109 protein-coding genes and 1 tRNA gene (2 of these 110 cut by a window edge) are annotated in these 115,343 nt (G+C 41.2%); 53 read left to right on the top strand and 57 right to left on the bottom strand.

Annotated features, from left to right (window positions below; genetic code table 11):
* Nucleotides 1–1,409: the 3' portion of a cation:proton antiporter gene (locus FUA25_RS09450; RefSeq protein WP_147756663.1), read on the top strand. The gene continues 721 nt to the left of window position 1, outside the view; the window shows 1,409 of its 2,130 coding nt (coding positions 722–2,130); the start codon falls outside the window, past its left edge; the stop codon is at nucleotides 1,407–1,409.
* Between the two features lie 10 nt (nucleotides 1,410–1,419).
* Here the strand turns inward: FUA25_RS09450 and FUA25_RS09445 are convergent, their stop codons facing one another.
* Entirely contained in the window at nucleotides 1,420–3,258 is a 1,839-nt protein-coding gene (locus FUA25_RS09445) for an ABC transporter ATP-binding protein (RefSeq protein WP_147756662.1), read from the bottom strand.
* A gap of 159 nt (nucleotides 3,259–3,417) precedes the next feature.
* A complete protein-coding gene (locus FUA25_RS09440) occupies nucleotides 3,418–3,807 on the bottom strand; it encodes a DUF4293 family protein (RefSeq protein ID WP_147756661.1) in 390 nt (129 codons plus the stop codon).
* A 153-nt stretch (nucleotides 3,808–3,960) separates the two neighbouring features.
* On the opposite strand from FUA25_RS09440, the gene rho reads away from it, so the two are divergent.
* From rho to FUA25_RS09425, 3 genes are all read left to right on the top strand, one after another.
* Nucleotides 3,961–5,739 (top strand): transcription termination factor Rho, encoded by a 1,779-nt coding sequence (rho, locus tag FUA25_RS09435; RefSeq protein ID WP_147756660.1) that lies wholly within the window; start codon nucleotides 3,961–3,963, stop codon nucleotides 5,737–5,739.
* A 167-nt stretch (nucleotides 5,740–5,906) separates the two neighbouring features.
* Entirely contained in the window at nucleotides 5,907–8,111 is a 2,205-nt protein-coding gene (locus FUA25_RS09430) for a glutamine synthetase III (RefSeq protein ID WP_147756659.1), read from the top strand.
* Between the two features lie 345 nt (nucleotides 8,112–8,456).
* Complete coding sequence (locus FUA25_RS09425; RefSeq protein ID WP_147756658.1) at nucleotides 8,457–9,125, top strand: C40 family peptidase; 669 nt, start codon at nucleotides 8,457–8,459, stop codon at nucleotides 9,123–9,125.
* Nucleotides 9,126–9,223: 98 nt separating this feature from the next.
* On the opposite strand, the gene rodA is transcribed toward FUA25_RS09425, so the two are convergent.
* Genes rodA through FUA25_RS09400 form a run of 5 tightly spaced genes read right to left on the bottom strand, consistent with a single transcriptional unit; the run spans nucleotide 9,224 to nucleotide 14,879 of the window.
* A complete protein-coding gene (gene rodA / locus FUA25_RS09420; protein ID WP_147756657.1) occupies nucleotides 9,224–10,453 on the bottom strand; it encodes a rod shape-determining protein RodA in 1,230 nt (409 codons plus the stop codon).
* Nucleotides 10,450–12,471, bottom strand: coding sequence for a peptidoglycan D,D-transpeptidase FtsI family protein (locus FUA25_RS09415; RefSeq protein ID WP_147756656.1), 2,022 nt, complete (start codon nucleotides 12,469–12,471; stop codon nucleotides 10,450–10,452). Before FUA25_RS09415 ends, rodA begins: the two co-directional genes overlap by 4 nt.
* A complete protein-coding gene (locus FUA25_RS09410; protein WP_147756655.1) occupies nucleotides 12,468–12,974 on the bottom strand; it encodes a rod shape-determining protein MreD in 507 nt (168 codons plus the stop codon). The genes FUA25_RS09415 and FUA25_RS09410 overlap by 4 nt, the downstream gene beginning before the upstream one ends.
* On the bottom strand, nucleotides 12,967–13,821 hold the full coding sequence (gene mreC, locus FUA25_RS09405; RefSeq protein WP_147756654.1) for a rod shape-determining protein MreC: 855 nt from the start codon (nucleotides 13,819–13,821) through the stop codon (nucleotides 12,967–12,969). The genes FUA25_RS09410 and mreC overlap by 8 nt, the downstream gene beginning before the upstream one ends.
* A gap of 32 nt (nucleotides 13,822–13,853) precedes the next feature.
* Nucleotides 13,854–14,879, bottom strand: coding sequence for a rod shape-determining protein (locus tag FUA25_RS09400; protein ID WP_147756653.1), 1,026 nt, complete (start codon nucleotides 14,877–14,879; stop codon nucleotides 13,854–13,856).
* 224 nt (nucleotides 14,880–15,103) lie between these two features.
* Here FUA25_RS09400 and hemA point away from each other — a divergent pair, with 224 nt between their 5' ends.
* The 4 genes from hemA to hemE are packed head-to-tail and all read left to right on the top strand — an operon-like array spanning nucleotide 15,104 to nucleotide 19,009.
* On the top strand, nucleotides 15,104–16,378 hold the full coding sequence (gene hemA / locus FUA25_RS09395) for a glutamyl-tRNA reductase (RefSeq protein ID WP_147756652.1): 1,275 nt from the start codon (nucleotides 15,104–15,106) through the stop codon (nucleotides 16,376–16,378).
* Nucleotides 16,365–17,282 (top strand): hydroxymethylbilane synthase, encoded by a 918-nt coding sequence (gene hemC, locus FUA25_RS09390; protein WP_185146684.1) that lies wholly within the window; start codon nucleotides 16,365–16,367, stop codon nucleotides 17,280–17,282. Before hemA ends, hemC begins: the two co-directional genes overlap by 14 nt.
* 25 nt (nucleotides 17,283–17,307) lie before the next feature.
* The gene (locus FUA25_RS09385) at nucleotides 17,308–17,967 is read left to right on the top strand and encodes a uroporphyrinogen-III synthase (RefSeq protein WP_147756650.1); all 660 of its coding nucleotides are present in this window, start codon (nucleotides 17,308–17,310) and stop codon (nucleotides 17,965–17,967) included.
* Between the two features lie 16 nt (nucleotides 17,968–17,983).
* On the top strand, nucleotides 17,984–19,009 hold the full coding sequence (hemE, locus tag FUA25_RS09380) for a uroporphyrinogen decarboxylase (RefSeq protein WP_147756649.1): 1,026 nt from the start codon (nucleotides 17,984–17,986) through the stop codon (nucleotides 19,007–19,009).
* Nucleotides 19,010–19,012: 3 nt separating this feature from the next.
* Here the strand turns inward: hemE and FUA25_RS09375 are convergent, their stop codons facing one another.
* Nucleotides 19,013–20,179, bottom strand: coding sequence for a DUF3078 domain-containing protein (locus tag FUA25_RS09375; RefSeq protein WP_228411684.1), 1,167 nt, complete (start codon nucleotides 20,177–20,179; stop codon nucleotides 19,013–19,015).
* 112 nt (nucleotides 20,180–20,291) lie between these two features.
* Here FUA25_RS09375 and FUA25_RS09370 point away from each other — a divergent pair, with 112 nt between their 5' ends.
* From FUA25_RS09370 to gdhA, 3 genes are all read left to right on the top strand, one after another.
* A complete protein-coding gene (locus FUA25_RS09370) occupies nucleotides 20,292–21,062 on the top strand; it encodes a rhomboid family intramembrane serine protease (protein ID WP_147756959.1) in 771 nt (256 codons plus the stop codon).
* A gap of 81 nt (nucleotides 21,063–21,143) precedes the next feature.
* The gene (gene dprA, locus FUA25_RS09365; RefSeq protein ID WP_147756648.1) at nucleotides 21,144–22,253 is read left to right on the top strand and encodes a DNA-processing protein DprA; all 1,110 of its coding nucleotides are present in this window, start codon (nucleotides 21,144–21,146) and stop codon (nucleotides 22,251–22,253) included.
* A 185-nt stretch (nucleotides 22,254–22,438) separates the two neighbouring features.
* Nucleotides 22,439–23,797 (top strand): NADP-specific glutamate dehydrogenase, encoded by a 1,359-nt coding sequence (gdhA, locus tag FUA25_RS09360; protein WP_147756647.1) that lies wholly within the window; start codon nucleotides 22,439–22,441, stop codon nucleotides 23,795–23,797.
* A gap of 204 nt (nucleotides 23,798–24,001) precedes the next feature.
* Here the strand turns inward: gdhA and FUA25_RS09355 are convergent, their stop codons facing one another.
* Entirely contained in the window at nucleotides 24,002–24,493 is a 492-nt protein-coding gene (locus FUA25_RS09355) for a YkgJ family cysteine cluster protein (RefSeq protein ID WP_147756958.1), read from the bottom strand.
* A gap of 209 nt (nucleotides 24,494–24,702) precedes the next feature.
* Here FUA25_RS09355 and FUA25_RS09350 point away from each other — a divergent pair, with 209 nt between their 5' ends.
* Nucleotides 24,703–25,083 (top strand): group III truncated hemoglobin, encoded by a 381-nt coding sequence (locus tag FUA25_RS09350; protein WP_147756646.1) that lies wholly within the window; start codon nucleotides 24,703–24,705, stop codon nucleotides 25,081–25,083.
* Nucleotides 25,084–25,091: 8 nt separating this feature from the next.
* Here the strand turns inward: FUA25_RS09350 and FUA25_RS09345 are convergent, their stop codons facing one another.
* The 5 genes from FUA25_RS09345 to FUA25_RS09325 all read right to left on the bottom strand — a co-directional run bounded on the left by FUA25_RS09345 (nucleotide 25,092) and on the right by FUA25_RS09325 (nucleotide 28,822).
* Complete coding sequence (locus tag FUA25_RS09345; RefSeq protein WP_147756645.1) at nucleotides 25,092–26,168, bottom strand: calcium:proton antiporter; 1,077 nt, start codon at nucleotides 26,166–26,168, stop codon at nucleotides 25,092–25,094.
* Nucleotides 26,169–26,229: 61 nt separating this feature from the next.
* Nucleotides 26,230–26,586, bottom strand: a complete 357-nt coding sequence (locus FUA25_RS09340; protein ID WP_147756644.1) for a DUF6122 family protein — start codon at nucleotides 26,584–26,586, stop codon at nucleotides 26,230–26,232.
* Nucleotides 26,583–27,293, bottom strand: a complete 711-nt coding sequence (locus FUA25_RS09335; RefSeq protein ID WP_147756643.1) for a DNA alkylation repair protein — start codon at nucleotides 27,291–27,293, stop codon at nucleotides 26,583–26,585. The genes FUA25_RS09340 and FUA25_RS09335 overlap by 4 nt, the downstream gene beginning before the upstream one ends.
* An 8-nt stretch (nucleotides 27,294–27,301) precedes the next feature.
* Complete coding sequence (hflX, locus tag FUA25_RS09330; RefSeq protein ID WP_147756642.1) at nucleotides 27,302–28,519, bottom strand: GTPase HflX; 1,218 nt, start codon at nucleotides 28,517–28,519, stop codon at nucleotides 27,302–27,304.
* Between the two features lie 33 nt (nucleotides 28,520–28,552).
* A complete protein-coding gene (locus FUA25_RS09325) occupies nucleotides 28,553–28,822 on the bottom strand; it encodes a SemiSWEET family sugar transporter (protein WP_147756641.1) in 270 nt (89 codons plus the stop codon).
* A 121-nt stretch (nucleotides 28,823–28,943) separates the two neighbouring features.
* On the opposite strand from FUA25_RS09325, the gene FUA25_RS09320 reads away from it, so the two are divergent.
* Nucleotides 28,944–31,112, top strand: a complete 2,169-nt coding sequence (locus FUA25_RS09320; RefSeq protein WP_147756640.1) for a S46 family peptidase — start codon at nucleotides 28,944–28,946, stop codon at nucleotides 31,110–31,112.
* 264 nt (nucleotides 31,113–31,376) lie between these two features.
* On the opposite strand, the gene FUA25_RS09315 is transcribed toward FUA25_RS09320, so the two are convergent.
* From FUA25_RS09315 to FUA25_RS09280, 8 genes are all read right to left on the bottom strand, one after another.
* Nucleotides 31,377–31,850 (bottom strand): hypothetical protein, encoded by a 474-nt coding sequence (locus tag FUA25_RS09315; RefSeq protein ID WP_147756639.1) that lies wholly within the window; start codon nucleotides 31,848–31,850, stop codon nucleotides 31,377–31,379.
* 22 nt (nucleotides 31,851–31,872) lie between these two features.
* Nucleotides 31,873–34,002 carry a methylmalonyl-CoA mutase gene (scpA, locus tag FUA25_RS09310; RefSeq protein WP_147756638.1) on the bottom strand — a complete coding sequence of 710 codons (2,130 nt, stop codon included), beginning with the start codon at nucleotides 34,000–34,002 and terminating at the stop codon, nucleotides 31,873–31,875.
* 241 nt (nucleotides 34,003–34,243) lie between these two features.
* On the bottom strand, nucleotides 34,244–34,510 hold the full coding sequence (locus FUA25_RS09305) for a hypothetical protein (RefSeq protein WP_147756637.1): 267 nt from the start codon (nucleotides 34,508–34,510) through the stop codon (nucleotides 34,244–34,246).
* 219 nt (nucleotides 34,511–34,729) lie between these two features.
* Nucleotides 34,730–34,930, bottom strand: a complete 201-nt coding sequence (locus tag FUA25_RS09300; RefSeq protein ID WP_147756636.1) for a hypothetical protein — start codon at nucleotides 34,928–34,930, stop codon at nucleotides 34,730–34,732.
* 47 nt (nucleotides 34,931–34,977) lie between these two features.
* Entirely contained in the window at nucleotides 34,978–36,066 is a 1,089-nt protein-coding gene (gene prfA, locus FUA25_RS09295; protein ID WP_147756635.1) for a peptide chain release factor 1, read from the bottom strand.
* Nucleotides 36,067–36,216: 150 nt separating this feature from the next.
* Nucleotides 36,217–38,457, bottom strand: coding sequence for a T9SS type B sorting domain-containing protein (locus FUA25_RS09290; RefSeq protein ID WP_147756634.1), 2,241 nt, complete (start codon nucleotides 38,455–38,457; stop codon nucleotides 36,217–36,219).
* 219 nt (nucleotides 38,458–38,676) lie between these two features.
* Nucleotides 38,677–38,961 (bottom strand): hypothetical protein, encoded by a 285-nt coding sequence (locus FUA25_RS09285; RefSeq protein WP_185146694.1) that lies wholly within the window; start codon nucleotides 38,959–38,961, stop codon nucleotides 38,677–38,679.
* 124 nt (nucleotides 38,962–39,085) lie between these two features.
* On the bottom strand, nucleotides 39,086–40,693 hold the full coding sequence (locus FUA25_RS09280) for a fumarate hydratase (RefSeq protein WP_147756632.1): 1,608 nt from the start codon (nucleotides 40,691–40,693) through the stop codon (nucleotides 39,086–39,088).
* Nucleotides 40,694–40,785: 92 nt separating this feature from the next.
* Here FUA25_RS09280 and fumC point away from each other — a divergent pair, with 92 nt between their 5' ends.
* Nucleotides 40,786–42,168: a class II fumarate hydratase gene (fumC, locus tag FUA25_RS09275; RefSeq protein WP_147756631.1), complete on the top strand. Its 1,383-nt coding sequence runs from the start codon at nucleotides 40,786–40,788 to the stop codon at nucleotides 42,166–42,168.
* A gap of 85 nt (nucleotides 42,169–42,253) precedes the next feature.
* On the opposite strand, the gene FUA25_RS09270 is transcribed toward fumC, so the two are convergent.
* The 7 genes from FUA25_RS09270 to FUA25_RS09240 form a co-directional block, all read right to left on the bottom strand.
* A complete protein-coding gene (locus FUA25_RS09270) occupies nucleotides 42,254–42,970 on the bottom strand; it encodes an ABC transporter ATP-binding protein (RefSeq protein WP_147756630.1) in 717 nt (238 codons plus the stop codon).
* Nucleotides 42,971–43,010: 40 nt separating this feature from the next.
* Nucleotides 43,011–44,483 (bottom strand): DUF5687 family protein, encoded by a 1,473-nt coding sequence (locus FUA25_RS09265; protein WP_147756629.1) that lies wholly within the window; start codon nucleotides 44,481–44,483, stop codon nucleotides 43,011–43,013.
* 88 nt (nucleotides 44,484–44,571) lie between these two features.
* Nucleotides 44,572–45,312 (bottom strand): LytR/AlgR family response regulator transcription factor, encoded by a 741-nt coding sequence (locus tag FUA25_RS09260; RefSeq protein WP_147756628.1) that lies wholly within the window; start codon nucleotides 45,310–45,312, stop codon nucleotides 44,572–44,574.
* A gap of 13 nt (nucleotides 45,313–45,325) precedes the next feature.
* Nucleotides 45,326–45,616 carry a 2TM domain-containing protein gene (locus FUA25_RS09255; protein WP_147756627.1) on the bottom strand — a complete coding sequence of 97 codons (291 nt, stop codon included), beginning with the start codon at nucleotides 45,614–45,616 and terminating at the stop codon, nucleotides 45,326–45,328.
* A 2-nt stretch (nucleotides 45,617–45,618) separates the two neighbouring features.
* Nucleotides 45,619–45,891, bottom strand: a complete 273-nt coding sequence (locus FUA25_RS09250) for a 2TM domain-containing protein (protein WP_147756626.1) — start codon at nucleotides 45,889–45,891, stop codon at nucleotides 45,619–45,621.
* A 5-nt stretch (nucleotides 45,892–45,896) separates the two neighbouring features.
* The gene (locus FUA25_RS09245) at nucleotides 45,897–47,213 is read right to left on the bottom strand and encodes a 2TM domain-containing protein (RefSeq protein WP_147756625.1); all 1,317 of its coding nucleotides are present in this window, start codon (nucleotides 47,211–47,213) and stop codon (nucleotides 45,897–45,899) included.
* A 141-nt stretch (nucleotides 47,214–47,354) separates the two neighbouring features.
* Complete coding sequence (locus FUA25_RS09240; protein ID WP_147756624.1) at nucleotides 47,355–49,874, bottom strand: ATP-dependent Clp protease ATP-binding subunit; 2,520 nt, start codon at nucleotides 49,872–49,874, stop codon at nucleotides 47,355–47,357.
* Between the two features lie 157 nt (nucleotides 49,875–50,031).
* Here FUA25_RS09240 and FUA25_RS09235 point away from each other — a divergent pair, with 157 nt between their 5' ends.
* Genes FUA25_RS09235 through FUA25_RS09220 form a run of 4 tightly spaced genes read left to right on the top strand, consistent with a single transcriptional unit; the run spans nucleotide 50,032 to nucleotide 52,797 of the window.
* Complete coding sequence (locus FUA25_RS09235) at nucleotides 50,032–50,268, top strand: uroporphyrinogen decarboxylase (protein WP_147756623.1); 237 nt, start codon at nucleotides 50,032–50,034, stop codon at nucleotides 50,266–50,268.
* Nucleotides 50,269–50,279: 11 nt separating this feature from the next.
* Nucleotides 50,280–51,377, top strand: coding sequence for a glycosyltransferase (locus FUA25_RS09230; RefSeq protein ID WP_147756622.1), 1,098 nt, complete (start codon nucleotides 50,280–50,282; stop codon nucleotides 51,375–51,377).
* 38 nt (nucleotides 51,378–51,415) lie between these two features.
* Nucleotides 51,416–51,835 (top strand): SufE family protein, encoded by a 420-nt coding sequence (locus FUA25_RS09225; protein ID WP_147756621.1) that lies wholly within the window; start codon nucleotides 51,416–51,418, stop codon nucleotides 51,833–51,835.
* Nucleotides 51,832–52,797: a glycosyltransferase family 9 protein gene (locus FUA25_RS09220; protein WP_228411683.1), complete on the top strand. Its 966-nt coding sequence runs from the start codon at nucleotides 51,832–51,834 to the stop codon at nucleotides 52,795–52,797. Before FUA25_RS09225 ends, FUA25_RS09220 begins: the two co-directional genes overlap by 4 nt.
* A 48-nt stretch (nucleotides 52,798–52,845) precedes the next feature.
* Here the strand turns inward: FUA25_RS09220 and FUA25_RS09215 are convergent.
* Both FUA25_RS09215 and FUA25_RS09210 read right to left on the bottom strand, forming a co-directional pair.
* Nucleotides 52,846–52,920 (bottom strand) — tRNA-Val (locus FUA25_RS09215).
* 55 nt (nucleotides 52,921–52,975) lie between these two features.
* The gene (locus FUA25_RS09210; RefSeq protein WP_147756620.1) at nucleotides 52,976–54,214 is read right to left on the bottom strand and encodes a bifunctional folylpolyglutamate synthase/dihydrofolate synthase; all 1,239 of its coding nucleotides are present in this window, start codon (nucleotides 54,212–54,214) and stop codon (nucleotides 52,976–52,978) included.
* A 98-nt stretch (nucleotides 54,215–54,312) separates the two neighbouring features.
* On the opposite strand from FUA25_RS09210, the gene FUA25_RS09205 reads away from it, so the two are divergent.
* The 5 genes from FUA25_RS09205 to FUA25_RS09185 are packed head-to-tail and all read left to right on the top strand — an operon-like array spanning nucleotide 54,313 to nucleotide 58,560.
* A complete protein-coding gene (locus FUA25_RS09205) occupies nucleotides 54,313–55,662 on the top strand; it encodes a TolC family protein (RefSeq protein WP_147756619.1) in 1,350 nt (449 codons plus the stop codon).
* 2 nt (nucleotides 55,663–55,664) lie between these two features.
* Nucleotides 55,665–56,255, top strand: coding sequence for a SprT-like domain-containing protein (locus FUA25_RS09200; protein WP_147756618.1), 591 nt, complete (start codon nucleotides 55,665–55,667; stop codon nucleotides 56,253–56,255).
* A 2-nt stretch (nucleotides 56,256–56,257) separates the two neighbouring features.
* Nucleotides 56,258–57,340 carry a mannose-1-phosphate guanylyltransferase gene (locus FUA25_RS09195; RefSeq protein WP_228411682.1) on the top strand — a complete coding sequence of 361 codons (1,083 nt, stop codon included), beginning with the start codon at nucleotides 56,258–56,260 and terminating at the stop codon, nucleotides 57,338–57,340.
* A 45-nt stretch (nucleotides 57,341–57,385) separates the two neighbouring features.
* Nucleotides 57,386–58,045, top strand: coding sequence for a hypothetical protein (locus FUA25_RS09190; RefSeq protein WP_147756617.1), 660 nt, complete (start codon nucleotides 57,386–57,388; stop codon nucleotides 58,043–58,045).
* Nucleotides 58,042–58,560: a GNAT family N-acetyltransferase gene (locus FUA25_RS09185; RefSeq protein ID WP_147756616.1), complete on the top strand. Its 519-nt coding sequence runs from the start codon at nucleotides 58,042–58,044 to the stop codon at nucleotides 58,558–58,560. Before FUA25_RS09190 ends, FUA25_RS09185 begins: the two co-directional genes overlap by 4 nt.
* Here FUA25_RS09185 and bcp read toward each other — a convergent pair.
* Nucleotides 58,557–59,006: a thioredoxin-dependent thiol peroxidase gene (gene bcp, locus FUA25_RS09180; protein WP_147756615.1), complete on the bottom strand. Its 450-nt coding sequence runs from the start codon at nucleotides 59,004–59,006 to the stop codon at nucleotides 58,557–58,559. The genes FUA25_RS09185 and bcp overlap by 4 nt on opposite strands.
* Nucleotides 59,007–59,038: 32 nt before the next feature.
* On the opposite strand from bcp, the gene nth reads away from it, so the two are divergent.
* Nucleotides 59,039–59,659: an endonuclease III gene (nth, locus tag FUA25_RS09175; protein ID WP_147756614.1), complete on the top strand. Its 621-nt coding sequence runs from the start codon at nucleotides 59,039–59,041 to the stop codon at nucleotides 59,657–59,659.
* Here the strand turns inward: nth and FUA25_RS09170 are convergent, their stop codons facing one another.
* The 3 genes from FUA25_RS09170 to FUA25_RS09160 all read right to left on the bottom strand — a co-directional run bounded on the left by FUA25_RS09170 (nucleotide 59,660) and on the right by FUA25_RS09160 (nucleotide 64,249).
* Nucleotides 59,660–60,022 (bottom strand): PleD family two-component system response regulator, encoded by a 363-nt coding sequence (locus tag FUA25_RS09170; protein WP_147756613.1) that lies wholly within the window; start codon nucleotides 60,020–60,022, stop codon nucleotides 59,660–59,662.
* Nucleotides 60,023–60,037: 15 nt separating this feature from the next.
* The gene (locus FUA25_RS09165) at nucleotides 60,038–62,278 is read right to left on the bottom strand and encodes a PAS domain-containing sensor histidine kinase (protein ID WP_147756612.1); all 2,241 of its coding nucleotides are present in this window, start codon (nucleotides 62,276–62,278) and stop codon (nucleotides 60,038–60,040) included.
* Between the two features lie 177 nt (nucleotides 62,279–62,455).
* Complete coding sequence (locus FUA25_RS09160) at nucleotides 62,456–64,249, bottom strand: DUF885 domain-containing protein (protein ID WP_147756611.1); 1,794 nt, start codon at nucleotides 64,247–64,249, stop codon at nucleotides 62,456–62,458.
* 173 nt (nucleotides 64,250–64,422) lie between these two features.
* On the opposite strand from FUA25_RS09160, the gene FUA25_RS09155 reads away from it, so the two are divergent.
* The 4 genes from FUA25_RS09155 to FUA25_RS09140 all read left to right on the top strand — a co-directional run bounded on the left by FUA25_RS09155 (nucleotide 64,423) and on the right by FUA25_RS09140 (nucleotide 67,050).
* Nucleotides 64,423–64,881 (top strand): hypothetical protein, encoded by a 459-nt coding sequence (locus FUA25_RS09155; protein WP_147756610.1) that lies wholly within the window; start codon nucleotides 64,423–64,425, stop codon nucleotides 64,879–64,881.
* Between the two features lie 210 nt (nucleotides 64,882–65,091).
* A complete protein-coding gene (locus FUA25_RS09150) occupies nucleotides 65,092–65,775 on the top strand; it encodes a MotA/TolQ/ExbB proton channel family protein (protein WP_147756609.1) in 684 nt (227 codons plus the stop codon).
* Nucleotides 65,776–65,778: 3 nt separating this feature from the next.
* A complete protein-coding gene (locus FUA25_RS09145; protein WP_147756608.1) occupies nucleotides 65,779–66,177 on the top strand; it encodes an ExbD/TolR family protein in 399 nt (132 codons plus the stop codon).
* Between the two features lie 6 nt (nucleotides 66,178–66,183).
* Nucleotides 66,184–67,050: a ferric siderophore ABC transporter substrate-binding protein gene (locus FUA25_RS09140; RefSeq protein ID WP_147756607.1), complete on the top strand. Its 867-nt coding sequence runs from the start codon at nucleotides 66,184–66,186 to the stop codon at nucleotides 67,048–67,050.
* Between the two features lie 2 nt (nucleotides 67,051–67,052).
* Here FUA25_RS09140 and FUA25_RS09135 read toward each other — a convergent pair whose 3' ends face one another.
* Genes FUA25_RS09135 through FUA25_RS09125 form a run of 3 tightly spaced genes read right to left on the bottom strand, consistent with a single transcriptional unit; the run spans nucleotide 67,053 to nucleotide 69,138 of the window.
* Nucleotides 67,053–67,439: a hypothetical protein gene (locus FUA25_RS09135; RefSeq protein WP_147756606.1), complete on the bottom strand. Its 387-nt coding sequence runs from the start codon at nucleotides 67,437–67,439 to the stop codon at nucleotides 67,053–67,055.
* Nucleotides 67,426–67,725, bottom strand: coding sequence for a hypothetical protein (locus FUA25_RS09130; protein ID WP_147756605.1), 300 nt, complete (start codon nucleotides 67,723–67,725; stop codon nucleotides 67,426–67,428). Before FUA25_RS09130 ends, FUA25_RS09135 begins: the two co-directional genes overlap by 14 nt.
* 9 nt (nucleotides 67,726–67,734) lie before the next feature.
* The gene (locus FUA25_RS09125; RefSeq protein ID WP_147756604.1) at nucleotides 67,735–69,138 is read right to left on the bottom strand and encodes a nucleoside recognition domain-containing protein; all 1,404 of its coding nucleotides are present in this window, start codon (nucleotides 69,136–69,138) and stop codon (nucleotides 67,735–67,737) included.
* Nucleotides 69,139–69,320: 182 nt separating this feature from the next.
* Here FUA25_RS09125 and FUA25_RS09120 point away from each other — a divergent pair, with 182 nt between their 5' ends.
* Nucleotides 69,321–71,447 (top strand): elongation factor G, encoded by a 2,127-nt coding sequence (locus FUA25_RS09120; protein WP_228411681.1) that lies wholly within the window; start codon nucleotides 69,321–69,323, stop codon nucleotides 71,445–71,447.
* Between the two features lie 80 nt (nucleotides 71,448–71,527).
* Here the strand turns inward: FUA25_RS09120 and FUA25_RS09115 are convergent, their stop codons facing one another.
* The 6 genes from FUA25_RS09115 to FUA25_RS09090 all read right to left on the bottom strand — a co-directional run bounded on the left by FUA25_RS09115 (nucleotide 71,528) and on the right by FUA25_RS09090 (nucleotide 76,417).
* Nucleotides 71,528–72,040 (bottom strand): DUF6973 domain-containing protein, encoded by a 513-nt coding sequence (locus tag FUA25_RS09115; RefSeq protein WP_147756603.1) that lies wholly within the window; start codon nucleotides 72,038–72,040, stop codon nucleotides 71,528–71,530.
* Nucleotides 72,041–72,093: 53 nt separating this feature from the next.
* Nucleotides 72,094–72,945 carry an acetyl-CoA carboxylase, carboxyltransferase subunit beta gene (gene accD, locus FUA25_RS09110; protein ID WP_147756602.1) on the bottom strand — a complete coding sequence of 284 codons (852 nt, stop codon included), beginning with the start codon at nucleotides 72,943–72,945 and terminating at the stop codon, nucleotides 72,094–72,096.
* A 103-nt stretch (nucleotides 72,946–73,048) separates the two neighbouring features.
* On the bottom strand, nucleotides 73,049–74,119 hold the full coding sequence (gene fbaA / locus FUA25_RS09105; RefSeq protein ID WP_147756601.1) for a class II fructose-bisphosphate aldolase: 1,071 nt from the start codon (nucleotides 74,117–74,119) through the stop codon (nucleotides 73,049–73,051).
* A gap of 67 nt (nucleotides 74,120–74,186) precedes the next feature.
* The gene (locus FUA25_RS09100; protein WP_147756600.1) at nucleotides 74,187–75,053 is read right to left on the bottom strand and encodes an NAD kinase; all 867 of its coding nucleotides are present in this window, start codon (nucleotides 75,051–75,053) and stop codon (nucleotides 74,187–74,189) included.
* Between the two features lie 3 nt (nucleotides 75,054–75,056).
* Nucleotides 75,057–75,713: a CBS domain-containing protein gene (locus FUA25_RS09095; RefSeq protein WP_228411680.1), complete on the bottom strand. Its 657-nt coding sequence runs from the start codon at nucleotides 75,711–75,713 to the stop codon at nucleotides 75,057–75,059.
* A 167-nt stretch (nucleotides 75,714–75,880) separates the two neighbouring features.
* The gene (locus FUA25_RS09090) at nucleotides 75,881–76,417 is read right to left on the bottom strand and encodes an RNA methyltransferase (protein ID WP_147756599.1); all 537 of its coding nucleotides are present in this window, start codon (nucleotides 76,415–76,417) and stop codon (nucleotides 75,881–75,883) included.
* Between the two features lie 68 nt (nucleotides 76,418–76,485).
* Between FUA25_RS09090 and mutS the strand changes: the two genes are divergently transcribed.
* Nucleotides 76,486–79,068 carry a DNA mismatch repair protein MutS gene (gene mutS / locus FUA25_RS09085; RefSeq protein ID WP_147756598.1) on the top strand — a complete coding sequence of 861 codons (2,583 nt, stop codon included), beginning with the start codon at nucleotides 76,486–76,488 and terminating at the stop codon, nucleotides 79,066–79,068.
* 3 nt (nucleotides 79,069–79,071) lie between these two features.
* Here the strand turns inward: mutS and FUA25_RS09080 are convergent, their stop codons facing one another.
* From FUA25_RS09080 to FUA25_RS09070, 3 genes are all read right to left on the bottom strand, one after another.
* A complete protein-coding gene (locus tag FUA25_RS09080) occupies nucleotides 79,072–79,455 on the bottom strand; it encodes an energy transducer TonB (protein ID WP_147756597.1) in 384 nt (127 codons plus the stop codon).
* 58 nt (nucleotides 79,456–79,513) lie between these two features.
* Complete coding sequence (locus FUA25_RS09075) at nucleotides 79,514–80,155, bottom strand: hypothetical protein (protein WP_147756596.1); 642 nt, start codon at nucleotides 80,153–80,155, stop codon at nucleotides 79,514–79,516.
* A 100-nt stretch (nucleotides 80,156–80,255) separates the two neighbouring features.
* Nucleotides 80,256–82,454 (bottom strand): TonB-dependent receptor, encoded by a 2,199-nt coding sequence (locus FUA25_RS09070; protein WP_147756595.1) that lies wholly within the window; start codon nucleotides 82,452–82,454, stop codon nucleotides 80,256–80,258.
* 153 nt (nucleotides 82,455–82,607) lie between these two features.
* Here FUA25_RS09070 and FUA25_RS09065 point away from each other — a divergent pair, with 153 nt between their 5' ends.
* Entirely contained in the window at nucleotides 82,608–83,111 is a 504-nt protein-coding gene (locus FUA25_RS09065; protein WP_185146683.1) for a superoxide dismutase family protein, read from the top strand.
* A gap of 67 nt (nucleotides 83,112–83,178) precedes the next feature.
* On the opposite strand, the gene FUA25_RS09060 is transcribed toward FUA25_RS09065, so the two are convergent.
* Nucleotides 83,179–85,299, bottom strand: coding sequence for a carboxy terminal-processing peptidase (locus FUA25_RS09060; RefSeq protein ID WP_147756594.1), 2,121 nt, complete (start codon nucleotides 85,297–85,299; stop codon nucleotides 83,179–83,181).
* Between the two features lie 133 nt (nucleotides 85,300–85,432).
* Between FUA25_RS09060 and surE the strand changes: the two genes are divergently transcribed.
* The 8 genes from surE (at nucleotide 85,433) to FUA25_RS09020 (ending at nucleotide 90,855) form a co-directional block, all read left to right on the top strand.
* Complete coding sequence (gene surE, locus FUA25_RS09055; protein WP_147756593.1) at nucleotides 85,433–86,197, top strand: 5'/3'-nucleotidase SurE; 765 nt, start codon at nucleotides 85,433–85,435, stop codon at nucleotides 86,195–86,197.
* Between the two features lie 422 nt (nucleotides 86,198–86,619).
* Nucleotides 86,620–86,994 (top strand): MmcQ/YjbR family DNA-binding protein, encoded by a 375-nt coding sequence (locus tag FUA25_RS09050; protein ID WP_147756592.1) that lies wholly within the window; start codon nucleotides 86,620–86,622, stop codon nucleotides 86,992–86,994.
* Nucleotides 86,995–87,015: 21 nt separating this feature from the next.
* Complete coding sequence (locus FUA25_RS13350; protein WP_228411679.1) at nucleotides 87,016–87,465, top strand: hypothetical protein; 450 nt, start codon at nucleotides 87,016–87,018, stop codon at nucleotides 87,463–87,465.
* Nucleotides 87,466–87,523: 58 nt separating this feature from the next.
* Entirely contained in the window at nucleotides 87,524–88,009 is a 486-nt protein-coding gene (locus FUA25_RS09040; protein ID WP_147756590.1) for a hypothetical protein, read from the top strand.
* A 52-nt stretch (nucleotides 88,010–88,061) separates the two neighbouring features.
* Nucleotides 88,062–88,517 carry a VOC family protein gene (locus FUA25_RS09035; RefSeq protein ID WP_147756589.1) on the top strand — a complete coding sequence of 152 codons (456 nt, stop codon included), beginning with the start codon at nucleotides 88,062–88,064 and terminating at the stop codon, nucleotides 88,515–88,517.
* Nucleotides 88,518–88,661: 144 nt separating this feature from the next.
* Nucleotides 88,662–89,702, top strand: a complete 1,041-nt coding sequence (locus tag FUA25_RS09030; protein ID WP_147756588.1) for a GMP reductase — start codon at nucleotides 88,662–88,664, stop codon at nucleotides 89,700–89,702.
* A gap of 16 nt (nucleotides 89,703–89,718) precedes the next feature.
* A complete protein-coding gene (locus FUA25_RS09025) occupies nucleotides 89,719–90,375 on the top strand; it encodes a hypothetical protein (protein ID WP_147756587.1) in 657 nt (218 codons plus the stop codon).
* A gap of 33 nt (nucleotides 90,376–90,408) precedes the next feature.
* Nucleotides 90,409–90,855 carry a GNAT family N-acetyltransferase gene (locus FUA25_RS09020; RefSeq protein WP_147756586.1) on the top strand — a complete coding sequence of 149 codons (447 nt, stop codon included), beginning with the start codon at nucleotides 90,409–90,411 and terminating at the stop codon, nucleotides 90,853–90,855.
* A gap of 10 nt (nucleotides 90,856–90,865) precedes the next feature.
* Here the strand turns inward: FUA25_RS09020 and FUA25_RS09015 are convergent, their stop codons facing one another.
* The 7 genes from FUA25_RS09015 to FUA25_RS08985 form a co-directional block, all read right to left on the bottom strand.
* Entirely contained in the window at nucleotides 90,866–91,378 is a 513-nt protein-coding gene (locus FUA25_RS09015) for a TlpA family protein disulfide reductase (RefSeq protein ID WP_147756585.1), read from the bottom strand.
* A gap of 1 nt (nucleotide 91,379) precedes the next feature.
* A complete protein-coding gene (locus FUA25_RS09010; protein WP_147756584.1) occupies nucleotides 91,380–92,093 on the bottom strand; it encodes a hypothetical protein in 714 nt (237 codons plus the stop codon).
* A 2-nt stretch (nucleotides 92,094–92,095) separates the two neighbouring features.
* Nucleotides 92,096–92,689 carry an ATP-binding cassette domain-containing protein gene (locus tag FUA25_RS09005; protein ID WP_147756583.1) on the bottom strand — a complete coding sequence of 198 codons (594 nt, stop codon included), beginning with the start codon at nucleotides 92,687–92,689 and terminating at the stop codon, nucleotides 92,096–92,098.
* A gap of 109 nt (nucleotides 92,690–92,798) precedes the next feature.
* On the bottom strand, nucleotides 92,799–93,542 hold the full coding sequence (gene fabG / locus FUA25_RS09000) for a 3-oxoacyl-[acyl-carrier-protein] reductase (RefSeq protein WP_147756582.1): 744 nt from the start codon (nucleotides 93,540–93,542) through the stop codon (nucleotides 92,799–92,801).
* A 10-nt stretch (nucleotides 93,543–93,552) separates the two neighbouring features.
* Nucleotides 93,553–94,227, bottom strand: a complete 675-nt coding sequence (rsmI, locus tag FUA25_RS08995; RefSeq protein ID WP_147756581.1) for a 16S rRNA (cytidine(1402)-2'-O)-methyltransferase — start codon at nucleotides 94,225–94,227, stop codon at nucleotides 93,553–93,555.
* Nucleotides 94,228–95,616 carry a UDP-N-acetylmuramate--L-alanine ligase gene (locus tag FUA25_RS08990; RefSeq protein WP_147756580.1) on the bottom strand — a complete coding sequence of 463 codons (1,389 nt, stop codon included), beginning with the start codon at nucleotides 95,614–95,616 and terminating at the stop codon, nucleotides 94,228–94,230.
* A gap of 1 nt (nucleotide 95,617) precedes the next feature.
* Nucleotides 95,618–96,682 carry a hypothetical protein gene (locus tag FUA25_RS08985; RefSeq protein WP_147756579.1) on the bottom strand — a complete coding sequence of 355 codons (1,065 nt, stop codon included), beginning with the start codon at nucleotides 96,680–96,682 and terminating at the stop codon, nucleotides 95,618–95,620.
* Nucleotides 96,683–96,740: 58 nt separating this feature from the next.
* Between FUA25_RS08985 and FUA25_RS08980 the strand changes: the two genes are divergently transcribed.
* The 6 genes from FUA25_RS08980 to FUA25_RS08955 all read left to right on the top strand — a co-directional run bounded on the left by FUA25_RS08980 (nucleotide 96,741) and on the right by FUA25_RS08955 (nucleotide 105,123).
* A complete protein-coding gene (locus FUA25_RS08980; protein ID WP_147756578.1) occupies nucleotides 96,741–97,328 on the top strand; it encodes a thymidine kinase in 588 nt (195 codons plus the stop codon).
* Nucleotides 97,325–99,769, top strand: coding sequence for a bifunctional UDP-N-acetylmuramoyl-tripeptide:D-alanyl-D-alanine ligase/alanine racemase (locus tag FUA25_RS08975; RefSeq protein WP_147756577.1), 2,445 nt, complete (start codon nucleotides 97,325–97,327; stop codon nucleotides 99,767–99,769). Before FUA25_RS08980 ends, FUA25_RS08975 begins: the two co-directional genes overlap by 4 nt.
* Entirely contained in the window at nucleotides 99,769–101,934 is a 2,166-nt protein-coding gene (locus FUA25_RS08970; protein ID WP_147756576.1) for a patatin-like phospholipase family protein, read from the top strand. Before FUA25_RS08975 ends, FUA25_RS08970 begins: the two co-directional genes overlap by 1 nt.
* Before the next feature lies 1 nt (nucleotide 101,935).
* Entirely contained in the window at nucleotides 101,936–102,346 is a 411-nt protein-coding gene (ybeY, locus tag FUA25_RS08965) for an rRNA maturation RNase YbeY (protein ID WP_147756575.1), read from the top strand.
* Between the two features lie 62 nt (nucleotides 102,347–102,408).
* Entirely contained in the window at nucleotides 102,409–104,271 is a 1,863-nt protein-coding gene (mnmG, locus tag FUA25_RS08960) for a tRNA uridine-5-carboxymethylaminomethyl(34) synthesis enzyme MnmG (RefSeq protein ID WP_147756574.1), read from the top strand.
* Nucleotides 104,272–104,304: 33 nt separating this feature from the next.
* The gene (locus FUA25_RS08955) at nucleotides 104,305–105,123 is read left to right on the top strand and encodes a class I SAM-dependent methyltransferase (protein WP_147756573.1); all 819 of its coding nucleotides are present in this window, start codon (nucleotides 104,305–104,307) and stop codon (nucleotides 105,121–105,123) included.
* Nucleotides 105,124–105,297: 174 nt separating this feature from the next.
* Here the strand turns inward: FUA25_RS08955 and FUA25_RS08950 are convergent, their stop codons facing one another.
* The gene (locus FUA25_RS08950) at nucleotides 105,298–106,488 is read right to left on the bottom strand and encodes a phosphoglycerate kinase (RefSeq protein WP_147756572.1); all 1,191 of its coding nucleotides are present in this window, start codon (nucleotides 106,486–106,488) and stop codon (nucleotides 105,298–105,300) included.
* A 600-nt stretch (nucleotides 106,489–107,088) separates the two neighbouring features.
* Here FUA25_RS08950 and rpiB point away from each other — a divergent pair.
* The 8 genes from rpiB to tsaB all read left to right on the top strand — a co-directional run bounded on the left by rpiB (nucleotide 107,089) and on the right by tsaB (nucleotide 113,991).
* The gene (rpiB, locus tag FUA25_RS08945; protein ID WP_147756571.1) at nucleotides 107,089–107,520 is read left to right on the top strand and encodes a ribose 5-phosphate isomerase B; all 432 of its coding nucleotides are present in this window, start codon (nucleotides 107,089–107,091) and stop codon (nucleotides 107,518–107,520) included.
* A gap of 23 nt (nucleotides 107,521–107,543) precedes the next feature.
* Nucleotides 107,544–109,700, top strand: coding sequence for a ribonuclease R (gene rnr / locus FUA25_RS08940; RefSeq protein ID WP_147756570.1), 2,157 nt, complete (start codon nucleotides 107,544–107,546; stop codon nucleotides 109,698–109,700).
* Nucleotides 109,701–109,729: 29 nt separating this feature from the next.
* Nucleotides 109,730–110,410: a LysE family translocator gene (locus tag FUA25_RS08935; protein WP_147756569.1), complete on the top strand. Its 681-nt coding sequence runs from the start codon at nucleotides 109,730–109,732 to the stop codon at nucleotides 110,408–110,410.
* Nucleotides 110,407–111,336, top strand: a complete 930-nt coding sequence (locus FUA25_RS08930) for an LD-carboxypeptidase (RefSeq protein ID WP_147756568.1) — start codon at nucleotides 110,407–110,409, stop codon at nucleotides 111,334–111,336. Before FUA25_RS08935 ends, FUA25_RS08930 begins: the two co-directional genes overlap by 4 nt.
* A 149-nt stretch (nucleotides 111,337–111,485) precedes the next feature.
* Complete coding sequence (locus FUA25_RS08925) at nucleotides 111,486–111,857, top strand: YraN family protein (RefSeq protein ID WP_147756567.1); 372 nt, start codon at nucleotides 111,486–111,488, stop codon at nucleotides 111,855–111,857.
* Between the two features lie 21 nt (nucleotides 111,858–111,878).
* Nucleotides 111,879–112,628 carry an SDR family NAD(P)-dependent oxidoreductase gene (locus tag FUA25_RS08920; protein WP_147756566.1) on the top strand — a complete coding sequence of 250 codons (750 nt, stop codon included), beginning with the start codon at nucleotides 111,879–111,881 and terminating at the stop codon, nucleotides 112,626–112,628.
* A gap of 39 nt (nucleotides 112,629–112,667) precedes the next feature.
* Nucleotides 112,668–113,291, top strand: coding sequence for a hypothetical protein (locus tag FUA25_RS08915; RefSeq protein ID WP_147756565.1), 624 nt, complete (start codon nucleotides 112,668–112,670; stop codon nucleotides 113,289–113,291).
* Between the two features lie 19 nt (nucleotides 113,292–113,310).
* Nucleotides 113,311–113,991 carry a tRNA (adenosine(37)-N6)-threonylcarbamoyltransferase complex dimerization subunit type 1 TsaB gene (gene tsaB, locus FUA25_RS08910; RefSeq protein ID WP_147756564.1) on the top strand — a complete coding sequence of 227 codons (681 nt, stop codon included), beginning with the start codon at nucleotides 113,311–113,313 and terminating at the stop codon, nucleotides 113,989–113,991.
* A gap of 14 nt (nucleotides 113,992–114,005) precedes the next feature.
* Here tsaB and FUA25_RS08905 read toward each other — a convergent pair whose 3' ends face one another.
* Nucleotides 114,006–115,343, bottom strand: partial view of a tetratricopeptide repeat protein gene (locus FUA25_RS08905; RefSeq protein ID WP_147756563.1) — the 3' portion only. The gene runs 1,113 nt beyond the window's last position; only the last 1,338 of its 2,451 coding nucleotides appear in the window; its start codon lies beyond the right edge, outside the window — the gene reads right to left on this strand; the stop codon is at nucleotides 114,006–114,008.

Genomic DNA, 115,343 nt, shown 5'->3' with positions numbered 1-115,343 from the left:
TGGCTGAACTTGCGGGCGTTGAAGCGATTATCGGTGCGTTTTTAGCCGGTCTTGCGCTAAACCGTCTCATTCCGCACACTTCGGCACTGATGAACAGGGTGGAATTTGTGGGCAATGCGATCTTCATCCCCTTTTTCCTGATCAGCGTTGGAATGCTGGTCGATTTCAAAGTGTTTTTTAATGATTTCGACACCATTAAAGTGGCCTTGCTGATGATCGGCATCTCAATCGGCGGAAAATACCTTGCTTCTGTTGCCACCCGGAAAACGTTTAAATACACGAAAGAGGAAGGTCTGATAATTTTTGGATTGAGTTCTGCATCAGCTGCTGCAACTCTGGCCACCGTCATGGTAGGATACAATATTATTTTAGGTGAAAATGATGCGGGGGAACCGATCCGTCTCCTGAACGAAAGTGTTCTGAACGGAAGCATTCTTCTTATTCTGATTTCCTGTACGATTTCATCTTTAGTCAGCCAGAAAAATGCGCAGGCCATCCACGATATTGATAATGAAAACACGATTACAGACTCGAATCCGAATGAAGAAAGGCTCCTGATGGCTTTGAATTATGAAGAGACTGTTTCACCGATGACAAACCTCATTTTGGCTCTTAAATCCAAAAAAAACACGGATAACATCTATGCTTTGAACATCATCAGTAAGGAAGGGAATGAGTCTTCAGAAAAAAAAGCTGGAAAGTTACTGGAAAACGCCCTTAAAATTGGCGCCGCCGCCGATGTGAAAATAAAACCGCTTACCAGATTCGACAACAACGTACACAACGGCATCTCCAATGAATTAAAGGAGCATAAAATTACAGATCTTTTGGTGGGAATCAGTCCCGAAAGAGGCTTTACACCAAGTTTTGTGTACAATCTTTATAACAATTATCTGGAGAATTTCAGTACCAATGTATTGGTATATCACGCTGTTCAACCTGTTTCAACAGTACAGCGTTATCTGGTGGTTTTCGCCGAAAACGCACACCGCGAACCGGGCTTTTTCCATTCCCTGCTGAAGATCTGGAATATCGGCAGAAATACAGGCGCTGTTGTGGTTTTTCACGGACATGAAGATACGATTGCGATTATCGAAAAAATAAAGAAAAAAGTAAATATTGAAGCTGAATTCATCATTTTCAACAACTGGGAAAATCTGGCCGCGATTGAAAAATCTATGAAAGACAATGATGCACTGATTCTGATGATGGCGAAACGCGGCATGATCTCCTATCATTTCTCCATGAACGAAGTTCCTACTTTCCTGAATACCCATTTCAATACGAGAAACTATCTGCTTATTTACCCGTTTGCGCAGGAAGCTGAACCCATTTTAGCCGACCGTAACGTGAATAACCCGGAAGATTTCACCGAAATCGGAAACATCATTCAGAAAATCTTTAAATAATAATCAGCGTTTAATCAAAATTCTGCAGATCAACAAGTTTTCGGTAGGTACCGTTCTTCTCAAAAAGTTCCTGATGGGTGCCCTGTTCTACGATTAGACCGCGTTCCATCACCACAATCCAGTCGGCTTTCTGAATGGTTGAGAGACGGTGCGCAATAACCAGTGAAGTGCGGTTCTCCATCATTTTTTCCAGAGCGTCCTGTACAAATCTCTCAGACTCGGTGTCCAGAGCGGAAGTAGCTTCGTCCAGAATCATTACCGGTGGATTTTTCAGTACTGCGCGCGCAATGGAAATACGCTGTTTTTGTCCGCCAGAGAGCTTGTTTCCGTCATCTCCGATGTTGCTGAAGTATTTTTCGGGCAATCTTTCGATAAACTGATGCGCGTTGGCGATTTTCGCGGCGGCAATTACTTCTGCTTCGGTCGCGTCGGGTTTACCCATTAAAATATTATTGAAAACGGAATCGTTGAACAAAACGGATTCTTGGGTGACCATTCCCAAAAGATGGCGGTAATCTTTGAGTTTTAAATTTTTGATGTTTTCACCGTCAATCAGGATTTCACCTTCCGATACATCATAAAACCTCGCGAGAAGATTGGCAATGGTCGTTTTTCCTGAACCCGACTGCCCTACCAGTGCTACAGTTTTTCCCTTTGGAATGGTGATGCTGAAATTTTTCAGAATGGTGTGGTCTTTATCGTAATAAAAGCCGATATCCTTAAATTCTATCTTATCTTTTAAATCGGTTATTTCAACCGGATTTTCGATTTCTTCCACTTTAAGATCATAATCCAGAACCTCCGAAACCCGCTCCAGACTTGCCATTCCCCCCTGAATACTCGATACCGCGTTTGAAAGTTTTTTTGCCGGATCTAAAATCTGGAAAAACATGGCGATAAATACAAGAAATGTTTCCGGTTCCATCGATTGTTCCTCCAGAATCTGGACTCCTGCAAACCATGTAATGATCAAAATCGTTACTGACCCCAAAAACTCACTCATCGGCGATGCCATTTCACGCCTTCGGCTCATGCCGATGGCATATTTCTGCCAGTTATCAGTGGTTGTGCTGAATCTGTTTTTCAGGATTTTATCGGCATTGAAAATCTTGATGACTTTAGAAGATTTCAGTGTCTCATCAACCAGAGAAAAAAGATTTGCAAGTTCTTCCTGCGCTGAGGTTGCCTGTCTTTTCAGACTTTTCCCGACCCACGAAATCAACCAACCCATGATTGGGAACACCAGAAGTGAAAACAAAGTAAGTTTTGGCGAAAGGATAAATAAGGTGATAAGCGATGAAATAATCATAAACGGAGCATTGATCACATCCACCAGACTTCCCATAATTCCGCCTTCTACTCCGCCGATGTCATTGGAAATCCGGCTCATCATGTCTCCTTTTCTTTTTTCGGTAAAAAATGCGACCGGCAGCTTCAGGAACTTGTCGTACATAGCGGTGCGCAGATCCTTGGTAATTCCAACGCGATAATTTACCAAAAGATATCCTCCGAGATACCGGAAAATGTTTCTGAGTAAGAATGCCGCAGCAGTTACCGCACAGAGCACGGCGAGAACTTTTACCGCACCGTGTTCATCGATGTTTTTTTGGATGGAATAATAGGCAAGGTCTTTGGCATATCCAAAAAAATCCACCAGTTTTCCTGTGTTTACAGGAGGTGTTGAGGTGTTGACTTTTTCAACCGTTCCAAACATCAAACCTAAGATAGGAAGCATTGTGGCTACCGAAAAAATATTCAGCAGAGAATACAGAATGTTAAAGAACATGCTTCCAAAAAGGTATTTCTGATGCGGTTTCGCGAAAAAAAGGATTCGTTGTAATGGTTTCATCTAGGGAAATTTCGGGTCAAAATTACGGATTTCACTTGGATTTATGTAAAACGGAGGGAATTACTTGATATACTGATCGGGTTTGGATCAAGAAGGCCGAACTTCAAATAAAAACAGCCCCAACAAAGGGCTGTTTCACTCAAAAAAAATCGTTGATGTTTAGCGGAGTCTGTCTACAGATTTTACGAGCCTGTCGTCTTTTCTGATGAAGATGTTTGCGATAAGCAGACATAACACCGAAATAAACGGGAAAAGCGGCTCAATACCTTTCTCAGGAAATTGTATTCCTCCAGATAATGTTAGTAACCAATACGCCAATAAACCGAGCAACAAAACGTTTATATATATGCTGATTCTGTTCAGCAAAATTTGTCTTTTTCTGTTCGAATAACTCAGTATACTGATGAAACCGAGAAATGCGAGGACCACACAAACCACGGATATAAAAGGAACCGGCCCGAAAAGAGAAAAATCCTGGCCTGTAACAAAAAGGGAAATTGCTCCTACAATCGCTAAAAATATCCAGATGGTCTGTATTCTTTGTAACATATGAAGTGTGTAAGGTGCAAAAATAACAATAATTTTTTGCAATATTCAGAAATAAGTGTAGATTTGCAATACAATAGACCTATATAGAAAAGTCGCCCGACTTAACTTTCTTACTTACACTTACTTATAAAATACTTTTTTACATAAAAATTTATGTTCAACATTGAAACGTTACGGTCAAAATCCGATACGGAATTGACTAAAATCACCAAAGATTTAGGCGTTAAACTTGCGAGAGACAGCTCAGAGAATGATAAAATCTTTGCTATCCTGGATTTCCAGGCCTCCAATTCGCAAGTTGCAAAAGATTATTTCAGCGCCACAGAACCCATTATGAATACAGAAGAAAATTCAGCTCCAGCTCCTAAAAAGCCGGCGGCAAAAAAACCTGCTCCAAAAAAGAAAATCGAAAAAACTGCAGAAGCTTCTGCTGAAATTCCATTTGAAAAAGCGGCAGCTCCGGTTGAAACGGTGCAGGAAACTCCTTCTGAAAGTTCATCGGAAACAGAAGCAAAACCTTCCAACCAGAATCAACAGAATAAAAAAAGAAGAGAGCGCATGCCGGCTGCAAAGCCGAAAGAAACTACGGATGAGCCCTCTCCTGTTCCCGCTGTTGAGGCCGAAGTAAAAGAAACGGAGCCGAAATCTGAACAGCCGAAAAATCAAAATACTCCTCAAAATCCCGCACAAAACGGTAATCAGAACAGGCAACCTCATCACCAGAATAAAAATCAGAATAAAAACCAGAATCCGAATCAGCAGAGAAATCAGCAGGGCGCCGAAAATCAGGAAGAAAACTCCCGCAAAGAGTTTAATTTCGACGGCTTGGTGACGATTGAAGGAGTACTGGAAATTTTACCGGATAACTACGGCTTCCTTCGTTCCTCAGACTTTTCCTACATCTCATCGCCAGATGATGTTTATGTATCTACAAATCAGATCCGGAATTTCGGTCTGAAAACTGGCGATACCGTAAGAGGAATTGTCCGTTTGCCGAAAGAAGGCGAAAAATATTTCTCTTTGCTTAAACCCACTGAAGTAAACGGCAGAGATCTGGAATTCATTAAAGACAGGGTTGCTTTTGAGTTCCTTACGCCTTTGTTTCCGGAAGAAAAGTTCAATTTAGCCGGCAAAAATGCTACCCTTTCTACGAGAATTGTGGATTTGTTCACACCAATCGGTAAAGGACAGCGTGCGATGATCGTTGCACAGCCCAAAACCGGTAAAACGATGCTTCTAAAGGATATTGCCAATTCGATTTCAGCCAATCATCCTGAAGCATATATGATGATTCTTCTGATCGATGAACGTCCGGAAGAAGTGACTGACATGGAAAGAAGTGTGAATGCAGAAGTAATTGCTTCCACATTCGATGAACCTGCCGATAAACATGTAAAAGTGGCAAATCTTGTCCTTTCTAAAGCCCAGAGAATGGTGGAATGCGGACATGATGTTGTCATTCTACTCGATTCCATCACGCGTCTTGCAAGAGCTTACAATACGGTAACCCCTGCTTCAGGGAAAATTCTTTCAGGTGGTGTGGATGCAAATGCGCTTCACAAACCTAAAAGATTTTTCGGTGCGGCCAGAAATATAGAGGGTGGTGGTTCTTTAACCATCATAGCAACGGCGCTGATTGATACCGGCTCCAAAATGGACGAGGTTATTTTTGAAGAATTCAAAGGAACCGGAAATATGGAACTTCAGCTCGACAGAAAAATTGCCAACAAAAGAATTTATCCTGCTATTGATCTGGTTTCTTCCAGTACAAGACGAGATGATCTTCTTCTTGATGATTTAACACAACAGCGGATGTGGATCCTGAGAAAATACCTTTCTGATATGAATCCGATGGAAGCCATGGAATTTGTTGAAAAAAATATTAAACGAACTCTGAATAACGATGAGTTCTTAATGTCAATGAATAAATAGATTTAAATCAAATAAAAACAGAAACCGTTCAGCAATGAGCGGTTTTTTTTGGCTTCGGATCCTAAATAAACAAAATGAATTTTTTTATATGACCCCCTAATTTTTTAGGGGCAATTAATTTGGTTTATAATTTTTTTGTATTTTTGCCATATAAAACATTACAAATTATGGCCTCACTACGATTTAAAGCACTGGAAACGCTTTCCTTTAAAAATTTCAGACAGGATAACGCAGTAGAAATTCCTGCAAAACTTTCCGAACTTTTTTGTCAGAATGTTTTCTCTGAGGAAACCATGAGAGAGTATTTAACGAAAGATGCCTTCAGTTCAATTCTGGACGCAATGAAAAAAGGTTCCAAAATCCAGAGACATATTGCCGACCAGGTTGCGGTCGCCATGAAAGACTGGGCTATATCAAAAGGCGCTACTCATTATACACACTGGTTTCAGCCTTTAACCGGTTCAACAGCAGAAAAGCACGATTCCTTTTTTACGCCTATCGAAGGCGGCGGCGGAAGAGCTCTCGAAAGGTTCAGCGGCAGCATGCTGATCCAGCAGGAACCGGATGCTTCCTCTTTCCCGAACGGCGGAATCAGAAATACTTTTGAAGCAAGAGGTTATACTGCGTGGGATCCTACTTCTCCTGCGTTTATCATGGGAACAACACTTTGCATTCCTTCCATTTTTATTTCATATACAGGCGAAACCTTAGATTATAAAGCGCCTTTATTAAGAGCTCTCCACGCTGTTGACCAAGCTGCGACAGAGGTGTGCAGATCTTATTTCGATAAAAACGTAAACAAGGTTGTTCCTACTTTAGGATGGGAACAGGAATACTTCCTTGTAGATTCTGCTCTTTATCAGTCCAGACCCGACTTGGTCATTACCGGAAAAACATTGTTGGGCCATTCGCCGGCCAAAGGACAGCAGCTGGATGATCATTATTTCGGTTCAATCCCGACAAGAGTCATGAATTTCATGAAAGAACTTGAAATCGAATGTATGAAACTGGGAATTCCGGTAACTACCCGTCACAACGAAGTGGCACCGAATCAGTTTGAGTTGGCACCAATGTTCGAAGAAGCGAACGTTGCAGTTGACCACAACTCTCTCTTAATGGATATCATGGCAAGAGTTGCGCACAAACATCATTTCCACATCCTTTTCCATGAAAAACCATTTGCCGGTGTAAACGGAAGTGGAAAACACAATAACTGGTCACTGGCTACCGATACCGGAGAAAACCTTCTGAGTCCTGGAAAGAATCCTAAAAAAAACCTGCAGTTTTTAACCTTTTTTGTGAATACGCTGAAAGCAGTACATGAATATGCAGATTTGCTGAGAGCCAGCATTGCTTCAGCCAGTAACGATCACCGTTTAGGGGCGAATGAAGCGCCGCCTGCAATTATTTCGGCCTTTATCGGAACCCAACTCTTCGGGGTGTTGGAGGAACTGGAAAAAGTGAAAGACGGAAAACTTTCACCGGAAGAAAAAACAGACCTGAAACTGAATGTTGTTGGTAAAATTCCGGAAATTTTACTGGATAATACCGACAGAAACAGAACTTCTCCTTTCGCTTTCACAGGAAATAAATTTGAGATCAGAGCGGTAGGCTCATCTGCCAACTGCGCTGAGGTGATGACGGTAATGAATGCAATTGTCGCCAAACAATTACAGACTTTCAAAAAAGAAGTGGATATACTCATTGAAAAAGGTCTGAAAAAGGACGAAGCCATTTTTAATGTCCTTAGAGAATACATCAAAGTTTCCAAAAACATCATGTTTGAAGGCGACGGCTATTCAGATGAATGGGAGGTAGAGGCCAAAAAACGCGGTTTGAACAATCTGAAAACCACTCCGGAAGCACTGAAGAAGGAACTGGACCAGAAATTCGTTGACCTCTATGAAGATCTGGGAATTTACACCCACAGAGAAATTGAAGCCAGAAACGAAATAAAACTCGAAAAGTATTCAACTGTTATTACAATAGAGGCTACGGTTCTGGCTGACATTGCAAGAAATCACATTATACCTTGTGCATTGAATTATCAGAACAGGCTTATTGAAAATGTAAGAGGACTAAAAGAAATTTTCGAAGAAAAAGAATTCAGGACTCTTGCCAAAGAGCAAATGAACATGATTACAGAGATTTCCTCACACGTTTCCATTATTAAGGTAGAAGTTGACGGCCTGCTTTCAGCGATTCAGACTGCCAAGTCGGCGAAAGACTCCCAAACCATGGCGGAGTCATTTTGTAACGATGTGAAGCCGTTATTTGATAAGATCAGAGATTCATCCGACGCACTGGAAATGATGGTAGATGATGAACTCTGGCCGATGACAAAATACCGCGAGTTGCTCTTCACCAGATAATTCTTAAAACTTATACTCAATAAAAATTCCCACGCTTCATGTGGGAATTTTTTGTATTTCAAAGGATGAAAATCCGGTAAATTAGAGATGGCGATGGCAAATCGGCATAATAGTTATAGATTATTTAAATTAAATGTTAAAAAGTCTTAATGAAAAAAAAACCGCAAACACCTAAATAAAGGGTTTGCGGTAACTTTTTCTTTAACATACCGAAAAAATATGTTAAAATGTGTTAAAAAGAAAATTCTGAAAAGGCTTTTGAAAGGCATCTTAACAGGTATTCTCTACTTTTGTCATGCGTTTGAAAAAGAAATTTTATTTTTTTAACACAGAAATCAAATATATATGAAGAAAAGAGTTTTAGTTTATATTGTTGCTGTTGTTTCAACTTTGTCTTTGCAGTCATGTGTTACAAACTACAGCGTTTCCGAGCCAACTGCTTACAATCATCAATACAAATCAGATGCCAAACTTATTTCATTAGAAAATAAAAAACTGGCCGAAAATAAGAAAGAACTTATCAGTACATTTTTAGCTGAGAAAACTGCCAAGATTGCAAGCATCAACAACTCACTGAAAAACAGTGAAATCGCTAAAGCGCTTAAACACACCAAAACAATAGATGACTTATTAAATGAAGCGGTAACTTATTTAGGAACTCCTTACCGTTATGGCGGGATGACCAGAAAAGGAATTGACTGTTCTGCATTTGTGCTTTCTGTTTTCGGTGTAGCTGCAGGTAAAAATTTACCGAGAGTTGCTGCGGCACAGGCTCAGGAAGGCGACCGCGTAGAAAAAGAAAATCTTCAGAAAGGAGATTTGGTATTTTTCTCTCATGGCAGAGGTAAAATTTCTCACGTAGGAATTGTAGAAGAAGTTACACCTGAAGGAGATATTAAATTCATTCACGCTGCAACTTCGAAAGGAGTGATGATTTCTTCACTTGCTGATTCTTACTGGGGACCTAAATTCCAGTTTGCGAAAAGAATTATTTCTGAAAACACCGACAGCTAATAAACTGAAATAAATAATTGATTCCAATAAAAAAACCATCAAAATCTGATGGTTTTTTTATGTACTAGGGACACCTGTAAACGCTGAAGAAAAAACTATTACACAAGACTGTTTTTGTCGGTATAATTCAGTTTAAAGAAAATGAACGTCATGATTGAAAAGGCAAGCAGTGAGCTCCCGCCATAACTGAAATAAGGAAGCGGAATCCCTACCGTAGGGAAAAGACCCATCACCATCCCTAAATTAATTGAAAAGTGCATAAGCAGAATGGAAGCAAAGCAATAACCGAAAACGCGGTTAAATGCCGATTTCTGCTGTTCAGATAAATAATAAATCCTGCCGATGAACAGCGCATAGAAAATTACCAGCATTGCGGCACCGAAAAAACCCCATTCTTCACCAACTGTACAGAAAATGTAGTCGGTTTCCTGTTCAGGTACGAATTTCCCCTGCGTTACTGACCCCTCCTGATAACCTTTGCCGAAAAACCCGCCGGAACCGATAGCGGTCTTGGAATACAGGAGATTGTAACCGGACGTATCCCGGAATGCTTTTTCACCTTTATAAAGCACTTCGATCCGCTCACGCTGGTGCTTCGGCATTTTTTCAAGAATTTTGGGACCGGCAAAAGCAATTCCGGATAAAAAAAGAAACACTCCGACAAAACTCAACACCGACATAATATTCCAGTGAATTCTCTGAAAATTAAACAAAACAACGAGCGCAATCACAAGAGCTATACCGATCATGACATAAAGTGGATCCACTGCCAGCGAAATGAGGAACACCGCAGCCAAAATCCCGCCGACGCCAAAAACCCAGCCGTTCAGGCCTTCGCGGAAGAGGGCAATGAAAAAAGCGGTAAAAACAAGCAGTGAGCCTACATCTGGAATCGCCAAAACCACAATTGCCGGAACGATGATAATGGCAAGCGTATTGAGCAAAGATTTCCGGATCTTCAGATCAAATTCAGGTCCCGAAACATAGTTGGAAAGCAGTAAGGCAACCCCAATCTTGGCAAATTCCACCGGCTGCATGGTAAATCCCCCGATCCGGTACCAGTTTTTCTGTCCTAAAATCTCCGTGCCAAAAGGGAAAAGCCCGATCAGCAGCAGGACTCCGAAAACATAAATAATACCGGCAAAATTTTCAAAAAATTTAGTACGCGTGAGGAAGATCATCAACCCCACCGCAAGCGAAATACAGAAAAAAACGAACTGTTTTTTTCCCAACCCTTCATCAACACTGTAAATATTGGCCACTGCAAAAAGTGAAATGGCGAGATAGAGAAAAATACTCAGTTTATCTAAACCTTCTGTCCATTTCATCTTGTGAGCATTTTTAATTTTAATGAGTCTCTTTTCCGGATCAGCCCGGCTTTAACAGCAGGATCTTTCACAAATTTAAGGCTGTCTTCAATACCCATGATTTTTAAAGAATCTGAATTCGGTTCTTTGTACCAGCCTTTGCGCTTCAGCCTTTCAATTTCCTGACGGCGGTATTCTCCCATAAAACTGGCAGTAACCAGTTTTTGGTAAAGATGTTCGCGTTTCAGATCGCCGGTTAGGTATTTCTCAGCAATCACGGTACAGGCCGGACCGGCCCAAGTTGCACCGAAACCTGCATGTTCCATTACGGCTACGACTACAATTTTTGGATTTTCGGCAGGAGCAGCCAAAACGAAAATCGAGTTGTCTTTTCCCTGTGGCACCTGGGCCGTACCCGTTTTTGCAAGCTGGGTAAAATCATTTGATTTCAGACCTCTTGCTGTTCCCTGAAGTACAACTGCTTCCATTCCTTTCATGATGGGAACAAAATGTTTTGGGTTTACCAAAGTCTTATGTTTCACTTTAAATCTTGGATCGGGATTAGGTTTACCGTCAATGGATTTCACGATATGCGGCGTATAAAACCAGCCTTTGTTGACAATGGCTGCGGTTGCATTCGCCATTTGAATTGGGGTCAAAAGAACATCGCCCTGACCCATACCATTGAAAACTGCTCCGGTCGAAAGCGGGTCCCAGTTTTTTGTGGGTTTTTTGCCTATTGCCTTGTTGATGATGCCCATTCTTTTCTCGTAAAATGCCCCGCTTGGAATCTGTCCTTTGGAACCTACTGCCAAGTCGTTGTTCAGAAATTCTCCAACCCCGAAACTGCTCATAATTTTTTTCCATTCATCCACTCCTCTGCTTGGATCTCCGGGATACTTATTCAAAATTGCAAGGTATGCATAGGAAAAATAACAGTTACTGGACACCTGAATCGCCGGAACCAAAGGGTCCGCACCGCCATGACCTTTAATTCTCAGTCCTTTATAATTAAAACCTCCGCCGCAAGGAAAAACGGTATTTTCATCCATCACGCCCATTTGCATGGCTGCGGCAGCCGTCAAAAGCTTGAATGTTGAACCTGGCGGATACGCAGCCTGAACCGACCGGTCGAAAGTCGGCATATTGAAAGTGTCTTTCTGAAGTTTATAAATTTCTTTGGATTTGTCGGGGCCTGTGAAAATATTGGGATCGATATCCGGACCTGTTGCCAACACAAGAATTTCACCGGTATTTGGATCGAGCGCCACAATTGCACCTCTTTTATTAACGAGCATTTCTTCTGCCATTCTCTGGAGGTCATAATCAATAGTAAGTGTAAGATCTTTGCCGGTCACCACTTCTTTGTCGAGTGTTCCGTTTTTGTACGCCCCAATGCTCCTGAGTTTAATGTCTTTCTGGATGTAATTCATCCCTTTTATACCCCGTAATTCATTTTCATAGGCCTTCTCGATTCCGGATTTTCCGATAAAATCTCCGGGAAGGTAATAAAGAGAATCTTTCTTAATGTCCCGGTCATTCACCTCGTTGGTATAACCCAAAAGATTTCCCGACGTGGAAACTTCATACTGTCGCTGCGGCCTGGATACAATGCTGAAAGCCGGATATTTAAAGATGATTTCCTGAATACGGGCGATATCTTCCCGGCTTAAACCCTTCATAAAAGTCATCGGGGTAAGTCTTGAATAATATTTCTGCTGCTTGATCGCATTTACCGTCTTAATGAAGTCGGATTTTGAGATTTTCATCAAACTGCAGAATCCAAGCGTGTCGAAATCCGGCTTCAGGAGCGCATGAGTAAGGGAAATTTCATAAGCCGGCTGGTTTCCGACAATGATTTTTCCGTTACGGTCGAAGATGACACCCCTCTGCGGAATAACATATTCAATTTTAATGGAAGTATTGGCGGCATTCAGCGCGTAACGGTCGGTAAAAAGCTGTAGATAGGCAAGCCTTGCTATAAATATTACAGCAATCAGGCATAAAATGAGTGTTATTTTGAGGAATTGAGGTTTCAAATCCGTTGTTTGATTTTAAATGCAATGGTATAAATCAGTATAAATATAAAGGAAATCGCAGTGGTTGCCAAAACATTCAAAAATATTTCAAGTACCCGGCTCAGTTTGAAAAACTCCAGATACTGAACAATAAACTGATGAAGAAAAATGCTGGTTACGATAAAAAATATAAACTGGGACCACTGTAAGGAATGGAAAGAAAAAAAATCGGTGGAAGTATCCGTTGAAGTACGGAAAATAAGAGTCCGGAAATAGGCAATAGCGGTAGTCGCAAAAGCGTTAATTCCCCAGGTTCCCAAAAAAGCGTCGATACCAAGTCCTAAAGCAAAACTTAAAAAAAGAAACTGAAACCTGTTCCTGAAAAACGGATAGAACATAACAAACACCGGGTAAATTACAGGCGTAAATTTTCCGAAAATGGTGATTCTGTTCAGCACGAAAACCTGCAGTGCAATAAGCACAACAATCATTAAAATGTCGGTAATCAGGGTCCTGCTAATCATTTTCTCTTTTTATTGTGGTCTGCAAAGTATCCTGAATTTGCTGAACTTCGGCTTTCTTCAGATTTTTTACGACATATACCTTATTCAGCTTCCCCATTTTTTCGCTGAGTTCCACCGAAATGTCCCAGAAGCCAGACTTACTGTCGACTTCGTAGCCGGCAACTTTGCCCACCATGATTCCCTGCGGGAAAATGGCCGATTTTCCGTCGGTAACCACGGTGTCGCCAACCTGTAACGGTACATATTTCGGAATGTCAGAAAGATGCATAATCCGGGAATTATCGCCGTTCCAGGTTAAGGTTCCGAAATATCCTGACTTTTTCAGAGAAGCATTGATCCTGATCTTATTCACACTCAAAACCGACTGAACCAGCGCATAGGAATTGGTGGTATTGATGACAATTCCTGCAATTCCCGATGGCGCCATAACGCCCATTTTTGGCATCACGCCGTCCCGTTTGCCGCGGTTGATCGTAAAATAATTGTCTTTTCTGTTGATGCTGTTGAAAACGATTTCGCCGTCAACAAAAGTATAAATCTGTCCGCCGCCGATGGTGTCGTGAACCCTGCGGAACTGCGGAATTTTTTTGGCGTCTTTACCATAAACCTCCTCCATCAGGAACTTGTTCTGGGCAATCAGGTCTTCATTGATCTGTTTGAGTTTCAGATAGGAGGTTCCTTCATCAATATAACCCGAAACCTGCGAATTGAAAGCCGCCGTCTGCGCTGCGAGCCACGACTGCTGCATTGAATTTCGGCTGAAAATCAATACCAAACTCACGAGCTGCAGGAATATAAAGAAGACGAACAGACCGTTCTTCGAAAATAGTCTCAGCAAAAATCCCATCAGTAAGTGTGTCGTAAAACGTTAAAAAAAATTTATTTAATCAGGAAGTTGAATTTGTCCATGTTTTTAAGGGCAATTCCGGTTCCTCGAACCACCGCTCTCAAGGGATCTTCAGCTACAAATACCGGAAGACCGGTTTTCTTGTGCAGTCTGTCGGCAAGTCCTCTGAGTAACGCTCCTCCACCTGCAAGGTAAATTCCTGTTTTGTAGATGTCTGCAGCCAGTTCGGGAGGCGTAAGGGAAAGGGTTTCCATAACCGCATCTTCAATTCTGATGATGGATTTATCCAGAGCTCTTGCGATTTCCTTATAATTAACCATAATTTCTTTCGGTTTCCCTGTAATGAGGTCACGTCCCTGTACTGGAATATCTTCAATTTCCACGTCGAGTTCTTCAACGGCAGAACCAACTTCAATTTTCACTCTTTCAGCAGTTCTTTCTCCGATGTATAAATTATGATGAGTTCTTAAGTAATAGGCAATATCGTTGGTGAAAACGTCGCCGGCAATTTTAACAGATTTGTCGCAGACAATTCCGCCCAAAGCCACAACAGCGATTTCTGTAGTTCCGCCTCCGATGTCAATGATCATATTCCCTTCCGGTTTCTGAACATCAATTCCGACTCCTATTGCAGCAGCCATTGGTTCGTAAATAAGACGCACTTCTTTTGCGTTTACCTTTTGTGCAGAATCTCTTACCGCTCTTTTTTCAACTTCTGTAATCCCTGAAGGAATACAGATCACAATCTTCAGCGTTGGCTGAAAAAACTTGCCTTTGATACCCGGAATCTGTTTAATGAATTCCTTAATCATATGTTCAGAAGCATGAAAATCTGCAATCACGCCGTCTTTCAAAGGACGGATGGTTTTGATGTCTTCATGGGTTTTTCCCTGCATATGTTTTGCTTTCTCTCCAACAGCAATCGGTTTTCCCGTTGACCGCTCAATTGCCACTATAGATGGCTGGTCAATTACGATCTTATTATTGTGTATGATAAGTGTGTTCGCTGTTCCCAAGTCGATCGCAATATCCTGCGTGAACATATCAAATAACCCCATGTTGTCTCCTGTTTTTTTAATGTGTACAAAGATATAAATTTAGAACCATTCTAAAAATCCAAACCTTATATATAAGGTTAAAATTATATTAAAATTTACTGGTTCAGATTAATAACTTTTTAATTGCCGAAATATTTCTTTGCGGCAATATTTTCATCTTATATTTTGTTTTTTATTTCTTTAATCCGAATTCATTTTAAAACCTTAAATTTGCAGTTGATTTTATGAACCCGAATTCACACCTTCATCAAACCGCCAATTTTGCCGTACTTTCAGTAAGTTACGAAAAAGCCGATGCTGAGATCCGCGGAAAATTTGCATTCTTTGATGATCATGTTAAGGATTTTGTAAAAACCCTGCATGATGAAAATCTCGGTGACGCCTTCGTAGTATCTACGTGTAACCGGACTGAAATTTATTCCACCACGCAGAACTACCTGCTTATTGCAGAAAGTTTCTGCAAAACCGTTGGGGTAAGCCTTACGGATTTCATGAAATTCGCGACTGTTTTACGCCACGAAGATGCACTTCAACACCTTTTCCGTGTTTCTGCAGGTCTTGAGAGTCAGATTTTAGGTGATTTTGAGATCATCGGACAGATCAAAAATGCCTATCACCGTTTCAGGAAAGAAAAGAAGAATTCCAACCCTTTTATGGAAAGGGCCATCAATTCGGCCATTCAGATTTCGAAAAGGATTAAAAACGAAACCGGAATTTCAACCGGTGCTGCATCGGTTTCCTACGCTGCGGTTCATTATATTTTAAATCATCAGAAACAGCTTTCCGAAAAGAATATCCTGCTTTTAGGTGTAGGTGAAATCGGTCAGAATACCGTGGAAAATCTGGTAAAGCACGTATATAAGCCAAAGGTGAAAATCGCGAACAGAAGTTCTGACAAAGCCGAAAAAATTGCCGAAAAATATAAAATTCCATATATCGAGTTTGAAAATTTCAGCGAAGAACTTAGAAACACCGATATTCTTATTGTTGCAACCGGCGCACAGCATCCGCTCATCAACAAAAGCCATTTCCCGAACGGCAAGGAAACGCTGGTCATTGACCTCTCTATTCCAAATAATGTTGAAAAAAACATTACCGATAACGAAAATGTGAGTCTGGTTGATGTCGATGAACTTTCAAAACACATCAGCGAAACCATAGAGCAGCGAAAAAAAGAGATTCCAAAAGCCGAAAAAATCATCAGGGAAATGACGAAAGATTTTCTGGAATGGGAAAAAAAGCGCAAATTGGCACCAAATATCCATCATTTCAAAGCTTCTTTAAAACATATCGAGAACCATGAACTTCATAACTTTCACCGCAAACACCGGTATGTTGGCATTGAAGACATGGAACTTTCCAACAAGCTTATTCAGAAAATTACAAACCGTTTTGCAAAATACATCATCGATAATCCGTGGAAAGCAGATGAAATCAGCAAACTGATGCACGAGATTTTAGTGGAACAGCCCAATAATGAATTCAATGAAAAGCATTAAAATAGGAACCCGCAATTCTCCGCTCGCTCTCTGGCAGGCGCGCGAAGTGGCAAGACATCTCCAGAACAGAAATTTCCTTACGGATCTGACCCCTGTAATTTCATCGGGAGACAAAGATCTTACCCAACCGCTCTATGCAATGGGAATTACCGGTATTTTCACAAAAGATCTCGACACGGCTCTGCTCAATAACGAAGTGGATATTGCTGTTCATTCCTTAAAAGACATTCCGACCCAACTTCCGGAAAACATAGAAATTATCGCAGTTCTGAAAAGAGATTTTCCTCAGGACGTGCTCGTGAGAAAAGAAGATGCAGCAAGTCTGGACCTCAAAGATTTAAAAATCGCGACAAGCAGTTTGAGACGACGCGCGTTCTGGCTGAAGGAATTTCCATATGCGGAATTTTCCGACATTCGCGGAAACGTACAGACCCGCTTAAGAAAACTCGAGGAAAACAGTTTCGACGCCACCCTTTTTTCGATGGCAGCTATTGAAAGAATGGGCCTTGACGTTCATTTTGAATTGCTTCCGATGATGATTCCGGCGCCGGCTCAAGGAGTGGTGGCGATCTGCGGAAGAAGCAATGATGAAAACTTGAAAGAAATCTTCAAAGACATCAACGACCGTGAAACCCAGATCTGCATTGAGATCGAAAGAAATTTCCTCAGGACCTTGGAAGGGGGCTGTACCGCACCAATCGGGGCTTTTGCAGAGATCAATGATAAAAATGAAATCCGTTTTCAGGGCAGACTCTGTTCACTGGACGGTAAAAACTGTATAGAAACCGATGAGATTTTCGAATGGAACGAATATGAAAATTTCGGCGAAAAAATGGCTTTAAAAATCATTGAAAATGGCGGCAAGGAACTGATGGAGGAGATCAAAATACAGCTCCATCCATAAATGCTTTCGGGAAGAAATTGGTCCAATGAAAATTCTTTTCACAAAAAAATCAGACGCCCAAATGATTTCCAGAAAATTAGGAGATCATTTTTCTTTTGATTTTGTGGAAGTTATCTCTACCGAAAATATTTCCGTAAAACCGTTTGATCTTGAAGACAACTCACTGATTTTTACAAGTGTTAACGGTGTAAAATCATTTTTTGAAAACGGTTTTGAAATTCGGGAAAATAAAATTTACTGCGTCGGTAAAACCACAGAAAAATCCCTAGCTCAAAAGGGTTTTCAGGTTTTCAGAACCGAAAAAAACGCGGTGAATCTCGCAGATTTCATCGCCGAACATTCGGCAGACGAAAAATTTATTCATTTTGCCGGAAACATCTCACTCGATACTTTTCACAATAAATTTCTACCGGAATCTGTTGACTATAAAAAGGTTATCCTTTACACCACCCATCTTATATATCCCGAACTTTCAAGAAAATATGATGCAATAGTATTTTTTAGTCCGAGCGGAGTTCGTAGCTTTGCAAAATTCAATTCTTTAGAAGATGTGCAGCTGTTTTCGATCGGCGAAACCACCGAAAAAGAACTGAAAAAATTCACACAAAATACAATATCTACCAGCAAAGCCAACCATCTCGATGACCTGCTGGATTTAATAAAAAGCATGCAGCCTGAAGCCTAATGCGCAAAACTTTTTTATGATTAAAAACGACCTGTACCTAAAAGCGTTAAGAGGAGAAACTGTAGAACGGCCGCCGGTTTGGATGATGAGACAGGCAGGAAGATTTCTGCCGGAATTCCGGGCACTGCGCGATCAGTACGATTTCTTTACCAGATGTCAGACTCCTGAACTCGCTTCTGAAATCACGATGATGCCGATCAGAAGATATCCTTTGGATGCGGCAATCCTTTTTTCCGACATTCTGGTAGTTCCGCAGGCGATGGGAATCGATTTTAAAATGAAGGAGAATGTGGGACCATGGCTTGACGAACCGATCCGCACGCTGGAACAGATTCAGAATATTGAAGTTCCGGATGTGAATGATACTTTAGGATATGTTTTTGATGCGATTGAACTCACCCTGCAGAAACTCGACAATGCTATTCCGCTTATCGGTTTTGCCGGCTCGCCGTGGACTATTTTGTGTTACTGTATTGAAGGTAAGGGCTCCAAGACTTTTGAGGTTGCAAAAACGTTCTGTTTCCAGCATCCTGAAGCGGCTCATCTCCTGCTTCAAAAAATTACCGATACCACGATTGCCTATTTGAAAAGGAAAGTGGAAAAAGGAGTTTCTGCGGTTCAGGTATTCGATTCGTGGGGTGGCATGTTGTCTCCGGACGATTACCGGGAATTCTCCTGGAAATACATCAATGAAATTGTTGAGGCTTTAAGTCCGCTTACCCATGTTGTGGTTTTCGGAAAAGGCTGTTGGTTTGCGCTCGAAGAAATGACGCTTTCAAAAGCTTCTGCATTGGGCGTTGACTGGACCATCCGTCCGGAATTTGCGCGGGTTTTAACCAATCACACCATGACGCTTCAGGGAAATTTCGATCCTACCAGACTTCATTCCACCCCGGAAACCATCAGAAAAATGGTGCACGAAATGATCAGCCGATTCGGGAAAGACCGTTATATCGTAAATCTCGGTCACGGAATTCTGCCCAACATTCCGCTGGAAAATGCAGAAGCGTTCATCAGAGCGGTTGTAGACTGGAAGGAATAAATTTTACTGAACGATAAATGGTTTGATGACCTTTTTGCGGCTGTCTTTTTCAACTTTCTGTTGTCCTAAACTGTAGGAAAAGCCAATGCCAAGCGTTTGTTTCCGCTGCAGTTTCTGCAGTTGGTCATGGTCATACATCATATCCAGACTCACCACGGTTGAAATAAATCTGTTAAAGCGAATGTTCAGGGTTCCGCTGTAAGCCACATCTACCCTTTCAGTGTGAAAGAGATAGTTGCTGAAAAAATTCAGCTGGTTGTCGAAAGTGATTCCTTTATAGATTTTAAGCCGGTAAATCACATTCACCATCGCTCCAAGTTCACTTCTGACACTTTGTCCATCCCTTTCCAAACCGTATCTTCCGGCTTTCTGAAGCAACGGATCGGTCACAAAAGTAAATTTACCGTTCAAAGGCCTAAAAATCAACTGAAAATTTTCTTCAGGATTGTAAGAAACTCCTAAACCGGCATTCAGATAACCCGGTGCCATAAATTTGGAAATTCTGTCCGCAAAAACCGGATCAGGAGTAAGCGCATAATTGTATCCGGCGGTATATTGCGTAGTGAACTGAAAACCGGTTGACAGATAATAATCTTTCCCCAGATCATATCCGTAATTTGACATCAGGCTGATGTTATCTTCCGTTTTCCTGTTAGACTGGCCTGTTGTAGCGATCAGTCCATAACCGCTCTGCAGAATATTTTCCAAAAAATGTTTTCCGTTTTTATAGCTTAAATTATAGTTGATTTTGCCGTTTATCCCGAAATTATCATTCCCGCCTGCATTCCAGTTGGAATAGGATGCCTGGTTGATGACCAGATTATTCAGTCCGTAAAAATACCATTTCTGTTCCTCTTTTTGATTCATCAAATTAAACGGAGTCAAAGGAAAATCCTGTGTAATCACCGGAATGACCACTTTATCCCGGATTACAATCGTGTCTTTGAAATGCGTTTCAAAATCAAAAAACTCCGGATCAGCCAAGCTGTCCAGATCCAGAGCAACAGCATTCCATTGTTCTTGGTTAACAGAATCAATAATCTGCTGCGGAGTTTTTGTTTCCTGCGAAAAAATTTGGATTACTGAAACAATCAGTAAAAAAGTAAAGAGCCTTTTCATAAACAATATCATCATGGTTGGTGCAAAAATATCATTATTAAAAATAATCATGAGGTGGATTCTAAGATTTCGCTTTTTTGGCTCAATTTTTAACAGAAATTAATAATTATTAGCCAATTTTACCATTATTGTTTTTTGGCTTTTCTTTTGTGAAATACAGATGATGTTGAAAAAAACCATTTCAAAAAACGCTTTACTTTATCCTTTTCTCATGCTTTCAGCTATGTGGGGAGGATATTTCCTTCAGCTTCATGGTTTTTTCGAAAGCTGTAGCGGCGCAATCATTCCCCTGGTTCCGGAAGGAATGAAGGGAATCTTTTTTTCCCCCTTGCTGCACGGTAATTTTGAACATCTTTTGGGTAACTCTATTCCGATCGCGGTGCTCATGTTTCTTTTATTCCAGTTCTATCCGGAAATCTCAAAAAAGATATTTTTCATGGGCTGGATCCTGAGCGGGCTCCTGGTCTGGCTGCTTCCTCCTATCGACATTATGACCGGGGATTCAATGTATTTATGCATCATCGGAGCCAGCGGAATTGTGTATGTTCTTGCTTTTTTTCTCTTTTTCAGCGGTGTTTTCCGGTGGAACGTAAAATTTTTAACGATCTCCTTGATCGTCGTTTTGTATTACGGAAGTTTGGTTTGGGGAATGCTGCCGGAAGAGCTGTTCTCGAAACTGAATGAACCGAGCCGGATTTCGTGGCAGTCGCATTTGGCTGGAGCAGTAGTCGGCAGCATCATGGCTTTTCTTTTCCGAAAGACCGGTGAGAAAAAAAAGAAATTTATATGGCAATTCCCGAATTACTACAACGAAAAAGATGACCTGTTATGGCAGCAATACAAAGAAAATCATCCAGAGGATTTCATGGAAATGCCCCAGAAGAAAAAAGACGATATCTGGGAATATCTCGACGAGATTCGCAGGAAACAGTAGGATTCGATTAAAATCATACGGATACTGAAGCATTTTTCTATCTGAAAAAAAAATTCGAAATTTGATGTAAATCTTTCTGCCATGTTTTCAGAAGAGCACCTGTATTCAATCGCGTTGCGGCGCAGTCCGCTTATTGGAGATGTGAACTTCAGAAAACTGGTACGTGCTGCAGGCTCAGCAAAGGAAGTCTGGGAACTTTCAAAAAAAGGACTGAAACATATCACCGGCATCGGAAAAAAAATCGCTGAACAGATTGGAGATGATGAAAACCTGACCTTCGCCGAAAAGGAACTTATTTTCTGCGAAAAAAACAACATCAGAATCCGGCTCCGTCACCTGAATGAACTTCCCTATCTTCTGGATGAATGCGAGGATGCTCCCGCCATCCTTTATGAAAAAGGAAATTTTGATGAAACTTTGAAACCTTTGAGCATTGTAGGCACCCGCAATTTATCGGTTTATGGCAAAGATTTTATCGGAAATTTACTGGAAGCTCTTAAATCTTTCAAAATTTTAACGGTAAGCGGTTTAGCTATTGGCGCAGATGCTGAGGTTCACGAAAAATCACTCCAGAATAATATTCAGACGGTTGCAGTACTTGCGCATGGTTTTCACACGCTTTATCCTTTCAGAAATAAAAAACTCTCCGAAAGAATTCTGGAGAATAACGGCGCTTTACTTTCTGAATTCAATTCATCCCAAAAACCCGACCGGGAAAATTTCATCCAGAGGAACAGGATTATTGCAGGCCTTTCTGCGGCAACAGTCGTTGTTGAAACGGCTTTCGGAGGCGGTTCAGTGAGCACTGCAACTTTCGCGAACAGCTACAACCGTGAGGTTTTCGCTCTTCCGGGGAAAATTACGGATAAATACAGTCAGGGTTGCAACCAGCTCATTGTGCTTAACAAAGCATCTGCCATTTCAACCGTTGAGGACTTGATTGAAAACCTCGGATATTCCACGATCGCCGAAACAACAGGTTCCCTTTTTCCAAAATCTGAAATAAAATTGCAACTTCCTGAAAACCAAAGATTGATTTTAGAATATATTCGAGAAAAACCGTACACTTCACTGGATGATCTGTCTGAAAATATCAACCTATCATCGCATAAAATACTGCCGGTTTTGCTCGAGTTGGAACTTTTGGGTTTAATTAAATCACTTTCCGGGAGACAGTATCTGGCAAAGTAAAAATTTTGAGTTTTTTAATATCCTATTGTATTTATCAAACTGTTCAATTTTCGGTAATAGTCAATTGTAAATTCCAAATATAATAGATGTTTATCTCCTGTTTTTTAGGTTATCAGCAAAAGAAATTTACTGCTTGTGGGTTTTGAAAAAAAAATTAAATTTGTTACTATAATTATCAAACCTTTATGGAACAATATAATGTAGAGCAAAAAATTCAAGAATTTATTGCAAAAGTTGAAGCAAAAAACCCAAATGAGCCGGAATTTCTTCAGGCTGTAAAGGAAGTTGCCGTAACGGTGATTCCCTTTATCGCAACAAAAAGCGAATATACAGGAAAGAAACTTCTGGAAAGAATGGCAGAACCGGAAAGAACCATTATTTTCCGTGTTCCATGGGTTGATGACAAAGGTGAAATTCAGGTAAACAGAGGATTCAGGATTCAGATGAATTCTGCGATCGGACCATATAAAGGAGGAATCAGGTTTCACCCAACGGTGAATCTTTCGGTTCTTAAGTTTCTGGCATTCGAGCAGACTTTTAAAAACTCTTTAACTACTTTGCCCATGGGTGGAGGAAAAGGAGGTTCTGATTTTGACCCACAGGGAAAATCGGATATGGAGGTGATGCGTTTTTGCCAGGCATTCATGACAGAAATGTGTAAACACATTGGACCGGAAACAGACGTTCCTGCAGGAGACATCGGTGTTGGAGCCAGAGAAATTGGATATTTATTCGGTCAGTATAAAAAAATCAGAAACGAGTTTACAGGAGTTCTTACCGGAAAAGGTTTAGCTTACGGCGGATCATTAATCCGTCCTGAAGCAACCGGCTACGGTGTAGTATATTTCGCTGAACAGATGCTTAAAACCATCGGCGAGGATTTCAAAGGAAAAACGGTGTCTGTTTCAGGTTTCGGAAACGTAGCTTGGGGAGTGGTTAAAAAAGTGGAAGAACTGGGCGGTAAAGCCGTTACCATTTCCGGTCCTGACGGTTATGTTTATGACAAAGACGGCATTACAGGTGAGAAAATTGACTATTTGCTGGAACTTCGTTCTTCAGGGAACAACAGAGCTGAAGATTATGTAAAAAAGTATCCGGGTGCTGAATTCCATGCTGGAAAACGCCCTTGGGAAGTGAAATGTGATGTTGCGATCCCTTCTGCTACACAAAATGAACTGGATCTTGATGATGCTAAAAAATTAGTGGAAAACGGCGTGGTCTGTGTAACAGAAGCTGCCAATATGCCATCAACTTTAGAGGCCATTAATTATTTCCTGGATCACAAAGTGCTTTTCTCTCCGGGGAAAGCCTCCAATGCGGGTGGTGTTGCCACTTCAGGACTTGAAATGACGCAAAACTCCATCCGTTTAAACTGGTCATCAGAAGAAGTGGATGCAAGGCTGAAGGAAATCATGATCGGGATTCACAAAGCGTGCAGGGACTACGGAAAAGAAGAAGACGGATATGTGAACTACGTGAAAGGAGCCAACATTGCCGGCTTCGTGAAAGTGGCTGAAGCCATGCTCGCGCAGGGAGTAGTATAAAATTATAAAGCCGGATTGTCTCCGGCTTTTTTCATAATATCCTGTCCCGGGAAAATGGGAAAAAAGTAAAGTGAAAGGATAAAAAGCATTGAAATTCAATGCTTTTTATTTTGCCAAAAAAGAAGTCCTGAAAATTTTCAGGACTTCTTCTTTAAATTAACTTTAACTCAAATTACAGGAGTTTGTGATTTGTTTGGAATTCCTTTACTTTTTCTCCAAATTTTTCTGAATTCGCTCTACAAATTCAAATGCTGCAGGGCAGATCAATGTGTTTTTTATGGTGAGATGATTGATCTGGTAAATTTTTTTCCGGTCGGTATGCGGAAATTCACGGCAGGCTTTGGGCCGGACTTCGTAAATGGAGCAGGTATTATCAACATTCAAAAACCAACAGGGCAGATTTTTCAATACTTTATCACGGTCTTCATCCGTCCTTAAATATTTAGCCTCGAAATCGGCAGGTTTAACACGCAGATGTTTGGAAATTCTTTCGATATCCTTTTCAGTGAAAAGTGGGCCGGTGGTTTTGCAGCAGTTCGCGCACTGCAGACAATCGATTTTTTCAAAAACTTCCTCATGGGTTTCCTGAACAATATAATCGAGATTTTTCGGCGGTCTTTTCTTGAGAGTTTCCAGGATCTTCTGATGCTCTTTCTGCTTCAGAACGGCCTGGTTTTTATAGAATTCCAGATTCATGATGCAAAAATAAGCGATATTTCCGATAAATCCGTTTGTTTTGATGACTGAACTGCGGCCGCGATAGGAGCGGTTACCCCGCAGCGAGGCGGCGGAACGCAGTGGAGCCGCCGAACGAGGAGTATGAGCGGATAGCGCGAATTGTCCGCCCAAATAAATGATGACTTCAATCATACCTGCCGCAATTTATATTTGACTAATTTTGATAGATGAAAAAACTGGAAACAAGAGAAGACATTGAGCTTCTGGTAAATAAATTTTACGATAAAGTCGGCAGCGATCCCACCATCGGGTTTTTCTTTACCGATGTGGCGAAGGTCAATTGGAACAAACATTTACCGAAAATGTATGCCTTTTGGGAAACTTTACTGTTCGGACAGGTTTCTTACAAAGGAAATCCAATGGCGGTACATTTTCCGGTTAATGAAAAAATTCCCATGGAAAAATTTCATTTTGAACATTGGCTTACACTCTGGACAGAAACAGTAGAGGAAAATTTCAGCGGCGAAATAGCAGATCTGGCCATTTACAAAGCCACAAACATCGCCAATTTAATGGCCCATAAAATGGATATTGCCAGAAGGGTTTAATGATAATATTAAGGCACAATTACCGTAAAAATATAGGCTGCCAGATTCACGAGAAGTACAGTCCCGTAAAGATGGTTGGTTTTTCCTCTGCTTAAAGAAAGCATCACGATGAAAACCGACAAAGCCAGAAGGATGATCGATTTCATATCCAATCCTAGAACGAACGGAATATCATAAATAATGCAGACCACCGAAACAGCCGGAATGGTTAATCCAACACTTGCCAAAGCAGACCCGAGTCCCAGATTAATGGAAGACTGAATCTGATTGTTCTGCGCCGCACGGATGGCCGCCAATCCTTCAGGAAGAAGCACTACCGATGCGATGATTACTCCCACCAAAGCACGGGGTGCCCCAATGTTTTCAACAAATCCTTCAATTACAGGAGAGAGTCCTTTCGCCATGAAAATTACAACTGCCAGACAGATGATCAGCAGTAACAGACTGATGAACATCTTCGCATTGCTGGGCGGATCAGCTTCGTGGGCCACGTTATGTTCTTCAGCTACAATGAAGTAGTTACGGTGACGCACTGTTTGTAACATCAAAAAAGTGCCGTAAATGACCAAACAGGCCAAAGAAACGAAAATCAACTGTGGTTCGGTATAAAATGGTCCCCGAACGCTGCTCGTATAATTCGGAAGTATAAGGGTGAGTACCAGAATAGCCACCAAACTCACCAGGTAAGTTGTGGCAGAACTCGTTATGAAAAACTGTTCCTTGTATTTCCTACTGCCAATCCATATACAGATGCCCAGAATACCGTTGAGTATGATCATTACTGCAGCAAAAATGGTGTCTCGTGCGTAAGTCATGGCACCCTCTCCGCCGGAAAGCATGAATGAGACAATTAAGCCCACCTCTAACACAGTGATACAGATTGCGAGAATAATGGTTCCGAAAGGCTCTCCCACTTTGTGGGCTACCACTTCAGCATGATGAACGGCCGCCAGAACGGAGCCGAACAATAAACCAGCCCCTGTTATATTTGCAAAAATCGTATTGTTAAGAAATCCACCCAGATAAAATACCGCAGAAATAATCGGGAGGAGAACAGACCAGTGAAGGAAGTTTTTTGGTTTCATAAAATCTCAATTTAACAAGTATACTGAAATTCTGTAAAAAATCAAAATGTATCCTGTAAAGCTAATCAACGAGGCCTCCCAGCAATTTCCAGAGATAAAAATCCTGAAAGTCGGTAAACATATGTAGAAGTAGGCCTGCGGAAATAATTTTATACTTACCCTTCAAAAAAATAACTCCGAGAAAATAGACTGCAATCATTGGATACGTGTGCAACGGATGGAAGCCGATACTGCTCCGGTTAGGGTCGAACACAGGCGTAGAAAAAATATGATCCAAATCTACCAGCATCGTTGCCAGCAGCAGGAAATAGGCTATTCGCCAGTTATCTTTGAAAAAGATTTTAGCAATCACAGCAGGAAAAATTAAATGCAGGAAATAATGTACAATCTCCCGAATGTAAAAAGCATCTTGTATCATATTCTTCCTTTCAGGAAATCCTGACGCAGATTCTCATCCATTTTTTCGATGGCATACCGAAGAGTCGTTCGCGGCATTTTCTGGTAATGGGCTTTCAGAAACTGAAACAATTCCTGTTCATTTTTTTCTCCCATTTCGCGGAGCAGCCAGCCGTTTGCTTTGTGCATAAGATCATGCTCGTGGTGAAGGTTTTTCAGCACAAGCTCTTTCATCAATTTAAATTCTCCCTTTTTCACATAATACATCGTAGAAACCACTGCCATTCTTCTACTCCAGAGGTTATCTTCAACTGCCAGTTTTTTCAAAATGCGGCCATCCTGATTTTCAAAGCAATGCCTTCCGAGAATCTTGTAGCAGGAATTGTCTACCAGGTCCCAGTTGTTGATGTGTTGTTTATTCTGAAGGTAAAATTTGACAATTTCCTCTTTTTCGTCCGGAATTTTGGTTTTTTCGAACTTCGCCACAAGCATCAGCAATGCGCAGTGGCGGTGTTCGTGTATTTTTGAGGATAAAAGTATGCCGAGTTCATCCAAAGAAATTTTATTCCAGTATTCTTTCGCTATTTTCCTTTGGTCGGGAACGGTGACGCCGATAAATTTGTCACCTTCAGCATATTCGCCTTTTCCGGCTTTGAAAAACCTTGGAAAAATGGCTGCTTTTTCCGGGACAGAAAGATCCTGGAGTGCAGATTTAATCTCGGTGATCATCGAATTGTTTATGATTTTTCCTCCTCTTCCTCAAAATATTCAAAAAGAAAATCATTGTACGGAAACCTCGAAATGTGGATTTTCAGCACCTCATCATAAATCATTTTCTTCATTTCCTCGAAATTTTCCTTTGTTAAAGCGGAAATGAAAACCGTAGGATATTTGGATTTCGACATCCAGGTTTTTTCCCATTCTGCAAGGGAAATATTCTTGCGGGATTCGGGGGTTAAATCGTCTTCTTCCTTTTTCTCGTAACTGAAATCATCAATTTTATTGAAGACCATGATCATGGGTTTCTGATGCGCGTTGATTTCCATTAAAATCTGGTTCACAGAATCTATATGATCCTCGAAACTTTCGTGGGAAATATCCACGACGTGAATGAGCAGATCTGCTTCCCGAACCTCATCTAGTGTTGATTTGAAACTTTCCACGAGCTGCGTCGGAAGTTTTCGGATAAAACCAACGGTATCGGTCAGCAAAAACGGAAGGTTACCGATTACGACTTTTCTTACCGTAGTATCGAGGGTTGCAAAGAGTTTGTTTTCAGCAAAAACCTCCGATTTAGAAATCGCATTCATCAATGTCGACTTTCCAACATTGGTGTACCCAACAAGCGCCGCTCTCACCACTTTTCCGCGGTTATTTCGTTGAGTCGCCATTTGACGGTCGATGGTTTTAAGTTTTTCCTTCAGCAATGAGATCCGGTCGCGGATAATCCTTCTGTCGGTTTCAATTTCCGTTTCACCCGGTCCTCTCATCCCGATTCCCCCTTTCTGTCTTTCGAGGTGAGTCCACATCCTGGTCAGTCTAGGCAGAAGATACTGATACTGTGCGAGCTCTACCTGCGTTCGTGCGTAAGAGGTCTGCGCGCGCTGGGCAAAAATATCAAGAATAAGATTGGTTCGGTCCAGAATTTTGACTTCTATTTCTCTTTCAAGGTTTTTCAGCTGAGAAGGCGAAAGTTCATCATCAAAAATAATGGTTCCGATTTCATTTTCTTTAACATAGTCCCTGATTTCCTGGGCCTTACCACTTCCGATGAATGTTTTGGAATCGGGCTGGGTGAGTTTTTGAGTAAAACGCTTTACAACCGTAGCCCCTGCAGTTAATGCAAGGAACTCCAGTTCATCCATATATTCGATGAGTTTATCTTCGTCCTGATTTTGAGTAATAACGCCGACTAAAACGGCTTTTTCGTATAAATGTTCTTTATTGTCGAGCATAATTGGTCTTTTACTGATGTGTTTTCTACAAAATTAGTTTTTTTCTTTATTATAAATGAGTTTCAGCACAATCAAAACTGCTGTAGCGACAACAGAAATACTGTTGGTGACCATCATGGAGATATGACCCTGCTTGATCCCGTACCACAGCCACAAACCGGAACTCACAAGCCCAATGATACAGGTGACCAAAGAAATTTCCTCTGCAGATTTCTCTTTAAGGATTTTGATAATTTGGGGAATAAAAAGCGCAGATGACAAACCGCCTGCTACAAAACCTATAATTTCTGGGTTTACATCCATCTGAATTTTTTAAAGTAATTCTTCATCTATAAAATCTGTGACAAACGAGCCATTTCCGTACCATAACGTCGGCGGTATTGAATAAATTTCTTAATTTAGCGACAATAAAATAATTTTAAAAATGAAAAGAATATTTTTACTACTCACGTTCCTGCTGAGTTTTGTACAAATGAGGGCAGATGAAGGAATGTGGCTTCTGATGCTTGTTAAAAGATTAAACGGTGTAGATATGCAGAAACAGGGGTTACATTTAACTCCTGAAGAAATTTATTCTGTAAACAATTCCAGTCTGAAAGATGCAATTGTAAGTTTCGGCGGTTTCTGTACCGGTGAAATTGTTTCGGACAAAGGACTGATCTTAACTAATCACCACTGTGGTTATGACGCAGTTGCGGCTGCATCTACTCCACAAAAAAACTATCTGAACGATGGGTTTTGGGCGATGAAACAGAATGACGAATTCAATGCAAAAGATCTTTACGTAAGATTTCTGGTTAGAATGGATGATGTTTCGTCCCGTATCAACGCAAAACTGAATAACGATATGAGCGCCGCCGACAGAAAAGTGGTGATCGATGCAGAAACAAAAGCCATTCAGGCTGAAAATTCCGAAAACGGTAAGTACACTGTTGTTGTTAAGGATTTTTTTAACGGCAATGAATTCTATTATTTCGTTTATCAGGATTATAAAGATGTAAGACTGGTTGGTGCACCACCCGCTTCATTGGGGAAATTCGGTGGCGATACCGATAACTGGGAGTGGCCAAGACATACAGATGATTTTACCGTATTCAGAGTTTATGCTGATGCTGCCGGTAATCCTGCGGAATTTTCCGATAAAAATGTACCGCTGAAACCCAAACATTTTCTTCCGGTATCACTGAAAGGCATAAAACCCGGTGACTTCGCAATGATCCTGGGTTACCCTGGAAGAACAAACCGTTACCTTACTTCATACGGACTGCAGCAAATGGTGATGAAGGATTATCCGGCTTGGGTAGACGCTTCAAAACTGTCGATGGACATCATGAAAAAGTACATGGATAAAAACATGGCAACTAAGCTTGATTATGCTTCCCAATATGCCTCTGTTGCCAATTACTGGAAAAACAGACAGGGAACAATTGATGCAGTAGAAAAAAACAACACCATCACCAATAAACAGAATGAAGAAAACGAGTTCAGAAAGTGGGCTTTATTACCGGGGAATACAATGTACGACGGTTTACTGGAAAATATTGGTGCTTACTACAAGCAGATTTCTAAAAGAAATGTAGAGAGAAACTACATGAGTCAACTGCAGAGAAATGCCAAATATATTGGCGTCGCTTACAGCTTAGGATCTTTACTGAACACATATGCTGAGCAGGATATGGCAGGAAGAATCGCCATGAAACCGAAGGTTGAAAAAGCGGTTGACGAAATTTATGAAGACTTCCATACCGAAGTGGAAGGCGAAATGCTGAATTCTCTCGTGAATCTTTATCAGACAAGAGTCGACAGAGATGTTGCAGCACCAACGGTTATGAACCTTGACGCCAACAATCTTTCCAACATTGCATTTTCCTCTATTTTTGCCAACAGAGCCTCTGTAGCATCATTTATCTTAAATCCGGACCGTCTGAAACTTGACGCTGATCCGCTTTTAAAAATAGCCAAAGGCTTAATGACCGACCAAAGGCTTTCAAACGAAAGATTTGCAAAAGTTGACGAAAGTTTTGCTAAAAACAACCGTCTGTATCTGCAGGGATTAATGAAATCCCAGCCTAACAAAAGTTTTTATCCGGATGCCAACAGCACCATGAGACTTACTTATGGAACCGTAGATACTTTACCGATCAGAACCGACCGCGATTACCACGGAGTTACCGAAAACTATTATACGGATATGGCCGGAATGGTGGCAAAATATAAACAGGGTGATGAAGAATTTGACCTGCCACAACGATTGATGGATCTTCATAACATGAAAGATTACGGACAGTATGCTGATGCGGCGGGTTACATGCCTGTAAATTTCCTTACAAACAACGATATTACCGGTGGAAATTCCGGTTCTCCGGTAATTGACGGCGACGGGAACCTTATCGGAATCGCCTTCGACGGAAACAGTGAGGCGTTAAGTGGTGATATTGTTTTTGAAAAAGACTGGCAGAAAACCATCAATGTAGATATCAGATACGTGCTGTGGACCATTGATAAATTTGCGGGTGCATCAAGACTTGTTAAAGAAATGACTTTGGTAACCGACGAAAACACGCCGCAAGACACGAAAGCAAAAAGAAAATAACAACTGTTTTCAGAACATTTTAAAAGCCGCGGAAAATTTTCCGCGGCTTTTTATTTGCAAATGATCTTCTGTTATCCGTGTTTTACCCAAAACTCTAATTTCGATTTAGTCGGACGAAATTCTTAAAGCAGATTCCTTTACCAGTACAAAAAAAGGACACCTAGTTGGTTTCCATCTTCTTTTTACGCTTTTTTGAAGTCATTCTAGAATTTCTTCCGGTCCTTAATCACTTCTCAGCTGCATGGGCTGCACAGTCATATTTTTCTAATATCTCGGTCTGGGGAATATTCCTTTTTTGCGAAGCGAATCAAGACTTTTATTCCAATACATTTGATTCTGTAAAACGTTTGGACTTGTTATTTTGTCGAATCCATACATTTTATCGAAAATAAAAGTAATAATTATCGGAAGGTTATCTTCATTCTTTTTAATCGTGAATTGAATGTATTTTTGTTTTTGACTGGGAATAATAGAGGTGGTGTCTTTAATCTTCATTTGTTGTACCAAATCATCAATCTCTAATTCATCATAATGTTTATTAATAAAAAAAGCCTCGGATCTTATTGCACCTGAAAAATTTTCACTTTCCCAGAATAACTTTGGAATCTCCTCAATACTATCCTTTTTGATATTTGAAAAATAGTTTTTTACAACCATTTTCATCTTTTCGTCATTTTTATTTCTTGATTCACAAGAACAAAGAAAAAATATTATTAAAACCACTATAAAGTATTTCATATACTAATAATTAAATGGATTTCTATTTTTCTTCTATATGTAAATATTTCACCAATATTTCACATGCCGATTTCGGCAGATTGGTACCCGGTCCGAAAATGAAGTCTGCACCGTTTTGATACAGATAATCATAATCCTGCTGCGGGATTACGCCACCAACTACAATCCTGATATCATCTGCTCCGAGTTTCTTCAGCTCCGCCACTACCTGCGGAACGAGCGTTTTGTGACCTGCCGCCAAAGACGAAACGCCCAGAATATGAATGTCGTTTTCCACGGCCTGTTTGGCCACTTCTTCGGGGGTCTGAAAAAGCGGAGCCACATCTACATCAAACCCCATGTCGGCAAAAGCCGTTGCCACCACCTTGGCGCCACGGTCATGACCGTCCTGCCCCATCTTTACCACCATTATTCTCGGCCTTCTTCCTTCCTGATCCTCAAACTTCTGGGTCAGTGCAATGGCCTTTTCAAAAAATTCATTTTTACCTGCATTCATAGCGTAAACTCCCTGTATTGTTCTGATGTTTGCTTTGTAACGTCCGTAGCTTTCCTCCATCGCATCGCTCATTTCCCCTAAAGTCACCCGTCTGCGTGCTGCTTCAATGCAGATTTCGAGAAGGTTGCCCTCGCCTGTTTTGGCGGCTGTCTTCAGTCTCTCTAAAATCTCCGATACTTGTTCTGCATTTCTGCTGGCTTTTATCTGGTTGAGTCTTTCAATCTGCTTTCTGCGTACTTCGGAATTGTCGATATCCAAAATTTCGAGTTCCATTTGCTTCTGTGTGGACTTAAATGAATTCACGCCAATGATGAATTCTTCGCCACTGTCGATCTTCGCCTGCTTTTTCGCGGCGGCCTCCTCGATCCTCATCTTCGGGATGCCGGCTTCAATGGCTTTGGTCATGCCGCCTTCCTTCTCCACCTCATCGATGAATTTCATGGCTTCATCAATCATCAGTTGGGTCAGGCTTTCCACAAGATGGCTGCCGCCCATGGGATCTACCACGTCGCAGATGCCGCTTTCCTGCTGAAGGATGATCTGTGTATTTCTTGCAATTTTGGCCGAATAATCGGTTGGCAACGCAATCGCCTCGTCAAGTGCGTTTGTATGCAGTGACTGCGTTCCGCCAAGTGCTGCCGACAGCGCTTCAATTGCCGTTCTTGTGATGTTATTAAAGGGCTCCTGCTCCGTCAAACTCCAGCCTGAAGTTTGAGAGTGCGTCCTCAGCGCCAAAGATTTCTGATTTTGCGGACTGAATTGTGCCAACAGATCGGCCCAGATGTAGCGCGCGGCCCTCATCTTCGCAATTTCCATGAAATGATTCATCCCCACTGCCCAAAAAAAGGACAGTCGCGGTGCAAAATCATCCACTTTCATTCCGGCTTTCATGCCTGTGCGCACATACTCCAGGCCGTCGGCAAGGGTGTAAGCCATCTCCAGAACGGGTGTGGCACCGGCTTCCTGCATGTGGTAGCCGGAGATGGAGATGGAGTTGAATTTGGGAATATGGTTGGCCGTGTACTCAAAGATATCGGCAATGATCTTCATGGAAGGGGTTGGCGGATAGATATAGGTGTTCCGCACCATGAATTCCTTCAGGATATCGTTCTGTATGGTTCCGGAAAGTTTGTCCTGAGAAACGCCCTGCTCTTCGGCAGCCACAATGTAAAATGCCAGCACCGGCAACACCGCACCATTCATCGTCATAGAAACCGATATCTCATCCAACGGAATCTGGTCGAAAAGGATCTTCATATCCTCAATGGAATCAATGGCAACTCCGGCTTTTCCGACATCGCCAACCACTCTCGGATGATCCGAATCGTAGCCGCGATGCGTTGCCAAATCGAAAGCTACTGACAAACCTTTCTGTCCGGCGGCTAAATTTCTCCTATAGAAGGCATTGGACTCTTCGGCTGTAGAAAAACCGGCATACTGGCGTATGGTCCAGGGTTTCTGAACATACATGGTGGAATACGGCCCTCTTAAAAAGGGAGCAACTCCGGCAGAATACTGTTTATCGGTGAGCTTTTTTGAGTCTTTGTCGGTATAGGAAGATTTCATTTCCAGCCCGTCTTTTTCAAAAAAATAAGGGAGCATTTCTTCGTATTGCAGGGAGAAATCAGGGTTTAGGTTGAGAATTTTATGGCGCATTGAGCTTTGCTTATAGGAGGGTAAAGTTATGAAAATTTGAGAAACAGGGCGTCTTTTGGCAGGATGAAAATGTGCGGCATCCAACGTTATTTTTTCGGGAAAAATTTAGTGGAAATCAAAAGATTCTTGTAATAGGACAGCAGAACCTCCTACGGCAAAGGAATGATCGGGATAGGCTGGCCGACGAATAAAAAAAGTCTCCCCGGAGGAAGACTTTAAAATCATTTGCGAAACAGGATGATTATTTTGTAATATCTCCATCACCGTCTGTAGCATCTTTTGCTCCGTCTTTAACAGCAGCAGCTCCGTCTTCAACGGCTTCTCCTGTTGCATTCATCGCCTTACCAACTGTGCTGGAGTCTGATACGATAGGAAGAGAGTCATTGTCAACTACCACTACAGATGCAGTAGAATCTGCATTAACGTCAGTTGCTGTAGTTTCTGTTTTCTTACATGAGATAAGCGTTACGGCTGCAAATGCAGCTGCGATAAAAATTGATTTTTTCATATGATAATATTTTAAATGGGTACAAATATAGTATTTTAACATTGACAGGAACGACTTCGTTCTTGAGTTATAATGATCCTTTGCTGAGCATTGTTTGTTTTAAATTACAAGTGCTGTGAGCAAACGTTTCCCATTATGACTTCCACAAACCAAACATTTCTGCCGTATTGACATAAAAAAACGGGCATATACCCGTTTATGAATTTTTCAGTGCTGCGATTATTTTACTGAATCAGCAGGCATTACTGTAGAAACAGAATCAGCTGGTGTACTCATTGCAGTAGAATCCATCATCATAGCGCTGGAATCAGTTACAACAACTGCTGTATCTGCATTGGTATTCTCTACTGTTTCTTTCTTCTTACAAGAAGCTAATGTTAAAACTGCAAACGCTGCAGCTAAAAAGATTGATTTTTTCATAATATATTATTTAAATGTTTGCAAATATAAGATATGTTTGGCAATAATCAGTAATTTTCTTCCTCGCCTTTCATTTTTTCTGCGTTTTCGGCCATAATTACGGCATCAATCATTTCCTGAAGATCTCCATTCATATAGGCATCCAGATTATACATGGATTTATTTATCCGGTGGTCGGTAACTCTTCCCTGAGAATAATTATACGTTTTAATCTTTGCAGAACGGTCACCAGTCGAAACCATTGATTTTCTTTGGGCGGCTACGTCACCCACTGCCTTTTGTAATTCGATGTCGTATAATTTTGTCCGAAGCATTTCCATGGCGAGTTCGCGGTTGGCTAACTGGGAACGTGCCTGCTGACACACCACTACCATTCCGGAAGGCTTGTGGGTTAACTGTACTTTTGTTTCCACTTTATTTACATTCTGTCCACCTGCACCGCCAGAACGGGAAGTCTGCATTTCGATATCTGCAGGATTGAGTTCAAAATCCACTTCCTCCGCTTCCGGAAGTACTGCTACCGTAATGGCGGAAGTATGCACGCGTCCCTGCGATTCGGTTTCGGGCACACGCTGAACACGGTGAACGCCCGATTCAAATTTCATAATCCCATACACCCCATCGCCGCCTTCCACTTTCAGGATCAGTTCCTTATATCCTTTTGAAGCTTCGCTGGAATCGGTAATTTCATGTTTCCAGCCTTTTGATTTAAAATACATCGCATAAGCACGGTAAACGTCCTCTACAAAAATCGCGGCTTCATCGCCACCTGTTCCAGCCCTGAGTTCTACAATAACGTTTTTGTCATCGGTGGGATCTTTGGGAATCAGCAGAACTTTCAGTTCATCTTCCAGTCCCGGAATCTTCTCGATGGCTTCGTTCTTTTCAATCTTCGCGAGTTCCACAAAATCTTTATCGGAACCGTCGGCGATAATTTCGTCGGATTCTTCGATGGTATTCAAAGCCTGTTTGTATTTATCAAAAACGGTAACAATTTTCCCGAGGTCGCTGTATTCTTTATTCAGAGAGGAATATTTTTTCTGATCATTGATGATATCAGGCTGAATAATAAGGTCTGCAACTTCGTTGTAGCGCTGTTTTATGGCTTCGAGTTTAGGAATAAGTGACTTTGACATTGAAAGAATTTTGTGGGGGCAAAGATACGGAAAAAGTCTGATGTTAAATATCTGTCAATTCCTGAATGGATTTATAGATATTGCTTACTATAGGATTTTTTTTAGAGAACTCAATAAAAATCCCGTTCATTATGATGAACGGGATTATCTTTATTCTCTGTTTTTTACAAGTACCCAGCCGGTATATTCTACAAGGACATTAGGGGAGGCCGGTTCATTCCAAAAAATGTGGTACCAGTATGTTCCGGTGTATACTTTTTTTCCCTGCATTGTTCCATCCCAGCCGTAACCGCTTTTGGCATCTGAACTCATCACTTTATTACCGTAGCGGTCAAATATTTCCATTTTAAGGTTCTTTTTATAAGAAAGTGCACTGTAGTTTAATGCGTCATTCATTCCGTTACCGTCAGGTGTAATAACATTAATCAGGTTCGGAACTGTAACAGTAACCTCTACCGGCTCACAGTTGTAAAAATCTTTAACATAGAAGGTGTGTTCTCCCCTCGAAAGTCCTGTGAAAAAACTTGATGATTGCCATGTAACCCCGTCGACCGAATACTGATAAGGAGCCTTACCGCCGGAAACATTGACCGTTGCCGAACTGTTATTAATTGTTACTCCCGTAATTACGATGTCTCCCGCTTTCATCACATTGACGAACTGTCGTGTAATGCAGTTGTTTGTTTTTAAATCCACCCAATAGCTTCCAACACTTACGTTTTGAATAGACGGTGTTGTGGCACCAGTACTCCATTGATAAGATGTAAATCCGGGACCTGCATCTAAAACAGTAAGTTCATCAATACAAATAATTTTATCTGTTAGAACATTTGATTTTTTTGGAGGTATAACCGTTAAAGTGATTTTTGCAATCGCGTAACACCCACTTGAATTAATTACCCTAACGTACACAACACCGGTTGGAGAAGTAAACGTAGCTGGACTGTTAATTTGATTGGTGCCGTTTTGTGCATCTGTAAGTGAAGGATAATATTTTTTTGTAACCGGAGACTGCGCCGTTACATTTGCTGACGTAAGATCAAAAATAGCCGAAGTCTCACTACCCATAATAAAACATGCACTTAAACCTGCATCATTCACTACCGGTATCGGGAAAAAAGCAAGGGTGATTTTTGCAATAGCTGAACAGTTCTGGCTTGTAATTTTTACATACACGATACCGCCCGCAGACTGATAAGCAGCTGGATTGGTGATTTCATTTGTACCAGCCGCAAGATCGGCAAGGGTAGGAAAATATTTTTTTGTCGCAGTTGTAACTGTAGTTACATTTGCAGTTGTGAGATTAAAAGTACCGGTACCATTTACATTACATCCAGAAAGCGTCACATCCGTTTTAGGAATATTTCCCGGTATCAGATTGATCGTAGCATCCGGATTGTCACAAAAGGCGTTGGTGGGGTCTTCAATCAGTACAGAAATAACCGCAGTTCCCGTGTACTGAAAGTTTGTGGGAGTGGTGATTGGGGTAGGATTTCCCTGAATATAATAAGTGAAATTGTAATTAGCCGGATTACTTGTTAATTGAGGGTTGAAAGTAGTGAGGTTTACGGTAGAAATACCTGTAACAGGATCCGGGCATGGTGCATTCGGAGTAATGTTTGTCTGAAGAAGAGGCACTTTATCAACATATACTTTTACGTTTTTTATAGAATGTCTTGCGCTTGCCGCTCCAGTAGATGCTGAAAAACCAAAATAACCACCAGGCATAGTTGCCGCTGCTCCGGAAGGAGCGAAAGACTGATTTACGACGACAGTATTGTCAATTTTTACCGTAACAATCCAGTTGGCAGGATTAGCAGGATCAGTTTGTCCGTTTACTTCAACATGTCTATAGGACGCGTTTTGAAATGGAATAGTTGGAAAAAGATCCGCACTGTGAAAAGTGCTTCCGGCGATATTGTTATATTCAATATTATTTCCTGCGGTATTGTTTACACCATAGAGTACATGCACCTTACTCATCTGACCTTCAGTGGTATTATTAAAGATGTCGAAACCCACCATAAATCCTGTTGAGTTAGCAGGAATTCCCAATCCACCTCCCAGCGTGAATGAAGTTGGCGGGTTGGCTAAATACCAAAAGGCGAAGCCATCGCCTTTTCCGTAAGTTGTTGTACCATTACCGTCAATGCGGAAGTCGAACTCAACCTTCCATTTATCACAGTATTTCAGGTTAATAATATCATTCAGTTTAATAACCCCGAACTGGCTGGTCTGATCAGCTGTGAGTTGAATAAAGTCAGTGTTTACAATGGCCGCAGGAACCAAAGTCCAGCCTGTAATATTCACCGGGTTTCCTAGTAGCTGATACGTTTGCGCAAATGAAGTTAAAGAACAGAAAACAAGAAAAGAGAATAAAAGTTTTTTCATGGTGTTTTAGTGTTGATTCTTCATCAAAAATACTAAAATAACACACATGCCGAATTTTTTTTTAATATTAATTAAATTTTCCTAAAAAGGAAATTATTAATAATCTGTTAATATGCAACTAAAAAGGTCAGCTCCTAAATTTAGGAGCTGACCTTGTATATATGGTTTTGCTTTGTGATCGCTTTTCCCGGAATTCATGTGGGAAAGCGATGACATCAACTAGTGATGACCGTGAGTGTCGGGACCGTGAAGGAATGGTCCGTCGCCTTTAGGATTGCTGAAAACAAGTTCAACACCTTCCTGCTCTGTCATGAGCTTTCTTCTAACGTCTTCAGGATCAAAAGGTTTTGTTTTCCCGAAATATTCCGCAAGACCTTCTGTTAACCACAAAGGAATCACGAATCCGAAAAACATAAAGATACACCAGAACCCCACAAGGAACATACAGATAAAATACACCGTCCAAAGGAACTGATAAAAAGGCCAAAATGCTGATAACATCATCATTGTAATAGATTTTAGGCAAAAATAGGATAAATTTTGGTTGCTGGCAAAAGAATTTTCCGGATTTTGCTGTTTAAACTGAGTTTAAATAACTGTTTGCAAGAATCATCAAAAGTGAACAAGTTTAATGTGCAATACTTTCAAAGAAATCATTTCCCTTGTCATCTGATATAATGAAAGCAGGAAAGTTTCTGATCTCGATTTTGCGGACGGCTTCCATACCGAGTTCTTCAAAATCAACAATTTCCACAGAAACAATGTTCTCTTTTGCCAGTATTGCAGCTGGTCCGCCGATTGAACCCAAATAAAAGCCGCCGTATTTTGCGCAGGCATTCGTCACTTCTTTGCTCCGGTTTCCTTTTGCCAGCATAATCATGCTTCCACCCAAAGACTGGAATTCATCTACATAAACATCCATTCTTCCCGCCGTTGTAGGCCCGAAACTTCCGGAAGCCATTCCTTCCGGGGTTTTAGCAGGTCCCGCGTAATAAATTGGATGGTTTTTAAAATACTCTGGCATCGGTTTTCCGCTGTCGATGAGTTCCTTGATTTTTGCATGCGCGATATCGCGCGCGACGATTAAAGTTCCGTTCAGGTTCAAACGTGTTTTAATTGGATATTTTGAAAGCTCCGCGAGGATTTCAGGCATTGGTTTGTTCAGGTCAATGGAAACAGGGGCTTCAAGATGCGGTGCGGTTTCCGGCAGAAACTGCTTCGGATTGGTTTCGAGTTGCTCCAGAAAAATACCTTCGCTGCTGATAAACCCTTTGATATTGCGGTCTGCAGAACAGGAAACGCCCATCCCAACCGGACAACTCGCCGCATGACGCGGCAAACGGATGACCCGCACATCGTGAGTCAGGTATTTTCCGCCGAACTGTGCTCCAATTTTGCTTTCCTGACAGATTTTCTGAACGCGTTTTTCCCATTCCAGATCGCGGAAGGCCTGCCCTCCCATATTACCTTCGGTCGGAAGGTGGTCGTAATAACCTGCACTGGCTTTTTTTACAGCCGCTAAATTCGCTTCCGCGGAAGTTCCACCAATGACGAGCGCCAAATGGTAAGGCGGACAGGCTGCAGTTCCCAGATCCATAATTCTTTCCTGCACAAAAGTTTCCAGCCCTTTTTCGTTGAGTAAGGATTTTGTTTTCTGATAAAGAAAAGTTTTGTTTGCAGAACCGCCGCCTTTTGCAAGAAACAGGAACTTGTAGTAATTTCCTTTCGTTGCATAAATATCGATCTGTGCCGGAAGGTTGGAGCCTGAATTCTTCTCATCAAACATTGTTAAAGGCACGACCTGGGAATATCTTAAATTCCTTTCCTGATAAGTATTGTAAATTCCTTTGGAAATCCATTCGGCATCATCGGCGCCAGTGTATACATTTTCCCCCTTTTTTGCCACGCAGATCGCTGTTCCGGTGTCCTGACACGAAGGTAAAGCTCCTTCTACCGCCACAGCTGCATTCTGCAGCAGATTGTAGGCTACAAAACGGTCGTTGTCGGTAGCTTCAGGATCATCGATGATGTTTTTCAGTTTCTGAAGATGGGAAGAACGCAGCATGAAAGAAACATCAGCCAAAGCGTTTTCGGCAAGAAGTTCCAAACCTTTAGGGTCCACGGACAGGATTTCACGGTCACCGAATTTTTCAATTCTTACAAAATCTGAAGTAAGTTTTTTGTATTGGGTATCGTCTTTGAGAATGGGAAAAGGTTCCTGGTACTGAAATTCCATAGTTGATTTTTTCAGGGGCAAAAATACGGAAAAGAAGAGTTTAAGAAAACTTAAAAATAACTTTTGTAAATTTAAATCTTTAAATACCACATATGAATTACCGAACAGAACACGATACAATGGGCGAAGTGCAGGTTCCAGCAGATAAATTCTGGGGCGCACAGACTGAACGATCCAGAAATAACTTCAAGATCGGACCTGAAGCTTCGATGCCTCACGAAATTATTGAGGCTTTTGCCTACCTTAAAAAAGCGGCAGCCTACACGAATGCTGAACTGGGAGTGCTCTCTGCCGAAAAAAGAGATCTGATCGCCACAGTTTGCGATGAAATTTTAGAAGGAAAACTCAATGACCAATTTCCGCTGGTGATCTGGCAAACCGGCTCAGGGACGCAGAGCAACATGAATGTAAACGAGGTGATTTCAAACAAAGCGCATATAAATAATGGCGGAATTTTAGGCGAAAAATCAGCAATTCATCCGAATGATGATGTGAACAAATCGCAGAGTTCGAACGACACTTACCCAACCGCGATGCACATTGCCGCTTACAAAAAAGTCGTGGAACACACTTTACCTGCCGTGGAACAGCTCAGAAACACCCTTCACGAAAAAGCACAGAATTTTAAAGAAATTGTAAAAATTGGACGAACGCACCTCATGGATGCCACGCCATTGACTTTAGGACAGGAATTTTCAGGATATGTTGCCCAACTCGATTATGCGATGAAGGCCATCACCAACACGTTTGAACATCTTCAGGAAATCGCCCTTGGAGGAACCGCAGTCGGAACAGGACTTAACACACCGGAAGGCTACGACGTTTTGGTCGCGAAATATATTTCCGAATTTACAGGACTTCCGTTCATTACAGCTCCGAATAAATTTGAAGCCCTTGCTGCTCACGATGCGATTGTGGAATCTCACGGCGCACTGAAGCAGCTTGCCGTTTCACTGTACAAAATTGCTCAGGATATCCGTTTGCTGGCTTCAGGACCCCGAAGCGGAATCGGGGAAATCATGATTCCTGAAAACGAGCCCGGCTCCTCCATTATGCCCGGAAAGGTAAATCCGACTCAAAATGAAGCGATGACGATGGTTTGCGCGCAGGTTTTGGGAAACGACACAACCATCTCCTTTGCCGGAACGCAGGGAAATTATGAACTGAATGTTTTTAAACCGGTCATGGCGTACAATTTCTTACAGTCGGCGCAGCTTTTGGGCGATGCATGTATTTCCTTTAACGATCACTGTGCAGTTGGAATTGAACCGAATATGCCGCGAATTAAAGAACTGGTTGACAAATCACTGATGCTAGTAACGGCTTTAAACACGCATATCGGTTATGAAAATGCAGCGAAAATTGCCAAAACTGCCCATAAAAACGGGACCACTTTAAAAGAGGAGGCCATCAATCTTGGACTGGTAACTGCTGAGCAGTTTGATGAATGGGTAAAACCGGAAGATATGGTTTAAGAATCAGGGGATTTCAGAACAGATTCAAAACAAAAATGAAGTTTATCCACAGGAATAAACTTCATTTTTTTGGATTTGAAAAACTTTACTGCTCGTAAGCTTCTGCCGCTCCGGCGAAAAACGCTTCGAGTTCTTTTAACGTTTCGGGACTGGTTTGGATATCTTTCACGATTTCGCCTTTATTCAATACGACAATCCTGTTGCTGACTTCGGTGGTATGCGCCAGATCGTGGCTTGAGATGAGGAAAGTCACCTGTTCGTTCTGAGACCATACTCTGATCAGTTTTTTCAGCTTGATTTGTGTGGAAGGGTCGAGGTTTGCAAAAGGTTCATCCAGAATAATAATTTCCGGCGTTCCGATCAGCGCACCAACAATTCCTACTTTTTTCTGGTTTCCCTTGGAAAGGTCACGGACATACTTTTTGGCGTTTAAGATTTCTCCATTGAAGAAATCTTCAAACTGTTTCAGGAATTCATTCACCATCGGTCTTGACTGCCCACGAAGTTCCCCGATGAAATAGAAATATTCTTCCGGGGTCAGATAGCCGATAAGGAAGGATTCATCAATAAATGCAGAGACCTTATTTTTCCAGTTTTCATTTTCGTTCACCTGATCACCGTCAATCTGAATGAAGCCGGAACTGGGTTCTATTAAATCCAGCAAAAGGGAGAAGAGTGTGGTTTTTCCGGCACCGTTGTTCCCGACCAAACCGAAACTTTCGCCTTTTGGAATCTGAAGACCGGCAATATCAAGCACTTTTTTACCGCTGTACACTTTTGAAATATTCTGAATATTGATCATCGTTTTATGTTCTAATTTATTTGACGCTTTTTTTTGTGGGTTAAGCACTTTTTTTAAATGCTTCTATGGTGGAATATTTTTCTGATTTGTATGTTTTTACAATTTGATCGAAAATTTTGTGCCTCAGTAAAAATCCTGTGAGTCCGAGGATGCCCAAGCTTGCAACAGAGAGTTCAATGCCGGCCACCCATTTAACCAGTGCAAAAACCGCCATTGGAACCAGCATTTGAGGTATCATAATCAGCAATACCTTCATATTGAAATTATTGGAGCCGCCGCTAAAGGACTTCGTGCTGGAGTTCAGGTCAATCGGTTTCTTATTGAAAGCTCCGGCTAAAAGGGTAAGGTAAGAATTTACACCAAGATTGTACAGCCCCGCTGCAAAGATCGTCAGATAAAATTCCCAGCTAATGAACAGGTAACCTAGTGCTAAAATCATTGAAACTGCCGTAGCCAGAACCACCACATACCATTTTGCCTCGAGATAATCTTTGTAGGGCACTTTCTGCGTCATCATCAACGGATAATAAGAACTGTCCCAAGCGGGAACTCTCTGTCCGAACATCAGCAAAAAACCACCGGTAACGAAAATCCCAAGAAAAACCCGCATGAAATCAGTGCTGTAAGCACTTCCGCTGAAATACAACAACCCGTAAAACAGAAACATGACTCCCGCAATGACGGCAGATCTTGCCGCCTTGCTTCTTTTTAAAAGTCGGATATCATTGTTGATGAAGGATCCAAGCGTTCCGAACCTGTTCAGGAAATCAATATTTTCGGTTTTTCCTTCCGCTTTCTCCAGTTCAAGTCCGCGGTCCAGATAGAAATTTTTCCGGATATTCCGATGTGCCAGATAACCTGTTGCCACCGTCAGCAGAACCGGAATCAAAAATACGCCCGGAATAGTATAAAAAGCAGAAAAGATCTTTTCTGAAAAAAAAGAAAGATGGAGGTAACCGTAATATTCTAAAAATGCAAAAACGCCGATAACTACCCCAACGCTGTACAGGACGGCATTCTGTTTATTCAGTAGAATGTTCAGGAAGTTGTTGAAATAAAAGACGAACATGATGCCGGTGAGGAACATCAAGACCCCGGAAACCGAATAATGTCCATGGAAAATAAGTAAACCGGAGAACGGAAGCATGAAAAGCAGATAACCCCAGTTGAAAAAATTGAAAATGATTTTCAGTAAGGTATAGTTAACGAGTTTCTTTTTGGTAAGATTCTGCGTCAGAAAAGGCTTGATATTCTGGGTCGGCATCTGTTGAATGAAATACCGAAGGACAAGATCAAAAACGGCATAATAAAGAAAATACCGGGAAAAAACCTCAACAGGATTGGTCTTCAACTCTTCAGCCGCAAAAAAATACAGGCCGAATGACATTGCGATAAAAACAATACACATTCCGAAATAAGAAAATCCCATTAAGATTTTCATCGCCAGATTGGCTCCGAACTGCGGATTTCTGAGAAAACTTTTAAGTTCTAATTTCAGGAGTTTGGAATACATTTTTTCTGTTTAAATATTAGTTAAATAAACTTAAAATTTGTTACACCACAAACTCAATTATTCCTGAATCCCGAATTTAACTTATAATTTAGGTAAGCCAGTCTTTAAAACATTTAACACGGTCGCGGCTGACAGAAATTTCCGCATCGGGCTGAAAAAGGAGACTGACTTTATAGTACGGTGATGTATGGATATTTTCGATAAAATCTGAATGGATGATGAACTGGCGGTTGACCCGGAAGAATTTTTTATCATCCAGAACTTCCTGAAGTTCATCCAGAGTAAAATCGGTTGGATACGTTCTGTCCTTCGTCTGAAGATAAACGATTTTGTTTTCACTGAAGAAACACGAAACCTCATCGGCATGAACAATCTTCAGGTTGTAGCCGATTTTTACAAGAATTCGGGACAGCCGCTGCTTTTCATCTTTAATTAAAGATTTGATTTCGCCAGGTTTGGGAGGAACTTCAGCCGGCAAAAAACTTCGGTATTTATCTATCGCCTGCTGCAGATCGTTTTCCATGATTGGCTTAAGTAAATAATCAATGGAGTTGAGTTTAAATGCTTTCAGCGTGTACTGATCAAAAGCCGTAGTATAAATCATGAAGCTTTTTGTCGGCACTTTTTCGAAAATATCAAAAGAAAGACCGTCTCCTAAAACAATATCGGAAAAAATAAGATCCGGATGCTGATTATTCTGAAACCACGCAACGCTTTCTTCCACCGAATGCAGCGTTGCAATAACCTGTAAATCAGAAAATAGACTCAATAAACGTTGAAGTTTCCGCGCGGCCGGTTTTTCGTCTTCAATAATGACTGTTTGTATCATGGCATCGTCAAAATTATCTCTTCCTGTTCATGATTTCGCGGATTTTTCGCTCTTCCCAATCGTGACCGAGAATAAAATCGCTCATAAAAACACTCATTCCGTGCACAAGAAGTCCCAATCCCCAGAAAATTAAGGTCCAGTAATTATTAATGTCCGTCATGTCATGGCCATCGCGAATATTATTGACGATAATAAAAGTATTGACAAGAACATACACCAATGCATGAATGTAAAATCCTTTCATTTTCTTCACTCTTCTTTTGGCGGCAAAATACCTGATATTGTTTTCGTTTTGAGTTTCCATCTCTATTGATTTTTAAGTTCTTTTTTAATCATATCATTCTCCCATTCGGTGTTGAGGAAGAAAAGTTTCACTGCTTTTATGGCCAGGAGGATCCCCCAGATGATAAAGATAAAAGAGATACCTGACCTGTGCGAGAAATCATCGTTTCTGTAGAGTCTGAAAAGAGAAACTGCCACTATGACAATGATAAATACGAAGACCTTTCTGTAAAATCTTTTTAAGTCCACAACCCTGTTCCGGGCATTCTGGTACTGTATTTCGGTATAATTTTCCATGATTTTTATTTTTTATTGTTTTCGCGGTCCAAAATTCTCTGAATCTGTTTTTCCTCCCAGTTTTTACCAATGCCGAAGACCCGTAATGCATGGGAAGCCAAGCCTATACCCCAACCCAGCATCGGCCACCAAAACCACTGGTTTTGCGGCGAAGTCCAGAGGTTTACAAAAACCAGAAAAGGAATAACCAAACAGTAGGAAGTTAGGTTCCCATAGAAACTTTTCAGTTCTTTCACTCTTTTTGTGGCATTTTCATATGCCAGACTTTCGGGGGTGTTTTTTGTAATCATTGCGGGGTGTTTTTGGGTTAACATGGGGATTTTTACTCTGAAAAAAACGGCTGATTTTTCGATGAAAACATTCTGTTTGGTCAGTAAGGCATAACGCTGCACGATATTCGACAGTCCGATGCCGGCACTTTCTTTTACCTGTTCCCGTGCCTGAAGGTTATTCTCGACAAAGAGGAAACCATTTTCTGAATAAATGATGATATTCAAAGGTTTCTGCGAGGTGGCATAATTGTGTTTAATGCAGTTTTCGAGCAGCAGTTGAAGGGAAAGCGGAACGACAAAAAATTTTAGATCCTCATCATTTACTTTAAACTCAAAGTTCACGCTGTCTTCAAACCTGGTTTTTAACAGTTCACAATAAGTTTTTGCAAAATCGATTTCTTCTTCAACCGTAACCAGTTCCTTGTCTTTCTGTTCCAGGATATACCGGTAAATCTTCGACATTGAAGCGGTGAAATGCTGTGCCTGAGCAGGGTTTTCATCAATTAAAGAGCTGAGTACATTCAGTGAATTGAAAAGAAAATGTGGATCAAGTTGGTTTTTCAGGCTCTCGAACTGTGCATTTGCAGATGTAGCAATGAGTTTCTGTTCCACAACTTCTTTCCGGGTAGATTTCTTCCACTCTTCCATGAAATTTTTAGCATGAAGGAAGAGCGATATGATGAGCGCGATATTGATCCCAAACCAGTTGATAAATCCCATATTTCCCGAGAAAAACCCGCGGAAATCCTGTTTTTGGATCAAAATCAAGTTGATGTAGTTACACAGCAGAACTAAAAATGTATTCAAAAGAATTGTAGCGATAATTCCGAGAATTGTTCTGGTCCGGGTCTGCTCTACCCACGAAAACTTTTTGGATAGCTGCGCGTTGATCCATGAATTCCCCATCGATAAGGTTATGCAGTACAGTGCCGCAACACCAATGTTCAGAAAAAGAGCTTCAGCGGTTTTTTCTTCAGTAAAAAATACGAAAGTAGAGATCCCCACAAAAAAGGAGAGCCAGAAAACCGTTATGAGACTTTTTCTTTTCATTATTCAAGGAATTATGAAGCAAATATATCAGCTTTGATGAAAGAATGAAATTAAAAACTACTGAAGGGTTTATTTTCATCACTGAAAGGCAATAAAAAAAACCACTGAAAAATCAGTGGTTTCTGTTTAATATCTAAAATATTATTTAGCTTTCGCTTTTTCTTTCTTGGTTTCTCCTTCCAAACCGTCTTTCGCCTCATTTACTTTGAGCAATACGGTTTCGCCTGCAGAAAACTGTTTGTTTACAAGCATTTCGGCCAGCAAATCTTCGATGTATTTCTGAATAGCCCGTTTCAGCGGACGCGCGCCGAAATCCTTGTCCCATCCTTTCTCTGAAATGAAGTCTTTGGCTTCAGCGGTCAATTCTAACTTATAGCCTAATTTTTCAAGTCTTGAATAAAGTTTTGAAAGTTCAAGGTCAATGATTTTTCTGATGTCTTCCTTCTGAAGCGAGTTGAAGATCACAATATCATCAATCCTGTTCAGAAACTCCGGTGCGAAGGCTTTTTTCAGCGCATTTTCAATTGTACTTCTTGCTCTAGCATCGGTAGTGGTTTTTTTGGCAGTAGTGCCGAAACCTACTCCGTCTCCGAAATCCTTCAGATCTCTTGTCCCGATATTGGAAGTCAGGATAATGATTGTATTTCTGAAATCAATTTTCCTACCTAAACTGTCGGTAACATGACCTTCATCTAAAATCTGCAATAAAATATTGAAGACATCGGGATGTGCTTTTTCAATTTCATCGAGCAAAATTACAGCGTACGGTTTTCTGCGTACCGCTTCAGTCAGCTGACCTCCTTCTTCGTAACCCACGTATCCCGGAGGAGCACCTATCAGTCTTGAAACGGCAAATTTCTCCATGTATTCACTCATGTCTATTCTAATCAGTGCCTCATCAGAATCAAAAAGTTCGCGTGCCATCACTTTTGCAAGTTCAGTTTTACCAACACCGGTTGTCCCGAGGAAAATAAATGTTCCGATCGGGCGGTTTGGATCCTTAAGTCCGGCACGGTTTCTCTGGATGGCTTTCACCACCTTTTTTACCGCATCTTCCTGACCAATCACTTTTCCGTTGAGTTTGGCATCCATCTGAGCCAGTTTGTCGAGTTCGTTTTTACCTACTTTGGTTACCGGAACGCCACTCATCATGGAAACGACTTCAGCTACATTTTCTTCGGAAACGGTTTCCTTTTTCTCCTTCACATTTTTATCCCAGGTTTCCTGCGCGAGATTGAGTTCAATCTGCAGCCTTTCTTCTTCATCTTTCAGTTTACGGGCTTCAAGATAATCCTGCGCTTTCACCGCTTTCTGTTTCTGTTCCTTAATTTCCTCGATTTTCTTTTCATGCTCGATGATTTCCGTAGGAACCTTCATGTTTTTGATGTAGACTCTTGACCCTGCCTCATCCATCGCATCGATGGCTTTATCCGGCAAGAACCGGTCAGTAATATATCTCGCCGTAAGGTTTACACACGCCTGAATCGCTTCGTCGGTGTAGGTCACATTATGGTGGTCTTCATATTTGTCTTTAATCTGGTTAAGGATCAACACAGTTTCCTCGATGGTTGTAGGTTCCACCATTACTTTCTGGAAACGTCTTTCCAAAGCGCCGTCTTTTTCAATATACTGTCGGTATTCATCTAAAGTGGTGGCACCGATACATTGAATTTCGCCTCTTGCGAGTGCCGGTTTGAACATATTTGATGCATCCAGACTTCCTGTGGAACTTCCCGCTCCAACAATAGTGTGCAATTCATCGATAAACAGAATGACATCCCTGTTTTTTTCCAGTTCGGTCATGATGGCTTTCATCCTTTCTTCGAACTGGCCGCGGTATTTTGTTCCGGCAACCAAACTTGCAAGATCAAGGGTAATGACCCGCTTTCCAAAAAGAACACGTGAAACTTTTTTCTGCTGAATCCTCAACGCAAGGCCTTCGGCAATCGCTGATTTACCAACTCCGGGTTCACCGATCAGAAGCGGATTGTTTTTCTTCCTTCTTGACAGGATCTGGGAAACTCTTTCGATTTCCTTTTCTCTTCCAATCACAGGATCCAGTTTTCCGTCTCTTGCGAGGGAAGTTAAATCTCTCCCGAAATTATCCAGTGTTGGGGTTTTGCTTTTTCCGGTACCTATATTTCCGGTAGGTTTACGCATCTGTCCGAACTCCTCTCTTTCCTCATCGTCGTCGTACGCGCTCATTTTCGGATTCTGTCCGGAATTCTTGAGCATGGTATGGTACTCTTTGGAAACCATTTCATAATCAACGTCGTAAGCATCTAAAATACTTGATGTTGGATCTTCTGTTTTGTATAAAATCCCCAACAGAAGATGAACGGTATTAATTTCGGAGCTTTGGTACTGTCTGCACTCGAGTTCAGATCTCTTCACTGCCTGATCAGCCATTTTTGTAAATGAAATATTGGCAATATCGTCAGTAAAAGGATTTAATCCGGCAACATTCAGGGTTTCTATCTTTCTTTTTATCTGTGATAAATCGGCATTCAGATTCTGAAGAATTTCTTTTGCAGAATTCTCTGTTTTTAAAATCCCTAAAAGCAAATGTTCTGTGTTGAGAAATTCACTCTTCAGTCTGCGTGCCTCATTTTTACTGTGTTTGAACACCTGGCTCAAACCTTCTGAAAATTTATAATCCATAGTATCTTCTCAAATTATTAATAAAGACTGAATTGTTCTTTACTTGACAATCAAAGTTACAAATACTTTACCAAAACCGATTAATGACTTTATGGCAGAAAAAATTTCCTTATCTCACTGAAATTGTTTAGGTTTGTTTCCTTTTTAAAATAAAATTATGGGTACATCTTTTGCAGATTTCATGGGCTACGGCGCATCTTTTTTCGTCGTTTTGAGTTTCCTGCTGAAGGATCTGAAAAAAATCAGGATTATCAACCTTCTCGGATGCATTTTATTTGTTGTTTATGGGGTGATGAAAGGCGAAGGAAATCTGAAAAGCATGTATTGGCCGGTAATTATCCCAAATGTCATCCTGTGTTTTGTGCAGGTGTACCATTTGGCTAAAAAAGATTAAAATTTCTCGCCGTGAAAGTTTTAGTAAGCGTTTTCAATAATTTAGCAACAGACCAACGGGTTGAAAAGGTCTGCACAACTTTATCAGAGAACGGTTACAAAGTCGAACTCATCGGGAACAGTTGGGGCGGTCTGCCCGAAATGGAGAGAAATTATCTCTTTTCAAGGATTAATTTACAATCAAAAACCCTGCGGTTTGCTTATATCGAGTTTCAGTGGAAGCTTTATAAAAAACTGCTTTCAGGTGCTGATAAAGACACAATCCTGCTTTCGAATGATCTTGACACGCTGCTTCCGAATTATTTGATTTCAAAAAAACTGAAAATCCCACTCGTTTTCGACAGTCATGAAATTTTCCCGGAAATGCCCTCTGTTAATGGGCGGTTTGTACAGAAAATCTGGTATCTGCTCCAAGACAGCATCATTCCGAAGCTTAAATTTATGATGACAGCCAGCGAAAGCTATGCCGACTGGTTCCAAAAAACCTACAACATCCAAAGACCTTTTGTAGTTCAGAATTTTCCATTGAGAACTGAAAATTCGCAAGATTATACCCTTATCAACTTCCCAAAAATCATTCTGTATCAGGGAGCAATTAATCCGTCCCGTGGACTAGACAAAATAATCCCGGAAATGCTAAATATCAAAAATGCCGAACTGTGGATCGCCGGTGACGGTCCCAGGAAAGATGAATACCTTTCTTTAACTAAAAATTTAGGCTTGACGGACAGAGTAAAGTTTCTGGGGAAACTTTCGCCGGAAAAATTACGCGAGATTACCTGTAGAGCCGATGTTGGCTTAAGCATTGAGGAGAACAACGGGCTCAGTTATTTTTATTCCATGCCCAACAAAATAGCTGATTATATTCAGGCACGTGTTCCGATCGTCGTTTCGGATTTTCCGGAGATGAAAAAAGCCGTGGATGTTTTTTCGGCCGGGGAAAAAATAGGCAGTTACAGCGAGCTTCCGGACAAAATAAACACAGTGCTGAACAACGGGAAACAATTTTATAAAAATGCCCTTAATACCGCATCTGATGCGATGTGCTGGGAAAAAGAAGCACCAAAACTCATTGCTCTTTTCAAAAAAGCAGGTTCGGCGGACATCTAAAACCGAATTCTTATCTTTGCACAAATCAATCATCACACATGACCCTCAAAGAAAAACAACAGGAAATTGTAGAAGAATTTGCCTTTCTTGACGACTGGGAACAGAAATACGAATACATTATTGACCTCGGAAAAGAGCTGAAGGGACTTTCTGAAAGTTCAAAAACTGACGACAATCTGATCAAAGGATGTCAGTCCAAAGTCTGGATTGATGCCGAATACAGAGACGGTAAGCTTTTTTTTAATGCAGATTCCGACGGTATTCTGCCAAAAGGCATCGTTTCATTGCTGGTTTCCATTTATAGCGGTCATACCACTCAGGAAATTCTCGATTCCGATTTTAAATTCATTGAAGATATCGGACTGCAGGAGTTTCTGTCACCCTCAAGAGCCAACGGGTTGATGGCCATGACCAAGCAGATTAAATTTTACGCAGTAGCATTTCAACTGAAAAAGTGACAAGGATTTTAGCATACCGGTTCTCAGCTTTTGGCGATGTTGCAATGACGGTGCCTGTTTTCCGTGAAATTTTGGAACAAAATCCTGAGGTTGAAATTATTCTGGTCACCCGGAACAGTTTCAGCGATCTTTTTGCCGGCATTCCGAATCTTTACTGCAAAGGGATTAATATTGATGAGTATAAAGGTTTTTTTGGAATGGGAAAACTGGCCGGAGAGCTGACTGATGAATTCAAACCCGATTATATCGCTGATCTCCACGATGTGATCCGCACCAAAATCCTCAACCGCATTTTCAGACGCAAAAGATTTCCGGTGTTTAAGGTGGATAAAGGAAAAGAGGAGAAAGATGTTCTCACCGATATTTGGAATATTGAGAAATCACCCCTTAAACATACCACCGAACGCTACGCTGATGTTTTTCGCGAAATAGGTTTATCGGTACAACTGTCTCATCAGTACAGAGAAACTTCCGCAGAGAAATCCGGCATTGGTTTCGCTCCTTTTGCACAGCATTTCGGCAAAATGCTTCCGCTTGAAAAATCCTTTGAGGTAGCGAAAATTCTTTCCAAAAACCATAAAATTTACTTTTTCGGCGGCGGAAATAATGAAATTAACATCTTGAATGAATGGGAAAAAAAAATACAGAATTCCGCCAACCTTGCGGGTAAACTTTCTTTGAAGGAAGAACTGCAGAAAATTTCACAGCTCCGTCTGATGATTTCCATGGATTCCGCCAACATGCATTTGGCAAGCCTTGTTGGGACCAGATGTATCTCTGTCTGGGGTTCAACGCATCCTTTTGCCGGTTTTTTGGGATACGGACAAAGTGTAGATGATGTGGTTCAGGTAAAAGAACTTACCTGCAGACCATGCTCGGTATTTGGTGACCGGGAATGTTACCGCGGCGATTATGCCTGTCTTCACGAGCTCAACATCCAGAAGATTATAGATAAAATATAAATTCTCCGACAGAAAATAAAAAAACTCCTCAATTTCTTGAGGAGTTTGTGGGCCCTGAGGGATTCGAACCCCCGACCCTCTGGGTGTAAACCAGATGCTCTGAACCAACTGAGCTAAGAGCCCTATTTACCGTCATTTGATATATCAAATTTTGGTTTGGCAAATATACAATGTTTTTTTATTTTTCCAAATTTTTTTCTAAAAATTCGCCCACAACAAAGTTACTTCCGCCGATAAAAATCATTTCAGCACTTTTAACATTCTGTTTTGCAGAAAGATATGCATCATCAAGATGGTCAAAAATAGTGTAATTAATTTTTGATTTTTTTAATAAATCCTCATAATCATGCGGGTCTCGGCCACGATTCACGTATGGTTTCACAAAATAGAATTGTGCGTTTTGCGGCAATATCCTCAGAACTTCATCAATATCTTTATCTTTCACGAATCCCAGGATGACATGTTTGTAATCAGGAATGGAATTCAGTTGGGCAAAAACTTCGGAAAGGCCGGCCTGATTGTGTGCGGTATCACAGATGGTTAAAGGATTTTTTGAAAACTCATACCACCTGCCGAGGAAGCCGGTGTTTTTCTGAACATTCAGAAGTCCCGTTTCAATATGGTTTTCAGCAATCTGAACTCCCTGTTTATGCAATTCTTTAGTTAAACCGAGAACCACTTTGATGTTTTTTTTCTGGTAATTCCCTTTCAGATCAGATGCTAAATCTGTTTTCCATCCTGTAACATCAATAAAAGATGAATTTTTTTCCTCTGCCTTATGCCTGATGATATTTTTAACCGTTTCATTTTCGTCTCCTGAAATTACCGGTGTGTCTTCTTTGATAATACCTGATTTTTCGATAGCAATCTTTTCAACAGTGTCTCCGAGAATATTCTGATGGTCGAGTGCAACATTGGTAATGGCCGTCACGATCGGATGAATAATGTTCGTGGAGTCCAGTCTGCCGCCTAAGCCGACTTCAATAATCGCAAAATCAACTTTTCTTTGATAAAAATATTCAAAAGCCATGATTGTGGTGAATTCAAAAAAAGAAGGCCGGATTCCAGTCGGCAATTTTTTGAGTTTCTGAATGAATTCATAAACAAACGCCTTATCACAGTTTTTACCGTTCACCTTAATCCTTTCCGTGAAATCGATGAGGTGGGGCGAGTTGTAAATCCCGACGACATAACCCGCTTCCTGCAGCACGGATGACAGCATATTGCTCACGGAACCTTTCCCATTGGTGCCGCCAATGTGTATTGTTTTAATTTTATCCTGCGGATTGCCAAAAAACGCGCAAAGTTCCGTGATGTTCTGCAAACCCGGCTTGTAGGCTTTTTTTCCGTCGATCTGGTAATTGGGAGCCTGAACGAACAGCCATTCAACTGCTTCCTGATAGTCTTTGTTTGTCATGGTGCAAAAATCATAAAAATTAAGCTGTTAAAAATTAAAACCGTGAAAAAAGTGTAACATTGTATGAAAAATTACGTCTAATATTCCTAAAAACTATCATGAAAAAGTTCTGGATTCTGTTTTTCGGTATCTCTTTTCTGGGGCTGAATGCCCAAAAAAAATGGTCGCTGCAGGAATGTGTGGATTACGCTGTTGAACACAACCTGCAGATCATTCAGAATAATTACAACAAACAGATTCAGGATCTGAATCTCAAGATAGCCAAAAATCAATATCTGCCGGGTGTTTCAGCCAGTCTCAGCAATAACGGCAGCTTCGGCCAGCAAAGATATATCAATGTAACGCAGCGGAATGACAATTTTACCAATTCCGCCAACGTTGGAGCAGACATTTTGCTGTTTAACAACGGCAGGCTCGAAAAAACAGTCAGAAAAACCGAATTTGAAGTTGAGGCCGCACAATACGATACCGAAACCATTACCAACAATATTTCACTGCAGATTGCACAACAGTATCTTACTATTTTGCTGAATAAAGAAATCACGAAAATTTCAGAAAGTGCTCTGCAGAATGCAGAAAGACAGTATAACAGAGCCAAAATCACGACTGATGTCGGAACTACGGCCAAAACCATTCTGGCAGAGGCAGAAGCAGCACTTGCACGCGAAAGACAGAATCTAAAAACGGCGGAAATCAATACCCGAAGAAGTCTTTTTGACCTGGCGCAGCTTTTACAGTTAACCGATTATCAAAACTTTGACGTCGAAGATGTACCGGTCATGGGCAATCCGGAAGCCCCATTATATTCTGCAGAAAACATCATCAGTACAGCGTACGGAAACCAGCCACAGATCAAGGCTGCCGAAGCCCGGATCAGAGCTGCTGAAGCACAGACACAGATTACCAGAACTGCTTTCTGGCCTACCATAACGGCCAATGCAGGATTGGGAACTTCTTATTTCAATACTTTAGTCCGCGGAAATGTAGGCGTCGATCCGGAAACAGGACAATCCATAACCGAAAGCGGCTTTTTTAAACAGTATACCGATAATTTTGGGCAGCAAATCGGAGTTTCAGCAAACATCCCTATTTTTAATAAAGGAATTACAAGGCTACAGGTAGAACAGTCGAAACTGAATGAGGAACTTGCCAAAAACAGTTTCGCTCAGCAGAAGCAGCAGGTGTTACAGAATGTGCAGAAGGCACAGTTTGATGCGGAATCGAATTACGAAGCCTTTATTGCAGCCTTGGAAACTGAAAAAAGCTCTGAACTCGCGCTGGATTTTGCCCAAAAAAGTTACGATGCGGGACGAAGCACGATCTATGACCTGAATGTCGCAAGAAACAATTATGCCAATGCACAGGGTTCTGTAGCGCAGGCCAAATACAATTACCTCTTCAGCATGAAACTTCTTAATTTCTATGCTGGGATTCCGTTGAGCCTTTAAAAATGTCGGTAGCCAATCTGGAAAAATATTTACCGCCAAATACCCTTCCATTCTTAAAAAAATGGTTTGCAGATTATTACATCCACATTAAAATCACCAGAAAAAGGGATTCAAAACTGGGTGATTACCGGAAAATGCCGGATAAAAGCCACCAGATCACCATCAATTCAACCCTTCAGCCGGAACTTTTTTTCTTTGTACTGACCCATGAGCTCGCACATCTTATCGCGTTTGAAAAGTATGGAATGCGAATTTCAGCACACGGACAGGAATGGAAGCAAACTTTCAGGGAAATGCTTCTGGAAAGCATTACCATATACAGTATTGAATTAAAACCCATTATTTTAAAATTCTCAAAATCACCAAAAGCCAATTTTATGGCGAGTCCGGAACTCGTTAAATATTTTCATATTGAAAAATACGAAGATGAAACTAATTTCGTTGATGATTTGGAGATAGGAAGTCACTTCGTTTACAAAAAACACCGGTACGTGATTGAGACAAAACTTAAAAAAAACTATCTTTGTATGAACCTCGACAACGGTAAAAAATACATGTTTAAACCGCTTGCACGGGTCGAAAAAATAAGCTAAATATGTCACAATCAAATAATTACTGCGTAATTATGGCAGGAGGAATCGGAAGCCGTTTCTGGCCGATGAGCACGCAGAAATTCCCAAAACAGTTTCAGGATATTCTGGGCACCGGCAGAACCATGATTCAGCAGACTTACGACAGAATAAGTCAGATCATTTCCAAAGAAAACATCTACGTCATTACAAATAAGGAGTATATTCAGCTTTCTCAGCAACAGTTGCCCGAAATACCTTCAGAAAATATTGTGGGAGAACCGATGATGAAAAATACGGCGGCCTGCAATATCTACATGATCAATAAAATTGCAGCGAAAAACCCCGATGCCAACATGATTGTGCTGCCTGCAGACCACCTGATTCTGAAGGAAAATACTTTTCTGAAAAAGGTGGAACTGGCTTTCAGCCTCGCAGAAAAAAACGATTTTTTAATAACACTTGGCATCACTCCTACCCGGCCTGATACCGGTTACGGATATATTCAGTTTGTAGAGAAGAAAAATGCAACGTATTTCAAAGTAAAGACTTTTACGGAAAAACCCGACCTCGAAATCGCTAAAACCTTTTTGGAAAGCGGAGATTTTCTCTGGAATGCAGGAATTTTCGTCTGGAATGTCAAAAGTATTTACAGGGCATTTGAAGAATTTCTCCCGGAAATGACCCAGCATTTCACCAATTGCGAATACAATTCAAGTCAGGAAGACAACTGCATTGAAAGCATTTATCCGAAAGTAGCAAAAGTTTCCATTGACACTGCAATTCTGGAAAAAGCCCAGAATGTTTACGTGATTCCGGCAGACTTGGGGTGGAGTGACTTGGGAACCTGGACTTCCGTTTACGAAAATGCGGAAAAAGATGAAGAAAAAAATGCCTTCAAATCAAAACATATTTTGGCATACAATTCGAACGGCAACATCATCCGGATCAAAAACAGCAATAAGGCGCTGGTTGTTGACGGACTGAACAACTACATCATCGTGGATACCGAAAAGGCATTACTGATTTGTCCGCGTGAAAATGACCAGCTCATAAAAGAGTACGTATCTGACCTTAAAAACCTTAAAAAAGGTGAAAAATTCATGTAATTGAGCAAATGTCAAACATTTTGCCCAGTTCAAATAAATTACTTCATGAAGAACATTCTTTTATTTATATTTTTAACCTTCAGCATTTTAATCTCTTCGCAGGAGAAAAAAAACTTTACGAATATCCAGAATATTTTAAAAGCCTTACGGCCAAACGAAAAATTGGATTCCTGGACTTTAGTTTATAATATCTATTCCCGCGATGAGGTCATAAAGACCACAGGAAAGGAAAAAGATTATCTGCCACAGTTTTCGGGATTTAAAATTTCTAATGATGAGGAAGGTTTCTATTACATTGCCAAATCAGTGGGAGGTAAAACTTCTTATATCACCGATACTGAACAGCTCAGAAAATTTATCGGAAGTGTTGATAATGGGGAAGAAGCCGCAGTTATCGGAATTTTAGACGGTTATTTCGTAGATGAAGAGTTCGAAGACTTAGCTGGCAACTACTATGCTGATCAGAATAATTTTTATGTGGAACTTGGGAAAATTACTTCAAAGGAATGCCCTTTCGAAAAGACCCATTTCATGCTTACCGTCAATAAAAAATCCGGCACTGTCACCAATGTAAAGGACAACGGAGAATATTTTGAAGTGTACAGTAAAACCTGCGCCAACAATCCACGTATGCAGAATTACAAAAAGGAACTTGAACCTTATGTTCCGCCAAAGAAAGCACGTTCGAAAAAGAAAAGAAGATGATCCCTCAAACATTTGAAACGGAAAGGCTTTCCCTGAGACCGATGTCTGCAGAAGATTCTGCATTTATTCTGGAACTTTATAACCAGCCCAATTTTTTAAAATATATCGGTGATAAGAACATCAGAACTGTTGAAGAGGCTGAAGAATACATCAAAACCCGATTCCGCCCGCAGATCGAAAAACTTGGTTACGGAAATTACCTCATCACGAGAAAGGAAGACAAGCTTAAAATTGGCAGCGTCGGAATTTTCGAAAGAGAAGGAATGGAAATTCACGACATTGGATTCTCATTTCTGGGCGAATTTGAGGGAAAAGGATACGGTTTTGAAGCTGCATCTGAACTGATGAAACAGGCTTTTGCACATTTCGGCTTAAAGAAAGTTTCTGCCGTCACCTCCAAAGATAACTTTGCTTCCCAGAAACTGATTGAAAAACTTGGTTTGAGATTTCAAAAACTGGTTTTCCTTCCAAACGATCCGGAGGAACTGATGTATTATGAAACGGAAAATGTTTAATTTTCAAGAATCTGTTGTGCCGCTTCCTTCGATCTTACTTTTGAAATAACACGGGTGCAGATTCCGTTTTCATCGAAGATGAAAGTGGTGCGCACAATTCCCATATACTTTTTTCCAAAAGTACTCTTCTCCTGCCAGACTCCGAATTGGTCGATGATATGATGGTTTTCATCAGCCAGCAAGTCGTATTTGAGGTTAAATTTTGCATGGAAATTTTTCTGTTTTTTTACAGAATCGCCTGAAATGCCGATCACCTGAAACCCCTCTTTAGTCAAATCCGGAAAGTTATCGCTTAGATTGCAGGCTTCAACCGTGCAGGTTGGCGTATTGGCCTGCGGATAGAAGAAAATCACAAGTTTTTTGCCTGAAAAATCTGATGATTTGAGAATTTCACCCTCCTGATTCATGGATTCAAATTTCGGTAAGGCATCGCCAACTTTCAGCATAATGATTATTTTTGCTCAAATTTAAACTTAAAATGACTAAAAAGCAAAGAGCACAAACGGTTTTGGCGGAACTCGAAAAATTATATCCCGAAGTGCCTATTCCTTTGGATCATACCGATGCCTTCACGCTTTTGGTCGCTGTTGCGCTGTCGGCTCAAACCACCGATAAAAAAGTGAATCAGATCACTCCGAAACTTTTTGAAATCGCGGGAACCCCATTTAAAATGAAGGATCTGGAAGTCTCTGAAATCAAAGACCTCATCAGAGAAATCGGTTTGGCGAACCAGAAAGCAAAAAATCTCAAGAGAATGGCCGAAATTCTTGTTGAAAAACACAATGGAACTGTTCCGCAAACGTTTGAGGAATTGGAAGAACTTCCTGGCGTGGGTCACAAAACCGCTTCAGTAGTCATGAGCCAGGCTTTTGGATTCCCGGCTTTTCCTGTAGACACACACATTCACCGGTTAATGACGCAGTGGAAATTAACCTCAGGAAAAAATGTCGTGGAAACTGAAAAGGATGCAAAAAGACTTTTCCCCGAAAAAACCTGGAACAAAGTACACCTTCAGATTATTTTTTACGGAAGGGAATATTCGCCGGCACGGGGAAATAAAGAAAAAGATTTTCTTACTAAAATGCTTTTTGCTGAGTAATCAGGTCGTTTGTTGAAGCAGCTGCTCTACTTTCTGTACGAGTTCATCAATCTCAAAAGGTTTGGTGAGAAAGTCATCCACACCGGCCTTTTCGCCGATTTTTGAGGCATCGGGATGCGCAGACATCATCATGATCTTGATTTCTTTTGTTTCGGGATTCTCTTTGATTTCTTTCGTTAAAATACGTCCGTCGTAACCGGACATCAGCAAATCGGTAATAATGAGTTTGGGTTTCTTTTTTTCGATGATTTTACCGAATTCCAAAGGGTTACAGCAGGATTCCACATCATAACCTTCAGAAAGAAGAATGTTTTCAATGAGCTGACAAATGTCCTTGTTATCGTCAACAACCAGAATTTCCATAGTTTTTTTAGTTTTTTAATTTTTACTCAGCGGAATCGAAAAGAAGAACTGGCTTCCTTTTTCTTTCTCGCTTTCTACCCAAATTTTTCCTTTGTGTTTTTCCAGAATATCTTTTACGATGAAAAGTCCGATTCCGAATCCCGGAAAAGTTTCTTCATCATCGCCGGAAACCCTGTAAAAGCGCTCAAAAATTTTATTGAGTTCCTCAGGATCCATTCCGATTCCAAAGTCTTCTACCGACACAATGGCACATTCGTGGTCAGCGGAAAGTTTTACATTAACTGTTTTAACGTGGGGAGAATATTTGATGGCATTGGTCAAAAGATTGTTCAATACCTGTGTGATGCGGTCTTTATCTGCAAACACCTCGATATCGGAGGCGTGCATGAGTTCAAAATTGATCTGATGGCTTTGCTCGGAGGCTTTAATGTCTTCAATCGTTTCAGTCACCAGTTCCACGAGCGAAAAGGTTTTTTTATTCAATGGCAGCGTTCCGGATTCAATTCTGGAAATATCCAGAAGATCACCGATGAGAATATTCAGTTTATTTACCTGATTTTCAATGGTGTTGAGCGAATTAACCAAAAACTGGTCTTCAGAATCTTTCCGCATCTTTTTCAGGAGTTGAACATACCCTTTTATAGTGGTGACAGGAGTTTTGAGTTCATGGTTGGCCATTTTGATGAAATCATTCTTCTGCTGTTCCATCTTTTTCATATCGTTGATGTCGGTACTGGTTCCCACCCATTTTTTTACGTTTCCGCTTTCGTCCAGTTCCGGAAAAGCGCGGGTCATAAACCAGCGGTATTCATTGTTCGCGTTACGGAAACGGTGTTCAAAAAAGAACGGCTTTTTCGTGCGGACACTTTTTGCCCAAAGCCTGATGTTTTCCTTGCGCTCTTCGGGATGCATCATTTCCAGCCAGGCATTTTCCTCAATAAATTCGTCATAGCTTTTGCCGGAATAATCAGTGGTCGATTTATTGAAATAAGTAAGTTCACCATTAGGTTCGGCAATCCATACAATCTGCGGCATTGAATCAGCAAGGAAACGGTATTTTCTTTCGCTTTCACTGATTTTTTTCTCAAAATTCTTGAGTTCGGTTATATCGCGTATCGTCCCGGAAATATAAGCTTTCCGGATGTCTGTGGCTTCCAGAAGTCTTCCGTATAATTCAATCCATTTCGTACTGCCGTCCCGCAGCACTATTTTGGTCTGATAATGAAGATCACCTGTTTCCTTTGCTCTCTGTAGAGCCACTACTCGCGTTTCAGCGAAGTTTTTGTGAATATGTTTTTCAAAAATATGGGAATCTATTATTTCGGTTTCGGGATCGTATCCGAAAATTTCTAAAAAGCGTGGCGAAAAATTATATTTTTCCTGAGTAATAGGATTCATTTCAAATAAGCCCAGTTTGGTAGCATCCAATGCAGTATTTAACTGATGGTGACTTTGCTGCAGAAGAATCTCACTCTTTTTTCTTTCGGTTACATCCTGAAGCACTCCTAACATTCTCTTGGGTTTACCTTCGTCATCGAAAAACACTTTCCCATTGGTGAAAATCCATTTTTCCTGCCCCTTTTTATCTTTCAGTTTTGCTTCATACTGATAGATTCCGGTCTCCAAAGCCTTTTTAAAAGCTTTATCAACAACATCTATAATTTCGGTTTCGGGGATATGACTTCTAAGCTGTTCCTGGGTAAGCTTCTCTCCGTGGCTGTATCCAAAAATTTGCGAAAGATATGGTGAATGTATAATTTCATGCGTTTCCATATCCAAATCCCACGTCGCCGTTTGGGAACTTTCAGTGGCAAGCCTCAGTCTTTCCTCATCTTCCCTGATTTTAGATTTTATTCCAACCATCTCGGTAACTTCCATTGCCACGGTAACGAAATGCAGAAACTCACCGTCGTCATTATATACAGGATGATATATAAAGTTGAAAAAAATTTCTTCAAAAACTCCGTTGCGCTCCAATTTGATGCAGAACTCTGGAGCATGAAAAGGCTTCCTGGATTCTCTCACATTTTCACATAACGTAATAAGCTGGTCTTTGGCTTCAGGAAAAAGATCGAACAGATTTTTCCCGGTGACTTCCTCTCTGGTTTTGTGGGCTATTTCCAGCCACACATCGTTGGCAAATTCTACAACATAATCTCCGCTCATGAGCGAAAACCCAAAAGGTGCCTTATCTAAAACATTCTCCATAAACCCCTCCTTAAGAGAAATTGATGGAGTTGGAAAATCAGCTTCCATGAACTTTATTTTTTGAGGATGTAAAAATAGCAATATTTTTTAATTCATTCACAGTAAGCCCAGTTAAATATCTGCAAATCAACAAACATAAATAAAATTGATTAAAATTTTAAACAGCTTATATCATTATGATTGGCAACTTTTAACTAAATCTTTTTACAAAATTTTCTTAAGTATTTACTGTTTTTTAGCCCAGAGTTTCATTTTCCTATCTAACACATCAAGCGGAAGACCGCCTTGGTTTAGGATTTCGTCATGAAATTTTGCCAGACTGAATTTACTGCCCAACTGTTTTTGATATTTATTCCGGAGTTCGCGAATCTTCAGTGATCCGATCTTGTAGCCAAGTGCCTGTCCGGGCATTGCCATATAGCGCTCTACTTCAGCGGTCGCACCGGCTTCATCATAAGCGATATTGTTCAGGAAATATTTGATTGCTTCCTCCCTCGTCATGGTTCCGGTATGTAAACCGGTGTCTACCACAAGACGCACTGCGCGCAACATCTGGTCACTTAAATACCCCATTTTTTGATATGGGTCCGTATAAAGTCCCAGTTCAGGACCTAGCGTTTCACAGTAGTGTGCCCAGCCTTCACCGTACGCTCCGAACCAGCCAAAACGCATAAATTTCGGAAGTTTTGTATTTTCCTGCTGCAACGAAACCTGATAATGATGGCCGGGAATTGCTTCATGTAAAAACAGAGATTCCATCGCTGAAGTGACATTGAATTTCGTAGGATCGGGTAGCGGAATATAAAATATCCCAGCTCTTTTCCCGTCCGGAGTTCCGGGAATATATTCAGCACTGGCGCTGGCTTCACGAAATTTCTCGGTTTGCCGGATTTCAAAAGGCGTTTTCGGGGTTACACTGAACATGGTTTTCAGTTTCGGTGTTATTTTTTTCAGAATCCCGTTAAATGCGTCCAGAACTTCCTTATCTGTTTTATAAGGCATTGCCTTTGGATCAGATTTAACCGAGGTAATGAATTCCTCCAGTGTTCCGGTGAACCCGACCTGTTTTTTTACTTTTTCCATTTCTGCTCGGAGCATTGCGACCTGATCCAAGCCGGTTTTTCTGATTTGTGCCGGCGTTAAATTGGTGGTGGTCCAGCTTTTTGCATAATACGCGTAAATTTCATTTCCTTTCGGTAAAGCATCAATTCCGGAGGTAGCCCTAGATTTCGGCAGATATTCTTTTTCTAAAAATTCTGCCATTTTCAGGTAAGTCGGAATTATTTTCTTTGAAACCGTCTCCCGGTACTGTACAGTGAATTTTTCTTTCTGTTCCGAACTGAAATCCTTCGGAAAACTGCGAAGAGGCCCGTAGAAAATGTTTTTCTCCAGATCACCGGAAACAATTTCTTCCGCTTTCATTTGGGGAATCATTTTCACAACAAGCGTTTTTGGCAACACCTGATTATTGGCCATTCCTTCGCGGAAATTTTCGATTGCAGCATCCATCCACTGCGGGAATTTCTCCATTCTTTTCAGCCAGTCATTATAATCTTTTTCCGTTTTAAACGGCTGACTTCCCTGTCCGCTGCCCAATAGCGGAAAATCGAGCGGCAGACCATTGAACTGCGTAAATGGAATATACTCGGGATGATAGGCATATCGCTCAACTTTGTCCTTCAACATATAATCCAGAACGTCGTAAACTGTTTTGTCTTCATCATTCAGGCTCTTATAATCCACTTTTTTCAGTTGGTTTTGCACCGAATTATAAAAAGATATTTCACCTGAAATGAAATCCTTGTCGATATTGATCGGCAACTGATCGTTGTATCGCGAATCGCCCTGAGCCGTAGCTTCAAGCGGATAGAGTTTTAGATATTGTTCGTAATAATTAGCGGCTATTGAATCCATTTCAAGCGGAGTAACCTTTGTAAGCGGATAATCTTTCTTTTTACAGCACATTAAGGCGGACATTAATCCCACAAAAAAAATTCCCAGATACAAGCTTTTATTCATAACACAAATTTTGATAGGCTAAATTACTTTTTTTTGGCTAATGTTTTATACTAAAACCCGCTGTTTGATGCTTCATGCTAAAAAAACTTTAAAATACTTTCCACATTCAATCTATTTTTTATCTTTGTTCAATCAGTTTAAAAATCAATTATTTAACACTTTTTTCTTTGAAAATGAAAGGGATTTTAAAAATCTACCATCCTGACGAAACCCTTAAATACCACATCAAAAGCACTTATTGCAAAGCGGTTTACAGCAACAAGCAACATTTTCTGGAGGTTGAAATCATTACCGATGAATCGTTGGATCATGTGGATGACGATTCGCTGCAGTATAATTTCCCCCAACTCTCCCTGAATGTGATTGATTTTCCGATAGAGGATGCAGAAATTGATGGGAAATCTTTTGAAATCAACGACACCGATGAATCTTACACGGAAGTTGATCTTTTTGATGATGAGGAAGCTTATCTATATGATAACGAACTGTCTTTTGACCGTAATTCGGAGGAGGAACTTCAATTGTGCTGGAAAGGAAATATCGATGATTTCTACACCGGTTCCGATGAACCCATCACTTTTAAGCTCAAATGCCACTTCAAACCAGATGAAATTGTGGTGGAGGAAGACTGATTTCACGGCCATTTATAAAATTAATTCTGAGTTCTCCACACAAATCCTGAAATTTTCTTCAGTGCTGAACTATTCTTTATCGTAGGATGTGCTGGAGTTTTCATTCTTTTTAAAGTCTCTGGACGCATGAAAAAATTCATCTGAACTGGGGCTTTTTAACAATATATCCCTATTTTTACCGTTACTTTTTAATATCTAAAACCATAATAAATGTTCTTACAGGCAGCAGTTCAAGCAGTAACCCCGGAAACTCAGGAGCACGTTTTTTCTTTCTGGAAAATTATGTTCCACGGCAACATTTTCGCCAATATCGTGATGATCACCGTTTTAGCATTGGGAGTTTTTGCGCTATACATTTTTCTGGAAAGGTTGTTCTACATCAACCGGATGCTGAAAATCAACGATACCAACCTGATGAACAATATCGCTGATCTGCTGCGTGACGGGCGTGTTGATGCCGCCGTGGATTACTGTGTACGCCAGAACACTCCGGAAGCTAGAATTCTGGAAAAAGGAATTACCCGAATTGGGAGACCAATTTCAGATATTGTCAGCGCTATGGAAAGCCAGGGCCAGATTGAAGTGGCAAAACTCGAAAAAAACCTCAACCTTTTGGCTTCTGTTCCCAGTTTAGCGCCAATGCTCGGGCTTTTGGGAACTGTTATCGGACTGATTATGGCATTTTTCAGCATGTCGAATGCAGAAGGATCTTTTTCTCCAAAAACACTTTCAGAAGGAATTTATACTGCTCTTGGACAAACCGCGACCGGTCTAGCCGTCGCTATTCCTTCTAATTTTTTCTACAACTTACTTCTGACGAGAATTGACAAATTTGTATTAAAGGTGCAGCATCTTTCTACAGATTTTCTCGACATCATCAATAAACCTTCATAAAAAATGAACCTCAAACGAAGAAATAAGGCCAATCCCGATTTCAGTCTGGCTGCAATGGTGGATGTAATTCTGCTTCTCCTGATCTTTTTTATGGTGACTTCTTCTGCTGCAAGCCAAAGTGCGATTGATGTGAAACTTCCGAAGGGAGAGATCGAGAATCCGAACATTCCTAACGAAGTTTCGGTGAGCATTAAACAGGATGGCTCCTATTTTTTAGGAGATACCGCTGTAAAAAAAGAGGAGCTGGAATCAGTACTTGTAAACCAGCTGAAAAATTCCCAAAACGCATCGTTTACGATCAGAGCAGACCGAAATTCTCTGCATAAAGATGTGGTGTACGTTATGGAAATTGCAGAAAAACATAAATTTAATATTGCCATCGCAACAATTCAGGAAGAATAATCGAAAATGAACGATTACAGCATCAATAATCAGGAAGAAAACAGAGACAGACTTAAAAGTGGTGTGATCACTGCTTTGGTTTGGTCTGCCGTCCTGCTTTTTGTTTTTCTTTACAAGGTAACCGAAAGAATACCGGAAGAAAAAGAGGTGGTGACCAGAATATTGGTTAATTTCGGCGATAACAGAAACGGAAACGGCCTCGAAGAGCCCGCAAATCAGGACGGAAGCCTCGCTGCTGAAGCGACTCTGGATCCGGAAACCTCAGCTGCAGTTCTCTCAAAATCGGAAGAAAACAAACTTCTGTCTCCCGACAAAAAGGTCATTCCAAACGAAAAAATACTTACAGGAACACAATCGAAAACTTCGGTGAAAATTTCTGAAAAAAACACAAAAACCACCACTAAACCTTCTTCGGCAAGCAATACCAAAAAATCCGGATCAAAAGCAACTACTGCAAATTCCAAAACCGGTTCAGGCGACGGAAAAGGAACTGCCGCCATCGGAAATCTGATTAAAGGAAGAGGTACGAAAGCCGGAACTCAGGGCACGAACGGTACCATCGGCAATCAAGGCGATCCGCTCGGCGGCGATGGAAACGGAGACAGTACTATTGGAATCGACAGAAAATTAACCGGCTATATTCCCGGAACGATGGGAAGAGGCGGTTCACAGCCTTCGCACAGCTGTTCAGCAAGCGGAAGCATTACGATTTCTTATACCGTGGATAAAAACGGAAATGTGGTCTCCGCAAGACGCTCTGGCGGGATTTCTGATCCATGCGTGGTTTCAACCTCCATCGGCTGGGTCAAAAAATATGTGAAAGCCGAAAACGCCCCTACTTTCTCCAGCGGAACTTACCGCATTTCCTTCTAAATTTAAGAACTTTTAAGTTCAGTAATCCTGTTGACAATGGGGAGGGAAAATATTCCGCTTTTCTGAAGATACAGCTGATAAAAAGTCTGGGCTTTTTCCGCAAAATCCTTTCTGCCGGTCTCGCGGTTTTTCAGATAAAACAAATGTCCCAGCAATTCAAAATAAGGGATGTGATGAGCGCTGTCTTTCGCATTAATCATGCTGATCATTTCATCCGCAGAAAGCGCTGACAGTGCTTCAAAATCCATTTTGAAAGTATCATTCATATTGGTATCAAAAATCCGCTGATCTTCCGGCAACGTACCTTCGTTTTTTTCCAGGAGAAGTTTTGAAAGCGCTTCTGAAAACTGCTTAACAATCCGGATGATGTAATCTTTATCGTGTATCATTTTGATCTTTTTTTAAATTTTCATCAAGTTCCGGCGTTGCAGCCGTTCTTGAAATATAATTCATAGTGCCATGTTCTTTCGCGGCATTCGAAGCCATCTTTGCGCCCAGCACAACACTTAACGCCAAAACTGCACAAGAAGCGATCATCGTCCAGATATTGGGATAGGAAAAATAAATCACTGCTGAAATGATGAGGCCAATCAAAAAAGGAGATAAAAAAATCCTGAGCCAGCCGATTGTTTCTGTTGTTTTCTCAAAAGCAGTCTGTTTTTCGTCGTTTTCCATGATGATGTTTTAAGCAAAGAATATGTAGGCTAAAATGACTGAGGTGATGATTCCGACCAGGTCAGCCAAAAGCATTGCGGGAACTGCATACCGGGTGTTTTTGATTCCGACCGCGCCAAAATAAACCGCAATCACATAAAAAGTGGTATCTGAACTTCCCTGCAAAACAGCAGCAAGCCTTCCCTGAAAACTGTCGGCTCCGAATGTCTGCATCGTATCCACCATCATTCCCCTTGCTCCGGAACCTGATAGCGGTTTGATCAGTGCAGTCGGCAGCCCGTCTACAAATCTCGTATCAAAGCCGGCAACACTGGCGACCCATTTCATTCCGTCGATGATGACATCAAAGACGCCGGAAGTTCTTAACAGCGAAATTGCGATGAGCATTCCCACCAAATACGGGATGATCTTCACACACGTCCAGAAACCTTCTTTTGCCCCTTCAATAAAAGCCTCAAACACATTGATTTTTTTATAAACGCCACCCAGAATAATCGCGAAGAAAATCAGAAGGATGATTCCGTTGCTCAGCAGTTTGCTGAAATCATCAAGTTCACCTTTCGATAAACTGACCAGATAGACCACGAGCAGACCTACAATTATTGAGATCCCGCCAACATATGCGATAACGGCAGGCTGCAGCAGATTGATTTTCTGGTACAGGGAAACCACGATCATCGCCGCCATTGTTGCTGCAAAAGTCGCGATCATACACGGCAGAAAAATATCCGTTGGGGTTACCGAACCCATCGACGCGCGAATAGCAATGATGGAAACCGGAATCAGCGTTAAACCTCCCGCGTGAAGGCACAGAAACATGATCTGTGAATTGCTGGCGCGGTCTTTATCAACATTTAAAGTTTGAAGACTTTCCATGGCTTTCAGCCCAAACGGAGTCGCTGCATTGTCCAATCCTAATAAATTTGCTGAGAAATTCAGAAGCATATGCCCGAATGAAGGATGATTTTTGGGAATTTCGGGGAAAAGTTTGGAGAAAAAAGGCTGAATCAGCCGGGATAATAAATTGATGCCACCTGCCTTTTCTGCGATGCTCATAAAACCCATGAACAGCGTCATGATTCCAATCAGACCCAGACATATTTTAACGGCTGTTTCTGAAGTTCCGATCACACCGTCAGTTTCCTGAACGCGATAAACATTCACTGTAGATTTTGCAGAATCTGTTTTGTAATGAATCCTGTTCTGGGCAAAATCGGGCTTCACAAATAAGCTGTCCTTTACCAATGGGGCAAGTGAATTCATGTTTTGGGAAGCAATCTGAACCGTATCGCCGCTTTTCCCTACCACCATATCGTTATAAATGGCTTTATAATGGTCTGAAAACATATATTTTACACTCGCCACCAAAATTGCCACAATAATAAATGCGCTCCAGATTCTGCTTAAGACCATTCTTCAAAAATTTTCATAAAAATAGTGTTTTTGCCGTAAAAATGTTAAAAATCATTGTTTGTTTTCAAAATTCATCTGTCTTTTTTTCAATATCATTTTAAAACTTTTGTAACTTTAAGTTCCTAAAAATCAAATGCACCTGCATTTCCTTTTTACTCATTTTTAAAATTCTAAACTTAAATATGATGAGTACAAACACCCAAAATTTACGAAATGTGGTTTTGCTCGGCCATTCCGGTTCCGGTAAAACTACGCTTATAGAAACCATGCTCTACGAAGGAGGGGCGATAAAGCGCCGTGGCACTGTGGAAACCCGCAACACGGTAAGCGATTATACCGACATTGAACACGACCGCGGAAACACTATTTTCTCCCACCAGATGTTCGTAAACTGGAAATACAACAAAATAAACATTATCGACACGCCCGGATTCGACGATTTCGTTGGTGAAACCGTTTCTTCACTGAAAGTTGCCGATACCGCAGTGATTGTTCTGAACGCTGCAAACGGTGTGGAGGTAGGAACAGAAATCGTTTGGGAATATGTGGAGAAATATCAGACTCCTGCGATTTTTGTCATCAATCAGATGGATCATCCCAAAGCCGATTTTGAAAAAACACTGGAACAGGCAAAAGAACGTTTCGGCAATAAACTCCTACCTCTACAGTATCCTTACAATTCCGGGGTTAGTTTTAATGCCATTATCGATGTCCTGAGAATGGTGATGTACAAATTCCCGGCTGAAGGCGGAAAACCGGAGAAAAAACCCATTCCGGAAAGTGAAATGGAAAGGGCCAACGCCATGCATAACGCTTTAGTGGAAGTCGCTGCGGAAAATGAGGAAGGACTGATGGAAAAATATTTTGAGGAAGGCAATCTTTCGGAAGATGAACTGGCAAAAGGAATTACCGTTGCCCTGGCGAAACAGCAGTTTTTTCCGGTCTTTGTCACCAGCGGCCTGAAGGACATGGGAAGCGGGAGATTAATGGGATTTATTGATGATATTGCACCTTCACCCGCGGAAAGGCCGGCAAGAAAACTTGAAAATGAGATGGAAATCCCTTGCGATCCAAATGATAAAACCACGATTTTCATTTATAAAACCCTCTCTGAACCGCAGGTCGGTATGGTTTCCTATTTCAAAGTCTTAAGCGGAATCCTCAAACCTGGTGATGAACTTGTCAATGCCAATAACGGTGAAGTGGAAAGGATTTCCCAGCTTTTTGTTGCCGAAGGAAAAGACCGGACTCCTGTTAGTGAACTTGTTGCTGGAGATTTGGGTGTTACCGTTAAATTAAAATACGGGCATTCGAATAATACCCTCAATTCAAAAGGCCTGGAGCGAAAGATACGGCCGATGGAATTTCCGGAAAGCCGGATCCGGAAAGCAGTTTCCGCCGATTCTTCGGCAGATATGGAAAAACTGGTCACCGCTTTACATAAAATAGAGGAGGAAGATCCTACCCTGAAAGTAGAACAGTCTGCAGAACTGAAACAGACGATCCTGCATGGTCAGGGACAGCTGCATCTGGATTTGGTAAAACAAAGACTGCTGAAAGAATTTGGAGTGAAAATGAACTTCAGCAACCCGAAAATTCCATACCGCGAAACCATTACCGGAAGAGCCGACGCCGATTACCGGCATAAAAAACAGTCGGGCGGCGCAGGTCAGTTCGGCGAAATTCATATGCGCGTCGAAAATTTCTACGACGGCATGGACGAACCCACCGGAATGAACATCCGCCAGAAAGATATTGAAGATTTGCCGTGGGGCGGGAAACTCGCTTTTTACTGGTGCATCGTTGGCGGAACGATCGACAACCGCTACATCGGCGCCATAAAAAAAGGGATTATGCAGCAGATGAAAGAAGGCCCTTTAACCGGTTCACACTGCCAAAATGTAAGGGTCTGCGTTTATGACGGGAAAATGCACAGCGTGGACTCAAACGACATATCTTTTCAGCTGGCTGCTTCCGGGGCGTTCCGAGAAGCCTTCCAGAATTCAAAACCCCAGCTTCTGGAACCGGTTTATCATGTAGAAATTCTCTGTCCTGATGAAGATACCGGTGATGTGATGGGCGACCTGCAGACGAGACGTGCCATGATTTCGGGTATGGATTCAGAAGGACACTATCAGAAAATTATCGCCGAAGTTCCGCTGGCTGAAATGCATGATTATGGTTCTTCCCTCCGTTCCATAACAGGAGGCAGGGCCAAATTCTCGATGAAGTTTTCGGATTACCAACTGGTTCCGCCGAATGTACAGAATGAACTGGTGAAAAGCCATGCCGGATTACAGGAAGCTTGATTTGTCGGAAGGGGGGCGCGAGCGAAGCGAGCGCCGAAAAGTTTAGTAGTAGAAATCTGTCAGAAAGTTGTTCTGTAACGTTACTTCGTTAGGTACACCAGATCACCTGGAAAATTATCTTCCAAGTTCTTCAGAATTTTGGCGGTTTTTGTCTTTTCAAAAAGGCCATCCACAAAGAATGAAGTTTCAAAAAACTGCCGGTGAACAGTTGGCAAAAGTGCCATGAAGTAATCCATTCCAACCTTGTTGTTATGCAAGTCCATCATTTTCTGCAGCGGTTCATTGGGGAAAAGTTCTTCGTGCAGGTCGGTCATTTTTTTACAGAATTTCAATGCTTTCTGGGGCGAAGATATCTTGCAGCAGTACATCATCATCAGGCAGCACCAAAGTGCATGACGGTATGCATTCCCAATACCGTCGGAAGAATTGGTTTTCGGAAAATACTTTTTCGCAATCACGAAACTTTTAACGGTTCCGATGGAACTCAATATAAAAAATAAAGGATGCGGGATAACCAGCTTCAAAAGCCTTATGATTTTTTTGAAGCTTAAGGTCTTTAAAGTATTGAAAAAAATTTTCGCAGTCTGTCTCATAAAAGAAATCTCCCCTGATTAGGAGAGATTTTTATCATTTTGTTACAAATCCCTTAAGATTGAACCAAAAGGTTGATCGTTTTTGATACTTTTTCTTTAATTTCTGTCCTCTTGACGATGAAATCTACAAAACCTTTTTCCTGAAGAAATTCCGAAGTCTGGAAACCTTCAGGTAAATCCTTTCCGATCGTTTCTCGGATGACCCTAGGTCCTGCAAAACCAATCAAAGCTCCGGGTTCCGCCATAATAATATCTGCTGTCATGGCAAAAGAAGCGGTAATTCCGCCGAAAGTAGGATCGCACAGATATGCAATGTAAAGAAGCCCGGCTTCTGAAAGCTGTGCTAATTTCGACTGTACTTTTGCTAATTGCATCAGTGAATAGGTTGCTTCCTGCATTCTGGCTCCACCGGACTGACAGATGATCATGTACGGAAGTCTGTTTTCAATACAGTAATCAACCGCACGTCTGATTTTTTCGCCCATCACCGATCCTAAAGATCCGCCGATAAAGGCAAAATCCATACAGGAAACCACCATTTTGGTTCCGTTTACGGTCCCGACTGCATTTCTGATAGAGTCTTTAAGCTTCGTTTTTGCAGAAACTTCCTTAAGACGGTCAACATACGGTTTTGTATCCTTAAAATTCAGCATGTCCACACTTTCCACATTGGCGTCGAGTTCCTGAAAATTATTCCCATCAAAAAGGATCGAAAAGAATTCGCTGCTTCCGATTCTTACGTGGAAACCATCTTCAGGCGACACATAATTGTTCGCCTTCAATTCTTCGTGCTCAATTACTTTTCCTGTTGGAGTCTGATGCCAAAGTCCTTTCGGAACATCTTTTTTGTCTTCCGTGGAAGTGGTGATATTTTTTGTTTTTCTTTTAAACCAGTCGAATGCCATTGTTGAAATTTTAAATTAAAAATTCTGAATTTTTAACCGTGCAAATTTAGCTTATTAATTCAATTCAGGAAAAAGATGTCTTTCTTTAAACCGAAAAAATTGATTACTTCAGTGTATTTACATTGTTGAGATCCTCAAATGCCTGCACCAATCTTGTGCTGAAGGTTTCTTCACCTTTTCTTATCCAGGCTCTCGGGTCATAGAATTTCTTGTTCGGCTTGTCGTCTCCGTCCGGATTTCCGATCTGGGATTTAAGATATTCCAGATTGTTCACCATATAATCCCTGATTCCTTCGGTATAGGCAAACTGAAGATCAGTATCGATATTCATTTTAATGGCGCCGTAACTGATGGCTTCTCGTATTTCTTCAACACTCGATCCTGAGCCGCCATGGAAAACGAAGTTTACAGGTTTTTCCCCGGTCCCGAATTTTTCCTGAACGTATTTTTGAGAATTATCGAGGATTTTTGGGGTCAGTTTTACATTTCCCGGCTTGTAAACGCCGTGAACATTTCCGAAAGCAGCAGCAATGGTAAAGTTCGGCGAGATGGCTTTCAGTCTTTCATAAGCATAGGCCACTTCATCGGGCTGTGTGTACAGTTTTGAAGAATCAACACCGGAATTGTCAACGCCGTCTTCTTCACCACCGGTCACACCCAGTTCAATCTCGAGCGTAATTCCGATTTTAGCCATTCTCTCGAAGTATTTACATGAAATATCCATGTTTTCCTCAATCGGCTCTTCAGAAAGATCGAGCATGTGCGAAGAATAAAGAGATTTTCCGGTCTGTGCGAAAAATTCTTCGTTTCCTTCCATCAATCCGTCAATCCATGGCAAAAGTTTTTTTGCACAATGGTCGGTATGAAGGATTACGGTAGCGCCGTAAGCTTCCGCCAATGTGTGAATATGTTTTGCTCCTGCAATACCTCCTAAAATAGCCGCTTTCTGAGCATCATTGCTCATTCCTTTTCCTGCATTAAACGCTGCACCACCATTGGAAAACTGAATAATCACAGGCGAATTGAGTTTAGCCGCCGTTTCCATTGTTGCATTCACGTTGCTGGAGCCAATCACATTCACTGCAGGCAGTGCATATTTATTTTCTTTGGCGTGCTGAAAAATGTCGGTAACCATTTGACCTGTGGCAACTCCTGCCGGAAAAAGTCTGCTCATAATATTGTATTTAAAGAGTTTGATATAAATTTTGAAGTGTAAAGTTACTATTTTTATGCAGAAAACATCAGTTCCTTTTGTCTTTTCCCCAAAGTAATTTCTGCCTGATCGTCTCGTAAAAACTCAGATTATGGGGGTGGATGAGCGATATCTGGAATTTTGCTTTTTTCAGTATAATCTCTACATCAGTGTCCATATTGACCAATCTGGAATCCAGAGAAAGGGAATATTGCGGAACGCGGCTCTCCACTCTAAGATGTATTTCCACATCATCATTCACGATTAAAGGCCTCACATTCAGATTGTGCGGGGCAATTGGGGTAATGGAGAAATTGTGGTTATTTGGGGTGATGATCGGTCCGCCGCAGCTCAGCGAGTAAGCTGTGGAACCGGTTGGCGTGGAAATGATCACCCCGTCCCCCCAAAAAACATTCAGAAATTCGCCGTTGATGTAGGAATCTACTGTTATCATGGCGGTGGTTTCTTTCCGGGAAATGGTAATATCATTCAGCGCAAACGGGAAAAAATCCCCTTTTGTAGGCGAAATAATTTCAATGACGGATCTTTTGCTGATTTTTACATGTCCGCGGATGATGTCATCGAGTTCCTGGAAAACACCGTCTTTCGTAAAGCTGGAAAGAAATCCCAACCTGCCGGTATTTACTCCGACAATCGGAATGTCAAGATCCTGAACAAAGAGCAGGGAAGTTACAATGGTTCCGTCGCCGCCGAAGGTAAAAAACCAGTCGACCTTCTTCTCCGAAAGGTCCTCTTTTCCAGAAAAAGTCTCGAAATCATTTGAAAACTGCATGGCGGTGGCCATCTCCGAATAAAGAACAGATTTAACACCCCTTTGCTCCAGTTCCGATATAATTTTACTGAGGTAGATAAAAGTATCTGCATCTTTTTTCTGGGTGTAAATTGCCGCTTTCATCGATTAAATTTCTATAAATTTCTGTAAAAACCCAAATCTGTCCTTCAAAAGGTCTTCTTTTTCGTCGTTATAATGTTTGTGAACCACGTTGTATCCGTAACGCTCGAAAGTCTCATCAATAGAACTGAGGTTATCGCTGCTAATCTTCATCGTCAGCTGAAAATTATCTTCATTAATGGCACTTACATAGCACCCATAGATTTTGGCGTTATTCGTTTCGATTATTTTTGCAATTTCAGTAAACGAATAATGCTTGCTCGTGGTCTGTATGGTAAGGATGGCGCCGTTTTCGGAAAAAAGCGGATATTTGGAAAATTCGCTGAAAATGTCGTCGCACGAAATATAGCCGAGATATTTTTCGGTCTTGCCGATTACCGGGACGATATTCGCGTCGAAAATATGAAAAAGCTTGACCGTATCCAGAATATTTCCATCTTCACGGATCGCAAATTTTTCAAAATGAATTTCCAAAGACTGTAAAGTTCCTTCCGGGCTTTCTTCCAGAAAAGACTGGCTTAATGCGCCTGCAAATACCCCTTTGTTCTTCACGAAAATATGGGAATAGCCGAAATCTTTCGCAAATTCTGAGGCATATTCTATGGAATCGGAAAAATTAAAGGCGGGATAATCTTTCGAAATATAATCTTTAATAAACATCATGCTAATTTACGATAAATTTAAAAAACCAGACCTTTCAAAATAAATTTAAAATTCTGCAAAATAAATTTGCATCATATCATTTCTAAAATATATCTTTGTAGCCTTTCATTTTTACTTTTTATTAGATTTATTTCAAACTGCATCATCCATCAGGATTTTGCAGTTTTTTATTTCAGGTTTTTAAAGAATTCCCACATCACAATTCCGCCACACACGGAAACATTCAATGAATGCTTTGTTCCCAGTTGCGGGATTTCAAGAAAAGTATCATAAAGCGGCAGCGCCTCATCAGTTAAACCATCAACCTCATTTCCCAGAACCAGCGCATATTTTTCCTGTTTATTGATCTGATGGTCACTAATTATGACTGAATCCGAAGTCTGTTCAATCCCTATAATTTGATAATTCTCTTTTTTTAAATTTTGAATTGCGTCGGAAATATTTTTCTCATACATCCAGTCCACACTTTCGGTGGCACCGAGCGCGGCTTTGTGAATTTCACGGTGCGGAGGCTGCGGTGTGATTCCGCAGAGAATTATTTTCTTCACCAGAAAAGCATCGGCAGTTCTGAAAACGGCGCCAACATTGTGCATACTTCTGACATTATCCAGAACCACGACCAAAGGAATTTTCCCGGTTTTCTTAAATGTTTCTACATCAATTCGCCCTAATTCTTCGAGTTTCAGTTTCTTTGTGGATGACATTTTCGTATTTTTGGCAAAATTAACTAAAATATACCCTGAAGCATCAGACTTAAGGTTAAAAGCATCACATGGCAAAGAAAGAAACTCCTTTAATGACGCAGTACAACACCATCAAGGCGAAATATCCTGATGCTCTTCTGCTGTTCCGCGTGGGAGATTTCTATGAAACTTTCGGCAGCGATGCCGTGAGAACGGCCCAGATTTTAGGCATTGTTCTTACCAAAAGAGCGAACGGTGAAGGCCATATTGAACTGGCCGGTTTTCCACACCATTCCATCGATTCCTATTTGCCAAAACTGGTACGGGCCGGACTTCGCGTAGCGATCTGTGACCAGCTGGAAGACCCCAAAACCGTCGCAAAAGGCATCGTAAAACGTGGCGTTACCGAACTTGTAACACCGGGAGTGACCTTCAATGAGCAGGTTTTGACCTCAAAGAAAAACAATTTCCTCCTTTCTGTTCACAAAGAGAAAGAAAAATACGGAATAGCTTTAGTAGACGTATCTACAGGTGAATTTCTGGTTTCTGAAGGAAATATTGAGAAACTGCTGCATATTGTTCACACTTTCGATCCCAGTGAGATCATTTATCAGCGGTCCACAGAACTTCCCGCTCAGCTTAAAAATAAAAATTCCTTCAAACTCGAAGACTGGGCTTTCCAGTACAATTACGCGTACGAAAAGCTTACGAATCACTTCAAAACCAATTCCTTGAAAGGTTTTGGAGTCGATGATCTCAGACTTGGCGTCACTGCTGCAGGAGCGATTTTCGCCTATTTGGTTGAAGACACGCACCACGCTCTTTTGCAACACATTACGAAAATAAAAATCATTCCGCAGGATGATTATCTGATGATGGATAATTTTACGCTGAGAAATCTGGAAATTGTTTATCCGAGCAATCCGCAGGGAAAATCTCTTCTGGACATCATTGACAAAACCGCAACTCCGATGGGTGGAAGACTGCTGAGAAGACGGCTTATTCTGCCCCTTAAATCCGTCGATGAAATCAACAGAAGACTGAATCTGATTGAGTTTTTCAACAAAGAAGATTCTTTAAAATACGAAATCCAGCAGCTGCTGAAATCCATTTCCGATCTGGACCGTCTCATGGGCAAATTGGCCTCGGAAAAAATCTGCCCGAAAGAAGTCGGTTATCTGCGGCAGAGTTTAATCAACATTCACCAGATCAAAGCTTTACTTCATCCTTTTGCAGATTTTTTGGCGTGGGTGGAACCGCTGAACGATTTGCATGAACTCATCCAGTATCTTCAGAATTACCTGAACGATGAACTTCCCGTTAATATTGCAAAGGGAAACGTCATAAAAGCAGCAATTTCCGAAGACCTCGATCATCTTCGCGGACTTCAGAGCAAAGGAAAGAACTTTCTCGACGAAATGTGCGAGCGCGAAATCGAAAGAACCGGAATCACCAGCCTGAAAATCAGTTTCAACAACGTTTTCGGGTATTTTATTGAAGTCCGTAATACGCATAAAGACAAGGTCCCAGGCGACTGGATCCGTAAACAGACGCTGGTAAACGCTGAAAGGTATATTACCGAAGAACTCAAGGAATACGAAGACCAAATTCTCGGTGCAGAAGAAAAAATCTCCAAAATTGAGCAGGAACTTTACCGGAAAGTCTGCGGAAATGTGATGATCTACATGGATAGGATTCAGGATAATTCCAGGATTATTTCTGAACTGGACTGTGGCGTTGGTTTATCGGAACTGGCGGTATCAGAAAGTTATACGAGACCGATCCTTAATGACAGTTTCGAAATCAGTCTGAAGGAAGCGCGCCACCCCATCATTGAAAATGCATTGCCGCTCGGAGAAAAATACATCCCGAATGACCTGTTTCTGGATAAAGATGCACAGCAGATCATTATGGTGACAGGACCCAATATGGCCGGTAAATCAGCGATTCTCCGTCAGACCGCGATCATCTGTCTGATGGCGCAGATCGGGAGTTTTGTGCCTGCAAAACATGCGGAAATTGGGGTGTTAGATAAAATATTCACAAGAGTCGGCGCTACCGACAATATTTCGGCAGGAGAATCCACTTTTATGGTGGAAATGAATGAAGCCGCGAATATCCTCAACAATATCTCGGACCGAAGTTTAATTCTGCTGGACGAAATCGGGCGCGGAACCTCCACCTACGACGGAGTTTCGATTGCATGGGCGATTGCAGAATACCTGCATCAGCATCCGACGCAGGCCAAAACGCTTTTTGCCACGCATTATCATGAACTGAATGAGATGACGGTGAATTTTGAAAGGATCAAGAACTTTCACGTTTCCATTCAGGAAAACAAAGGCAATATTATCTTCATGCGGAAACTGCTTCCGGGCGGCAGCGAACACAGCTTCGGGATTCATGTCGCCAAACTGGCCGGAATGCCTGCAAAAGTCGTGAACCGCGCGAACGAAGTACTGAAAACCCTTGAAAAAAGCCGTACCCAAAGCGGTTCCAAAGACAAGACAAAAGCTCTTACTGAAGAAAACATGCAGCTTTCCTTTTTCCAGCTCGATGATCCTGTCCTGGAAAACATCCGCGAAGAGCTCACAAAAATCGACATCAATACTTTGACGCCGATTGAGGCCTTGATGAAGCTGAATTCGATAAAAAAAATGATCGGGAAATAAATTTTATCCAAAATCTAAATTCAGCGGTATCCGGTATCTGGTTCTTACTTTTTCATTATTAAACATTGCAGGTATCCATTTTTCTTTAATTTTCTGAACTGCTCTTATCGCCTCCTTATTGAAACTATCGCTTGTTCCCGACGCTTGTATTTGAGAAAGAGTCCCAGCTCTTTCCACAACAAACGTGATGTTGCACGATAATTTTCCACTGCCCTGCACCTTCCTAATTCTGAAATTCTCAGCAATCAACTTTCTGAAATTCTCAGTACCGCCATTTCTAAACTCAGCTTGTTGAGACTTTACCGAAATTTCAGGTTTAAAAGTTTCCTGGCCAACACAAATACTGAAAAACAGAACGCCGAATAGGAATATTACTTTTTTCATCATTTTTAGTAAATTATATGGGATGATGAGCTTTAGTGCACCTTAATTTTTTAATATATACCTAAGGCTTATTCGCCAAGAAATATTCTGCCTCGCCCTGCCCCCAGTTCGGATCAATTGCCGATTTGGTCTTATAGTTTTTAAACTGTTCCAATGATTTCTGAAAAAACTCAAGTCCTTTTTCTTTGCTTCCACCAAACTGTTGAGGGGTGAAATAAATATCCTCCGCTTTCAGCAGGGTAATTCTCGGGTTTTCGGGATCCACTTTTTCCGCCTTACTCAACATTTCCGACGCCATCATTCCCTCGCTCATAAACCGCTCCTGTGGATTCACCATCATTTTTAAACTGTGTATCATTTTCTGCAGAATAAGGATTTCCGCATTTTCTTTACTTAAAGCCTCCGCTTTATCCAGTGCTCTCTGAGCCTCTTCTGCAATAGGATCCAGTTCCGAAACTTTGCCGTCCCGCATCATCGTTCTTCCTTTTTGGATATGAGAGAAAGCAGCATAGTAATAAGGAAGCCATTGTGTCGTCTCTTTCTCTCCGATTCTTAAGAAATCATTGGCCAGGGCCGTAAAATCTTCCGGGGTTTTGCACTGTTCTATCTTAGCAATTTTTTCGGCCATTACTTTTTCGTAATTGGTCTGTGCAAAAGCAGTATAACCGCAGAAGACCATAAGCGCTAATAATAAATTTTTCATTGTATGAATTTTTAATGTTTTATGAGTTCAAAGATATTTGAATTTTGTTTTGTTCTTTAATATTTTCTTTCGAAAGGCGTATTTCGGTAACTGAACCGTTCTAAAGGTTGTTGTTGATGGCATCATTCGTTTTGTCGACACCAAAACTGATGAAGGCTCCGACGAAAACAAAAGTGTTCACGGGTGGCACCACTGCTGCACTTCGGTTCCCGTCCTGTGAAAAATTATATCCGAAAACGTTTTTGTTTCCCAAAATATTGGAAACGCTCAGAACCAGCACCGTGAAGGCTTTCGAATCCTTTTTTCCTAAATTCGGGAGATAGTTCACGCTGAAATTAAGCCCGTTGTAATCTTTCAGTCTTCCTTCGTGTCGGATTATATTGGCACCGTTTGCTGAAATAATGTCATAATATGGCCGTCCGGAGGCATAGGTGTAGGACATATTAAATCCTGTTTTCCACTTAACGACAAATTTTTTAGCCACAGCCGACAAAGTATGCTGTGCAGCAAAACCCGGAACCAGACTTACAGGGTAATTCATAAAATCCCGCTTGGAATCCAGAAACGAGTAGGAAATCCAGTAATCGATATCCTTCAGGGATTTTTTATCCCTCCAGAATACCTCAACGCCTTTTGCGAATCCGTTTCCGCTATTGCTGACGGCCGTCTGTACATATTGATCTCCGAAAGTCTTGATCAGGCGGTCATAATTTTTATAAAAACCTTCGAGGCGGAAGCTTCTGCCTTCTGAAGACCGCTGAACCTGCAGGATATAGTGTTCCGCCTTCTGAAAAGTGAGGGGCGCATCTGCATTCAGGTATTTATTTTCAGGATTCTGATAGAAAATTCCGTAGGCTAGAGAAGTCGTCCAGTTTTTTGAGAGTCGGTACGCCAAAGCCAGCCTTGGCGCGAGATTGGTTTTATTCAGCCATGATGAATTCTCTGCCCTCATTCCGATTTTGGCAGAAAAACTGTTGCTGAACCCCAGATCGGTCTCTGCAAAAACAGCAGAAATCAGATCGTTGAAATCCTTTCCGAAATTATTCGTTTCATGAGCATTGTTGAATTCCACTCCTCCTCTAACCGTACTGATTTTGCCGATTTTTCGGTCGAGAACCGTTTTGAAATTGAGATAGTTTCCCTTTGAACTGAAATCATTCTGGGGAGTTTCCGTTCCATTTGAGATCGTGGAGAACTTCAGATCCGCATCATTAAACGAGTAAGAAGTTGCCGCATTCAGCAGGTATTTCCCGAATTTCTGTTTGTACGAAAGATTATGATAGGTGTTCGAAGAATTCAGTTTCACCTTGCTTTCATCATACTCCGGTTCCAGACTTGGTGAATTCACAGCCATTTTATTCGTATCGAAACTGCCGTAGTATTTCAACATTCCGCCGGATCTGGTTTTTATCCTGAAATTGGCATCGCCCCCGAAACCGTGCGGCGGTTGCGAAAAATCGGTGTTGTAATTGAAGAGTTTCTGCATCAGTTCAAGATTGAAGTAAGACAGACTTGCGCCGTAAGAAAACGTTTTGTCTTCGCTCAGTCTCTGCATGGAACCGCTTACGAAAATCGGGGAAATGCCGAAATCATAGGAACTCGTATCGGGTAGATCCACACTCTCGAGAAGCAGCACTCCGGAAAGCGCCTGACCGTAAAGTGCCGAATAACCACCGCTGGAAAAGATATTTCCTTTGAAAAGCGAGGTGTTGAAGCGGTCTCTTCCCGGAATTCCTGGAACTGAACTTGTAAAATAATTGTTGATGAGGCTCCCATCCATAAAGATCTTGGTTTCAGCACCCGTTCCGCCGCGCACGAACAGCCCTTCGTTTTCGCCCACTTTCTGCACACCTGGAAGATAATTCAATGCGGAGGAAATCTGTCCGTCGGCTCCCGCGGTGGTATAAATATCGATTGGAGTGAGCAGCGCTGTCGCTCTTTTCTTATCGCTGGCTTCGATGGAGCCGGCAGAAATCACAATGGCATCAATCTCAGAAATCTCTTCCTTAAGATCCGCATTTACCGTCAGCGGGCTGTTTTCAAGTAGTACCGTTTTCTCTACAGACTGGAATTTAGGATTCGTGAACACTAAAGTATGACCTCCTTTTTCTGTTGTTTCAAAGGTGTAATCCCCTTTTTCATCGGTCGTTGCACCGTCATACGTGTCCTTAAGGGTAACGGAAATGTCCTTCACCCCTTTGTTTTTAAAGCTTACATTTCCGGAAATCGTCACCTGCGCACTTGAAAAAAGATGCAGAAACAGGAATACCGGAAGAAGAATTTTAAATTTGGTTTTCATTGTTGCGTTTTATGGCTCAAAGATATTTACAAAACAGCATCTGTTAAAAATAATTTGTTCTGAAGGGTTTAAAATGCTCTCTGAACGGTTCCCAGACCCTAAAATATATTTTCCTTAACTTTATGGGATCATTTTAATACTAAAACAACCGATATGAAAATTACCAAAATTTCTTTACTGGTTTGCGGCGCTGCATTTGCGGTTTCCTGCTCTACCACCAAGACCTACACCATCAACTCAAAAAGCGGCACCGATACTCAGGGCACAGCGAAGTTTTCCCAAACCGGGAAAAATGTAGAAATGGACCTGAATGTGTATAAACTCACTCCCGGAATTCATGCAGTTCATATCCATGAAAAAGGCGACTGCTCTGCTGCTGATGCGAGCTCTGCAGGCGGACACTGGAACCCCTCCAAGAACGATCACGGAAAATGGGGCGCTGAACATTTCCATATGGGAGACATCGGAAACCTGACGGCGAATAAGGAAGGTACTGCACGACTGGTATTCAAAACCGACAAATGGTGCCTTAACTGTGCGGATGAATCTAAAAACATCATGAATAAAGCCATTGTCATTCACGCAGGCAAAGACGACTTTATGACCCAGCCAACCGGTAATGCGGGCGGAAGAGTTGGCTGTGTAGAGATCAAATAATATTCATTTTACGCATGCAAAAAGCCCTTCAGTCGAAGGGCTTTTTTAATTTAATATGTTGGGTAAATTATTTCATTTCAGAAACAATGTTCACGGCTTCCTGAAGGTAAAGGTCTCTCGTTAGATTCTTCACCCAGTTTTCGGATTTCTTTTTAAAGACCTCGTCGCTCTTTTCACGGTCGATTTCGCTTTGGTAAAGGGCAAACTTGAGTCCGTTTTCGAACTTATCCAGAGATTTGAACTTTTCTATCTGAGCCTTTCTCTGCGTCATAAGGTCATTAAATTTGGTAATGTTGAGTGGAATGGTTTCCTCTTTATCCAGATTTTCTTTCCATTTTGCAGATTCGAGCAGAAGCTGATAATATTTGTTTTTCGCCATTCTTGCTGCGCTCGATTTTTCGAGGGCTGCTGCGTTAAAGTAATTTCCTTTTGTAAAACTGTATGCTGGAATCTTATCCCAGGCCAGTGCATAATCATCGTACCGCTCTCCTATTTCAGCATAGGTAAAGTAATCGTTGGTCTGTATATCAGATACAATCCCTTTTCGCTGGGTAGATTCTCCGGTGATTCGGTAGAATTTCTGTATGGTGAGTTTCAGCGAACCGAAATCATCATTCGTGTTCAGGAATCTGTTCAGGTCTACAAAAGTCTGCACTGTTCCTTTTCCGAAAGACTGTGGGGAACCGATGACCAAAGCTCTACCGTAATCCTGCATCGCGCCCGCAAGAATCTCGGAGGCTGATGCCGAAAGTTCATTCTGCATAATTACGAGTGGTCCTGTCCAAAGCGGTGCATTTGTCTTGTTTTTCAGGGTCTGTATCTTTCCGTTGCCGTCTTTTACCTGAACGTAAGGACCGGCATTCATGAACAATCCCATAATATCGCCCACTTCGGTTAAACTTCCGCCGCCGTTGTTCCGCAAATCCAGGATTACACCCTGAACTTTCTGTTCTTTAAGCTTGATAAGCTCGTTTTTAATATCATCCGAAGCATTTCTTCCTTTTGCATCTTCGAAATCAGCATTGAACCCCGGAAGGCTGATGAATCCGTATTTTTTACCGTCTGAAGCGTTTACAATAATACTTCGTGCAAATGTATCTTCAATCACCACCTCTTCGCGGATCATTGTCACGTCCTTAATCGTTTTGTCTTTTTTCTCAACTGTCAGGGTTACAGGAACTCCTTTTTCGCCGCGGATGAGTCTTACCGCTTCATCGGAAAGCATGCCCACCACATTCACAGGCTCTTCGCTGGGTTTTGATTTTACTTTCAGGATCTTATCGCCTTCGGAAAGCTGTTTCGATTTCCAGGCAGGTGCTCCAATCGTGAGCTGACCCAATTGAAGAAAACCTTTCTTCTCCTGAATGATCGCGCCGATTCCGATGACTTTTCCGGTGAAATTGGTGTCGAAATCTTCTTTGTCTTTCGGGGAGTAATAATTCGTATGCGGATCAAAAACTTCGGTATAAGCATTCATATAGCGTGTAAACCAGTCCATTTTCTTCACCTTTTTCGATCTTCTGAAAGAATCTGTAAGCAGATCTCGCACCTCATCAGTTGCGAATTTGATTTTCTCATCCTGAGTTTTTATGTTCAGCTTAATCGTATCCTGCAGTTTGTATTTGATGACAGAATCCTTTTTCTTCTTTTGGGATTCTTCCTTGGAATTGAGGGTTTCGATTTCCTGAAGGATGTTGTATTTGATGTATTTCTTCCACTCGTTGTACTGTTCCTTAGAGTTTACAGGATTTTTCTTGATCTTGGGTTCCAGGATCAGGGTTTCGTCTTCGTTCAGGTTAATCGGTTTTGCGAGGATGTCTTGGGTCATCTTATCGATCTCATCAACTCTTTGATACAGACGGTCAATGGTCAGTTTATAGAAAACAAGATCACCACGCGTAAGGTAATCGTCGAGTTTCGTTTTGTGCTTGCTGAATTCATCCATATCCGACTGCAGGAAATAGCGTTTTGCCGGATCCGTCATCTCGAAATATTTTGCATACACATCCTGCGAATAGGCATCGTTGATGGGTTTCGGGCTGTAATGCAGGTAAGAAAGCGTCTTCTGCACACTCATCATAATCGTCGACATTTTTTCATCATCGTCTTTCGGTGAGTTGAAACAGAACATCAGAAATGTGAGGGGAACGAATAAAAGTAAAGTATTGATTTTAAGTTTCTTGAACATATATTATGGTATAGGATAAATAAGTAAACAATTCCTTGTTTTTGTTACACGGAATTCTGAAGCATCAAAATTAATACCTTATTTATATTTTACCCTCTTTTTTTACTTATTTTTGTTTAAAACCCAGAAATTAATGCAGAAACCTTTGATATTAGTCACTAACGACGACGGCATTACCGCGCCGGGCGTGCGGAACCTTGTAAAATTCATGAACGAAATCGGTGAAGTGGTGGTGGTGGCGCCCAACTCGCCTCAGAGCGGGAAAGGACACGCGATCACCATCAACTCTACCCTTACTTTTGAAGAAATCAGCCTGGAAGGTCCGCAGAAGGATTATTCGCTGAGCGGAACGCCTGTTGACTGTGTGAAATTCGCCCTCGACAAAATCCTGACGCGCCGTCCTGACCTTGTGGTTTCGGGCATCAACCACGGTGCAAACTCCTCCATCAACGTTATTTATTCCGGCACGATGAGTGCTGCGGTGGAAGCCGGTGTTGAAGGGCTTCAGGCCATCGGATTCTCCCTGCTCGATTTCAGCTGGGATGCCGATTTTACTCAGGCGAAGACCCACATTCAGGAAATCGTCAGGAAAGTCCTCGAAAATCCGATGCCGAAAGGAATTGTGCTCAACGTAAACATTCCGAAACTGAAAGCGGAAGAAATCAAAGGCATTCGCGTGTGCAAACAGGCCGATGCGAAATGGGAAGAAAGCTTCGATGAGCGCGTGAATCCGCACGGGAAAACCTATTTCTGGCTTTCCGGCTATTTCAACAATATGGACATGAGCGAAGATGCCGATGAGGTTGCACTTTCGGAAGGATATATCTCAGTAGTGCCGGTAAAGTTTGACCTGACGGCGTACGAGTATATGGAAAAGCTGAAAGCGGTAATGGAGTAAATGCTTCGCGTGAAATCTTTCAAATGAATCTTTTGGAGTGAATTTCCTCTGGAGTGAATTGCTGAAGGTGAATTTTTGTAAAAGTGAAAGAGTTGTCTTTTTGGCAGTGTTTGGAGTAAGTTATCGCTTCGTCTCGTATTCGTTTCGCCTTCGTCCAACTGTCGTTTTAAACCGCTGAGTCTGGGCAACATTTCTGGATATTTTGGCAGGCAATAATGCTTGTTTTTTAACAGTAGATGTTGCGTATTCGGCGGGAAAAGGAACTTTTTAGTTGATGTTGGTCTGGCCTTAGTCTGGCCTTAGTCCGGCCCTAGTCCGGCCGTAGTCCGGCCGTAGTCCGGCCGTAGACCGTAAGTAAAGGCAACTCCATTCATTAAATTTTCTTTAATCTGGATTATAGGTGTAGTTCAAACAGATTTACCATGAAAAGCAAAACCGTCAACTTTAACCCCGCTGATTTTGAGGCCGTAAAGAATATTGCTTTGACTTTTCCGGATACCGAAGAGAGCGTTTCTCATGAAGGAACCCCTTCGGTAAAAGTCCGCGGCAAATTGATGTGCCGGCTTCATGACAGCGGCGCATTTATCCCGATACGTCTCGACTTTGAAATACGGGACCGGTATCTGGACAGCCATCCGGAAATCTTTCATCTGCCCGACCATTTTAAAGCGTACCCGTATATCTGCATGTGGATCCATCACTACGACAAGAAGTTGCTGACGGAAGTCCTGGAACACAGCTGGAAAGGATTGGCGACAAAGAAAATGTTGAAAGAATATGAAGAACTAAAAGGATAGAAATCAATTAATCATTATGATATGAGCATTAAAATTTTAGAAATATTAATACACTTTACCTCTTTAATTTTATTCGCGGCGATACTATTGTTTCCATTCTTCATCCATAAAAAACTTCAATATCGGAATTACAGCAAACTGATCAGCATATCATTTTCCTTAATTCTATGTTTACTCATCTCGGCAATACTTACTTTCGTTGCGGTTTATTGGTTTGCTGAACTTTCAGATAATATTCTGCTCAAGAAAATGGGTTACAATGAAAATGGAATGAATGAATTTGAATATTTTGAACATGTACCACCTCATCTGCTTCAAAAAGCAAAAGAAATCAGGGAAAGTCAAATGGGAATCGGTTGGCCTTTAAAAGCCATTTTCAGTTTTGTATTTTTTATATTTCCCTACAATTTAACAGCAACCATCGTTCTAGGGTTGAAATGTAGGACTGCAGATAATGCAGTCCGCCACTAGGAAACCTCCTTTAACGTACTCTTTCCAATAATCCTCTAATAGATTTAGTCCAAAATTTATGAAAACTCTATTACCTTACTCCGTTTTCTTTCTTTTAATAACCTCCTGTGCTGTAAAAAGGGCAGATGTAGATTTTATCGAATTCAATCATAAAAATTATACGGTGATTAAGGATGACAGAATCAACATTAAATTAATCCCTACCACAGCGGCCAGAGAGAAAAATGTGTCCGTTAGAATAGTTTACAAAAGTGAGCAGCTTGACAGAATAAGAATTACTGCCGCAGAATACAATGCCATAAAAGCCCACATTCATCGGATAAAACAAGAGGATTTGGAGATGCCAAGAATCGTAAATAAGGGAGAACCAAATGAATTTGTAATGGGAATACCGGATGGTGGAAGTAATTCCATCAGCATATCTGAAAACAACACGATAAGAAAATTCGCAACCAGTGGATTCATCAAACAATATCATCTGACTTTTTATGACGCTGTGGAGAAAATTTTCAGTACTGTGGGAATAGAATTAGAAGACCTATAATATTTTTTCTAATTTTGAAAAAGTAGTTCGACTCAAACAAAAACAACAAGCCATGGAAGAACAAAACAACCACACCACCAATCATGTTTCTCCGGACGATACTCCTAAAGTGACCGGAATCGGCGGGATTTTCTTTTTTTCTGAAGACCCGAAAGTAACGCGTGAATGGTACCAGAAGAACCTCGGGATCGATACGAACGATTACGGTGCCAGCTTTGAATCCAGAAACATGACAAAGCCGGACGAAATCAACATCCTGCAGTGGAGCCCCTTTAAAAAAGGCAGCGAATATTTTTCGCCCTCGAAAAAGGAATTTATGATCAACTACCGAGTGCAGAATCTTGAAGGCCTTGTGAAAAAGCTGAAAGAAAACGGCGTGACCATCCTTGACGAAATGGAAACCTATGATTACGGCAAATTCATCCACATTATGGATGCTGAAGGGAACAAGATTGAGCTCTGGGAACCTGTTGACGCCCCGTTGCGGGAAGAAAGCAAAGAGAAATAAGGCATCTACAGTCTTAACGAATACTTTCAGAACAGGATTTACAAGTCCTCCACATTCCTTAACGGCGGGCAGATGTCCGTCGTTTTGCAGTGTTACTTGGTTCCGCTTTAATTTTTATACATTTATCCCTATAAATTATCAGATATGCGCATTGAATACGAAATAAAACTGGGTTTCAAGGATGTCATGATCCGCCCGAAACGTTCTACCCTGAAATCGCGGTCGCAGGTGAGTCTCGAACGGACTTTTACATTCGTGAATTCGGGTAAAAAATGGACCGGCGTGCCGATTATCGCCGCGAATATGGATACGGTGGGGACTTTTGAAATGGCCGAAGCCCTCGCAAAAGATAAAATCATTACTGCGATCCACAAACATTATACGCCGGAAGAATGGAATAATTTCCTGAACAGTCAGCCGGATTCCATCTACGACTACATTGCGCTGAGCACAGGTACGGGAAGAAATGACGAAGAGAAGATCAGTCAGATCGTGGAGCAGCATCCAAAAATCGGATTTCTCTGCATCGATGTGGCGAACGGTTATTCCGAGCATTTCGTGGAATTTGTAAAGAAAATCAGGAAAACTTTCCCGACCAAAACCATTATTGCCGGCAATGTGGTGACCGGAGAAATGGTGGAAGAACTCATCCTCGCCGGTGCCGACATCATTAAAGTGGGAATCGGGCCGGGTTCGGTGTGTACAACACGGATCAAGACCGGCGTCGGTTATCCACAACTTTCCGCAATTATTGAATGTGCCGATGCAGCGCACGGACTTGGCGGACATATTATTTCAGACGGCGGATGCAAGATTCCGGGCGATGTTGCGAAAGCTTTCGGCGGCGGTGCCGATTTTGTGATGCTGGGCGGAATGTTTGCCGGCCACGAAGAAAGCGGCGGAGATCTGGTAGAGGAAAACGGCAAAAAATTCAGGCTTTTTTACGGCATGAGTTCACAGACCGCGATGGACAAACATTCCGGCGGCGTGGCTGAATACCGCGCTTCAGAAGGAAAAACCGTGAAAGTGCCGTACAAAGGCGCAGTTGCTGAGACGGTGAAAGACATTTTGGGCGGCGTGCGTTCGACGTGCACGTATGTTGGTGCTTCCCAGCTGAAAGAACTGTCAAAGCGCACCACTTTTATCCGTGTCGCGGAACAGCATAATGAAGTTTTCGGGAATTAACAAATCAGTAAAATATATGAAAAAAATTGTATTTCTGTTCAGTCTCTTCGCGGCACTCCAACTGTTTTCTCAGGAAAAAACTCAGGCAGACAAAATGCTTGACGAGATTCAGAAGATCACGCAGATTCAGAACAATATGAAAATAGTGTGGTGGATTCCATCCGATTACTGGCAGGTAGCTATTAGAGAAACCGGACGCGCAACAGAGGAACAGATTGCTGTGATTACAACCCTGCTGGATGATTACACCATAATCGTGGCTGGAGATTATACCTTAGATTCTCCGGAAGATACAGTAGATTTTAAAGTGAACAGCCTGAGCAAGGGTGTTGTGCTTTACGGTCTTCAGGGACAGCGAGTTCAACCCTTAAACGAATCGCAAATTGATGAAAAAGTTCTCACAATTATCAATGACATTCTGAAACCCCTGTTTACTCAAATGCTGGGTAAAATGGGTTCCGGACTTACATTTTTTGTCTATAATAATAAGACGGACGGAAAGATGATTATAGACCCCAGAAAACCAGGCAGTTTTCGTCTGGAGGTCAAAAATGAGGTTTTTCGGTGGGACCTTCCTTTGATCTCTATGATGACAGAAAAGACCTGTCCCGTAGACCAAAAATTATTGCCGGGAAACTATGTGTACTGTCCCATACACGGAAATAAGTTATAAAACTTACAAAGAATCATCAATTCTGCACTCAATATGAAGCTTATCCGTACCACTTCAGAAAACCGGGATTTTATTCAGCTCGTTAAAATGTTGGATGAATATCTAGCGTTTATGGATGGTGAAGACCATGCCTTCTACGACCAGTTTAACGGGATTGATATGCTGAAGCACTGCGTTCTTTTATATGATGAAGAAAATGCTGTAGGTTGTGGTGCCATTAAACCTTATAGCGAAAAATCTGTAGAAGTAAAGCGCATGTTTGTCATTCCGGAATTCCGCGGAAAAGGGTTCGCTTCTGCCCTTCTTTCGGAGCTCGAAAAATGGGCTGCAGAACTCGGATTTGGGCGGGTAATTCTGGAAACCGGAATTGGTCAGACCGAAGCCATCAGACTGTACGAAAAAACTTACCGCCGTACTGAAAATTACGGACCTTACGCCGGTGTTGAGAATTCGTTATGCTTTGAAAAAGAGTTGAAATAAAAGGAGTTAACTAAAAAACCTCTTTTTTCACGGAGACAGAGTCCTTTCCGGAAGATTCTACCATCACTGCATGGTTTTCTCTAAAAACCTTTTCGATTTCTTTAATCACTTCAGGACCCGAACCTACTGATTTGTAGACCACTTTTCCGTCGTTGATGATGATGTGTTTCGGCACAACTCCAACGTCAGAACCGCTAAATATCCCGGCGATTTCGGTCTGTTTTTCTGTATCGTAGATTTCCTTAAAACCATCAATTTTCAGTTTCTTCAAAAGGTTTTTTGCTTGTTCAGTGTCTTTAGAATCACTCAGCAGAATAAACTTCACCGTTACATAACGGTCCTGAAGTTTCTGGAGTTCCGGAAGTTCGGCGATGCACGGCTTGCACCATTCTTCCCAAACGTTGATGTACACCAATCCGCGCGTCGGATAGGACTTCAGATCCGGCTTTGTATACTGATTGACAAAAAATACCAACCCTAAGATAAAAGCGGACGTGATAAATATGGTGAGATAATTTTTCATTTTAATTGAATTTCCAGATTTTATTGTAACGGTATACCAATACCAGCTGCGAAAGCACAAGATATGCGAAAAACACTACATATTCGTACCATTCCCACGCCTGAATGCTTCCCAGTTTATCCACATAATTGCTCGGCAGCAATGCAATGACCCAGTCGAATTTCGGAAAGAAATTATCGATAAGCATGACCACCACTCCATTGAACTGAAAAAGCAGATAGAGCACAATAATCGTCCAGATGGAGGGAATCAGCCACACAAAAGCGCCTGTGATCAGCCCGGTGGATAAAATGCCGAGAAAAGCTTTAAGGATTTCAATATTATACGCAATCGGAGACTGGTAAAAGATCAGCGCAAAAACCTGCTGAATGATACCTATCGTCACAAGATACAAAAGGGAATAGAGCAGGATCTGAATGAAGAAATAGGAGAAAAATTTCAGAAATTCCGAGGAATTCTTCCAGACCAGATTCCCGAATTTATTCTTGATGAGCTGCACCTGTGCGAAACCCACCACAAAAATAAAGAGCATGTTCCAGCCGCCGTTCAGCCAGAGGCTTTTCCATTCTCCTTTTCCGCCGCCGCTTTCGTGCTGTGCGTAGGAAATACCACCAATGGAAAGGATGAGGAGAAAGGTGATGACAAGGTAACTCACCCAGAAATAACGGCCTTTGAATGTAGATGCCCAAACGCTTTTAAAAATATTCAAATCCATGGTTAGAGTTTTATTTTTTCGGAGATTTTATGATTTTCGAGCACGACTTTATGGGTACAGACTTCATTGATGAAATCGGCATCATGCGAAACCAGAAGTCCGCTTGTGACATTTTTTTTAATTTTTTCCATGAAAAGCAGTCGGGAATCCGCATCCAGCCCTTCTGTAGGCTCGTCCATCACCGCATACGGCTGATAAAGGGAGAGGTTGATGCGCGCCTTGCTTTTATTTCCTAAAGATAAATGGCGGTACTGCTTTTCGCGGTATTCCTGCTTCAGGTCGAAGAATTCAAAAGGGGTGTAATGTTCGCCCACCAGATTTCTGAAAAATTCTTTATGGGTAATATAATCGAGGTTGGGATGGAAGCCTACACTGTCGCCGAGATAAGAGAATTCCGCATTAAGTCTGCAGTTTACATTTCCTGACTTGATAAAGCCTAGAATCAGATTCAGCAAAGTAGATTTTCCGGTACCGTTCACTCCTGTTACGCCGACGATCTCACCTTTGTTCAGGGTAAAGCCGGTATCCTCAAAGATTTTCTCATGCCGTTTTGAAAACTGAAATTCAGAAATCCTGATATTAATGAGTTCCTCCATCGTATTTGTTTTTCAGATAAGTACCCGAAGCCGGCACTATGTTACATATTTTAAATAGTCAAATCAAAAAAAGGCCTTGAAAAAGCCTTTTTATATTTTAAATCAATGATCAGGTGAGGAGTCCGCCGCAAACGTTCAGGACCTGTCCCGTAATATAGCCCGAAAGGTCGCTTCCGAGGAATACACATGCGTTGGCTACATCTTCAGGTTTTCCGCCACGTTTCATCGGAACGTCGTTTCGCCATCCTTCGATTACTTTTTCGTCCAGCGCTGCGGTCATTTCGGTTTCAATAAATCCGGGCGCAATCGCGTTGCAGCGAATGTTTCGGGAACCCAGTTCCAGGGCCACCGATTTTGTAAATCCGATTACGCCGGCTTTTGAGGCCGCATAATTCGCCTGACCTGCATTTCCCTGAATACCTACAACCGATGACATGTTGATGATAGATCCGTTTCTGGCTTTCATCATTGGTTTGATCACTGCTTTTGTAAGATTGAAAACCGAATCAAGGTTGGTTTTCATAATGATGTCCCAGTCGTCCTTGTTCATTCTCAAAAGCAGGTTATCACGTGTTATTCCGGCATTATTGATCAGAATATCCACTTTCCCGAATTCTGCGATTACATCGTCCACAAGTTTCTGTGCGGCATCAAAATCAGATGCATCGCTCTGGTACCCTTTTATCTTTGTTGTTGAACTCAATGATTTTTCAAGTTCAGCCGCTTTTTCCACTGATCCGGCATAAGTAAAGGCCACCTGTGCGCCCTCTTTGGCAAAAGTTTCCACTATTCCCTTTCCTATTCCTCTTGAGCCGCCGGTGATGAGCGCTACTTTTCCTTCTAATAATCCCATATTTTTTAATTTAAACCGAATTGTTGATGATAAGAACAATTTCTCCTTTTAATGTTTTGCTTTTTGAGAACTCAATGAGTTCGGTGATGGTGCCGCGCCTGGTTTCCTCGAACTTTTTGGAAATCTCACGGCTCAGGCTGACCTTGGTTCCGTCGCCGAAAAATTCCAGGATCTGTTCCAAAGTCGTATTGATTTTGTGCGGGCTTTCGTACAAAATTATGGTTTTTTTCTCTTCTGCAAGCTGTTTGAGCTTGGTTTGTCTTCCTTTTTTCTGGGGCAGAAATCCCGCGAACAGAAATTCGTTGTTCGGCAGGCCTGAAACGACCAAAGCCGGTACAAAAGCGGTGGCTCCGGGAAGGCACTGCATTTCCATATTTTCGTCAGAAACCGCTTTTGCCAACAGATATCCCGGATCCGAAATTCCGGGGGTTCCTGCATCGGTGATGATGGCAATGTCCTGTCCGTTTTTCAAATCATCAATGACCTTCTGCGTCGTCTGATGTTCGTTGTGTAAATGATATGATTTCAGCGGTTTAGCTATTTCATAATGTTTCAGAAGAACACCGGAAGTCCGCGTGTCTTCGCACAGGATATAATCCACCTCTTTCAGGATTCTTACAGCCCTGAAAGTCATGTCTTCCAGATTTCCAATCGGTGTTGGAACAAAGTATAAAATTCCGGACATTTATAGTTTTTCAAAAAGGTTTTTACAGAATTCTTCAAGGCCCGGATCACGCGCTCCCATTAGAAGCAATACTGCTCCTTCTTTAAGTTCAGGCCGCAATGCCTCCAGCAGATCATCGCGGTTCTCGACAAAATGAGCGCTTTTTCCTTTCGCTTTAAGGTCTTCAATTAGATCATTTGCCGAAATATCCTTCACGGCAGTTCCGCCGGCGTAGAAAATTTCACTCATCCAAATTTCATCCTGTGGTCGGAGTGCCAAGGCAATTTCCTCGACAAAATCCTTTCTCAGAAATTTTGTAGGACCGTAACCGTGCGGCTGAAACCACGCAATAACTTTTTCAGCCAAAGGCTGACAGGCTCTGATGGAGGCGGCGCATTTTGCGGGGTTGTGTGCGTAATCATCAATGACCCAGACTCCTTCTTTTTGCCCGAGAATCTGGTGACGGCGGTAAATTCCCTCGTAATTCGCCAGACTTTCAGCGCAGGTTTTCAGATCAACTCCTATTTGGTTTGCGACCGCAACCGCTGCGGCGGCATTTTCTACGGAATGCCTCCCGAGTGAAGTCATATGAAATTTCTGGTTCAGGATTTCAAAGGTTAATGACAGACCTTCCTGCTTAAATTTTTCTGCGGAAAATCCCGCATTTTTATCTTCAAAACCAAAATCATTTGCAGCATTGGCAGAGAGTTTTTTGGCCAGTGTATTTGATTGATTTACAATGAATAAGCTCTTCGTGTTGCTTTTAAATATCGTGAAAAGTTCCATCAGTTCATCAATTTCCTGATGGTCTTTATCAACGTTTAAAAGAAGTCCGATTTCCGGTTCGTACTGAACCACAGAACCGTCGCTTTCGTCGGCTTCAATAATCAGCCAATCTCCTTTTCCAACAGCAGCGTTTCCGATTTTACCCTGTTTAATAATGCTCGTGAGACCGGCCCCCGAAATGATGCTCGGTTCAAGACCGGCATCCAGAAGAATCTGGTAAAGCATCGCGGAGGTCGTTGATTTACCGGAAGTTCCGGCAACGGCAATGGTTTTTTTGCTTTTGGCGATCACCGAAAGCAGTTCGCTTCTCTTCATAATCGGTATTCCGAGTTCTTTTGCTTTCTGTACTTCGAAAACCGTGTCTTCAATCGCAGTTGATACCACCACTAAATCTGTTTTTTCAGAAATTCCGCTTCCGTCCTGCAGAAAACATTCAATTCCTTCGGCTTCGAGCTGGTCCTTGGTTTTATTATATTCATCGGGGTGAAAATAGCGGTCGCTCCCGGCCACCTCCTTTCCAATTCCTTTTAAATACTGGGCAATTGCACTCATGCCGACTCCGGCCACGCCGATGAAGAAAACACGCTGAAAATCGGAAACGGATCCGGTCTTTAGTTCACTCATCCTACAAAAATTTTCCTTCTACGAGGCTCCAAAGCCGCTGCGCCAATTCATCATTCTTACTCCAGTTTTTCTGATAATACGTATCGCTTAAATATTGTTTTGCTTCTTCCAGATTATCAAAGGTATTCAGTTTGGCTATAGTGGACTTCAGATCTTCTTCATTCCCGTTAAAGAGTATTTTGGTGAAAGATACTTTATCATTCAGATCCAGTCGGAAATCGGGTTTCCGCTTTTCCGCTTCCATAAAGTCGGTTGAAATATTGGTTTTGAGAATGCTTCCCGAATCGCTTTTCTGTTCTGGTTTACGCAGTTCCTCTTCCCGGATATTCTCCAGCGGATCTTCATCGAAAAGATTCTGGACTGCTTTAAGTCCTTTTATGTGGGCGAGTTTGAATTTTTTTTCCGCATGATGACGTGCGGCTTCATTTTCATCCTCGAAAAGATGCGGTTTTTGAGGGTTTCCGGTTTCTTCCCTCTCAAACTCTATAATTTTTCTGCGGTTTTCCTCCATTTCCAGAAATTCCTTTTCATTGCGGACTTTTTCTTCATCTTCCTGCTGCATATCCTGCTCGGTAATTTCTTTCTCATCTGAGAAACCTGAAGTTAAATCCATCGCTTCCTCATTTTCTGTCCCGAAAACATTTTCAGGAGCCAAATCATCGAAAGTCAGACTTTCCTGTTCTTGATGTTCAGTTATTCCATTTTCCTCTTGTTCACGTTCTACAAAAGTTTCTCTGTTGCCGATATCATTCAGTTCATTGGTGAACATCACTTCTTCTTCAATCACATCATCTTCGTGCGGCAAATCTTCAAAGTACTGCTCATCGCGGTAATCTTCATTCTGTTGATTTGTGATATTAATAACTGCATTTTGCACAGGAATCTCCGCAACAAAAGCTTCTTTGTTTTTTTCAAGAATCCTTAAAAATGCAATTCTGTCACTTAACTCCGCAAACAGATCCTGTCTGGCCAGCAACTCGTCTCTGGAAGCGATTTTCGAAAGCGATTCGAGGATGCTTTTCGATTCAAAAAAAATCTTTTCCTGTATATCCTGAAGGTTTTGCATAATAAGTCTTATTATATTCCTTATTTTTGATTCTTAAATATTACGGCTAATTTAACAAATGTTTTTAGAAAATACAATAAATCACGCAAAACAAAGCGGGTGGATGGAAGTGATCTGCGGCTCAATGTTTTCGGGGAAAACCGAGGAACTGATCCGCCGTTTGCGCCGCGCTGAAATGGCCGGACAGAACGTGGAAATCTTCAAGCCTAAACTCGATACCCGATATGCCGAAGCTGAGGTGGTTTCCCATAATCAGAACAAAATCCGGAGCACTCCCGTTGAAAGCCCCAGCGAAATCCTGCTTTTGGGATCCAATTGCGATGTTGTAGGGATTGATGAAGCCCAGTTTTTCGATGAAAGTGTGGTAGAAGTAGCCAACCAACTGGCCAACAACGGTGTGCGTGTAGTAATCGCGGGACTGGATATGGATTTCCTGGGGCGTCCTTTCGGTCCTATTCCCAACCTTATGGCCACTGCAGAATATGTAACAAAAGTTCATGCCATCTGCAAAAGAACAGGAAATCTGGCCAATTATTCCATGCGGATTTCGGCAAGCCGCGATCTCGTGCAATTGGGCGAAACAGAAAGTTATGAAGCGGTGAGCAGAAAAGTCTTTAATGATGAAATGTTGAAGAAGCATCCATGAACTATACCACCAGAGAAATTGCTGAAATTACGGATTCACAATTAATTGGAGACGGCAATATCTGCGTAAAAAACATTGCGTTTGATAGCCGTACGATCTATTCATCCGCAGATACTGCGTTTCTGGCCCTCAATACTTCCAAAAACTCAGGTGAAAAATACATTTATTCAGCCATTGAAAAAGGGATCAAAATCATCATTTCCCGACATCAATTGCATGATACACCTGATATTACATGGATTATTGTTAGAGACGCCATTCAATTCCTAAAACAGCTTGCAAAATACCATCTTACCCGTTTTAACCTGCAAACCATCGGCATAACGGGAAGCAACGGAAAAACCATTGTTAAAGAATGGCTGTATCAGAGTCTTTTTGGGGAGTTTGCTACGGTTAAAAGTCCGAAGAGTTTCAATTCACAGATCGGGCTTCCCCTGTCATTACTTGAAATCAACGAAAAACACGAACTTGGAATTTTTGAAGTTGGAATTTCAAAACCCGGCGAAATGAAACTTCAGGAAGAAGTATTTTCCCCCAACATAGGAATCCTGACGCATATCGGTTCTGCACACGCTTCCAATTTTAGTTCCGAAGAGGAACTCATTGAGGATAAAATACTCCTTTTCAGAAACAGCACCACCATCATTTTTAATGGAGATAATGACTTGGTTTTTAATCGAATAAATGTTGAGTTTTCAAGCAAAAGATTAATATCCTACGGTTTCAAAAGCCGTAATGATCTTCATCTCAACACAGACTTGAAAAATAAAAAGTCAGAGATCTCTTTCAAATATTTTGGTGAAGAAATTATACTTCCCATCTACCAGCGGGATGAAGCGACTCTTTCGAATGCGCTCTGTATCATTGCTGTTTTAAAAGAGTTAGGGTTAAACAATGAGAAGATCAGAGAAAAAATAAGTTCACTAAGGCCAGTGGAAATGCGGCTTGAAAGCGTCACAGGATTGAGAAACAATGTCCTCATCAACGATTCCTTCAACCTGGATCTCGATTCGTTAAAGATCGCTTTCCAGTTTATTAAAGAATATAAGAAAAAGAGGCAGTCTCTGGTCCTTACCGATTTTGTTGAGGGAAAAGATTCCGAAAGCCTTTATCTTAGAGTCGCTCAACTCACCAATGCGCAGCATTTCAGCAAAGTTTTTCTGGTTGGCGAAGAAATAGTTCAATATGAATCCCTTTTTGAAGCTGAAACCTTTACTTTTAATAGCACTTCTGAACTTATTGACAGTCATCAACTTGATCAAATAGAGAACGAACTTATTTTACTGAAAGGTGCAAGAAAGTTTGAGATTGAAAAAGTGAAAAATTATCTCGAACTACAGAAACACGACACCATTCTGGAAGTGAATCTAAATGCGGTTCTGCATAACATCAATGTGCATAAATCGCTTCTGAAGCCTGAAACAAAGATGATGGCGATGGTAAAAGCCAATAGCTACGGCTTGGGAGGTTATGAAATGGCTGAGTTTCTACAGCACCACCATATTGATTATCTTGGTGTCGCATTTGCGGATGAAGGTGCTGATCTGCGAAAAAAAGGCATTACGGTCCCCATCATGGTCATGAATCCGGAGCAGCACAGTTACGATACAATTATTGATTACGATCTGGAGCCCGAAATATACAGCTTCAGGGTTCTGGAGCTGTTTTATCATCAACTGAGGCAGAAGGGAATCCAAAAGAAATATCCCATCCACATCAAGCTGGAAACCGGAATGCACAGGCTTGGTTTTAAGGAAGAAGACCTAGATGAACTCATCCAAAAGTTGAATAAGATGGAAGTAAAAGTGGAATCCGTTTTCAGTCATCTTTCTTCTTCTGATGTACCTGAAGAAAAAGAGTATACCTTTGAACAGATTGAAATTTTTTGCAAAAGTGCAGAATTATTAAGCAAAGGGTTAAATTACAATCCTTTAAGACATATTCTGAATACTTCGGGAATTGTCAATTATCCCGAATGTCAGTTTGATATGGTCAGAATCGGGATCGGAATGGTAGGAATATCGGCTAATCCCAAAATCAAAAAGCAACTGAAAAATGCGGTAAGTTTTAAAACCGTTATTTCGCAGATTTCAGCCGTGAAAAAAGGTGATTCTATAGGATACAGCAGAAAATACCGTGCTGAAAATGACACCTGTATTGCAACGATTCCCGTTGGTTATGCTGATGGAATCCCGCGGCTGATCGGTAATGAATTGGGTAAAGTGGGCATCAATAAAACCCTTTTCCCTATTGTCGGAAATGTGTGTATGGATATGATGATGATTAATATTGGAACCCATCCTGCCAGAGAGGGAGACGAAGTCATTATTTTCAATTCGAACCCTACCCTGGAGGAATTTTCCGGATATTGCGGTACCATTCCTTATGAAGTCCTGACTTCCATTTCATCCCGGGTTAAAAGAATTTATATAAAAGACTAATGAAAAAACTTTACATCTTTACCTTTCTTGTTCTCCTGAGTTTTTCGATAAAAGCTCAGATTAAAGAAGGCTTTGTAATCCCTAAAAATCCTAAAATCGGATTATCACTCTCCGGTGGCGGTGCCAAAGGTTTTGCGCATATTGGTGTTTTGAAAGTACTTGACTCATTGGGAGTAAAGGTGGATTATATTTCGGGAACCAGTATGGGAGCTATTGTTGGCGGCCTTTATGCTTCCGGGTACACCGGAAAAGAAATCGAAAAAATAGTCATCGACACTGACTTTTATACCATTATTGCGAATGAAAAAACGCGTCAGGAAACCTCTTTTTTCAATAAATCTGTTAATAAATATATTCTTACCATTCCGGTAAAGAACGGTAAGTTCAATCTTTTGCCGAAAGCGATCTCAACCGGTCAGAAAAACATTTATCTATTGAAGGAACTCTTTAAAAACGTTTCCGTAATAGAGGATTTCTCAAAATTACCGATTCCGTTTATGTGCATTGCAACCAACCTGGAAAGCGGCAAAATGGAAGTTTTCGAAAATGGTGATTTGGTAAGTTCCATAATGGCCAGTTCAGCATTCCCTTCATTGATGGATCCGGTTAAAATTGGAGATTCCTTATATATAGACGGGGCGATGACCATCAACTACCCTTCCAAACCACTCAAAGATAAAGGAATAGACATTGTAATCGGTGTGGATTTAAGCCAGGGTCTGGCAAACCGCGCAAATTTACAGAGTGCCATTGATATACTGAATCAGGTCATTGATTTTGGAATTCAGAAAGAAACCAAAAATCAGTATGCATACACTGATATCAATATCCATCCTGATCTTACGGGCATGAGCGCTACAAGTTATGATGCAAAGCAGGCCATTCTGGATTCCGGCTATGCAGAAGCACAAAAGTACACCCGGGTACTTTCGCTTCTTCCGAAAAAAGATGAAAATCTGCTTCGCGCTCCTATTAATTCCATTTACTCGAATGTTTATAAAATCGACAGTTTAGTACTGGAAAACAACGAAATTTTTGGACAGAACTATGTCGCGGGAAAAATGAACCTCAAACTTCCCGCACTCCTTACTTACGGAGGAATCAATAAAATGATTGATAAACTTTATGCGACGAATAATTACAAACTGATCAATTATGATATCATTCAGAAAAACGATAAAAATTACCTTAAAATAAACGTAACTGAAGATGACACCCGAATTTTCGTCAAATTCGGCCTTCATTACGATGAAGTATTCAAGACAGGTTTGCTGGTGAATGCCACTGCGAAACGCCTGCTGTTTAAAAACTCTACCGTCTCACTGGACATTGTTGTGGGTGACAAGCCGCGGTATTATTTCAATTACTTTATTGACAATGGTTATATTCCCGGGTTTGGAATCTATGCTTCCGGAATGTCCCTTGATTTGAAGGATATTGATTCGAATGTATATGACAGTTGGAACTGGCTGCACAACGAAGCCTTTATACAGTCCATATGGCGCGATAAATTTGCGATCGGCGGCGGAATCAATCACGATTATTTTGAGTCCAAAATAAGCGGCAATGCAGACTTCTCCGGGTCCAGAAACTTTCTGAATCCTTTTGTATTCATTAAAAGTGATACGCAGGATGACAAAAGCTTTCCGACAAGAGGATTTGTTCTGAATGCAGAAGGAAAAATCCTCGATCTGCTTAGCGACGAACAGCAAGGCCGCACTTTCCAGACAAAAATTACATCCCAGATCAACTTTCCACTTTCCGGATGGCTGACTTACAGGATTGGGCTTTTCGCCGGATTAACCATTGGAAATGACATCAATAAATTTTACCAATATCGGATCGGCGGAATTTTCGACCAAAATTTAGGCAATTTTACTAAATTTGAAGGCTATGAGTTTGGGCAACTGGATTCATCGAACCTCTTAACTGCTTCTAATACTGCCCAGTTTAAAATTTATAAAAATTATTACCTTGATGCCACCGTAAGTTTGGCCAATCTTTTCAATGACATACAGGTAGATGATATTTTCCATATTTCTGAATCCTCTGCTGGTTTAACAGCAGGCTACAAATCACCATTCGGGCAGATCAAACTTAACTACAGCCATTCATTAAACAGAAATAATGGGGTTTTCAGTGTAATTTTAGGACATTGGTTTTAATATGATACATTTTTTCTTTGAAAATATAAACGAAGTCAAGATCCCTTCCGCCACCGTTAATTGGCTGGAAAATCTGATCATTTCTGAAAATCGCAAAGTCGGTGAAATCACCTACATCTTCTGCGATGACGAATATCTCCTGCAGGTAAACCGTGATTATCTTCAGCACGACTATTACACAGACATCATTACATTCGACTATGTAAAGGGTAAAATAATTTCAGGTGATATTTTTGTATCTTTGCCCCGCATTTCTGAAAATGCAGATCTCCATCAGAAAAATTTTGATTCAGAACTTCACAGAGTACTTGCTCACGGGCTTTTGCATTTGTGCGGATATAAAGATAAATCAGAATTGGAGGTAGCAGAAATGCGCAAAAAAGAAGATTTTTATTTAAGTGTGAGGCTTTAGGATTCGGTCCATGTTTTACACTTACATTAATGTTTCACGTGAAACATATTTAATTTCAAGAGATGATAAACGAAGTATATGATGTCATTGTTGTTGGTGCAGGCCATGCAGGATGCGAAGCTGCAGCTGCTGCGGCCAATTTAGGATCAAAAACACTCCTGATAACAATGAATATGCAGACGATAGGACAAATGTCCTGTAATCCTGCAATGGGTGGTATTGCAAAAGGACAGATTGTGCGTGAAATTGATGCAATGGGCGGTTATTCCGGTATTATTGCAGATAAATCTGCGATTCAGTTTAAAATGCTGAATCTTTCTAAAGGACCCGCAATGTGGTCCCCACGTACACAGAATGACAGGATGATGTTTTCTGAAGAATGGAGAATTGCTCTTGAAAACACTCCAAATCTTGATTTTTTTCAAGACATGGTAAAAAGTCTAATCATCGAAAACAATCAGGCGTGCGGTGTTACCACTTCTTTGGGCATTCAAATCAAAGCGAAATCGGTTGTACTAACTAACGGTACATTTCTAAATGGGCTGATCCACGTTGGGGACAAACAGATTGGAGGCGGTAGAATGGGTGAACCCCGAGCTTTTGGGATTACCGAACAGCTTGTGTCATTGGGTTTCGAAGCAGGCCGGATGAAAACCGGTACTCCACCACGTGTAGACGGAAGGTCTCTTGATTATTCCAAAATGGAAGAACAGAAAGGGGACGAAAATCCTCAAAAATTCTCTTACACCGATACCCCGAAACTTACAAAACAGCTAAGCTGCCATATCGTTTACACCAATGAGCAGGTACATGATATTCTTCGCGAAGGATTTGACAGAAGTCCGATGTTCAATGGTACCATTCAGAGTATTGGACCGAGATACTGCCCGAGTATTGAAGATAAAATCAACCGTTTCGCGGAAAGGACCCGTCACCAGTTATTTGTAGAACCGGAAGGTTGGAGAACTGTAGAAATCTACGTAAACGGATTCAGTTCCTCTTTACCCGAGGATATTCAGCTAAAAGCGATGAAATACATCCCAGGTTTCGAAAACGTAAAGGTCTTCCGCCCGGGATATGCGATTGAATATGATTACTTCCCTCCTACTCAACTCAACCATACACTTGAAACAAAACTGATTGAGAATCTTTATTTCGCCGGACAGATCAACGGTACAACAGGCTACGAGGAAGCTGCTGGTCAGGGATTAATGGCCGGAATAAACGCCCACAATAAAGTTCATGGAAAAGAAGAATTTATCCTGAACCGAGACGAAGCATATATCGGCGTTCTGATTGATGATCTGATCACAAAAGGAACCGAAGAACCGTACCGTATGTTTACTTCAAGGGCTGAATACAGACTCCTTTTAAGGCAGGACAATGCAGATATCCGTTTGACAGAAAAAGCCTATCAATTAGGCTTAGCAGACGAAAAACGTCTGATCAATGTGCAGGAAAAAATCAAAAAGAGCAATGAACTGGAGGCTTTCTTACGGGATACTTCTTTAAAACCTGGTATTATCAATCCAATCCTTGAAACTATTGATTCTTCTCCTGTTGATCAGGCTTTCCGTGCAGCACAAATCCTTACAAGACCCAATATGACCCTTCAGGTGCTGGAAAATATTGATTTTATTAAAGATATCTCTGCAACTTTTGAAGAAGAAGTAAAAGAGCAGGCAGAAATCAATATCAAGTATAAGGGATACATTGAAAAAGAGAAAGAAAATGTGGCCAAACTCAACCGCCTGGAAACCATAAAGATTCCGGAAGAGTTTGATTATATGGTCATCAATTCCCTATCCTCCGAAGCCAAACAGAAGCTGAATAAAGTTAAACCCAAAACCATTGCTCAGGCCGGCCGAATCAGCGGTGTTTCACCAGCAGATATCAATGTTCTTTTAATCTATTTAGGGCGTTAATGTTTCACGTGAAACATACGAAAATTAATCATTATGAAAATTAAGGATCATTTCCTAACCGGAGAAATATTTGAGATAAGAGAAACGGAAACCAATGACGTATTGAAAACCTCTCCCCTGCCTGAAAATATGGCAGCTTATTACGAAAGCAAAGACTATATTTCCCATCATCAGGATTCAGGGAGTTTCAAAGAAAAACTGTATAAATTTCTTCAAAGCTTTAACCTCAATTACAAGAGGAATATTCTTGCAAAAGAACTGCCTATAGGCGCAAAGGTTTTGGATTATGGATGCGGGGCAGGAGAATTTCTGAAGTTCGTAGAACAGGATTTCCAAACTTACGGATATGAACCCAATGAGTCAGCACGTGTGTTCGCTTCCAAAAAATTAATAAAAACCCAATTATTAAGCAGTCTTGAAACAGTACAGGATGGAAGTTTAGATGCGATAACGCTCTGGCATGTTTTCGAACATATTGAAAATCAGCAGGATATCTTAAGTTTATTTTATAATAAACTGAAATCCAATGGTTTGCTTATTATTGCGGTTCCCAATCACACATCTGATGATGCAAAAAGATACCGGGAGTACTGGGCAGCATATGATGTTCCGAGGCATGTCTTCCACTTTTCCAGAACAGGAATGGAAAATCTGATGAACAATCAAAACTGGAAAATTAAAAAAATCAAACCCCTCCTGCTCGACTCTTTTTATATTTCGATGCTGAGTGAAAAATACAGAAAATCACCATTATTTTGGTTAAAAGGATTCATTTACGGAGCCATTTCTAATTTTAAAGCATCAAAAAACGGTCAATTTTCCAGTTTGATATATGTTATCGAAAAAAAATAGTTTTTCGATTTTCGAACCGTTTCTGAGAGTCAATTTTCATCATATTCAGGAAAATTACGCTCAGTTTACTGAGTCATTTTTATTTTTCAAGAAAATTTTTCCTCCAAACAACAAATAAAAAAGTTGCCCCAATTTGGGCAACTTTTATTTTTAATTCTAAATTTTAAGATTTTTCTAGCTGTTGATGGCTGCAATTCCAGGCAGTTCTTTTCCTTCCAGACTTTCTAGCATCGCACCACCTCCTGTTGAAACATAGCTTACTTTGTTTTCATAACCAAAATGTTTCACAAATGCCACGCTGTCTCCTCCCCCAACAAGCGAAAATGCACCTAATTTGGTAGCTTCCGCAATACTGTCTCCCAATGCAATCGTTCCGGCAGAGAAATTAGGCATTTCAAAAACACCTACCGGTCCGTTCCACAGGATTGTTCTGGAATTCATAATTACATCATTAAAAAGCTCCTGAGTTTTCTTCCCTACATCCATACCCATCCATCCGTCTGGAATATCGTATATCTCCTCTTCTTTTCTTTCTGCATCATTACTGAATTCATCAGCGATAATGGCATCAACCGGCAGATATAATTTAACATTCTGGGCTTTCGCTTTTTCAATAATTTCAAGAGCAAGACCCATTTTATCTTCTTCCAGAAGCGATTTACCAATCTTTCCTCCAAGCGCTTTAATAAACGTAAAAGCCATCCCACCGCCTATGATCAGGTTGTCAACGGCCGGTAAAATATTTTCAATAATGGTAATTTTGGTGGAAACTTTAGAACCTCCTAAAATCGCAGTAACTGGTTTTTCTCCGCTTCCCAAAACTTTATTGATGGCTTCAAGCTCCTTGGCCATCAGTAAACCGAAAAATTTAGTTGATGGAAAATATTTGGCAATTACTGCTGTAGATGCATGTTCACGGTGGGCAGTTCCGAATGCGTCATTTACATAAGCATCTGCATATTTTGCAAGTTTTTCTGCAAATTGGCTGTCTCCCTTCTCTTCTTCTTCGTAAAATCTAAGGTTTTCCAGAAGAAGGATTTCTCCGGGTTTCAGATTTCCAGTCATTTTCGTGGCATCTTCACCCATACAATCAGGACAAAATTTTACTGGTGCTCCTAAAACCTGCTCAATTTCAGGAACTATATTTTTTAATGAAAATTCATCTAAATGTTTCCCTTGCGGTCTCCCGAGGTGGGTCATCAGAATCACAGAACCGCCGTCTTTCAAGATTTTTTCAATGGTAGGTTTTACAGCCTGAATCCGGGAATTATCCGTTACCTTCAGGTCTGCACTTTGCGGTACATTAAAATCTACACGCACTAAAGCCTTTTTGTCCTTAAAATTAAAATCTTCGATTGTTTTCATTATTCGTCGTCTTTTTAGTTGCACAAATTTAAGATTAATTCACTTTGTTTGAAATTTAATTTCACTTTAAAATCCACAATCCACAAAGCCTCATCTTATCTACATTATCTTTTTTTTATATAAAAGAATATGAATACTGTTGTTGTAGTGTGTGGTTTTGTTGAGAAATAATTCTTCTTTATTTAGCCACAGCGAGTAGCTGGTGAGTTCATATTTAATTAACATTGCAAATGTTTGTAATTCAGCTGTATAATTCCTTTACCAACATTTGTCAGTAAGTCCTGAAGATCGCAGTATTGGGAACTTAACTATGGAAAATCTGTCCTTATTCGTTCCGAAACTTTCTGAAAATAAATCTAAGAAAATCCAAAAACAATTTCCAATATGAATTAAATATGAATTAAAAAAGCAATTCTTTTGTAAACTTATCAACAGGTTTTAGAGGTCATCTTCACAAGTTTTTCAAATTCTGATCTTTCAGCCAATTGTATACCAAATTACACTTGTGGTGAATGATTTACAACATTTCCTCAGCAATCCTACCCTATTTATTTTAATAGTATTAAATTTGTAAGAATTGAAAATTCTATATTAAAAGCAATGAAAAAGTTAGCAATTGCGTGTGATCATGCCGGTTTCGATTATAAAGAACTGATAAAAAAGCATCTTGAAGGAAAATTTGAAATAAAAGATTTCGGAACATTTTCCAGGGATTCTGTGGATTATCCCGATTTTGTTCACCCAGCGGCCACTTCGGTTGAAAACGGTGAAAATGAATTCGGTATCCTGATCTGTGGAAGCGGAAACGGTGTTCAGATCACGGCCAACAAGCATCAGGGAATCCGCTGTGCCCTTTGTTGGGAGGTGGAATTGGCAGAACTGGCCAGAAAGCATAACAATGCCAATATGTTGGCAGTTCCCGCTAGATTTGTTACAGAAGAGCTGGCTTTAAACATGGTCGATGCTTTCCTTTCTACGGAATTTGAAGGCGGAAGGCACCAAAACAGAGTCGAGAAGATCTCCTTCTGTTAACTTTTTCAAACAACAAAAAAATTATGGCTAAAAAAAGCAAATTTATATCGCCCAAAAACAATACAAAACTCCAGGAAATCGGACGTTTGATTTTAAGTTTCATGAATGGGAACTCTACTAAAATCTACAACTACAAACAGATTTCAGACGGAATCGACTATAAAAACCCTCGCCAGCGGGAACTGGTGATCCAGACCCTCCACAAACTTTTGGCAGATGACCGGATTATTGAAGTGGAAAAAGGAAAGTTCATCCTCAATCTGAAAATTGCAGGAACACTGACCGGCGTAATCGATTTTAACCAGGCCGGAAATGCCTACGTGCGCGTAGAAGGGATGGACGATGACGTCTTTATCCATTCCAAAAATGTGAAAGATGCGCTCCAGGGCGATAAAGTGCTCATCGTAACCTACCATTATAAAGGAAAAAAAATGGAAGGCTCTGTTCTCGAAGTTATTGAGAGAAAAAGAGATCAGTTCGTCGGAACTTTTCAGCTGATCCAGCATAAAGATTTCGGTTTCGTGGTGTGTGATAAAAAAACCATCAACACCGATATATTTGTACCAAAAGGAAGGATAGGCGGCGCTGAAGACGGTGATAAAGTAGTGGTTAAAATGATCCAGTGGAGACCGGGCGAAAAAAACCCTGAAGGGGAAATCATTAAAGTTCTGGGAGCTCCTGGCGAACATGAAACCGAGATTCATTCCATTCTTGCCGAATACGGCTTGCCTTATACTTTTCCTGAAGAAGTTGACAGAGAGGCAGAAGCCATCGACCGCCAGATCCATGAAAGTGAAGTGGCAAAGCGTCGCGACATGCGTAAAATCTGCACGTTCACGATTGACCCGAAAGATGCAAAGGATTTTGATGATGCCCTTTCCATTCAGAAGCTTGAAAACGGAAACTGGGAAATCGGCGTTCATATCGCGGATGTTTCCCATTATGTGACCCCGGGAACTTTGCTGGATGATGAAGCTTATGAACGCGCAACTTCCGTGTATCTTGTCGACAGGGTAGTACCGATGCTACCTGAAGTTCTGAGTAACGATGTGTGTTCACTCCGCCCGAATGAAGATAAATATACCTTTTCTGCAGTTTTTGAGCTGGATGAAAATGCAGATGTCGTAAAAGAGTGGTTTGGGAGAACCGTGATTCACTCAGACCGAAGATTCAGCTACGAGGAAGCCCAGGAAAGAATTGAAACCAAAGAAGGAGATCTTGCAGAAGAGATTCTGGTTCTGGACCGTCTCGCAAAAATTTTAAGAAAAACAAGAATAAAAAACGGGGCGATCACTTTTGACCGCAGCGAAGTACGCTTTAATCTTGACGAAAACAACGAACCGATCGGTGTATATTTCAAAATCAGTAAAGACTCCAATCATTTGATTGAAGAATTTATGCTGCTGGCCAACCGGAAAGTTTCGGAATTCGTTTCCCTGAAGCGCAGTGGTGATCCAACAGGAAATACTTTCATCTACAGAATCCATGATGATCCGGATCCTGCAAAATTAGAGGCGTTACGGGATTTTGTATCCACTTTCGGTTACCAGATGGATTTGGCAAACACCAAAAAAGTCGCAGAATCTTTAAACAAACTTCTTCTTGATGTTAAAGGAAAAGGCGAAGAAGGTATGATTGAAACTTTAGCCATGCGTTCCATGAGTAAAGCCGTTTATTCAACAGAACCGATCGGGCATTACGGATTGGGATTTGAATATTATTCGCATTTTACCTCGCCAATCCGAAGATATCCCGACCTTATTGCGCACCGTCTTTTGCAGCATTATCTTGATGGAGGACGTTCACCATACAAACCGGAATACGAAGAGAAATCGAAACACTGCAGTGCGATGGAAAGGCTTGCCGCCGATGCGGAGCGCGATTCCATTAAATTCATGCAGGTAAAATTCATGCAGAAACATTTGGGGGAGACCTTTACCGGCGTTATTTCGGGCGTTGCCGATTTCGGTTTCTGGGTTCAGATTCCCGAAAATGGGGCAGAAGGTTTGATCAAATTGCGTGATCTGATGGATGATTCTTACAGCTATGATGCCAAAAACCATTTGGTTCAGGGCGCAAGAACCGGCAATAAATACCAGTTGGGCGATAAAGTGAACATTCAGGTGACGAAAGCCAATTTAATTCAGAAACAGCTGGATTTCAAAATTATTTCCGAGTAAAAAAAGTAATTTGTACTGAAGCTAACTACATGATAGAACTTCTGTTTTCCGCAATGGGTCTGGGAATTATGCTAAGTCTGGTTTTCATAGGACCTATTTTTTTCCTGCTGATTGAGACCAGTTTTTCCCGTGGACCAAAACACGCCCTCGCCTTGGATTTAGGGGTAATATTTGCCGATATCCTGTGCATTGCTGCTGCATTTTTTGCCAGCGGGGATCTGGTCGAAATTATCGATAAGCATCCGGGATTTTATAGGATTACCTCTTTTATAATCCTCATTTATGCGGTATACATGATTGTTTCCAAAACAAAAATGCATTTGCCGGGCGAAGAAAAACTGATAGAGCAAAATTATCTCAAGACCTTTCTCAATGGTTTTTTCTTTAATATTTTGAATATCGGAGTGGTGCTTTTCTGGCTTGTAACCGTAATTTCGGTCCGGAATGCCTATCCAAAACTGGATGAATTCCTTTTATACATGACGGCAGTGATTGGAACCTATCTCGTTATTGATTTCTTTAAAATATCGCTGGCAAAGCAGTTTCACTACAGACTGACGGAAAAACTGGCCAATCAGATCCGGAAAGGAGTAGGATTTATCCTCGTGGGTTTCAGCATCTTTATCTTTTTACAGAGTTTCAAAAAATTCAATCAGTTCGATAAAAAGCTTGAACAGGCTGAACAGACTCAGCAAAAACAAAGCGAATGAAGGCTATGATCTTTCCAAAATCTTTAAAAAAAGGAGACCGAATCGCAGTTATTTCACCCGCAGGAGCTGTGGAGGAATCCCAGCTGGAAAAAGGATTGAAACTTATTCAGGCAAACGGTTTCGAACCGGTTTTAGGGAAAAATGTCTATACTAAATTTTCAAACGGCTATTTATACGCCGGAACGGAAGCGGAGAGAACCGACGCTCTAAACTGGGCGCTCAATGATAACGAAATTTCAGCGGTTTGGGCCTCTAGAGGGGGTTATGGATGCCAGCATCTCTTAGAAGGCATAAAGTTGACAGAATTCAGCAAAAATCCGAAGTGGTTTATCGGATATTCCGATAATACCGTAATTCAGAGTTATCTGCTGAAAAAAGGCTTCGCTTCCATTCATGCACAGACTGTGAAAACATCGGGTTTCGGGGTGAGTTCAAAAAGCTATGAGCAAACCTTTGACATTCTGAATGGAAAAATGCCGCATTATTCCGTTGAAAAAAATCAATACAATAAGCCTGGAAAAGCAGAAGGAATAATTGTTGGCGGAAATCTGGCGCTGATTTATGCGCTTTTGGGAACTCCCTACTCATTCGATTTTAAGGATAAAATCCTTTTTATTGAAGACATCGGTGAGAAATTCTATGCGCTCGACCGTATGCTGATGTCACTGGAACTGGCTGGTGTTTTCCGAAAAATTAAAGGATTGATTGTAGGCGGAATGACGCTCATGGAGGATGAAAAAGAGAATAAAAACTATAACGAAAGTTTTGATGAATTTGCCTGTAAAATAATCTCCGAACGCATAGCGAGATATGATTTTCCGGCGGTTTTCGGTTTTCCAAACGGGCATATTTTTGACAACAGGCCATTAATTATTGGTGCCAACATCAAAATGAAATCAGGTGACATCTGCAAAATAGAATTCTGACGGATGTTATGGAGTTTTCAAGGTACATTTTTTCTGCGTTTTTGATTACCACAGGAATTATGCATTTTATTACCAAGGACTTTGGCTTACCGTTTTACGTCTGCCATTGCAGATCCTTCTGATCTGGTGGGCTTTTAAATTTACACAGAATGGCTGAACACAACGATTTTGGGCATCTTGCAGAAGATTTGGCAGCTGATTTTTTAATTAAAAGAAATTATAAAATTTTAGCCAGAAATTTCCGTTACCAAAAAGCCGAAATTGATATTGTGGCTGAATTTGAAGACCAAATTGTTGTGGTGGAAGTAAAGGCCAGAAGTTATAATACCGTCATAGAGCCCCAAGAAGCGGTTACAAAAAAGAAAATAAAATCAATTGTGATGTGCGCAGATTTCTTCATGAAAGAAAGAAATATCAATCAGGAAGTTCGTTTTGACATCATTACCGTGCTTCCAGATGAAAAAGGCATTCTTCAGATTAATCATATTGAAGAGGCTTTTCAGAGTTTTGATGCCAATTAATCAACGACAATAAAAAATTAAATGAGAACAGCATTCATCACCGGCGCCACGTCGGGAATAGGCAAAGCCACTGCCACACTATTGGCCAAGAACGGTTTCAGGCTCATCATCTGCGGAAGGAGAACTGAAGCTCTGGAGCACACAAAAGCAGAACTTTCCGCTTTCACCGAAATCTTTAGTCTGAATTTTGACCAGCGGTATTTTGAAGAGACCGAAAACGCCTTTAAAACGTTGCCGGAAAACTGGAAAAATATTGATGTCCTTATCAACAATGCCGGAAATGCGCATGGTCTTGATTCCCTTGCAGACGGAAGAATTGAAGACTGGGACGCAATGATCGACGGAAACGTGAAAGGGATCCTTTACGTTTCCAAACTCATTATTCCGGGGATGAAGGAGAAAAATTCCGGACATATCGTGAATATATCTTCTGTTGCAGCCCGTCAGACTTACGCGAACGGAGTGGTGTACTGCGCTTCAAAAAGAGCTGTTGACGTTATTTCTGATGGAATGCGGCTTGAGCTCACGGAATTCGGGATTAAAGTGACCAACATCCAACCCGGACTCGTGGAAACTGATTTCTCCAGTGTCCGTTTCAAAGGTGATGAGGAAAGGGCAAAAATGGTTTATGAAGGCTATAAAGCGCTGGAACCGGAAGATATTGCTGACACGATTTACTACTGCATCAATGCACCAAAGCATGTGGCCATTTCGGACCTTACGATTTATCCAAGTGCGCAAAGTGAACCGAGAACGGTTTATAAAAAATAGAATAGGAAAACCAATTTTGGTTTCAAGAAATATAAATAAATGACCTTTCCAAAAGAACTGAAAGAAGCGATAAGCCATCTCCCTTCATCAGAAAAAGACAAACTTATTTTAAGGCTTTTAAAGAAGGACCGGCTTTTAACGGAACGCCTGCTTTTTGAGCTGGTAAGTGAGCAAACCGCAGATCAGAGAAGGGATGAAGTGAAGCAAAAGCTGGAGGAGGGAATAAAAAGAGCGACCAAAAATTTCAGATCGGCCGATTATTTAAATGTGGAAATCCGTTCTATGAGCGGCATCATCAGCGAACATGTATTCATCACCAAAGATAAATTTGGGGAAGCCTGGCTCAATCTGTGGATGCTGAACCAGATTTTAAAACTGAATAAAGGAAATCTATCAGGACAGCGCAGACAGGAAAAGTTCAGTATAGCAGTAATTGCAAGGGTTTTTAAAGTATTGCTCATTATTAATAAGCTCCACGAAGATTTTTTTTCCGAATTTTCAGATGAATTAAAGGAACTTGGAACCCTTATCGGAAATAGTCAACACCTGATGGCAACCGCCAAACACCATGGTTTAGATGTAAACTGGCTTACCCTCGGAAATGTTCCGGAAAATATTGCCGAAATATACAGGGAAATCAGAAAAAACGGATTCCTCAAATAATAAATATGCTTTCTTAAAAATGAAAATTCTCCACCTCGAAACTTCTTCTAAAAACTGTTCGGTCGCCATTTCTGATGGTGAAGAATTGCTGTGTTTATGTGAAGAAATCTCCGAAAACTATAAACAGTCCGAAAGCCTCCACACTTTTGTACAATGGGCTCTGGAAGGGGCAGAAATCACCCTGAAGGATCTTGATGCTGTTTCCTTGGGAATGGGCCCGGGCTCCTACACAGGATTACGGATCGGCGCTTCTTCTGCGAAAGGGTTCTGTTATGGGTTAAAGATTCCGCTTATTGCTGTAAATTCCATGGAAACCATGATCGCACCTTTTTTAGGGCAGAAGTATGAATTGATCATTCCATTGATCGATGCGAGAAGGATGGAGGTCTATACCGCCGTTTTTGACGGAAATTCAGGTGAAATGCTCATGCCAACCGAAGCAAAAATTCTTGATGAGCATTCTTTTGAGAATTTTAAAGATAAAAAAGTGCTTTTTATTGGAGACGGCGCGCCTAAAACAAAAGAAATTATCGAACTTCCAAATGCGGAATTCAACGGAAGTGTTTTTCCTTCTGCTAAATTTCTGATCAAAAAATCAGTTGAGAAATTCCTGCAAAATGATTTTGAGGATGTGGCGTATTTCGAGCCATTTTACCTGAAAGAATTTCAGGGAGTGAAGAAAAAGAAAAGCGGAGAATAATCTCCGCTTTTTTTCTATTTTTTAATCTGAATTTCCTGAGGCGTGACCTTTAAATTTTGCACCTTTTCCTGTTTTATTTTTTGCTGAGTGGCCTCCTGTTCGAGTTTTCTCTGCATTTCTTTCAGTTCTTCCTGCATAACTGGGGCATTCTCCTTTTCGGGCGTTTTTGGGGTTGGATTTGCAATGATTTTTCCCTGACTGTCAGTCATCTGTACTCCCAAGTCACTTTTTAGGTAAAGCAGCATTTCTTTGGCCTTTTCGCCTTCAGGCGTTTTTGCATAATTCAGGGCAATCTGTTCAAGCTGTAGGATCATAATCTCTTTACCACTGGTCTTGCCAGCATTAAAGGCGTTCAGCAGTGATAGTTTCGGAACCAGCGCATCTTTGGGATAAGCGGCCAACGCTTTTTCGATGGTGCTTCTGCTTTCTTCAAATCGTTCATTTTCATACAGTGCAAAAGCGGTTTTGTAAGAATTTTCGGCTTCTATATTCGATTTTACAAAAGAACTGTTGCGAGGATTTCTTGCAAATTCTGCGTAAGAAGTATATGGGTACTCAGCCAAAAGAATCTGTTTTGCTCTTTCGCCTGCGGCAGGATTTTTTTCATAATTCATAGCGAAAATCTCGTAAAGCGTCTGCAGCATCACTTTTTCTTCCGGTCTCTGATCTACCAGATCATAAAGTGTTTTGGTGGCAAGCGGAGTGTTGGAGAAGAAATTCTCATACATGATTCCGAGGCCTAAGGAGGCGGTATCGCGGTCTTTTTTTAGGCTCATCAAAACATTCTGATCAGTCGGTATTTTTTCGGTGTAAAAAGAAGGTTCAAACCTTCGGGGGTTCTGGACTGAAGTAATGCCCAGCGCGTCATTTTTCAAATCATCAATGGAAGACATTCTTGCTGAATATCTCCAGTTATCCGATAAGGCTCGGTTTCCCCAGACCTGTTTAAAGGTAGCTGTTCCTTTGGCAATATTGTTCTGGTTGGCGAAATAGAAACCCTTAGAAGAGGAAAAATCCTGAAAACCGTTACTGTTGTTGGCAAAAATTGAATTCGCACTGTAATCGCCACCGGCAAAATCTTTGGCTCTTTCATCGCGTTTCCGGGCCAGTTCTTCCTGCTCTTCCTTTGCTTTTATTTTGGTGATGTATGCAGCAAAGTAATCGTTCCGCTGGTTTTCATTCATTCGGGTCAAAGCCAAAATACTGTCATTCTTTTTGATGAGGTAATAGTTTTTTGCGATTTTCTTAATGTATTCCGACTGTTCCTTCAGGAGAATTTTAGAAGGTTCGTAGGTCATCGAAGCCAATGCTGAATCGTAAAAAGCTCCGGCTGAGATGTATTCGTTATCCTC

The organism is Chryseobacterium sp. (assembly GCF_008014695.1).
Lineage (GTDB): Bacteria > Bacteroidota > Bacteroidia > Flavobacteriales > Weeksellaceae > Kaistella.
The sequence above is the reverse complement of the archived record's forward strand: the minus strand, read 5'-3'. Positions and strand labels throughout refer to the sequence as shown.

Excerpts from the sequence above, each read along its gene's own strand:
- FUA25_RS09445 (WP_147756662.1), bottom strand. The coding sequence starts at position 3,258 with ATGAAACCATTACAACGAATCCTTTTTTTCGCGAAACCGCATCAGAAA.
- FUA25_RS09440 (WP_147756661.1), bottom strand. The coding sequence starts at position 3,807 with ATGTTACAAAGAATACAGACCATCTGGATATTTTTAGCGATTGTAGGA.
- rho (WP_147756660.1), top strand. The coding sequence starts at position 3,961 with ATGTTCAACATTGAAACGTTACGGTCAAAATCCGATACGGAATTGACT.
- FUA25_RS09430 (WP_147756659.1), top strand. The coding sequence starts at position 5,907 with ATGGCCTCACTACGATTTAAAGCACTGGAAACGCTTTCCTTTAAAAAT.
- FUA25_RS09425 (WP_147756658.1), top strand. The coding sequence starts at position 8,457 with ATGAAGAAAAGAGTTTTAGTTTATATTGTTGCTGTTGTTTCAACTTTG.
- rodA (WP_147756657.1), bottom strand. The coding sequence starts at position 10,453 with ATGAAATGGACAGAAGGTTTAGATAAACTGAGTATTTTTCTCTATCTC.
- FUA25_RS09410 (WP_147756655.1), bottom strand. The coding sequence starts at position 12,974 with ATGATTAGCAGGACCCTGATTACCGACATTTTAATGATTGTTGTGCTT.
- mreC (WP_147756654.1), bottom strand. The coding sequence starts at position 13,821 with ATGGGATTTTTGCTGAGACTATTTTCGAAGAACGGTCTGTTCGTCTTC.
- FUA25_RS09400 (WP_147756653.1), bottom strand. The coding sequence starts at position 14,879 with ATGGGGTTATTTGATATGTTCACGCAGGATATTGCGATCGACTTGGGA.
- hemA (WP_147756652.1), top strand. The coding sequence starts at position 15,104 with ATGAACCCGAATTCACACCTTCATCAAACCGCCAATTTTGCCGTACTT.
- hemC (WP_185146684.1), top strand. The coding sequence starts at position 16,365 with ATGAAAAGCATTAAAATAGGAACCCGCAATTCTCCGCTCGCTCTCTGG.
- FUA25_RS09385 (WP_147756650.1), top strand. The coding sequence starts at position 17,308 with ATGAAAATTCTTTTCACAAAAAAATCAGACGCCCAAATGATTTCCAGA.
- hemE (WP_147756649.1), top strand. The coding sequence starts at position 17,984 with ATGATTAAAAACGACCTGTACCTAAAAGCGTTAAGAGGAGAAACTGTA.
- FUA25_RS09375 (WP_228411684.1), bottom strand. The coding sequence starts at position 20,179 with ATGATTATTTTTAATAATGATATTTTTGCACCAACCATGATGATATTG.
- FUA25_RS09370 (WP_147756959.1), top strand. The coding sequence starts at position 20,292 with ATGTTGAAAAAAACCATTTCAAAAAACGCTTTACTTTATCCTTTTCTC.
- dprA (WP_147756648.1), top strand. The coding sequence starts at position 21,144 with ATGTTTTCAGAAGAGCACCTGTATTCAATCGCGTTGCGGCGCAGTCCG.
- gdhA (WP_147756647.1), top strand. The coding sequence starts at position 22,439 with ATGGAACAATATAATGTAGAGCAAAAAATTCAAGAATTTATTGCAAAA.
- FUA25_RS09355 (WP_147756958.1), bottom strand. The coding sequence starts at position 24,493 with ATGAATCTGGAATTCTATAAAAACCAGGCCGTTCTGAAGCAGAAAGAG.
- FUA25_RS09350 (WP_147756646.1), top strand. The coding sequence starts at position 24,703 with ATGAAAAAACTGGAAACAAGAGAAGACATTGAGCTTCTGGTAAATAAA.
- FUA25_RS09345 (WP_147756645.1), bottom strand. The coding sequence starts at position 26,168 with ATGAAACCAAAAAACTTCCTTCACTGGTCTGTTCTCCTCCCGATTATT.
- FUA25_RS09340 (WP_147756644.1), bottom strand. The coding sequence starts at position 26,586 with ATGATACAAGATGCTTTTTACATTCGGGAGATTGTACATTATTTCCTG.
- FUA25_RS09335 (WP_147756643.1), bottom strand. The coding sequence starts at position 27,293 with ATGATCACCGAGATTAAATCTGCACTCCAGGATCTTTCTGTCCCGGAA.
- hflX (WP_147756642.1), bottom strand. The coding sequence starts at position 28,519 with ATGCTCGACAATAAAGAACATTTATACGAAAAAGCCGTTTTAGTCGGC.
- FUA25_RS09325 (WP_147756641.1), bottom strand. The coding sequence starts at position 28,822 with ATGGATGTAAACCCAGAAATTATAGGTTTTGTAGCAGGCGGTTTGTCA.
- FUA25_RS09320 (WP_147756640.1), top strand. The coding sequence starts at position 28,944 with ATGAAAAGAATATTTTTACTACTCACGTTCCTGCTGAGTTTTGTACAA.
- FUA25_RS09315 (WP_147756639.1), bottom strand. The coding sequence starts at position 31,850 with ATGAAATACTTTATAGTGGTTTTAATAATATTTTTTCTTTGTTCTTGT.
- scpA (WP_147756638.1), bottom strand. The coding sequence starts at position 34,002 with ATGCGCCATAAAATTCTCAACCTAAACCCTGATTTCTCCCTGCAATAC.
- FUA25_RS09305 (WP_147756637.1), bottom strand. The coding sequence starts at position 34,510 with ATGAAAAAATCAATTTTTATCGCAGCTGCATTTGCAGCCGTAACGCTT.
- FUA25_RS09300 (WP_147756636.1), bottom strand. The coding sequence starts at position 34,930 with ATGAAAAAATCAATCTTTTTAGCTGCAGCGTTTGCAGTTTTAACATTA.
- prfA (WP_147756635.1), bottom strand. The coding sequence starts at position 36,066 with ATGTCAAAGTCACTTATTCCTAAACTCGAAGCCATAAAACAGCGCTAC.
- FUA25_RS09290 (WP_147756634.1), bottom strand. The coding sequence starts at position 38,457 with ATGAAAAAACTTTTATTCTCTTTTCTTGTTTTCTGTTCTTTAACTTCA.
- FUA25_RS09285 (WP_185146694.1), bottom strand. The coding sequence starts at position 38,961 with ATGATGTTATCAGCATTTTGGCCTTTTTATCAGTTCCTTTGGACGGTG.
- FUA25_RS09280 (WP_147756632.1), bottom strand. The coding sequence starts at position 40,693 with ATGGAATTTCAGTACCAGGAACCTTTTCCCATTCTCAAAGACGATACC.
- fumC (WP_147756631.1), top strand. The coding sequence starts at position 40,786 with ATGAATTACCGAACAGAACACGATACAATGGGCGAAGTGCAGGTTCCA.
- FUA25_RS09270 (WP_147756630.1), bottom strand. The coding sequence starts at position 42,970 with ATGATCAATATTCAGAATATTTCAAAAGTGTACAGCGGTAAAAAAGTG.
- FUA25_RS09265 (WP_147756629.1), bottom strand. The coding sequence starts at position 44,483 with ATGTATTCCAAACTCCTGAAATTAGAACTTAAAAGTTTTCTCAGAAAT.
- FUA25_RS09260 (WP_147756628.1), bottom strand. The coding sequence starts at position 45,312 with ATGATACAAACAGTCATTATTGAAGACGAAAAACCGGCCGCGCGGAAA.
- FUA25_RS09255 (WP_147756627.1), bottom strand. The coding sequence starts at position 45,616 with ATGGAAACTCAAAACGAAAACAATATCAGGTATTTTGCCGCCAAAAGA.
- FUA25_RS09250 (WP_147756626.1), bottom strand. The coding sequence starts at position 45,891 with ATGGAAAATTATACCGAAATACAGTACCAGAATGCCCGGAACAGGGTT.
- FUA25_RS09245 (WP_147756625.1), bottom strand. The coding sequence starts at position 47,213 with ATGAAAAGAAAAAGTCTCATAACGGTTTTCTGGCTCTCCTTTTTTGTG.
- FUA25_RS09240 (WP_147756624.1), bottom strand. The coding sequence starts at position 49,874 with ATGGATTATAAATTTTCAGAAGGTTTGAGCCAGGTGTTCAAACACAGT.
- FUA25_RS09235 (WP_147756623.1), top strand. The coding sequence starts at position 50,032 with ATGGGTACATCTTTTGCAGATTTCATGGGCTACGGCGCATCTTTTTTC.
- FUA25_RS09225 (WP_147756621.1), top strand. The coding sequence starts at position 51,416 with ATGACCCTCAAAGAAAAACAACAGGAAATTGTAGAAGAATTTGCCTTT.
- FUA25_RS09210 (WP_147756620.1), bottom strand. The coding sequence starts at position 54,214 with ATGACAAACAAAGACTATCAGGAAGCAGTTGAATGGCTGTTCGTTCAG.
- FUA25_RS09205 (WP_147756619.1), top strand. The coding sequence starts at position 54,313 with ATGAAAAAGTTCTGGATTCTGTTTTTCGGTATCTCTTTTCTGGGGCTG.
- FUA25_RS09200 (WP_147756618.1), top strand. The coding sequence starts at position 55,665 with ATGTCGGTAGCCAATCTGGAAAAATATTTACCGCCAAATACCCTTCCA.
- FUA25_RS09195 (WP_228411682.1), top strand. The coding sequence starts at position 56,258 with ATGTCACAATCAAATAATTACTGCGTAATTATGGCAGGAGGAATCGGA.
- FUA25_RS09190 (WP_147756617.1), top strand. The coding sequence starts at position 57,386 with ATGAAGAACATTCTTTTATTTATATTTTTAACCTTCAGCATTTTAATC.
- FUA25_RS09185 (WP_147756616.1), top strand. The coding sequence starts at position 58,042 with ATGATCCCTCAAACATTTGAAACGGAAAGGCTTTCCCTGAGACCGATG.
- bcp (WP_147756615.1), bottom strand. The coding sequence starts at position 59,006 with ATGCTGAAAGTTGGCGATGCCTTACCGAAATTTGAATCCATGAATCAG.
- nth (WP_147756614.1), top strand. The coding sequence starts at position 59,039 with ATGACTAAAAAGCAAAGAGCACAAACGGTTTTGGCGGAACTCGAAAAA.
- FUA25_RS09170 (WP_147756613.1), bottom strand. The coding sequence starts at position 60,022 with ATGGAAATTCTGGTTGTTGACGATAACAAGGACATTTGTCAGCTCATT.
- FUA25_RS09165 (WP_147756612.1), bottom strand. The coding sequence starts at position 62,278 with ATGGAAGCTGATTTTCCAACTCCATCAATTTCTCTTAAGGAGGGGTTT.
- FUA25_RS09160 (WP_147756611.1), bottom strand. The coding sequence starts at position 64,249 with ATGAATAAAAGCTTGTATCTGGGAATTTTTTTTGTGGGATTAATGTCC.
- FUA25_RS09155 (WP_147756610.1), top strand. The coding sequence starts at position 64,423 with ATGAAAGGGATTTTAAAAATCTACCATCCTGACGAAACCCTTAAATAC.
- FUA25_RS09150 (WP_147756609.1), top strand. The coding sequence starts at position 65,092 with ATGTTCTTACAGGCAGCAGTTCAAGCAGTAACCCCGGAAACTCAGGAG.
- FUA25_RS09145 (WP_147756608.1), top strand. The coding sequence starts at position 65,779 with ATGAACCTCAAACGAAGAAATAAGGCCAATCCCGATTTCAGTCTGGCT.
- FUA25_RS09140 (WP_147756607.1), top strand. The coding sequence starts at position 66,184 with ATGAACGATTACAGCATCAATAATCAGGAAGAAAACAGAGACAGACTT.
- FUA25_RS09135 (WP_147756606.1), bottom strand. The coding sequence starts at position 67,439 with ATGATACACGATAAAGATTACATCATCCGGATTGTTAAGCAGTTTTCA.
- FUA25_RS09130 (WP_147756605.1), bottom strand. The coding sequence starts at position 67,725 with ATGGAAAACGACGAAAAACAGACTGCTTTTGAGAAAACAACAGAAACA.
- FUA25_RS09125 (WP_147756604.1), bottom strand. The coding sequence starts at position 69,138 with ATGGTCTTAAGCAGAATCTGGAGCGCATTTATTATTGTGGCAATTTTG.
- FUA25_RS09120 (WP_228411681.1), top strand. The coding sequence starts at position 69,321 with ATGATGAGTACAAACACCCAAAATTTACGAAATGTGGTTTTGCTCGGC.
- FUA25_RS09115 (WP_147756603.1), bottom strand. The coding sequence starts at position 72,040 with ATGAGACAGACTGCGAAAATTTTTTTCAATACTTTAAAGACCTTAAGC.
- accD (WP_147756602.1), bottom strand. The coding sequence starts at position 72,945 with ATGGCATTCGACTGGTTTAAAAGAAAAACAAAAAATATCACCACTTCC.
- fbaA (WP_147756601.1), bottom strand. The coding sequence starts at position 74,119 with ATGAGCAGACTTTTTCCGGCAGGAGTTGCCACAGGTCAAATGGTTACC.
- FUA25_RS09100 (WP_147756600.1), bottom strand. The coding sequence starts at position 75,053 with ATGAAAGCGGCAATTTACACCCAGAAAAAAGATGCAGATACTTTTATC.
- FUA25_RS09095 (WP_228411680.1), bottom strand. The coding sequence starts at position 75,713 with ATGATGTTTATTAAAGATTATATTTCGAAAGATTATCCCGCCTTTAAT.
- FUA25_RS09090 (WP_147756599.1), bottom strand. The coding sequence starts at position 76,417 with ATGTCATCCACAAAGAAACTGAAACTCGAAGAATTAGGGCGAATTGAT.
- mutS (WP_147756598.1), top strand. The coding sequence starts at position 76,486 with ATGGCAAAGAAAGAAACTCCTTTAATGACGCAGTACAACACCATCAAG.
- FUA25_RS09080 (WP_147756597.1), bottom strand. The coding sequence starts at position 79,455 with ATGATGAAAAAAGTAATATTCCTATTCGGCGTTCTGTTTTTCAGTATT.
- FUA25_RS09075 (WP_147756596.1), bottom strand. The coding sequence starts at position 80,155 with ATGAAAAATTTATTATTAGCGCTTATGGTCTTCTGCGGTTATACTGCT.
- FUA25_RS09070 (WP_147756595.1), bottom strand. The coding sequence starts at position 82,454 with ATGAAAACCAAATTTAAAATTCTTCTTCCGGTATTCCTGTTTCTGCAT.
- FUA25_RS09065 (WP_185146683.1), top strand. The coding sequence starts at position 82,608 with ATGAAAATTACCAAAATTTCTTTACTGGTTTGCGGCGCTGCATTTGCG.
- FUA25_RS09060 (WP_147756594.1), bottom strand. The coding sequence starts at position 85,299 with ATGTTCAAGAAACTTAAAATCAATACTTTACTTTTATTCGTTCCCCTC.
- surE (WP_147756593.1), top strand. The coding sequence starts at position 85,433 with ATGCAGAAACCTTTGATATTAGTCACTAACGACGACGGCATTACCGCG.
- FUA25_RS09050 (WP_147756592.1), top strand. The coding sequence starts at position 86,620 with ATGAAAAGCAAAACCGTCAACTTTAACCCCGCTGATTTTGAGGCCGTA.
- FUA25_RS13350 (WP_228411679.1), top strand. The coding sequence starts at position 87,016 with ATGAGCATTAAAATTTTAGAAATATTAATACACTTTACCTCTTTAATT.
- FUA25_RS09040 (WP_147756590.1), top strand. The coding sequence starts at position 87,524 with ATGAAAACTCTATTACCTTACTCCGTTTTCTTTCTTTTAATAACCTCC.
- FUA25_RS09035 (WP_147756589.1), top strand. The coding sequence starts at position 88,062 with ATGGAAGAACAAAACAACCACACCACCAATCATGTTTCTCCGGACGAT.
- FUA25_RS09030 (WP_147756588.1), top strand. The coding sequence starts at position 88,662 with ATGCGCATTGAATACGAAATAAAACTGGGTTTCAAGGATGTCATGATC.
- FUA25_RS09025 (WP_147756587.1), top strand. The coding sequence starts at position 89,719 with ATGAAAAAAATTGTATTTCTGTTCAGTCTCTTCGCGGCACTCCAACTG.
- FUA25_RS09020 (WP_147756586.1), top strand. The coding sequence starts at position 90,409 with ATGAAGCTTATCCGTACCACTTCAGAAAACCGGGATTTTATTCAGCTC.
- FUA25_RS09015 (WP_147756585.1), bottom strand. The coding sequence starts at position 91,378 with ATGAAAAATTATCTCACCATATTTATCACGTCCGCTTTTATCTTAGGG.
- FUA25_RS09010 (WP_147756584.1), bottom strand. The coding sequence starts at position 92,093 with ATGGATTTGAATATTTTTAAAAGCGTTTGGGCATCTACATTCAAAGGC.
- FUA25_RS09005 (WP_147756583.1), bottom strand. The coding sequence starts at position 92,689 with ATGGAGGAACTCATTAATATCAGGATTTCTGAATTTCAGTTTTCAAAA.
- fabG (WP_147756582.1), bottom strand. The coding sequence starts at position 93,542 with ATGGGATTATTAGAAGGAAAAGTAGCGCTCATCACCGGCGGCTCAAGA.
- rsmI (WP_147756581.1), bottom strand. The coding sequence starts at position 94,227 with ATGTCCGGAATTTTATACTTTGTTCCAACACCGATTGGAAATCTGGAA.
- FUA25_RS08990 (WP_147756580.1), bottom strand. The coding sequence starts at position 95,616 with ATGAGTGAACTAAAGACCGGATCCGTTTCCGATTTTCAGCGTGTTTTC.
- FUA25_RS08985 (WP_147756579.1), bottom strand. The coding sequence starts at position 96,682 with ATGCAAAACCTTCAGGATATACAGGAAAAGATTTTTTTTGAATCGAAA.
- FUA25_RS08980 (WP_147756578.1), top strand. The coding sequence starts at position 96,741 with ATGTTTTTAGAAAATACAATAAATCACGCAAAACAAAGCGGGTGGATG.
- FUA25_RS08975 (WP_147756577.1), top strand. The coding sequence starts at position 97,325 with ATGAACTATACCACCAGAGAAATTGCTGAAATTACGGATTCACAATTA.
- FUA25_RS08970 (WP_147756576.1), top strand. The coding sequence starts at position 99,769 with ATGAAAAAACTTTACATCTTTACCTTTCTTGTTCTCCTGAGTTTTTCG.
- ybeY (WP_147756575.1), top strand. The coding sequence starts at position 101,936 with ATGATACATTTTTTCTTTGAAAATATAAACGAAGTCAAGATCCCTTCC.
- mnmG (WP_147756574.1), top strand. The coding sequence starts at position 102,409 with ATGATAAACGAAGTATATGATGTCATTGTTGTTGGTGCAGGCCATGCA.
- FUA25_RS08955 (WP_147756573.1), top strand. The coding sequence starts at position 104,305 with ATGAAAATTAAGGATCATTTCCTAACCGGAGAAATATTTGAGATAAGA.
- FUA25_RS08950 (WP_147756572.1), bottom strand. The coding sequence starts at position 106,488 with ATGAAAACAATCGAAGATTTTAATTTTAAGGACAAAAAGGCTTTAGTG.
- rpiB (WP_147756571.1), top strand. The coding sequence starts at position 107,089 with ATGAAAAAGTTAGCAATTGCGTGTGATCATGCCGGTTTCGATTATAAA.
- rnr (WP_147756570.1), top strand. The coding sequence starts at position 107,544 with ATGGCTAAAAAAAGCAAATTTATATCGCCCAAAAACAATACAAAACTC.
- FUA25_RS08935 (WP_147756569.1), top strand. The coding sequence starts at position 109,730 with ATGATAGAACTTCTGTTTTCCGCAATGGGTCTGGGAATTATGCTAAGT.
- FUA25_RS08930 (WP_147756568.1), top strand. The coding sequence starts at position 110,407 with ATGAAGGCTATGATCTTTCCAAAATCTTTAAAAAAAGGAGACCGAATC.
- FUA25_RS08925 (WP_147756567.1), top strand. The coding sequence starts at position 111,486 with ATGGCTGAACACAACGATTTTGGGCATCTTGCAGAAGATTTGGCAGCT.
- FUA25_RS08920 (WP_147756566.1), top strand. The coding sequence starts at position 111,879 with ATGAGAACAGCATTCATCACCGGCGCCACGTCGGGAATAGGCAAAGCC.
- FUA25_RS08915 (WP_147756565.1), top strand. The coding sequence starts at position 112,668 with ATGACCTTTCCAAAAGAACTGAAAGAAGCGATAAGCCATCTCCCTTCA.
- tsaB (WP_147756564.1), top strand. The coding sequence starts at position 113,311 with ATGAAAATTCTCCACCTCGAAACTTCTTCTAAAAACTGTTCGGTCGCC.